The organism is Streptomyces sp. 840.1 (genome assembly GCF_003751445.1).
Taxonomy (GTDB): domain Bacteria; phylum Actinomycetota; class Actinomycetes; order Streptomycetales; family Streptomycetaceae; genus Streptomyces.
The window spans coordinates 917775-1033117 of record NZ_RJUU01000002.1; the positions used below are offsets into that span (position 1 = coordinate 917775).

Below are 115343 nucleotides of genomic sequence, written 5' to 3' on the forward strand. Positions count from 1 at the left end.
CGCCTTTCGGGCTCGCATACAAGTGTAAAGGGTGCATTTCTGCCCGTAAGGGTCTCGCTCCGCCTCGCTGCCTGCTCTCGGCTCCTTCTCCGCCCGACGTGGAAGTGCGGAGCACGGCCGCCCGGGAGCATGCTGGGGGTGTGACCTGGTACGGCGCGGCCCGGGGTGCTCCGCTCAGCGAGGGTGCCGGAGTGCCCGGGAGACTCAAGGACGGCCGGGCGCCGGACGAACTGTCCCTGGTGCTCGCCCAGGCCGTCGTGAACGGGGTCGAGGCCGTAGGCGGACAGGCGGGCGGCGTCTACCTGCGCTCCCTCACACCGGGACTGTTGCGGCTGGCGGTACTGGCCGGGCTGCCGGGGCCGCTCTTCCGCCCCTGGTGGCGCATGCATGTGAACCGCCCCTTCCCGGTGGCCGACGCCTTCATCACCGGCCGGGCCGTCCACCTCGCCGACCCCGAGGAGGCCATGCGCCGCTACCCGCAGTTGATGGCGGGCCTGCCGTTCCCGTTCGGCTCCCTGTACGTGCCGGTCTTCAGCGCGGGTGAACCGGTCGGGGTCCTCACGGTGCTGCGCCCGGCGACCCCCGGCAGACCGGTGGGAACCGCCGAACGGCGCAGGCTGGCCGGGGTCGCCGAACGGCTGGGCGGCGCACTCACGGAGCTGGCGGCAACCGGAGTGAAACCGCGGTGGGACGAGGAACCGCTGCCCGTCCAGCTGCCCGCCGGCAGCTCGCCGCCCGTACGGATCGGCCGGTTCGACTGGGACCTGGCCAGCGGTGCCGTCGGCGCCGACGACGAACTGTGCGCGATCCTCGGCACCGAGCCCGCCGAGTTCCCCGGCACGATCGACGCGCTGGCCGCCCGGCTGGCTCCGGAGGACGTCTACGGACTGTGGGCCCTGGCCCGCCAGGCGGCAGGGTCGGGCGGCCCCGTCGTACGCAGGATGCGGCTGCGCGGCCCCGACGGCCGCTCGCACCTCCTGGAGGTCTCGGGCCGCCGGGACGCCCAGGCCGGAAACGGGGCGGCGAGCCATCTGACCGGCTTCCTGGTCGACCTCGGTATCGGCCCGGTCGTCCCCGAGGCGGCCGACCGGCTGCCGAGGGGGATCTTCTCGCTGGACCGCTTCGGCCGGATCACCTACCTCAACGACCTGGCCGAGCAGCTCCTCGGCCACGCCAGGTCCGAGCTGGTGGGGCGGGTGCTCTGGGAAGTCCTCCCGTGGTTCGCCAACCCCGCGTACGAGGACCACTACCGGTCCGCGATGATCGCCGACGACCCGGTCCACTTCCTCGCCCGGCGCAACCCGCCTCCCTGGCTCGCGATCTCCCTCTACCCGGGCCACGAAGGGCTGACCGCCGTACTCACCCCCACCGAGGAGCCCTCCTACGCGCCGGGTTCCGTCTCCTCGCCGGGGCTGGGACTCGGTTCGCCCGCCGACCGCTCCGCCGCGCTCTACCGGCCGGTCGCGCTGGCCATCGCGCTGACCGAGGCCGTCACCGCCCGGCAGGTGTCCGCGGTGGTCACCGAGGAACTGCTGCCCGCGTTCGGCGGCAGACAGCTCGCGATCTACCTGCTCAAGGAGGGCCGCCTCTACCTGGAGTGGGAGACCGGCTTCCCCAAGGGCTTCCTGGACGGGTTCGACGGCGTCGGCCTGGACGCCCGGATTCCCGGAGTGGAGACGCTCACCTCCGGCCGCCCGATCTTCTTCGAGTCCATGCAGCACCTGGGCGCCGCCTACCCCGGCATCCCCATGGACGCGGATGTCGGCGCCCGCGCCTTCCTGCCGCTGATCGCCTCAGGACAGCACGTCGGCTCCTGCATCCTCGGCTTCGACCAGCCGCGCGGCTTCAGCCCCGAGGAGCGCACGATCCTGACCGCGCTGGCCGGCCTCATCGCCCAGGCGCTGCAACGGGCCCAGCGCTACGACACCGAGGCCGCCCTCGCCCGCGGACTCCAGGACGTCCTGCTTCCGCACCGGCTGCCCGTTGTCGACGGGGTCGACACCGCGGGCCGCTACCTCGCCGGCACCCAGGGCATGGACGTCGGCGGCGACTGGTACGACGTCATCGAGACGGGCGACCGGCTGGCCCTGGTCATCGGGGACGTCCAGGGACACGGTGTCGCCGCCGCCGCGACCATGGGACAACTGCGCAGCGCCGTAAGGGCCTTCGCGCTCAGCGGGTTCGATCCGCAGGAGGTGATGAGCGGCACCAACCGGCTCCTCATCGACCTCGATCCCGGCCAGTTCGCCAGCTGCTGCTACATCGTCCTGGACCCGGCCACCGGGATCGCGCACGCCGTGCGGGCCGGACATCCGCAGCCCGTCCTGCGCCGCCCGGACGGCACGGTCGAGGTCATGGACGTGTCGGGCGGGATCGTCCTGGGAGTCTCACCCGACGCCACCTACCCCGTGAGCGAACTGCGCCTGGCCCAGGGCGAGATGCTCGCCCTGTACACCGACGGCATGGTCGAGCAGTCCGGAACGGACATCGACGTCGGCATCGAACGGCTGCGCCGCATCATCGCCGACTTCGGCCCGGCCCCGCTGGCCGACATGGCGGACCACGTGATCGCAACTGCCAGGCAGGCCCCGGACCGGCCCGACGACATCGCCCTGCTGCTCGCCGCCCGTTGGAACGACACGGACCGGTCCCCCTGAGCCGGCCTCAGCGCCGTCGTGCGTTCGGGGCGGGAACGAGACGTACCGCGGTGTTGAGCACGTGGTCGATCACATCGCGCGAGGGGTTGTCCGTCAGATTGCTGAGCAGCCGGGCCAGCGTGTTGAGCAGGAACGGCGAGCCCATCACGTACCGGTTCAGGACGGGCTGGAACCCCGAGCGGCTGAAGACGAGATCGGCGGCCGTGTTGCCGAGCCGGTAGTAGCGCCCCCAGCGCCGGTTCATCTCGACCGGGTAGTGGTGGAGCGCCCGCTCCCGCCGGGGCCCCGCAGGCATGGCCAGTGCCAGTGCGACGCTCTCGGCGGCGACCTCCCCGGCCTCCAGCGCCTGCCCGATGCCCTCACCGTTCCACGGGCTGATCATGCCGCCGGAGTCGCCGACGAGGAGGAGGCCCCGGGTGTACAGCGGATGACGGTTGAGGCCCAGCGGGAGCGCGGCGCTGCGGACGGGCCCCTCGGCGTTCTCCTCCCGCAGCCCCCACTCGGACGGCGTACGGGCCAGCCACTGGTCCATGGTCGCCCGCAGGTCCGGCTTGCCGTGGCGGCGGTGGGGGATCGCGCCGAGTCCCACGTTGACGCGCCCGTCACCCATCGGGAAGATCCAGCCGTACCCCGGCAGGAAGCGGTCGCTCCTGGGGAAGCGGAGGTCGGCCCAGAGCTCCAGGTACTCCTCCCGGGAACGCTCGGGGCTGCGGTAGTAGCGGCGGGCCGCCGTGGCGATCTGGCGCCTGGTGTCCCGTTGCAGCCCCATCGCGAGGGCCAGCCGGGCGGAGGCGCCGTCGGCGGCGATGACGACCGGGGCCCGGTGCACCACCGGGTCACCCTTCCCGGACACCGCGCTCACGCCGGTGATCCGGCCGGCCCGGTCGGTCACCGGCTCCGTCACCTTCACGCCCGTGCGCAGCCGGGCCCCGGCGGCGACGGCGTGGCCGGCCAGGATGTCGTCGAAGTCGTGGCGGCTGCGGGTCAGACCGAAGTCGGGGTAGCCGCCCAGCGCGGGCCAGTCGATCCGCACCTGCCGGTCCCCGGTCACCCAGCGCATCCCGCGCGACCGCGTCCAGCCCGGTGCGTCGATGTCGACGCCCATCCGGATCAGCTGGTGCACCGCACGCGGCGTGAGGCCGTCCCCGCACACCTTCTCCCGGGGGAAGTCGGACTTCTCCAGCAGCAGCACGTCCACGCCCGCCCTGGCGAGGTGGAAGGCGGCGGACGAGCCGGCCGGGCCCGCCCCCACCACGATCACCTGGGCCTCCTCGGACCCGCCGGGGGACTGTTCGTCGGCCGGGGACTGGTCTGCACGCGCTTCCCGCATCGGGAACCCTTTCCTGGGGCGGCCGGAGCCGCCCGGAGAAGGCGGCCCTGTACACCGACATCCTGCCGGTTCGCGCCGCTCGGCGGCAGGGTGATCACGCGTGCGAGGTGTGTGGGCTTTCGGCCCGTCCGGTGCGCCCGCCGCCACGCGGACGGGGCCGCACGGTGTGCGGCCCCGGGCGACGAACAGAAGAACGGACGGGTAGTCGGACGGACGGGCAGAGCTGCGGAAGTCCCGGCGGGTGACCGCCGGGCGAACGGAGGACGGACGGGCGCCGACCGGCTCAGTACGGCAGCGGACGCCCGGACGGAGTGCGCAGATCCAGCGGCGGCGGCCGCGACGGAAGCTGGGGACGTCTGACAACCCTGATGCGGCCCACTGCCACCACCTCCTGTCGGTCACCCGACCTATGCCCGGCGGTGCGCCGTTCACACCCCCGGGGGCCCGTGATCGCGTTCCGTGACCGGCGCCGGCCCTACTCCGGTGGTCGGTGGCCCGCGTCGGCGAGCAGCCGCTCGATCCGGTCGAAGCGCTCGTGCAGCAGCTGGGCGGTCTCCTCGCGGACATGACGCGCGGTCTGCTCCGCCGAGGCGGCGAGCCGGTGACGGCGCTCGCGTTCATGCCCCACGAACCAGGTGGCGAGTGCCGCCGTGACCATTCCGTACGTGGTGATGCCCACGCCCATCACCACGACGGCGACGATCCGGCCCCACAGCGTCACCGGGTAGAAGTCGCCGTACCCGACGGTCGTCGCGGTCTCCGCGGACCACCACAGCGCCCGGGGATAGCTGGTGATGGTGGCGCGCCCGGCGTGCTGTTCCGCCACGAGCACCGCCCAGGAGCCGGCGAGCACGGTCAGGGCGAGGACCACCGTCGCCCCACCCACCGCCTTCAGATGGAGCGAACGGCCTTCCCGGCCGAGCAGCAGCTCGACCGCCTTGGTCAGGAACACAGGCACCATTTCCGGATCATGCCCGGCCGCCGCCGGTGCCGGAGCACGGGCGCGCACCGGCGGCGGCCCCCGTCACCCGATCGGAACGACCCGCCCGGTCCCGGGCAGGACCCCGGCCCCGCGCTCCGCGTTCCGACCCCGGCAATCCGTGTTAAACCTGGATATGTGGGTGGTACAGGTCGGTTCCGGGCGTGGTTTCACCGCTCCGCCCGGCGGCCGCGTCGGCATGATGGCGGACGTCCGGGCGGTGAGCGGCGTGCGCCGTCCGGACCGGACGTGAAAGGGCACTCGGCCGGCCGGAGACTGCGCGCACTCTACGGCGCTCGCACCGTGGCCGGACAGGTCTTCTTCACGACGCTGGGGATCGTGCTGCTGCTCGTGGCGGCGGCGGTCATCTCACTGGTGCTCCAGGGCCGACGCGACAGCGCGCACGAGGCCGAGGCCCGTTCGATGAGCGTGGCGCAGTCCTTCGCCAACGCACCGGGCACCGCTGCGGCGCTGGACAGCAGGAACCCCACCGCCGTACTGCAACCACAGGCGGAGAGGGTCCGGGAGCGCACCGGGGTGGAGTCCATCGTGGTCGCCGGGACCAATGGGATCCGCTACACCCACCCCGACCGCGAACTGATCGGCAAGCACATCATCGGCCCGTACAAGGAAGCCCTGGAAGGCCAGGCCTTCACCCGCACCTTCACCACGAGCCGCGGCCCCGCGGTCGTCTCGCTGGCCCCTGTCCTGCGGCGCGAGGGAACGGTCGCCGGGCTGGTCTCCGTGGCCATCACGGTCGAGACCGTGAACGCCGTGGCCGAACCGAGCATCCCCTTCGCCATCGGCACCGCCGTGGGCGCACTGGTCCTCACGACGGGCGCCGCCGCCCTGGTGAGCCGTCGGCTGGGCCGCCAGACACACGGTCTCGGCGCGGCCGAGATGACCCGGATGTACGAGCACCACGACGCGGTGTTGCACTCGGTCCGCGAGGGCGTCCTCATCATCGGCGCCGAACACCGGCTGGTGCTCGCCAACGACGAGGCCCGAAGACTCCTCGGCCTGCCCGCCGACGCGGAGGGACGCGCCGTCACGGAGCTGGGCCTGGATCCGCGCACCGCCGAACTGCTGGCCTCCGGCCGGGCCGCCACGGACGAGGTGCGGCCGGCCGGGAACCGGCTGCTGGCCATCAACCTCCGCCCGACGGCCGAACGCGGCGGGCCCCCGGGCGTCGTGGCGACCTTGCGGGACACCACGGAACTGCGGGTCGTCACCGGCAGGGCGGAGACCGTGCGGGAGCGCCTGACGCTCCTGTACCGCGCCGGTGCCCGGATCGGCACCACCCTCGACGTCACCACGACCGCACGGGAACTCGCGGAGGTCTCCGCCCCCGGATTCGCCGACTGCGCGACGGTCGACCTCGCGGACGCGGTGCTGCGCGGCGAGGAACCGGAGACACCCTCCGGCGACGTGATAGACGTACGGCGCACCGCCGTCTCCGGCACCGGCGAGGACCACCCCCTCTACCCGCTCGGCCGCGTCATCGGGTTCGTGCCCACCGAGGCCGAAGGAATCGGCAGCAGCAGCGGCCACACCTGGCTGGTGCCCGACCTGACCGCTTCCGAGCAGTGGCGGCAGTCCGACCCGGAGCAGGCCGCGAGAATCCTGGAGTACGGATTCCACTCGCTGCTCTCCGTACCGCTGCACGCGCGCGGTGTCATCCTCGGCATGGCCAACTTCTGGCGTGCGGAGAACGAGGAGCCCTTCGACGCCGAGGACCTGTCCTTCGCCGAGGAACTGGTGGCCCGCGCCGCCGTCAGCGTCGACAACGCCCGGCGCTACACCCGCGAGCACGAGATGGCCGTGACCCTGCAGCGCAGCCTGCTCCCGCGCGGGGTTCCCGAGCAGAACGCGCTGGACGTCGCCTTCCGCTACCTGCCGGCGCAGGCCGGGGTGGGCGGGGACTGGTTCGATGTGATCCCGCTGTCCGGCGCACGGGTCGCCCTCGTCGTGGGCGACGTCGTCGGGCACGGTCTGCACGCCGCCGCCACCATGGGCCGGCTGCGCACCACGGTGCACAACTTCTCCACGCTGGACCTGCCGCCCGACGAGCTCCTCGGACACCTCGACGAACTCGTCGCCCGGATCGACCAGGACGAGCAGGCCGACGGCGGCGTCGCGGTCACCGGGGCCACCTGCCTGTACGCGATCTACGACGCGGTGACCGGGCGCTGCTCGGTGGCCAGGGCAGGCCACCCCGGACCCGCCCTCGTACTGCCCGACGGCACCGTCGAGTTCCCCGACATTCCGGCCGGTCTGCCTCTCGGGATCGGCGGGATGCCCTTCGAGACGGTCGAGCTGGACGTGCCCGAGGGAAGCCGGCTGGTCATGTACACGGACGGTCTGATCGAGCGGCGGGACCAGGACATCGACGAGGGCCTGGAGCAGCTGCGCCAGGCCCTGGCCGACCGCGACCGGACGCCGGAGGAGACCTGCGACGACGTCCTGGAGGCCATGCTGCGTACCCGGCCGGGCGACGACGTCGCGCTTCTGGTGGCCCGCACCCGCACCCTGGACCCGGCCCGGCGCGTGCAGTGGGAGGTGGCACCGGACGCCTCCGCCGTCTCCGGCGTCCGTAAGGAGGCCACCCGGTGGCTCACCGACCAGGGGCTCGACGAGGAGGGTTTCGTCACCGAGCTGATCCTCAGCGAGCTGGTCACCAACGCCATCCGCTACGGCTCCGAGCCCATCACCGTGCGTCTGCTGTACGACCGGGCGCTGATCTGCGAGGTGGCGGACTGCAGCAGCACCTCACCGCATCTGCGCTACGCCGCGACCACCGACGAGGGTGGACGGGGACTGTTCCTCGTCGCCCAGTTCGCGGAGCGCTGGGGCACCAGGTACACCGCGCGCGGCAAGGTGATCTGGTCGGAGCAGACGCTCGGTCAGCCGGAACCGCCACCCGGATAGGCACGCCCCGACGGCGACGCGGGGCCCGGCAGCAGTTGCCGGGCCCCGCGCCGTCCGTTCACCTCATGAGCGGTGTCACGGGAAGGACACCACGTTGGACGGGACGGTGGACGTCCCCGACGTGGGCGCTCCGGTGTTGTTGATGACGTGTTCGTACTGGCCCTGGCCGCCGAGCGAGACGACGAGCAGGTCGTGGAACTTCACTCCGGGCTTCACCGGGGCCTCGAAGCCGTGGCCCTGGATGATCGTCGGGTCCACGTTGTAGTAGCAGTAGCTGCCCAGGCCCCACCCTTCGTGGGTGGTGACGGAGTCGTCGACCTTGTAGGCCGCGTACCCCTTGGTGCTGCCGTTCTGGACGGCGGCCTGGTTGGGGGCGTCGTACGACTTCTCGTTCTGGAAGAAGATCGTCTTGCCCCGCTCGCCGGACCAGCGCACGTCGTACTTGTTGAAGTGCTCGACGAACAGCCCGGTCGCCAGCACGTCGTCGCCGTTGACCTGGAGGCCGTAGTCGGAGCGGTTGGTCTCCCAGCCGACCCCGTCGCCGTGGTCGGCGCGCCACAGCCAGGTGTGGTCGATGATCGTGTCGTCGTTGTTGATCACCATGGCGGTGGTGGCCTTGCCGGCTCCCGCGCCGCCGACCCGGACGAACACGTCCTGGACGGTGGTCGGGTTCGCCGAGTGGTCGGCCGAGGCGCCGTCGGGGCCGACCTGGACCAGTACCTGGGAGTTCTGCGGACCGGCGTCGACGAGCAGGCCGGCGAGCTTCACGCCGTCCACGTCACCGACCTTGATCGCGGTGACCCCGTTGTCCGGGATGATCGTGGCGAGACCGAGGCCCAGGACGACCGTGTTGGCGCGGTCGATGTTGATCGTCTGGTTCACGTGGTACACACCGGGCGTGAACAGCAGGTGCAGACCCTGCTGCACGGCCGCGTTGATGGTGGCGGCCGAGGCGCCGGGCTTGACCACGTAGAACTGGCTCAGCGGGATGGAGCTGCCCTGCGGCGTGCCGTTCCAGGAGACACCGCGTGCGTTGGTGCGCTTGGCGGGGACGAACACCTTGTAGTCGTTGCCGTCCAGGTAGAGGAACGGCTTCTCGCGGGAGACGGTGGTGGTGTCGAGCGTGGTGTACGGCGGGTTGGGGAAGCTCTGGGCGGGGGCGCCCTCGACGCCGGAGAACGTCATGTTCCAGACGCCGTTGCCCCAGCTGCCGATCGAGCTGTCGCGGGTGTACCACTGCTGCTGCGAGTACGGGCCGACCTGGCCGTCGATCTTGCTGTCGGCGATGTACCCGCCGCTCGCCCAGCCGTAGCCGTTCGGCGCCAGGTTGAGTCCGCCCTTGACGTGCATGCGGCGGAAGGGTGCGGCCTGCGAGACGGCCCAGCGGTCGGTGCCGCTGACCGGGTTGAGCGCCAGGTTCTCCGCCGAACGCCAGAAGTTCTGGGTGGCGTTGCCGTTGAACCAGCCGGCGTCCACGGTCACATCACCGTTGAAGGTGGTGTCGTCGGGCTTGAGGCCGAGACCGGCGATCGAGGTGTAGAACCCGATCTGCGCGTTGAGGTTGTTGTACGTGCCCGGCTTGAACATCAGCGCGTAGCGGCCGGTGCCGAACTGCGCCGACTCCTGCTTCTTGAAGATCTCGTCGACCTTGGCCTGGATGTTGGGCATCGAGGGGTCGAAGACGAGCACGTTGGGACCGAGGTCGCCGCCGCCGGGAATCTGCGGGCCGCCTCCGCCGCCGGTGGTGCCGAAGACCTGGAACTCCCAGAGCGAATAGCCGTACTGGGTGGCTCGCGTGGTGCCCGTCAGCCTGACGTAGCGGGCGGTGCCGGAGACGTTCAGCGTCTCGTTCCCGCCGGGGCCGGCGGCGGTCGAGTAGGCGGTGCTCCAGTTGCTGTCGTCCGTGGAGAACTCGATCTTGTAGCTCTTGGCGTAGGCGGTTTCCCACTTCAGGGCGATCTGGCTGACCGAGGCGGCGGAGCCCAGGTCGACCTCGATCCACTGGGGGTCGGAGGCGGCACTCGACCAGCGGGTGCCGTTGTCGCCGTCCACGGCGGAGGCGGCCGGCGTTCCGTAGTTCTCCTGGCTGGAGGCGGTCACCGTCTTGCCCTGCGAGAGCAACGAGGGCGCTGCGTCCGCCGGGGTCGAGGGCACGAAGGCCAGGAGCGAGACGACGAGGCCGGCGACGGCGGTCAGTACGCCGGTACGTCTTCTTCCGGTCGAGCCCAAGGGTCTGTGGAACACGGGGGGTGCGTACATGAGGAAGTCTCCTGAGTCGCGGTACGGGTGCACGACACGAAGTCGGAGAGCGCTCTCTCCGACCGATAGGGATACTTCTGCCTCCGTTCCCCGCACGTCAATAGGTGTGCAACACCCGCTTGGCAAGGCGTCATTGAGAACAAGAGTTGATGACGGATATCTCGCGGTTGACCAGGTTCGGCACGCCTTCGCGGCTTCGGCGCCGCAGATCTGACGCAGCGTCGATTCAGATGATGATGGTGCGTACACATGGAGTGACTGAAGCAGCGCGCGCCGTTGCCACCGCAACGCGGCGCGGCCCCGAGGCGCATGGGGCGGGGCGGAGGATCTGCGCACCGGAGGCCACCGCGCCTGTTACCGGACATCTTGCCGACGACCCGGGGACAGCGGGCGTGAGTGCTCGCTATCCTCCGGGGCATGAGCCGTGAGCATGGCACGCGCGGCGCCCTTGACCAGGCGCGATGGTGGTTGCGGTGAGCGGGGGGACGGGCTCGGCGCCGGCCGGGCCCGGTGGCGCGGAGGCCTGGAGATCCTTCGGGCTCCGGCTGCGCCAGTGGCGGCGGCGGGCCGGGCTGACGCAGGCTCAGGTGGGTGCCCGCGTCGGCTACGACCACACCGCCATCAGCAAACTCGAACACGGCAGCCGCCGGACGCCGCTTCCCCTGGCACGCAGGCTGGACGACCTGCTGATGGCGGGCGGCGACCTGCTGGCCGCCTGCGAGGCGGCCGAGGCGCGGGAGGCCGCGTCGGCCACGGGCGGGACGCCCGGCGGTCCGCCCCCGGCCGCCCCGGTCCGCCGGGGGCCGCTGCCCGGCGAGCCCGCCGGCGGCGCGCTCCTCTCGATGCTGCCACCGGGAACCGCGCTGCCCACCCGCCTGCCGGCCTACGGTCTGGCCTGCCCGGTGCACGGCCGGAACGGCTGCGCCGTACCCGCGCTGGTCGATGTCGCCGAACTGCACTCCGCCTTCTGCGCCTTGGGCCCGGATGCCTCTTCCCGCCCCGCGCTGGACACCGAGACCATGCACGCGCTGACCGCACTGCTGGCCGTCTGCCTGCGCGCCGACGAGGAGCGCGGCTGGCCGGGAGCGACCGCGGTCGTCGAGCGCACACTGCACGCGATGCTGCGGTGGATGGTGCTGCCCTCGGCCCCCTACCAGCAGCAACTCGCCCCACTGGCAGCCGAGTACGCGCAGTCGGCCGGCTGTCTGCGGCTGCTGTGGGGACGCAACGGCACCGCGATGGCCTGGCTCGACCGCTCGCTGCTCTGGTCCGCGATGGCCGGTCATGTGGGGACCGAGGTCGCCGCGCTGAGCGACATGAGCACCCTGGCCCGGCTGGAGGGCGACGGGCCGTCGGCGCTGGCGTACGGCGGAGCCATCGGACAGGCCGCGGCGGGCCGGCCCTGGGCGGGGGCCCTGAGCGACCTGTACCAGGCACGCGGACACGCGGTCCGGGGGGACGCCGTGCGGACCCTGAGGCACATCGACCGTGCCTGGTCCCAGCTGGACCGTGTCGAGGAGCGGGACGAGACGGAGGCCCCCTGGCTCTCCGTGGCCTCGGTGCGGCTGCGGGTGGAGTCGGGCGCGGCCGGTGCGCTGCGCGATCTCGCGGTGGCCACCGGGGACCGCCGGTTCGCCCTGCGCGCGGTCGGGGCGATCGGCACCGCACTCGGACTGCTGCCTTCCGGCATGCTCTCGGCCCGGATGCTGTTCCTGGCCCGGATGGCCGACGCCCACGCCTGCGCGGGCGACCTGTCGGCGGCCCAGGCCGTGGCAGCTCCGGTGCTCGACACCACCGAGGTGACGCCGTCGACCCTGCTCGGCCAGGAACTGCGCGGACTGCACGGCAGGCTGGCGGGCCGTGGCGCCGGACGCCCCGAGACCGAGGACTTCGTCCGCAGACTGGCCGCGGTGGTCCGCTGAGCCGTCCGGCCAACGCTGCCGGCCCGGCGCCGGGCCGCGGTCCCTCGCAACGCCGGACCGGGGCGGCCCGCCGCAACGCCGGGGGCGGGGCGTGTCGTCCACGCCCCGCCCCGGCCCCCCGATCCCGGATCAGCTCACGTCGAGCGCGACGTCGTCCACGACGAAGCTGGTCTGCAGGTAGGCGTCCTCCTTACTGGTGAACCCCAGCGTGACCGTCTGTCCCGAGGCGGAGCCGACGTCGAAGCTCTGCTGGACGTACCCGCTGCCCGCGTCGAGATTCGAGTACGTGGCCAGCGTCCGCGTCCCCAGCTTGACGGTGAACGTGTCGTAGGCGCTCGCGTCGGCCGCCGACTCGTCGGTGTCGGTGCGCAGGAAGAACGACAGCCTGTAGGTCGAGCAGCCTGCGGGGACGGTCAGTGACTGCGAGGCGCTGTCACTGTGGGTGCTGCCCCAGCCGCCGAACCAGGCCTGGTAGGCGCCCGTGTGCGCCGGCTTCTCCGACGTCCGGTTGTTGATGACCCCGTCCGTCTGGGTCCATGGCGCCGTGCCGTTCTCGAAGCCGCCGTTGGCCACGACCTGCCGCGCCTGGCAGTTGCCGCCACCGCCGACGACCAGCGAGTAGGTGGTGGTGTGGGTGGCGGTGCCCGTCGCGGTCACCGTGAGCGTGTACGTGCCTGCGGTGGCCTGGGCCCCCGCCGACACGGTCATCGTCGAGGACGATCCCGACTGCACGGTCGCCGGGGCGAAGGAGACGGTGACCCCGTTCGGCGCGCCGGAGGCGGTCAGGCGGACGCTCTGTCCGGAACCGCTGGTGGTGGCCGTGGACACGGTCGCGGTCGCCGAGGCGCCCGGCTGCACGTTGCCGGACACCGGGTTCACCGAGACGGAGAAGTCGTCGGCCGGTGCGGTGGTGCCGACCGCCGTCTTCCACACCGTGTAGGCGACACCGTCGGCGCTGCGGTCGAGCGCGGTCGCGCTGATGTTGGCGGTGGTGTCACACGACTGGTGGTAGCACGGATCGTACGAACGACCTGCCGTTCCGCCCCACTTGGCGGCCTGGGCCGAGGTCTTCGTGTCGCTCGCGCCGGTCGCGTAGCCCGAGGTGGCGATCCCGCCCTGCTGGAAGGAGTAGTCGTCGGAGCGCCCCTGGCCCTCGACGTTCTCCTCCGGGGCGAGGCCGAGCGAGGCCCAGTACTCCTTCATCGGGGCCGAGGCGGCCGAGTTGAGGTTGTTGATGAAGTAGCCGCCGTTGGTGGAGGCGATCATGTCGAAGTTGTAGTACGCGCTGATGGCTGTGCGCTGGGCGGCGGTGAGCTGGCCGACGTAGTACTGGGAGCCCTGCAGGCCCTGTTCCTCGCCGTTCCACCAGGCGAAGCGGACGTGCTTGGTCATCGTCGGGTTCTGCTGGGCCAGCGCGAGCGCGTTCTCCAGCAGGGTGGCGGAGCCGGAGCCGTTGTCATTGATCCCGGGTCCGGCGCTGACGCTGTCCAGGTGGGCGCCGAACATCACGGTCCTGTCCGCCGGACCGCCCGGCCAGTCCGCGATGAGGTTCTTGCCCGCGTAGGTGCAGCTGCCGCAGGTCTGCTCGCTGACGGTGAAACCGGCCGCCTGGAGCTTGCCCTTCACATAGGCGAGCGAAGCGGTGTACCCGGCGCTGCCGGCCCGGCGGTTGCCGCCGTTCTGCGAGGCGATGGTACTGAGCTGCGAGAGGTGCGCCTGCACATTGGCGACGCTGATGTCGGGCGGCGTGCCGCCCGGTGTGCCGCCGCCGTTGCTGATGGTCAGCGTGTACTGCGCGGTGTGTTCCTGGGTGCCGGCGCCCTTCACGGTGAGCGTGTAGGTCCCGGGCGCCGCGGCCGAGGTCGTCGAGACGGTCATGGCCGAGGTCGCGCCCGACTGCACGGCGGACGGGCTGAAGGAGACGGACACCCCGCTCGGCTGACCGGTCGCGGACAGGTTCACCGTCTGCGCGCTGCCGGAGCTGACGGTCGTCCTGACCGTGGCTGTCACGGAGCTGCCGGGCTTCACCGAGCCGGTGGCCGGGTCCAGCGACATGGAGAAGTCGTTGTTGCCGCTCGGGGTGCAGGTCGGGTCACCGCTCTGCGCGGGCACGCTGACGGCGTCCCAGGCCGCCTTCGTCCGGTTGAACAGCACACAGGTGGCGTCCAGCGTTCTGGCCGAGGTGAGCGTGGCCGTGCGGTAGCGCTTGTACGTCATGCCGCTGGTCTTGAGCAGCATGCCGCCGTAGAAGACCTTTCCGGCGCTCTGGATGCCCACCCCGGTGACCGATGAGCTGTTGCACGTCGGGCTGGACGGCTTGCTGCCGCCGGGGCTCGATCCCTCGGCCAGCAGGTAGAATCAGTGGTTGAGCGGACCGGCCGCCGCGTGCTCCTCGGTGCTGGGTATGGAGGAGCTGTAGCAGTTCGGGTCGCCGATCTGGCCCGGGTTGTACATGATCCGGATCGGCCCGTTGCCCACGAGGTTGATCTTCTCGCCGACGGTGTAGTCCGGGTCGTCGTACGGGGCCGGCTCGTTGGTGTACGCCTCGGTGAGCGCGCCCATGATGTCGCCGGTGGCCTCACCGAGTCCGGACTCGTTGTTGGCGCCGCCGGGTGTGTACTGGTCGATGCCGTGGCCGAACTCGTGGCCGACGACGTCCATGGCGCCGATCCACTGGTTGGCGTTGTTGTGGCCGATGGAGACGGTGGAGCCGTCCCAGTAGGCGTTCACGTCGTTCAGCCCGACCTTGACGGGCCAGCTGCGGCCGTTGCCGTCGTGACCGTTGCGCCCCAGCCAGTCGCGCAGCATGTCCCACTCGTGCTGGGCCGCCCACATGACGTCGACGCAGCCGGTCTCCTTGCTGGAGGCGCTGCCGGTGCCCCAGGAGTCGGAGGACTTGGTGAAGACGCCGCCGGTGCTGTAGTCGGCGCAGCTCAGGCCCGGCCTGCCGGGGTCGCGGAGGGAGTAACTTCCGCCCGAGGAGGTGGTGTTGATGGACAGCGGGGAGGGGCCGTTCCACTGGCTGTTGCCGGTGCCGGCCTTGACGTCGTCGTAGCTGTCGAGCACCGCGCCGGTGCCCGCGTCGACGAAGACGTGCAGATGGCTGGGCGCCTTCGCGGTCCGGCCCGTCAGCACCGTCTCCCAGGCCAGCCGGGACTTCCGTCCGGTGGCCCGGACGACCAGCCGGTGGCTGTCCACCCGCTCCACCGACTTCAGCTTCCCGCGTGCGGTGCTCTCGGCCCTCGCTGCCGAAACGGTCGCGGTGGTGGGGACGTTGATGCGCCGGGAGACCGCCGACTGTGCGCCGCGGACCCGCCCCTTGGAGTCGGCCACCACGACGGCGTCCCCGCCGACGACCGGCAGTCCTCGGTAGGTGCGCTGGTAGGCGACCGAGTAGAGCCCGTTGACCCAGGGGGTCACGTTCTGCCGCTCGTAGCGCTCCTCGGGCCCCTTCGCCAGGGCGTCGAGCCCGCTGGCGGCCGCCCGGTCGGCGGCCGACACGGCGGCGGCGAGGGGGGTGGGGGCCGGGGGAGACGGTTCGGCGGAAGCCGGCCGGCCGTTCGTGACGACCAGCATTGCGGCGAGGACGGCCAGGGTTGTCCCGGCCGTCATCGGTCTGCGTTTCATCGAGGCTCCTCGGTTCGTGGGGAGCTCGATCCCGGGCAGCGGCGTGGGGAGACGCCCCTCCCGCGCGGCTGCCGTCGGCCGTCCGCCCAGGTGGTGTCCGTGATCGAGCGACCGAACACTCACACGTCGCCATGCACTGGTCAACGAACTGGGGCCGCTGCAAGGGGAGTTGGCAAGTCTGGTCAAGTCACCCTGGTGGGATCGCACAGCGAACGCACAGCCGGTACACAGCGGCCGTGCGGTGAACGCGCCGCGAGGGGTGAGGGGTTGACCGCGTGGTTCGCGCGAGAGACCGAGGGTGCGCCGGCGATCGGGCGCGGGAGGAGCGCGCGAGGAAGTGGACAGATTCGCGGGGCGGGGTTTACTATGCACCCGCACTGAATGATCTTGCCACGAAAATATCCACCGTTACTGTACCACCTCTTACTCGAATGCGCAAGTGCTCCTGACGTACCGTCACGTGGTGGGCTCCGGTCCGCCGCCCACGAGGAAGACGACAGACATGACTTCGGGAACAATCACCGCAGCGGCCGCCGGGACCTGGCGGCTGGGCGACCTGACCGTCAACCGGATGGGCTTCGGCGCCATGCGCCTGACCCAGGACGGTGCGGCGCTCACCACCGTCCGCACCCCGCACGACCGGGACCGCGCCATCGCCGTGCTCCGCCGCGCCGTGCACCTCGGCGTGAACCACATCGACACCGCGGCCTTCTACTTCTCCCCGATGCGCTCCGCCAACGAGCTCATCAACCGGGCGCTCGGCCCGTACCCGGACGACCTGGTCATCACCACCAAGGTCGGCCCCGGCCGGGGGCCCTCCGGCGACTGGCTGGACTGGGCCCGGCCCGAGGACCTGCGCGGCCAGGTCGAGGAGAACCTCCGCCAGCTCGGCCGCGACCACCTCGACGTGGTGAACCTCCGCATGAACGGGCCCGCCTCCGTCGCGGACAGGTTCGGCGCCCTGGCCGAACTGCGCGAGGAAGGGCTCATCCGCCACCTGGGGCTCTCCAACGTGGGGGCCGACCAGATCGCCGAGGCCCTGCCCATCGCCCCGGTCGTCTGCGTGCAGAACCGCTACGGCATAGCCTCCCGCCGCGCGGACTCCGACGAGGTGCTCCGGCTGTGCGGAGAGCGGGGCATCGCTTTCGTGCCGTTCTACGCCATCGCCGGCGAGGGCCACGAGGCCGGGGCCGCCGAGGCCGCCGTGAGCGAGGTGGTGTCGGCCGTCGCCGGGGCCCACGACGCCTCGCCCGCCCAGATCCGGCTGGCCTGGACGCTCCAGCGCGGCCCGCACGTACTGGCCATCCCGGGCACCGGCAACCCCGGACACCTCACCGAGAACGTGGCGGCGGCCGCCCTGCGGCTCACCGACGACGAGCTGCGGCTCCTCTCCGGACCCGGTCGGGACGCGGGCTGAGACACGCCGCCGGCCGGCCCCGGGGCGCCCGGGGCCGGCCGGCGCGCAGACGTAGCATGATCCTCATGGAGCAGCGCGAACTGGGCAGGACCGGACGGGACGTATCGGTCGTCGGGCAGGGCACATGGCAGCTCGGCGGGGACTGGGGCGAGGTGCGGGAGGCCGATGCCTTCGGTGTGCTCGACGCGGCCGTCGAGTCCGGAGTCACCTTCTTCGACACCGCGGACGTGTACGGGGACGGCCGCAGCGAACAGCTCATCGGCCGCTATCTGAAGGAGCGTCCGGACGCGCGGGTCCTCGTCGCGACCAAGATGGGCCGGCGCGCCGACCAGGTGCCGGAGAACTACGTCCTTGACAACTTCCGTGCCTGGAACGACCGCTCGCGGTCCAACCTGGGCGTCGACACCCTGGACCTGGTGCAGTTGCACTGCCCGCCGACCGCCGTCTACTCCTCGGACGCGGTCTACGACGCCCTCGACACCCTGGTCGCGGAGGAGCGGATCGCCGCTTACGGGGTGAGTGTCGAGACCTGCGCCGAGGCGCTGACGGCCATCGCCCGCCCCGGCGTCGCGAGCGTTCAGATCATCCTCAACCCGTTCCGCCTCAAGCCGCTGGACGAGGTGCTCCCGGCCGCGCGTGCCGCCGGTGTCGGCATCGTCGCGCGGGTGCCGCTCGCCTCCGGGCTGCTCTCCGGCAAGTACACGAAGGACACCGTCTTCGCGCCGGGGGACCACCGCACGTACAACCGGAACGGCGAGGCGTTCGACCAGGGCGAGACCTTCTCCGGAGTCGACTACGCGACCGGGGTGGCCGCCGCGGCCGAATTCGCCGGGCTCGCTCCCCAGGGGGCGACGCCGGCGCAGACCGCGTTGCGCTGGATCATCCAGCAGCCGGGCGTCACCAGCGTGATCCCGGGCGCGCGTTCGGTGGAGCAGGCCCGCGCCAACGCCTCGGCTGCGGCGCTGGAGCCGCTTCCGCAGCGGACGCTCGACGCGGTACGTGACCTCTACGACCGCAGGATCCGCGCGGCGGTGCACGGCCGCTGGTAGCGGGCGGGAGCAGGGGCTGTCCGGCGGATCAGGGCGGGACAGGCCCTACCGGCCGTCGTCGTCGGGGGCCGGTGACTGCGCACCACTCGTCGAGGTGACGTCGTCCGGGGTGGTGGCCGAACTGGAGTCGGGGGAGAAGAGGCTCATCCCCAGGTACACGGCGGCGAGGAAGGCGACCGTGCCCGCGATGGCGCTGGCCACTCTCGGGCGGCGTCTTATCGCCTCACGGGTGCTGCGCCGCGGGGTGTTCCTCGACCGGCCCGCCGCGCGCCGCCCGTGTCCGGCGGCAGCCTGGGGCAGCCGGTAGGTCGTCGGAGCGCCGGAGTCCTCACCGGAGCCGGAAGCGGAGGCGCGGCCGGCCGCCGGCCCGGATGCGGGCCGGCGCGTTGCCGGGGGGGACGGTGCGTGCGCCGGCGGGTAGGCCGTGGCCGCCGTCTGCGGCGGGGCGGGCCGGTACATCGGCAGCGGCTCCGCCTGTCCGCGCCAGGCCTCGCCGCTGAACCAGTCGGCGACCTGCTGGGCGGTCGGCCGGTCCTCGGGCTGCTTCGCGAGGAGCCCCAGCAGATACGAGTCGAAGGCGGCGGACATCTCGACCCCGCGCTGCCTCAGCGGCACGGGCGGGGTGTCCACGTGCTGGTAGAGGGTGGCGGTCGGGGTGTCGGAGCGGAACGGCGGCTGGCCGAGCAGCAGTTGGTAGATCACGCAGCCGAGCGAGTACATGTCGGAGGCGGCGTCCGCCGTACGGCCCAGCGCCCGCTCCGGAGCCAGGTAGAGGCTCGTGCCGACGATGTGGCCGGTGGTGGTGAGCGCGGCGGACGGATCGTCGACGAACTGGGCGATGCCGAAGTCGCCGATCTTGACGGCGCCCTCCGCGTCCAGCATCAGGTTTCCGGGCTTGATGTCCCGGTGGACGATGCCCTGCCGGTGGGCGGCGGCCAGTCCGGCGGCGGCCTGGCCCGCGATGCGGGCGACCTGCTCGGGCTCCAGCCGTTCCTGGGCCAGCAGCAGATCGGACAGGCTCCGGCCCTCGACGAGCTCCATCACGAGGAAGAGCCGGTCCTCCCAGGACCCGAAGTCGAACACGGCCACCAGATGCGGATGGCTCAGCCGGGCCGCCGTCTGGGCCTCCAGCCGGAAGCGGGCGGTGGCCGACTCGTCCGCATGCTCACCCAGCAGCAGCTTCACGGCGACGGCTCTGCCGAGGACCTCGTCCGTGGCGCGCCAGACCTCGCCCATCCCGCCACGACCGATGGCGGATATCAATCGGTACCGACCAGCAACCAGCACCTGCGCACACCTATCTCGAGTTTTGGGCCGAGGACCGCTTCGACTGCCGCGGCTGCGACCTCATCGGGAACTGACGGGGTGGGGGACACGCAGCAAGATCAGGATATCCGCCGCGCGGCCTCCGGACGACCGTCGGGCGGCATCGGAACGGATCAGGCGAACAGCCACTCACAGGCGGCCTGCGCGCTGAACTCGCCCTGACCGCCGGGGAAGAGCAGGTCCGCCGCCACGAACGCGGGGTCACCGGCCGTCGCCCGGACGTAGGGGACCGCGATGCAGCGCATGCCCGCCGCCCGAGCCGCGGCGGCGCCCGGCGGGGCGTCCTCCACCACCACACAGCCGGCCGGCCGGACGCCGAGGCGACGGGCGGCTTCCAGGAAGACATCCGGCGCCGGCTTCCCGCGCGTGACCTCCTCGGCGGACACGTACTCGGTGAGGTACGCGTCGAGGCCGGTGCCCTTCAGCACGGCCTCTATCGCGGCCCGCGAGGAACCAGAGGCCACCGCCATGGCGACGCCGCGCGCGTGCAGCGCAGTCACGAACTTCCGCATCTCGGGAAAGGCCTCGGTCGAGCGGGCCGCCAGCTCCAGATAGATGGCGTCCTGACCCGCCACCAGTTCGCCGACGGACGCCTCGATGCCGTATTCGGTACGCAGCACGGCCAGCGCCTCGGGATTGCTGATTCCGATGAACCGGGCGTTCTGCTCCCAGGTGAAGTCCGGTACTCCGTACCGCTCAAGCAGCCGCCGTATCGACTCGTATGCGTTCGGCTCGCTGTCGACGAGGGTTCCGTCCAGGTCGAAGAGGACCGAAGGGGGCTGTGCGTGTGACGAGTTCATGGCGGCCATGCTGTCAGCCGCTGATCATCCCGTGCCACTCGCGGCCGCCCGGCCCACCGATTCCACCAGGGGCAGCAGCCGGTGCGCCACCCGCTCCCGCAGAGCGACCTCGGTGCTGGTCCTGACCACGCCCGGAAGCTGGATCAACTGCTGGATCACATCCTCCAGATGACCGTTGTCCCGGGCCACCACCCGGGTCAGCAGGTCGCCGCCGCCCGTGGTGGAGAAGGCCTCGACGATCTCGGGCACGGCGGAGAGCGCCTCGCCCACGTCGTCGAGATGTCCCTGCGTGACCTCCAGGTGCACGAAGGCGAGCACCGGGTGGCCGAGCGCGGCGGGGGAGAGGACCGGTCCGCTGCCGGTGATCACGCCGTCCCGTTCCAGCCGGTCGAGGCGGGCCTGGAGGGTGCCGCGGGCGATGGAGAGGATCCGCGCGTACTCCCGCACGCTGGTGTGCGGCTGTTCGATGAGCAGCCGCAGGATACGGGTGTCGAGCGCGTCCACCGCCATGGTCGGCCGGCCTCTCCCTGGTACGTCGGTCGGGGCAGCGACTGTACCAATGGCGCACCGGCCGCCGCCCCGGACCGGCCGGTGGCCGAGGCGGCGGCGGGACGTCAGAACTGCACGTCGGAGCAGGCGTAGAAGGCGTTCCCCGTGTCGGAGATCGTCCAGACGCCGAGGATGAGGTGCTTGCCGGACTTCTGCGGCAGTACGCCCGAGTGGCTCACGGTCGAGCCGGGCAGCTTGCCGCCGAAGGGCACGGTGAGGAACGGCTGCGGCTCCAGGTCGGCCCGGGTGAGCGGCTTGGCCGGGTCGTAGCCGTCCTTGGTGATGTAGTACCGGAAGTCGGTCGTGGCGTGCCGGGCCTCGATCCGCCAGTTGAACGTGTAGTTCTGCCCCGCGGTGACCTGGGTGGCGGGCCAGGCACCGCCCCGTGGGTCGTCGAGTTCGGAGAACCGGCCGATGCCGCCCGAGCAGATGTGGCCGTCGGCGGGTCCGCGGGTGGGGAAGCCCTTGGGGCCCTCGACGCTCGGGGGCTCCCACTGGATCTGCCCGCAGTGCTTGACGGTGCCGATCCCGCAGAGCTGCTGACGGCTGATGGGGGAGTCGGTGTAGCCGTGGCTCTGGGCGCTGCCGGAGGTGGCGAACAGTGCCGCACCGGCGAGGCCGAGCCCGGCCAGTAAGGAGGTGATCTTTCTGCGCATACGTAGCTCCTGGAGATGTGGGGTGATGTCCGGAGAGTTCTGCGGTCTAGACCAAGGGTGAGCGTAGTCATGTCAACTCGCCGTGTCCATACCGTCCTGAAGGCCCCGTCGCCGGTCCCTGGGAAGGGTCGGCGGTCACATGGCGGCCCTCTGGCCGGTGACCGTCCTTCGCGCACCGATGGCATAGAGGGGTGGGCCGATGGCCTCGCTGTGGCTGGCGAGGAACGGCTGTGATGGGCCATTGGCATACATGGAGCGGCCTCGGTTGAACCAACAGCCTCATAGGTGCTGAGATGGTTCCGCGACGGCGCTGCGGGTCCCCCGGGGATCTCTGCGGCGCCTTTCTCATGTCCGGACCGATCTGTGTACGTAAGGGGCGGGGCAACTTGCTGAAGAGGGTGTTCGTCGCGCAGGACCCGGGGCTGGTACGGCTGCGCTTCGCATCCAGGGCCGTGCTCGGCATCGGGCTCGCCGTCGCGCTGTGCGGAGCGGCGGGGCACTCGCTGGTGGCGGCCATCACCGGCGGCCTGGCCGCACTGCTCGCCCTGTTCACGGTGACCGACCCGACGGTGCGCGGGCAGGCGGCGACGACCGCGCTGCTCCCCGTCGTCGGCCTCCCGGTCCTCACCCTGGCCGCCGTGCTGCACGATGTGCCCGTCGCACGGGACCTGGCGTTCCTCGCCGTCGTCGGGGCGGGGGTCTACGCACGGCGGTGGGGGCCGCGCGGGCACTCACTGGGTGTGTTCGCCTTCATGGCCTATTTCGCCGCCCAGTTCCTGCACACCGTGCCCGCCCAGCTGCCCGAGCTGTACGCGGCCGTGCTGCTGTCGCTCGCCACGTCGTCCGTGGTGCGGTTCGGTGCGTGGTGCTACGAGCGCCGGATCGCCGCCCCCGTTGCCGTCGGACTCCCCTCCGGAGCGACGGGACTGGGGCGGATCACGACGCGACAGGCCGTACAGGCGACGCTCGGCGCGGGGTTCGCGCTCGCCGTGGGGCAGCTGCTCTCCGACCAGCGGTGGTACTGGGCGGTCGGCGCCACGTGGTGGGTGTTCGTGGCCACGACCTCGCGCGGCGAGACCGTCGTACGCGGGTTCAGGCGAATGCTGGGGACGGTGCTCGGGATCGGGCTTGGCTTCGCCGTGGCCGTTCCGCTGCACCATGAGCCGGTCGCGGCCGCCGTGGTCGTGGCACTGGGCGTGTTCGGGATCTTCTACACCGCCGCCGTCTCCTACACCTGGATGATGCTGGCCGTGACCGTGATGGCGAGCATGCTGTACGGGCTGCTCGGCGTGCTCGACGCGGGGCTGCTCGTGCTCCGGGTCACCGAGACGGCCGCGGGGGCGCTCGGTGCCGTACTCGCGGTGCTGTTCGTGCTGCCGGTGACCACCCACTCGGTGACCGAGGCGTGGGTGGAGCGGGCGCTGCGCTGTGTTCACACCTGCACGGCGCAGGCTGCCGCCCGGCTCGCGGGAAGCGAGGACGCCGACCCGCCCCGGCACGTCGCCGAACTGGAGGCGATTCTCGGCCGGGTCCGCCTGTCGCTGGCCCCTCTGGTGCATCCGCTCAACCCGATGAGGGCCCGCAAGGGACGGGCGCGGCACGTGCTCGCGCTGCTCGACGACTGCGCACGCGAGGTGCGCGGCCTGGCCTCCGTCGCCGCCGATCCGGAGGCCTCGCACGACGCCCGGCTCGCCGCCGCCTGCTGGCGCGTGGAGAGCGCGGTGGAAGCGCTGACGGCGTCCGAGCGGCGGGCGCGCACCCCGCTCGCCGTCGGGCTCCCGGCGCACACCGCCGAAGCCGGACCCGCCCTCGCCCACCTGCACGGCCTGGAGCGCGCGCTGGCGGAACTGGCCACGCCGCTGCACGGCCGGCCGCCGGCCCCGCTCGCCGCAGCCTGATACCGCACCCTTTGGTCCAGACCAGTCGGTCGCACTGCTACCGTCGCCGCGGAAGATCGCGACGGTCCCTCCGTCCTGATCAGTCGGCGGAGAGAGGCAGTGCGGTGGACAGCAGCAACGGTGCCGGACGGGCATTCATCGGGTCGTTCACCTCGGCGGGCGGGCGGGGAATCACCGCCGCCGCCGTGGACCGGGAGACCGGGGCGCTCACCGTCCTCGGCGCTACGGACTCCGTACCCGACCCCTCGTACCTCGTGCTGGGCCGGGGCGGCGGGCCCGGCGGCGCGGTCCTGTACGCGGTCAGCGAGACCGAGCCGGGAGCGGCCGCCGCCCTCGACGTCACCCAGGACACACCGAGGCCGATCGGCGCCCTGCGGCCGGTGGATGGCGACGGCCCCACACACCTCGCCCTCGCGGGCGGCCGGCTGCTCACCGCCAACTACGGCTCCGGCAGCGTCACTGTCCTGCCCGTGAGTGAGGACGGTTCGCTCGGCGCCGCTAGCAGTGTGCTCCGGCACGAGGGCGGCGGCCCGGACGCCTCCCGGCAGGAGAGCCCGCACGCCCACCAGGTACTCCCCGACCCCTCGGGGAACTGGGTGCTCAGCGTCGACCTCGGAACCGATTCGGTACGGGTCTGCGCGCTCGACCCGGACACCGGAGCGCTGCGCCTGCACGGAGAGACGGCGCTGCGGCCCGGCACCGGACCGCGCCATCTCGCCTTCCACCCCGGCGGCGCTCACGCCTATGTGCTCAACGAGCTCGAACCCACGGTCACGGTGTGCCGGTGGGACGCCGCCGCCGGGGTGCTCGAAACGGTCGGCGAGACGCCCGTACTGCCGCCGGAGGCGACCGGGGACAGCGCCCCGGCGAGCTACGCGTCCGAGGTCGTCGTCTCGCACGACGGCCGCTTCCTCTGGGTGGCCAACCGCGGGCACGACAGCATCTCGGTGCTCGGCCTCGACGCCTCGGGCGAGAACGCGTCCCTGGTCACCACGGTGAGCTGCGGCGGGCACTGGCCGCGCGACCTCGCCCTCGACCCCACCGGGCGACGGCTGTACGTGGCCAACGAGCGGTCCGGGAACGTCGCCTGGTTCGCCGTGGACCGAGCGACCGGCATCCCGGTCCAGGAAGGCTCTCTGGAGGCTCCTGCGGCCTCCTGTGTGATCTTCGCCTGAGTGGCCCGTTCGCGCAGGTGGCGAGCCGTTACGGGCGCCACCCGGGCCCTTCGGGCGGATGGGGCCCGGGGCCGGCTGTCACAGCCGGCCCCGGGCCCCGCCGCGCGACGCGGAACGCACCCCGGAACGGATCAGTGGGCCGGGGCCCCCTGGGCCACCGGGGGAGCGATACCGAGCGCCGTCGTGTACATCGACATCACCAGCTTGCCGATCGCCGGGTAGGCGCCGAGCGGCTCGGCCGCCGCGCAGCCCGCTTCCTTGACCGCGGAGTCCAGCAGGCCCTCGGCCACCTCGGGACCCACCAGGTACGGCGCGACCGCCAGCTGGAGCGAGCCGGAGTCCTTCAGCTGCGTGGCGATCGACGCGACGGAACCCTCGACGTCGAGTGCGGCGGCCATCACGGGCACCGCGAGCCGCGCGGCCAGCAGCATGCCGGTGATCCCGGCCGCCTGCACGGCCTCCTCGCCGCCCACCGTGGCCAGCACGATTCCGTCGGCTGCTGTGGCCACCGTGAACAGCCTGGCCCGGTCCGCGCGGGCGAGGCCCGCCTCGGAGAGCCGTACGTGCAGCGCCTCGGCGAGAAGCGGGTGCGGGCCGAGCACATCGGTCAGCTCGACCGGTGCCTGGCTGTCCGTGATCGCTTGGCCTATCCGCTGCACGAGGGCGCTGTCCGGTCCCGCGAGCAGCGGCACCACCACGGCGGCCGGACCCTCGGGCGGAGCGACCTCGCGGCCGGCGGCCGTCGCCTGCTCGAAGCGCGCGGTGCGCTCGGCGGCGCAGTGCGCGAGAGCCGAGACGAGAGTCGGGAACTCGGCATCGTCGCCGTCGAGGTAGCCGATCACGGCGTTCAGGCCGGGCAGCTCGGAGCGGGCGATGCTGATGACCTCTTCGGCCAGACTGCGGCTGGCCGAAGAGGGGGTACCGGGAACGGCGAGAACGAGCGCGGCAGCGCCCTCAGGTGCGACCACGGGCTCCGGGCGGCGGTGCCGTCCGGACTGGCGAGGTCGCGGCATTCGTACAGGCAGGCCGGAAGCGGGCCCAGTGGGGGTGCTCATGGCGCCGCATGCTACTGGTTTTGGGTACCCCGCTGCGCGGGGAGGGTCCGGTCGCGCGTTGTCTGTCCGTATTTATCCGATGGGCGGCTTACCGGTCAACTGCCCTGCTCTGTCACCCCCGCGGCGGCCGCTTGGTCCAATCCGGACAACGGAATGCTGAGCAGGGTCGGATGGTGCGGCAGGCGCAGACCGCCGGTGGCCAGGGCCCGCGCGATGCGCAGGGAGCCGATCAGCGGATCACCCGAACCGGGGACCGCTTGTGCGTGCGGCAGCAGCCGGGCCAGCTCCTCGCGCAATGGTACGAGCAACGGGTCGCCCATCCGGAACAGGCCACCGGCCAGCGCCACTTCGCACGGCTCGTCGTCGGCTCCCCGGCTCGGGCACACGGCGGCGGCGGCCTCCGCGATATGTCCGGCTGCGTCGCGCAGGATGCCCTCGGCGACGGGGTCGTGCGCCGCGCAGCCCGCCACCTCGGGAGCGAACGAGGCCAGTACGGCAGGCCGGTCGGTACGCGGATAGAGCAGTGCGGGGAGTCCGGGCGCCGGGCCGAACACCGCCTCCAGCCGGGCGAGCAGTGCCGGCGATCCGCCGCGCCGCCCGTCGTGGGCACGCATCGCCGCGTCGAGACCGGCCCGGCCGATCCAGGCGCCGCCACCGCTGTCCCCCAGCAGATGGCCCCAGCCGTCGGCCCGCCGCCACCGCGTCAGATCCGTGCCCAGGGCGATCAGGCCGGTGCCGGCCGCGACCACGGCGCCGGGCCGCTGGCCGACCGCGCCGGCGTACGCGGTCACGGCGTCGGCGGCGAGCGCCAGCCGGTGCACCCCGAGCGCGTCCGCCAGGGCGGCGGGCAGCTCGGCCCGCAACCGGTCCCCGAGCGTGCCCATACCGGCCGCGCCGATCGCCGCTGCGGCGATCCCGCCGTCGCCGTGCCGTCCGAGCAGCTCCCGGACGGCCGGCAGCAGTTGGTCCAGCAGATGGGCGGCGTCGATCCCGGAGGGCCCCGTCCGCACCGGCTCTGCACACACCGCCGTGTCCAGAGGCTCGTCCGAGCCCACGGTGCCCAGGGCCACCCGCAGTCCGGAACCACCCGAGTCCACGCCGAGGACGTACTCCCCCGCGGGGCCGGGCCGTGCGGAGGCGCCGGACGCCGGGCCGGGCCCGACGGGTGCGGCCGTCACGGCCGTCGCCGGCCGGCCGGCGCGGCGCTCCGGGGCTCCGGATGCGCGCATTCGGGACGAGGGGCCGACCTGTCGTGATGACGGCGAGTGAGCGCACTGGTCACTGGATGCAACGTACCCCCCTCGCTCCTGCCGAGCGGCTGCGGACTCCGCTCGCGTGGCTTGATGATCTGGATGACGAAGGGTAGCGCCTTGGGGGTGGCCACCCCGCAAGGGGGCTTCCCCTGTACGCGGTTGAGTAGGCTGACCCGTCATGGCACCACGACCCTTGAACGAGCTTGTCGAACCCGGATGGGCGAAGGCTCTCGAACCCGTAGCCGAACGTGTCGGCGCTATGGGCGACTTCCTCCGCGCCGAGATCGCGGCCGGCCGGACATACCTGCCCGCCGGCCCGAATGTGCTCCGCGCGTTCCAGCAGCCCTTCGACGACGTCCGCGTCCTGATCGTCGGACAGGACCCCTATCCCACCCCGGGGATGCCCATCGGGCTCAGCTTCGCGGTGGCTCCCGAGGTGCGAAACGTCCCGGGAAGCCTGGAGAACATCTTCCTGGAGATGGGCCGCGACGTCGGTACGCCAACGCCCTCCAACGGGGATCTGACGCCCTGGACGCGGCAAGGAGTCCTCCTCCTGAACAGGGTTCTCACGACGGCGCCCCGCCAGTCGGGGGCGCACCGGGGCAAGGGCTGGGAAGCGGTGACCGAGCAGGCGATTCGCGCCCTCGCGGCGCGCGAGAAGCCGCTCGTGTCGATCCTCTGGGGCAACGATGCCCGCAGCTTGCGCTCGCACCTCGGCCGGTATCCGGTCGTCGAGTCCGCGCATCCCTCGCCCCGATCGGCGGACCGGGGCTTCTTCGGCTCGCGGCCCTTCAGCAGAGCGAACGATCTGCTCACGCAACAGGGGGCCCAGCCGGTCGACTGGCGGCTTCCGTAACGGCTGTTCGTCGTGGCCGGCCCCGGGCCCGGCCACGAGCCCCGTCAGGCGGCCCTGGTGGCACGGGCGACGGGGTGCAGTGCGGCGAAGTCCAGCGGGGCGGACGGATCGATGGACACATCCAGCGGGGCGGGTTCGGCTCCTGCCCGGACCAGGAGGTCACCGACGGCCGCGACCATCGCTCCGTTGTCGGTGCACAGCTTCGGCGGCGGAACCCGCAGCGTGATCCCCGCGGCCGCGCAGCGTTCCTCCGCGAGCGCCCTGACCCGGGAGTTGGCGGCCACGCCGCCCACCACGACCAGCGTCCGCACCCCGTGCTCGCGGCAGGCGGCGACGGCCTTTCGCGTCAGCACGTCGGCCACGGCCTCCTGGAGTGAGGCCGCCCCGTCCGCGAGGGGCAGCTCCTCGCCCCGCAGCCGGTGCTGCTCGGCCCAGCGGGCGGCGGAGGTCTTCAGGCCGGAGAAGGAGAAGTCGTGGCGCGAGTCCCCGGGCCCGGTCAGCGGCCGGGGAAACGCCACGGCGTGCCGGTCTCCCTCCCGCGCGGCGCGGTCGACGGCGGGGCCGCCCGGGTACGGCAGCCCGAACACCCGGGCCACCTTGTCGAAGCACTCGCCCGCCGCGTCGTCGATGGTGTCGCCCAGGTGCGTGATGGGGTCCCTCGCCAGATCGCGTACCAGCAGCAGCGAGGTGTGACCGCCCGAGACGATCAGCACCATGCAGGGATCGGGCAGAGGTCCGTGCTCCAGGGTGTCGGCGGCGACGTGCCCGGCCAGGTGGTGCACCCCGTACAGCGGCACCCCCAGTGAGAACGCCAGCGCCTTCGCACCGGCCAGACCCACCTGAAGCGCCCCGGCCAGGCCGGGACCGGTGGTCACGGCTACCGCTGCGATGTCCGGCATCCGCAGTCCGGCCCGGTCCAGGGCCTCGCGCACGACGGGCGTGAAGGAGTGCAGATGAGCCCGCGCGGCGATCTCCGGAACCACTCCGCCGAACCGCGCGTGCTCGTCCATGCTCGACGCGACCGCGTGCCCGAGCAGCCGCCCGTCGCGTACGAGACCAGCACCCGTCTCGTCGCACGACGACTCGATGCCCAGCACTAGTGGAGACTCCACGCCACACCCTCCTGCACCCCATGATTAACTGCGATCAATGTGCAATAAGGGTACGGCTGGACCGGCCTGCCCGGTGTCCTGCCACCGGCGCGGACGGGCCCGGCCCTCTCGCGCTACCGGAAGGGTGCGTCGGCGATGACGGCTCCGAGCATCGTGCGGGATGTCTGCAACTCCTCGATGGCGCGGCCGATCCTCGCGTGTTCCTGCCGCAACCGGGCGACCAGGTCCGGGCAGGTGGGCACGATGCGCTCGTCGTCCGCCTCGATGCAGGGCAGGACCTGGGCGATCACGGACGTCGGGAGCCCCGCTGCCAGCAGGCACCGGATGCGGCGCACCGTTTCCACGTCCGGTTCGCTGTAGACCCGGTAGCCGCTCGACAGCCGGGCCGGTTGCAGCAGTTGCTGCTGTTCGTAATAGCGCAGGAGCCGTTCGTGGACTCCGGTGCGCCGGACCATCTCCTTCATGCGCACGTGGTCCGCCCCCGATTCGCACGGCTTGACTCTGACATTGATGTCAGAGTTTAGCGTCGTCGGCATGACCACCGGACATGCGCTTCCCGCTCCCCGCCTCGCTGCCCTGGTGCAGGGCAGCGGCCCCGCCCTGTTGCTCGCCCATGGTGCCGGGGGCGGCATCCACGGCAACTTCGGCCTCGTGCTCGACGACCTGGCCCGTGATCACACGCTCGTCGGCCCTCACTACCCGGGCGCCGGTGGCACCGCTGTCGCCGAGAAGCCCCTGGAACTCGACGATCTCGCCGACCAACTGGTCGCGTCCGCCGTAGCGGCAGGGCAGGAGTCGTTCACCGTGCTCGGTGAGTCACTGGGCAGTGCTGTGGCCGTGCGGGTCGCCACCCGTCATCCCGAGCGGGTCACGGCACTCGTTCTCACTGCCGGATTCGCCGTCGCGGACCCGGTCCTGGCGTTGGCGGCCCGGCTCATCAAGTCTCTTGCGGCCGCGGATCGGTGGGATGACGTGGCCCGGCTCGCCTGCCTGTCCTGCATGTCCGCGAGGGACCTGGCAGACATCGGGCGCGCCGAACTCGACACCCTGGTGACCGGGACGAGGGCTGCCATGCCGCCGGGGACGGTGGACCACTTCGACCTGGTGTCCCGGGTGGACGTCCGGCCGGACCTCGCGCACCTGTCCGTCCCCGTGCTGGTGGTGGCCCCGACCGGTGACAGGCTCGTCCTCCCCGACAGCTCCTTCCGGCTGGCGGCCGGCATCACGGGTGCCGAGCTCGTCGAACTGCCCGGCGCCGCACATGTCCTCAACGAGGCCGACCGGGCGGCATGGCTGGGGCACGTCCGCGCATTCCTGCGCAGGCTCCCCCCACGCGCGGCATGATCGCCCCGGGGCCGTCCCGGGCCGGCCCGGGTGTGCCCGCCGGCCCCGGGGGCGGCGGGCACGACGCGGTCAGTCCCTGGCGGTGGCCTCGTCCATCCGCAGGCGCAGGCTCAGCGGGCGCATGTCCGTCCACACCGTCTTGATGTGCTCCAGGCACTCGGCCTTGGGGCCGGTCTTGCCCTCCGGGCGCCAGCCGAGCGGGAGCTCCCGGTCCGCCGGCCAGAGGCTGTACTGCTCCTCCTGGTTCACCACCACCTGGTAGGTGCGGTTGTCCTCCTGGTCGTTCCAGCTCTCGTCGTTGCTCACGCCGTCTCCTTGTCCGCTCGTCGGTTGGTTCGCCAGCCGGTGAACGAAGAGGAGGGCGTTCCGTCACGGAGACCTCGTCCGGAGGGCGTGGTGCGACGGCGGTCCGCTGCCGCAGGTGCGGCGGCGTGGATCAGCCGCCGGTGGCCGCCGCCCGGACGCAGAGGACATCCGGCAGGTGTGAGATGAGCTGCTGCCAGCTGTCCCCGTCGTCCGCGCTCGCGTAGACCTCGCCGTTGCGGTTGCCGAAGTAGACCCCGGCCGGATCGGCGTCGTCGGTGCAGAGCGCGTCACGCAGCACCGTGCCGTAGTGAGCCCCCTCCGGGAGGCCCGTGGACAGGGGCTCCCAGCTGTCACCCGCGTCCCTGGTCCGGAAGACCCGGCAGCGGTGCCCGGCCGGGACCCGGTCGGCGTCGGCGTTGATCGGGAAGACGTACGCGGTGTCCGCCCGGTGCGGGTGCGCCGCCACGGCGAAGCCGAAGTCGGAGGGCAGCCCCTCGCCGATGTCCGTCCAGTTGCTCCCGGCGTCGTCGCTGCGGAACACGCCCCAGTGGTTCTGGAGGTAGAGCCGGTCGGGGTCGACCGCGTCCCGGCTGACCTTGTGCACGCACTGGCCGAACTCCGGGTTCGGGTCGGGCAGGAAGACGGCCGAAACGCCCTTGTTGGCCGGGGTCCAGCTCTCGCCGCCGTCGGCGGTCCTGAACACCCCGGCGGTGGAGACCGCGACCGTCACCGCCTGTGCGTCCCGCTCGTCGGTCAGGACGGTGTGCAGCCCCTCGCCGCCCCCGCCCGGCACCCATTTCGAACGCGTCGGATGCTCCCAGAGCGGGCGGATCAGCTCGAACGACTCGCCGCTGTCCCGCGAACGGAACAGCGCGGCCGGCTCGGTGCCCGCGTAGACGACGCCGGGAGCCTCGGGGCCCGCGGGCTGCAGCTGCCAGACCCGCTCCAGGGATGCCCCGGTGAACTCCGGGAACTTCACCGCCGGGCGCTTGGGTTCGACCCAGCCGGCGCCCAGGTCGTCGGAGTGGAAGACGGACGGGCCCCAGTGCGCGCTGTCGCCGCCGACCAGCAGGCGGGGGACCTCCCGGCGGGTGTCGATGGCCACCGAGTAGATCGCCTGAGCATTGAAATGCGGACCGTCGAACTTCCACGCGCCATCGTGTCTGCGGCCGATGAAGAGTCCTTTGCGGGTACCCACGGTGAGCAGAACATCGGTCATGACCCGAACCTCCCGAAACGCCGTTGTGCCGGATACGGGCCAGTCTGCACCCGGCCACTGACAGCGGCGCGCAGGACGGCGCGGGACGCCGCCGCTTCCGCAGCCGCGCCCGCTGCGCGGCGCCCTGCCGCTGACCCGGACCCGCGACGGCTCCGGGTCAGCGGCAGGGCGCCGCCGTGCTGCTGCGTACGACCAGGTTGGTGGCCAGGTCGACCCGGGTCGTCGCCGGCTGCCGGCCCCGGCCCAGGTCGAGGACCAGGCGGGCGGCCGTCTCGGCCATCTCTATGAGCGGCTGGCGCACGGTGGTGAGCGGCGGGCCGATCCACCGGGTGAGGGGCAGGTCGTCGAAGCCCACGACGCTCAGGTCCTCGGGGATACGCAGGCCCAGCTCCCGCGCCGCCTCGTACACGCCGAGTGCCTGGAGGTCGTTGCCGGCGAAGACCGCCGTCGGCCGGTCGGCGCGGCGCAACAGCTCCAGGCCCGCGGTGTAGCCCGCCTCGTGCTGGAACTCGCCCTCGCGGACCAGGGTGGGATCGATCGGCAGGCCCGCGGTCTCCAGGGCGGCGCGATAGCCGTCCACCCGGGCCCGGCTGCACATCATCCGGGACGGGCCGCTGATGACCCCGATCCGCCGGTGCCCGAGCGCGGTGAGATGCCGGGTGGCGGCCAGCCCGCCCTGCCAGTTGGTCGTCCCGACCGAGGGGACGTCGTCGCCGGGATCGCCCGCCGGGTCGACGACCGCGTACGGGATGCTGCGGCTGGTCAGCTGGGCGCGCTGGGCCGCGGTGAGGTCGGAGAGCACCAGGATCACCCCGACCGGCCGCCTGGCCAGCACCCCGTCCACCCAGGTCTGTCCCGGGGTGAGCCGGCCCGCGCTCTCCGAGAGGACCAGGCTCAGCCCTTCCTCCCTGGCGACGTTCTCCACCCCGCGCACGACCTCCATGGCCCAGGCGCTGTCCAGCTCGTGGAATACCAGGTCGATCAGCTGGGACTGGGTCGTGGAGCCGCGTCTGCGGCGGTAGCCGTGCGCCAGCAGCAGCTCCTCCACCTTGGTGCGGGTAGCCGGGGCGACGTCGGCGCGCCCGTTCAGCACCTTCGAAACTGTCGGAGCCGAGACTCCGGCCGCTCGGGCGATTTCCGCCAGCGTGGCGGTGCCTTCCGACGATTCGCCGGTCGGCGCATTCTCCTGATGTGACTGGACGTTTGCGGGGCTCATAAAGGGATCGTAGCTTCCCGGGGCTCCGTCCGGCGCCTGGGTCAGGCGCGGGCAAATACCGTTCCCCGACCCCTTGACGCACCCGAAACCCGACCGTACCGTTCCGGCAACATTCGGAAGTCACACCGAAACATTCGACAGAGGTGCGGTCATGCGGTCGGGCATATTCACTCAGGGCACACGTACGGCGAGATGGACCGCGGCCGGCGCCGCCATGGTCATGGCCGGCCTGCTGGCCGGCTGCGGATCCGGCAGCGACAGCGGGGGCGGCGGCGGAACCCTCACCGCCTACGTCTACGGGGACGACGCCGTGAAGATCCAGGAAGCGGCGGTGAAGGAGTTCAACACGACCTCCGACGTCAAGGTCAAGCTCGTCCCCGTACCCGGCACCGACTACGTCAACAAGCTCCGCAGCGCCATGGGCTCCCCGAGCGCCCCCGACATCTTCTACAACTGGGGCGGCGGCTCCATCAAGCCGTACGTGGACGCCGAGCAGGTTGTCGACCTCACCTCGACGATCAAGAACGACCCCACCCTCAAGGACGGCTTCCTCCCGTCGATCGTCGAGGCGGGCAGCCTCGACGGGAAGATGTACGGCGTCCCGATGCGCGGCATGCAGCCCGTGATGCTCTTCTACAACAAGACCCTCTTCGCGCAGAACAAGCTCCGGCCCCCCACGACCTGGGAGGACATGCAGAAGGCCATCACCGTCTTCAAGGGCAGGGGCATCACGCCGTTCGCCCTCGGCGGCTCCGACAAATGGCCCGAGCTGATGTGGATGGAGTACCTCCTCGACCGGATCGGCGGCCCCGGCGTCTTCCGGAAGATCCAGGGCGGCGACAGCTCCGGCTGGGGCGACCCCGCCGTCCTCAAGTCGGCACAGACCGTCAAGGAGCTCGTCGACGGCGGCGCGTTCGGCAAGAACTTCAACTCCGTCGACTACGGCAACGGAGGCGCCCCCACCCTGCTCAACAAGGGCAAGGCCGCCATGCACCTGATGGGCTCGTGGGAGTACTCGACGCAGCTCGGCAAGGCGCCCGCGTTCGCCAGGAAGGACCTCGGCTGGACCGCCTTCCCGACCGTCGCGGGCGGCGTCGGCGACCCGGCCGACGTGGTCGGCAACCCCACCAACTACTGGTCCGTCAACACCAGGACCAAGCACAAGGGCGCCGCCATCGCGTTCCTGAAGACCATGGCCGCCAAGTCCTACAGCAAGGCCCTGGTCGACAACGGCGACATCCCGACCACCTCGAACGCCGCCTCGACCCTGGACTCCTCGCCCAACCCGCAGTTCGCGCACGACCAGTACTCCATGGTCCAGAAGGCGCCGAGCTTCACGCTCTCCTGGGACCAGGCGCTGGAGTCGCAGATCGCCACCCCGCTGCTCACCGAGATCAGCAAGCTGTTCGCCGGCAAATCGACCCCCGAGCAGTTCGTCGCCGCGATGAAGGCCGTCAAGTAACGATGTCCCAGCTCTCTCCGTACGCCCAGGTGCGTGGAGGAAGGAAGGCGGCCGCCGGCAACGTCGGCCGCCCGCCCGTCGGCTGGGCGCTGCCCGGCATCCTCTTCTTCGCCGTCTTCGCGATCGTCCCGCTGGCGATCGCCGTCTACCTGTCCTTCTGCCACTGGGACGGGCTGAACTCCCCGACCCCGGTCGGCACGGACAACTGGACCCGGCTGTTCAAGGACCCCGAATTCCGTCAGGCCGCCTGGCTGAGCCTGCTGCTCACCACCGTCAGCTGGGCCTTCCAGACCCCGGTGGCGCTGCTGCTGGGCGTCTGGGCGGCCGGCAGACAGCGCAGCCGGACCTTCCTCTCCGCCGTCTTCTTCATCCCGCTGCTGCTCTCCACCACCGCCATCGCGATGCTCTTCCACGCACTGCTCGACCCCAACTTCGGCGTCATCGAGCAGATCGGCCCCTGGCTCGGCATCGACCCCAACGTCATGGGCTCGTCCACCGGTGCCCTGCTCACCGTGGCGTTCGTCGGCGGCTGGCAGTTCATGCCGTTCCACACCCTGATCTACCAGGGCGGCGCCCGGCAGATCCCGGAGGTCCTCTACCAGGCTGCCGCCATCGACGGCGCCGGGATGCTGCGGCAGTTCTTCCACATCACCCTGCCGCAGCTGCGCAACACCATCACGACCTCGTCGGTCCTGATGATCGTCGGCTCGCTCACGTACTTCGACACCGTGCTGATCATGACCAAGGGCGGTCCGGGCACGGACACCACGATCCTGCCCTACCTGATGTACCGCACCGGCTTCCAGACCTACGACCTCGGCTACGCCGCGGCCATCGCCACCGCCCTGGTGGTCGTCGCGACCGGTCTGTCACTGATCCTGGTGCGCTTCAGCGGCTTCGGGTCCATGCGTTCGACGCGGGAAGGTATGTGACGTCATGTCTGTCGACACCCGTCGTGCGGCGCCGCCCACGACGCCCCCCTCCCCGGCCCGGAACGCCACCGCCCGCCGGCGCCGGAAGCGGGGAAACCCGCTGGCCGGACTCGGCTCGCTGGTCTGGCTCGTCATCGTCGTCGTACCGCTGTACACGCTGGTCTCCTCGTCGCTGATGCACCAGGACGAGGCGCTCAGCGGCGATCCGCTGGCGTTCCCGGCCGACCCGACGCTGGAGAACTACAACAGCGTGCTGCACAGCGGCTTCCTCACGCTGCTGGGCAACACCGCGATCGTGGCCGCCGCCACGGTCGCCATCGTGCTGGTCCTCTCGGTGCCCGTCGCCTACGTGGCCGTGCGCACCCGCAGCCGGCTCTCCTCGCTGGCCTTCCGGACGTTCCTGCTCGGTGTGGCCATCCCGGCCCAGGCCGTGATCGTGCCGCTCTACCTGCTGATCGGCAAGATGGGCCTGTACGACACGCTGCCCGCGATCATCCTGCCGACCGCGGCCTTCGCGATGCCGGTGGCCGTCCTCGTCCTGAGCGGCACCATGCGGGACGTCTCCGAAGAGATGTACGAGGCGATGGCACTGGACGGCGCCACACCCCTGCGGATGCTGTGGCAGCTCGCCATCCCGATGTCCAAGGGCGGCATCAGCACCGTGGCGATCTTCTCCGCGCTGCAGGCCTGGAACGGATTCCTCTTCCCGCTGATCCTCACCCAGTCGCAGGAGAAGCGCGTCCTGACGCTCGGCCTCTTCAACTTCATGTCCCAGTTCGGAGTGAACATCCCGGCCGTGCTCGCGGCGATCGTGCTCTCCGTGGTGCCGATCTTCGCCGTGTACCTCGTGGCGCGCAGGGCGCTGGTCAACGGACTGATGGGGGTGGGCGGCAAATAACGCACCCACGCCGCCCCGCACCACCGCACTCATGAGAGGAACCCCTGCCCCCATGGCAATCCCCGCTGTCCCGCACGCCCGCCGCACCGAGACGGTCCCCGCCACCGAAGGCCCCTGGCGCGACCCCTCGCTCACCCCGGGGGAACGGGTGGCCGACCTGGTCCCCCGGATGACCCTGGAGGAGAAGGCCGCCCAGCTGTACGGAGTCTGGGTGGGCGCCGACGCCGACGGCGACGGGGTCGCGCCGCACCAGAACGACATGGTCGACCCGGTCGACTGGGACGAGCTCACCACCCGGGGCCTCGGCCAGCTCACCCGGCCCTTCGGCACCGCCCCCGTCGACCCCGGGCTCGGCGCGCTCGCCCTGGCCCGCGCCCAGCGCCGGATCGCCGGGGCCGGACGGTTCGCCATCCCGGCCCTCGCCCACGAGGAGTGCCTGGCCGGCTTCACCGCCTGGGGCGCCACCGCCTACCCCGTCCCGCTGTCCTGGGGCGCGGCCTGGAACCCGGAACTGGTCACCGAGATGGCCCACCGGATCGGCCGGGACATGCGCTCGGTCGGCGTCCACCAGGGCCTGGCCCCCGTCCTGGACGTGGCACGCGACCTGCGCTGGGGCCGCGTCGAGGAGACCATCGGCGAGGACCCCTACCTCGTCGGGACCATCGGCACGGCGTACGTACGCGGCCTGGAGTCCGCCGGCATCGTCGCCACCCTCAAGCACTTCGCCGGGTACGCGGCATCGGCGGGCGCCCGCAACCTCGCACCCGTCAGGGCCGGGGCCCGCGAGATGGCCGATGTGACCCTGCCGCCCTTCGAGATGGCGCTGCGCGAGGGCGGCGCCCGCTCGGTGATGTCCTCCTACGCCGAGATCGACGGAGTGCCGTCGGCGGCCGACCCGGGTCTGCTCACCGAACTGCTCAGGAACACCTGGGGCTTCACCGGAACCGTCGTCGCGGACTACTTCGGCATCGGCTTCCTGGAGACGCTGCACAAGGTCGCCGCCGACCGCGCGGACGCCGCCCGGCTCGCCCTGGGCGCCGGCGTGGACGTGGAACTGCCCACCGTCCGCAGTTACGGCGACGCCCTCGTGGCCGCCGTTCGAGAGGGGACCGTGGCCGAGGAACTGGTCGACCGCGCGCTGTACCGCGTACTGCTGCAGAAGTGCGAACTCGGCCTGCTCGACCCCGACTGGTCGCCGCTGCCCGCCGCCCTGCGGGACACGGACCCCGGGCGGGCCCGGGACACCGTCGACCTCGACCCGCCGGAGAACCGGGCACTGGCCCGCGAACTGGCCGAGCAGGCCTGTGTGCTGCTCGCCAACCCCGACGGCGTGCTGCCGCTGCCTGGCACCGGCCGGATCGCGGTCGTCGGACCGCGCGCGAACGACCCGCTGGCCATGCTCGGCTGCTACTCCTTCCCCAGCCATGTCGGCGTCTCGCACCCCGAGACCGCGATGGGGATCGACGTGCCGACCGTGCTGGAGGCGCTGCGCGGCGAACTCCCGGGCGCGGAGATCGGCTTCGCGGCCGGCTGCGAGGTGGACGGCAGCGACACGTCCGCGATCGCGGACGCCGTCCGGCTGGCCGGGGACGCCGATGTATGCGTCGCCGCGGTCGGTGACCGGGCCGGCCTCTTCGGCCGAGGCACCTCGGGCGAGGGCTGCGACGCGTCCGACCTCTCACTGCCCGGCGCCCAGGGTGAGCTGCTGGACGCCCTGCTGGCCACCGGCACCCCGGTGATCCTGGTCCTGCTGACCGGGCGCCCGTACGCGCTGGGGCGGTGGGCGGACCGGGCGGCCGCCGTCGTGCAGACCTTCTTCCCCGGCGAGGAGGGCGGCCCGGCGCTGGCAGGGGTGCTCTCCGGGCGGGTCAACCCCTCCGGCCGGCTGCCGGTGGGCGTACCGAAGGGGCCGGGCGGCCAGCCGTGGACGTATCTGCAGCCGCCGCTGGGACTGGCGAGCGGGGTCAGCAATCTGGACCCGACACCGCTCTACCCCTTCGGACACGGCATCTCCTACACCTCCTTCGACTGGGAGCAGCCCGGTCCGGTCCCGGCCGAGATCCCCACCGACGGCTCGGCCGGCATCGAACTCACGGTCCGCAACACGGGTGACCGCGAGGGCGCCGAGGTGGTGCAGTTGTACGTCCACGACCCGGTCGCCCAGACGACCCGCCCGCAGATGCGGCTGATCGGCTACGCGCGGGTGGAGCTCGCCGCAGGTGCGGCGGCCAGGGTCCGCTTCCGCTTCCACGCGGACCTGGTGTCCTTCACCGGCATCAGCGGCCGGCGGGTCGTCGAACCCGGTGAGCTCGAACTGCGGCTCGCCGCCTCCAGCGCCGCCACCGCCGTCCGCCGGACGGTGCGGCTGCGGCTGACCGGGCCCGAGCGGACCGTCGACCACCGGAGGCGGCTCGTCTGCGGGACCTCGGTCGAGCCCGTGGCGGAGCCGGCCGCGCACTGACACCGGAGCCGTCCGGGAGCCTCCCAGCCGAGGTGCGGGGAGGCTCCCGAAACTTTCGAAGCCCCCTGATGCAGAGCTTTCCGCTGGTGGCAGTGGGTCCGTCACGCCTCCGACAACGTCAACATCACCCCTACCGTGCACCGCGTCGCCTCGGCCGGTGTACCTGTGCTCAAATTCTGGATGGTCGACCCGGTGGCGGTGCTCCAGAACCTGGTGACCGGCACCGGCGGCCCCGGGCCCAGCTATCTGGGCCCGCCGGAGTGCCTCCGCGGGAGGTCCGGGACGACGGTGAACAGGGAGCGGCGGGGCGGATGAAGAGCGTGAACGAGGACAGCGGTGTGCCGGCCGGACACCTTGAGGTGACCCCCGTCGGTGCGGGGGTCGAGATCAGGCTCGGCACGCAGTCGGGAGAGCTCTCGCTGATCTGCACCCCGGAGAGGGCCCGCGAGCTGGCCGCCTCCCTCGGCCTCGCGGCGGACGAGGCCGACAGCGTGCGCTCGGCGGAGCCCGTCACCGTCAACGCGGAAGAGCTGCGCCGCGGCGACGTGCGGGACGGCGACCGGGCGATGACGGTGGACGGTGTCAGGACCGACGGGGCCACCGTCCACGTCACCTGGAAGTCGGGCGCGGGCCGCAGCTGGAACCAGCTGTACGACGCGGACGCCCGCATCACCCTGCGCCGCCGCGCTGATCCGCTCCGCTGATCCGTCGCGCATCGCCGGCGGAAGGGGCGCACCCTGGAGGAGGAGGCTCCGGAGGTGAGCACCATGACTCAGACCGCTGTCGGATGGCACGTCGAGCTGGAATTCGAGGAGGACACGCATCGCACCCGCGCCGCCGCCCTGGTGCGGCTCTCCGACGGGAGCGAGGTACGTGCCCACGGCTACGCCAGCCGGCACCCCTCGGATTCCGGCCAGCCCCGGGTGGGCGAGGAGATCGCGGGCGCGCGTGCGCTCAACGAGCTGGCGATGAAGCTGCTGACCAAGGCCCACGACGAGATCGACGAGGAGTCCGGCCGTACGTCCTATCCGCTGACCTGAGGGGCCCCGGGCCTGCGACGCGTGACCGGCGAGGCGGAGCCGCATCGCTTGTACGAGAGGCGTCGTAATTTGACGGACGTCGTAGTACGGGATGTATCGTACTAGCGATCCTTCCGTACCCGGCGAAACGGAGTCCGTCGTGAGTGCCCTTTTCGAGCCCTTCACCCTGAGGTCGCTTGTCGTACCGAACCGTGTGTGGATGGCGCCCATGTGCCAGTACTGCGCCGAACCGGTCGGGCCCGGGGCGGGCGTGCCCACCGACTGGCACTTCGCCCACCTCGCGGCGCGTGCCACCGGCGGCACCGGGCTCATCCTCACCGAGGCGACGGCCGTCAGCCCCGAGGGGCGGATCAGCCCGGCCGACCTCGGTATCTGGAACGACACCCAGGTCGCCGCGTTCCGCCGGATCACCGACTTCGTCAAGTCGCAGGGCTCGGTGGCCGGCATCCAGCTGGCCCATGCCGGGCGCAAGGCGTCGACCGCCGCCCCCTGGACCGGCGGCGGACCCGTCGGGCCCGACGCGCACGGCTGGACGCCCGTCGCGCCCAGCCCGCTGCCGTTCGACACCGGCCACCCCGTGCCCCACGAGCTGACGACCGACGAGATCCAGGGCATCGTCGCGGACTTCCGCGAGGGCGCGCGCCGCTCGCTCGAAGCGGGGTTCCAGGTCGTCGAGGTGCACGGCGCGCACGGCTACCTCATCGGCCAGTTCCTCTCCCCGCACAGCAACAGGCGCACCGACGAGTACGGCGGCGGCTACGAGAACCGCGTCCGGTTCGCCCTCCAGGTCGTCGACGCCGTGCGCGAGGTGTGGCCCGAGGACCTGCCCGTCCTCTTCCGCATCTCCGCCACGGACTGGCTCACCGAGAACGCCGACGACGAGCGCGAGGGCTGGACCGCCGACGAGACCGTGCGGCTGGCCGCCGAACTGCGGGCCCACGGCGTCGACCTGCTGGACGTCTCCACCGGCGGGAACGCCCCCCGCGCCCGCATCACGGCCGAGCCCGGCTACCAGGTCCCGTTCGCCGAGCGCGTGAAGCGCGAGACCGGCCTGCCCGTCGCGGCCGTGGGCCTGATCACCGACCCGCAGCAGGCCGAGAAGATCATCACGGAGGAGCGCGCGGACGCCGTCCTCCTCGGCCGCGAACTGCTGCGCAACCCGTTCTGGGCGCAGCACGCGGCGCGCGAACTGTCCGGCACGGTACGCGTTCCCGAGCAGTACGAGTACGCGATCTGACCCACTGCCCGCCACCGCCCGCCCTTCGCGCACACCCCGCCCCGGCCCGCCCGGGACGTGCGCGAAGGGCGGACGCGCGTACCGTCACGCGGCAACCTTTCACCGCGCGTTCACCGGGTATGACGACCGGGGCATTCCCTCCCGCGCCCCGGGGATCTACGCTCGGCCGCGAATCGATCACCGTTGTCCCCGGCCGCACCCCGGACGAAGACAACGTTGTCCGAACTCCCCGGAAGGTACCGCGACATGCCCACCAGACCGTTGCCCGCGGCCCGGCGCCTCGCCGCGCGAACAGCCGCCGTACTCGTCACCGGCGCACTGGCCGCCGCAGTCCTGCCCCCCGCCGCCGGGGCCGCGACCCCGGCTGTCCGCCCCACCGCCTACGTGGACCCGCTGATCGGCAGCGCCAACGGCGGCAACACCTTTCCCGGCGCCACCCTCCCGTACGGCATGATCGCCTGGTCGCCCACGAGCACCAAGGGCGACCAGACGGGCACCGGCGCCGCGAACGGCTACCAGTACGACACCACCCGGCTGCGCGGGCTGAGCCTCACCCACGTCAACGGCGCCGGGTGCGACCCCGGTGCGGCAGGTGACATCCCGATCATGCCGTTCGTCGGGGACGTCACCTCGTCGCCCTCGGCCGACACCAAGGACGCCGTCTACGCCGCGGACTTCTCGCACGAGGACGAGCGCGCCGTCCCCGGCCGCTACACCGTCGGCCTCGACTCCGGAGCCACCGCCGACCTCGCGGTCAGCCGGCGCGCGGGCGTGGCCGACTTCGGCTTCCCCGCCGGGAAGCCCGCCAATCTGCTCTTCCGCGTCTCGAACTCGCTGAACGGCAGCGAGGACGCCCAGGTGAAGATCGACACCGCGCACCGCAAGGTCACCGGCTCGGTGCTCACCGGCGCGTTCTGCGGGCGGCGTGCCAACGGCGGCACCAACAACCGCAAGAGCTACTACCGGCTCTACTTCAGCGCCTCCTTCGACCGCGCCTTCTCCACCACCGGCACCTGGAAGGACGGCACGCTCGCCCCGGGCTCGACCACCGGCGGCGGGGGCGAGGGCTATGCCACCGGAGCGGACCGGGCCGGGCGCGGATCGGGCGGCTGGGTCGGCTTCGACACCGCCTCCGACAACGATGTCCACATGCGCATCGGCATCTCCTACGTCAGCCGGGCCGGCGCGGAGGCCAACCTGCGCTCCGAGATCGCCCCGCACGCCGGGGTGGACGACGTGGCGGCCGCCGCGAGCCGGACCTGGGACCGGGAGCTGGAGTCCGTCCGCACGGGCGGCGGCACCGAGGCTCAGCGCACCACCTTCTACACCGCGCTGTACCACTCCCTGATGCAGCCCAACATCGTCAGCGACACCGACGGCCGCTACCCCGGCATGGACGGCGAGCCCCACCGGATCGGGCGTGGACAGGGGGCGCAGTACAGCAACTTCTCCGGCTGGGACCAGTACCGGGCCCAGATACAACTGCTCGCCCTGCTGAAACCGGAGGTGGCCGGGGACTTCGCCCAGTCGCTGTACAACTTCGCCCGGCAGAACGGCGGCGTGTGGGACCGCTGGGTGCACATCAACGGCGCCACCCACGTCATGACCGGTGACCCCACCGCGGCCACCCTCGCCACGTTCTACGCCATGGGGGTGCGGAACTTCGACTACGAGGGCGCCTACGAGTCGCTGGCCCGTCAGGCGACCGTCCCCGTCGAGGACGGCCTCTCGGACGCCGGCTGTCCCGGCCAGTGCACCGGCCAGCGGCCCAACCTGGCCCAGTACCTTCAGTCCCACTACGCGCCGCAGGACGTCTGCCACTGCTGGGGCGGAGCCGCCGAGACCCTGGAGGACGCGGTCGCCGACGACGCGCTCGGCCGCTGGGCCGCGCTGCTCGGCCGGGACGCGGAGGCCAAGTCGTTCAAGGAGCGCGGCGGCTGGTGGCGCAACGTGTTCAACGCGGGGGCCACCGACGGAGCCGGCACCAGCGGCTACATCCAGGCCCGCAACGTCGACGGCTCCTGGGTCACCCCGTTCGGCCCGGGGAGCGACCTGGGCTTCGCGCAGGGCACCAGCGCCACGTACACCTGGATGGTGCCGCAGGACGTCCAGGGGCTGGCGGCGGCGATGGGCGGCCGGGACGTCGCGGCGGAGCGCCTCGACGGCTTCTTCCACAAGGCGGACGGCTCCTGGTCGGTGAAGGGCGGCGACTCCGTGCGCTACGACCCGACCAACGAGCCCGGCATCCACGCCCCTTGGCTCTACAACGCGCTCGGTCAGCCGTACAAGACCCAGGCGACCGTCCGCGAGATCCTGAACACGGTCTACGGGACGGGCCCGCGCGGTCTGCCCGGCAACGACGACCTGGGGACCATGTCCGCCTGGTACGTCTTCTCCGCGCTGGGGATGTACCCGCAGTCCCCGGGCGGCGCCGCGATGCTGCTGGGCGCCCCGTTGTTCCCGAAGGCGGTCATCGACCGGCCGCACGGCAGGGACATCACCATCACCGCACCGGCCGCCGACGCCGGGCATCCGTACATCGACGCGGTGACGGTCGACGGACGCGACCACGACCGGTCCTGGACGGACCCGAGCCTGCTCACCCGGGGCGGCAAGCTGGCCTTCAGCCTCTCCGGCGAGCCCAACACCACCTGGGCTACAGCCGCTTCGGGGCTGCCGCGCTAGGAGTACGACGGCGCCGTGCCGGATCGCCGCGCCCCGTGCGCGGTGATCCGGCACGGGGCGCGCCGAACCGACTTTCTATCGTTGAAAATTCTCCGTGCATGACTGTTGTTTTACGTTTGATGCTGTGGCTGAATGTTCGATTGTGTGCTGTGCCTCACAGGTTCGAGGCACTTCAGCTCTCTCGACAGGACGACGCCTTGAGACGACAAATGCCCCGCCCCCGTGCTCTGTTCAGGACGGCGGTCTGTGCCGCCGCGCTGCTGATCCCCGTCGGGGCCACCCTGGTCCCGGCTGCCGCAGCCACCCCCGCCGCAGCCGCCGGCGCCGCCTCCGCGACCACGTTCAAGGCCGGGAATCCGGCCACCGAGGTCCACGGGCTGAAGGGCGAGTACTTCAGCATGTCCGCGCCCGGCGCGCGGGACTTCGACAAGCTCGGCGGAGTCGCCCTCGACCCGCAGATCAACTTCCCCGGCCTCACCGGCACGTTCGAGTCCACCACCGGGCAGACGGAGAACACCACCGCCCGCTGGACCGGCGGCATCACGGCCCCCGAGGACGGTGACTACACCTTCGCCGCGAGCGGTGACAACGGCTTCCGTCTCTACATCGACGGCAAGGTGGTCATCGACCACTGGGAGCCGGACTGGGACAACGAGCAGACCAGCGCGCCGGTCGCGCTGAAGGCCGGTGAGACGCACGAGTTCAAGCTGGAGATGTTCCAGGACACCGGCGGCGCCAACATGTTCCTGCGCTGGTCCAGCGCGAAGCTCGCCAAGCAGGTCGTGCCCGAGTCGGCCTTCACTCCGCCGGCCGACTTCGAGGTCTACCCCGTCGGGCTGAGCGTCGCGAGCGACGGGCAGAAGCTCCGGGCCACGTTCGACGACAAGGTCGCCTCCTTCTCCCGGGTGAAGGACCACCTCAAGATCGAGGCGGACACCTCGCCGATCCCGGTGAAGTCCGTCGCCCGCGCGTCCGGCAGCTCCAAGGCGCTCACCGTCACCCTGGCCGCACCCGTCCAGAAGGGCCAGCAGGTCCGCATCGCGTACGACGGGAAGGCCGGCCTCACGGTCGGCGGCGAGACGGTCCCCGAGATCAGCCGCACGGCCGAGAACCTGTCGGCGCACCGCCTCACCACGACCTGGGGCGACAAGCTCGACCGCGAGCACCCGCTGCCCGAGTACCCCAGGCCGCAGCAGGTCCGCGACCAGTGGAAGAACCTCAACGGGCCCTGGGAGTTCGCCGGAGCCGAGGCGGGCGAGCAGCCCGTGTTCGGGAAGAAGCTCGGTGAGCGCATCACCGTGCCGTTCCCCGTCGAGTCGCAGCTCTCCGGCCTGGAGCGCCACGAAGACCACATGTTCTACCGCAAGCTCGTCACGGTGCCGAAGAACTGGTCGGTGAAGAGCGGCAAGGACAAGAGCGGCAAGGGCAGCGCCGGAAACCGGCTGAAGCTCAACTTCGGTGCCGTCGACTACCAGGCCACCGTCTGGGTCAACGGCAAGCAGGTCGCCGAGCACACCGGCGGCTACACCTCCTTCACCGCCGACATCACCGACGCGGTCAAGGGCAGCGGACCGCAGGAGATCGTCGTCGCGGTCACCGACACCACCGGTGACGACCAGCCCAAGGGCAAGCAGTCCCGCAGCCCCGGCGGCATCGTCTACACGCCGTCCTCCGGCATCTGGCAGACCGTCTGGATGGAGCCGGTGGCTCCCGCGTCGGTGGACTCCCTGACGACCACGCCCGACATCGGCAAGGGCGCCCTGGCCGTCAAGGTCAACTCCGCCGCGGCCTCGGCCGGTGCGCGGGTCACCGCCGTCGCCCGGGACAAGAAGGGCAAGGTCGTCGGCACGGTCTCCGGACCGGCCAACCGCGAGCTGAGCCTGCCCGTGAAGAAGCAGCACCTGTGGACCCCGGACGACCCGTACCTGTACGACCTCGACGTCAGCCTCACCGACGGACGCTCCAAGGACACCGTCGACAGCTACTTCGGAATGCGCTCCCTCGGCATCGAGAAGGTCGGCGGCTACCAGAAGCTGGTGCTCAACGGGAAGCCGTTCTACTCGCTCGCCATGCTGGACCAGGGCTTCTGGCCCGACGGGCTCTACACCCAGCCGAGCGACGCCGCGCTGACCTTCGACCTGAAGGCACAGAAGGAACTCGGCTTCAACGCGGTGCGCAAGCACATCAAGGTGGAGTCGGCCCGCTGGTACTACCACGCGGACCAGCTCGGACTGCTGGTCTGGCAGGACTTCGTCTCCTCCGACATCACCGGTGAGAAGGGGCAGCAGGCCTTCCTCTCGCAGGGCAAGCAGATGATGGAGCAGCTCCACAACTCGCCCTCGATCGGCGGCTGGATCGTCTTCAACGAGGGCTGGGGCGAGTGGGACCGCACCGAGACCGGCAAGATCACCGAGGCGGTCAAGGCCGCCGACCCCTCCCGCGTCGTCAACGCGCACAGCGGTGTCAACTGCTGCTCGTCCAAGGGTGACTCGGGCAAGGGCGACATCATCGACCACCACGACTACCTCAACAACGACGCCCCGTTCCCGGACAACCGGGCGGCCATGGACGGCGAGCACGGCGGCTTCACCCTCCGTACCGCCGGCCACATGTGGCCCGGTGCCCCCGCGGCGATCTACAGCGGGGTCGCGGACAAGGACGCCCTGACGGCCAAGTACGTCGACAACACGCGCACCTACTACCTCGCGGCCGCCGGAGCCGAGCTGTCGGGCTCGGTGTACACGCAGGTCAGCGACCTGGAGAACGAGCTCAACGGTCTGTACACCTATGACCGGCGCGAGATCAAGGTCGACCCCGAGCAGGTCCGGAAGATCAACGAGCAGGTCATCGCGGCGGGCGCCGCCGCCGGCCACCGCGACGAGGTGAAGGGCGGCGCCGCCTGGAACCTCGACGAGGGCAAGGGCACCAAGGCCGCCGACCAGGGCCCCAACCGCCTGCCGCTCACCCTGTCCTCCGGCACCACCTGGGCGCCCGGCGTCCAGGGTTCGGCGCTGAAGTTCAACGGTGAGGGCCAGTACGCCGAGACCACCACCCCGGCGGTCGACACCACCGAGGACTACACGGTGTCGGCCTGGGCCCAGCTCGACGCGCTGCCCGGCAACTACGCGACGATCGTCAGCCAGGACGGACGCCGCACCGAGAATCCGTTCTACCTCCAGTACGGGCAGGGCGCGTTCGCCTTCAGCACCCCGGGCGGCAAGCGCGCGCGGGCGGAGATGACGCCCGAGACCGGCAGGTGGTACCACCTGGTGGGCGTGCGTGCGGGCGACGAGCTGAAGCTGTACGTCGACGGCAGCCTCGCGGCCACGGCCCAGGCCGGTACCGCCGACGCCAGCACCGGCCCGCTCTCGGTCGGCCGTGCGCAGTACGCGGGCGAGAAGGGCGACTTCTGGAACGGTTCCATCGACCAGGTCAGGGTGTACGACAAGGCCCTGACCGCGGACGAGGTGAGCGCGCTGCACGGCACCGAGAAGCCGTAGCCGTCCGGCGCGGTAACCCGCTGCCCGCCCCCGCGTCCGTGCTGGGGCGGGCAGCGGTAGGCCCCGGCAGCCGGGCCGGGCACGGGGCCGTGTGAGGATCGGGGGATGGATGATCCGGAGATCCGCCGACGCCGCGACGACGACCTGAAGGCGTGCGTCGAGGCACTGGCCACGGTGTACGAGGCGGACCGCTACCCGGCCCGGTGGCCGGACGACCCGGCGGGCTGGCTGACCCCCGAGGGGCTGGTCGACGCCTGGGCGGCCTGGGACGGCACGCACGTGCTGGGGCATGTCGCGCTCACCCGGACCGGCCCCGCCATGGCGGCGGAGGCCGGGCTCGCGCCGGACCGACTGGCCTCGGTGTCACGGCTGTTCGCCACGGCGTCGGCGCGGCGGCGCGGAGTGGCGAGCGCGCTGCTCTCGACCGCGTCGGCCGCCGCCGCGGCCGCCGGCCGGCGGCCGGTCCTGGAGGTGGAGGACGGCGGCGGCGCGGCGGTCCGGCTCTACGAGAACGCCGGCTGGCGGCTCGTCTCGAGCCGCGTGGGCGACTGGACGACGGCCGACGGCCGGACGGCGCTGCTGCGCACGTACATCGCACCGGCGGCTGCGGCGCGGTAGTACACCTGCGGCCCGGACGCGACGCGTTCGCGTCGTGTCCGGGCCGCAGGCCTGCGTGGTGCGGGGCGGTCAGGGAGCCCAGGGGACCTCCACCGCCCAGGTGGTGTCCTCGGTGAACGTGGCCGGGCTGTCCCAGGCGTGCCCGCCGCCCGGCGTGGCCAGCCACACCTCCGAGTCGATGTGGCGCAGATAGCTGCCGGGCAGGTTGGCGCTGGACAGCCGTACGCCGCCGGTGCCGGCGACGGCGCACCAGGTGGCGTCGGCCTTGAAGAGCGCCGAGCCGTCATTGGCGTCCCGCCGGACCCGGAAGTCCCGGTGCCGGAGGTACTCGCCGGGATAGTTCCGGGACTCCAGCGAGTAGCAGTTGCTGTTGGCGAGCCCGGTGACGATCTTCCAGGTGGCGTCGTTCTTCAGCAGTGCGCTGCTCCCGCTGTCGACGACCTCGGTGAAGGCGAGCGCGTCCTGGTGGCGCAGGTACTTGTCGGTGTACCCGGGTGTCGTGACCCGCAGCGACTTGTACTGCCCGGTGGGCAGGGTCACCGGCGGGGCCGGGTTGCGTGAGGCGTTGATGAGGGCCTGGTTGGCGGCCTTCACCCGGGCGGTGTCCACCTTGACGACCTGGCGGTCGTAGGTGAGCAGCCCGTTCGCCTCGTTCTCCACATCGGTGATCTCCGTGTAGACCGAGGCGGAGAGGCCTGCGGGCAGCTGGCCGATCCGGATGCTGTCGAGCAGCCCGACGAAGCGGTTGTCGAGCGCGGCGACGCTCGGCTGGTCCTCGTAGCTGAAGCCGCCGCCGGGGAACCACTCGTGGCCGGGGACCTTGTAGCCGAGGCCGCCGAACTCACCGAGGACCGCGGCTCTGGTCGCGGTGGGCGCGGTGTTGCCGGGGCCGACGTAGATGTGGTTGTCGACCACGTCCCCGTTGCCGCCGTCGACCGAGCCGCAGCAGTTCACCCCGCTCATGTTGTTCACCAGCCGGGACGGGTCGTACGCCTTCACCTCGTTGGCGATCCTGGCCTGGTCGTACTGGCCCCAGCCCTCGTTCTGGTCGACCCACATCACCAGCGAGGGCGAGCTGCGGTGCTGGTCGATGATCGCGTGGAACTCGGACTCCCACTGGGTGCGGGCCGCCGGGCCGGGGCTCTTGCCGGTGTCCATGGCCGGCATGTCCTGCCAGACCAGCAGGCCCAGCTTGTCCGCCCAGTAGAACCAGCGCTGCGGTTCGACCTTGATGTGCTTGCGGACCATGTTGAACCCGAGGTCCTTGTGGGCCTGGAGGTCCGACTTCAGGGCGGCGTCCGTCGGCGCGGTGTAGATGCCGTCCGGCCAGTAGCCCTGGTCCAGGGTGCCGGTCTGGAACACGAACTTCCCGTTGAGGACCGGCCGCAGCACGCCGTCGACCTTGGCCACGGCGATGGACCGCATGCCGGTGTAGCCGCCGACCGCGTCGGTGACGGCCGAGCCGTCGAGCAGCTCCGCCTTCACGTCGTACAGGAACGGGTCCTCCGGGGTCCACAGGTGCGCGTTCGGCACCGGTACGGAGATCTCGGAGCCGACGGTCCCGGTGGCCGTGCCGACCACGCTCCCGCCGCTGGAGACGCTGACCCGGGCGCTGCGGCCGGACGCGGACGCGCCCTGCACCTTCACCCGCAGGGTGCCGTTGCCCAGGCTGGGCGTCATGTCCAGCCGGGTGATGTGGGCGGTGGCGACCGGTTCCAGCCAGACGGTCTGCCAGATGCCGGAGGCCGCGGTGTAGAAGATCCCGCCGCCGTTGTGCGGCCGCACGTCGTTGATGCGCTGTTTGCCGACGGCCTGCCCGCCGGTCTGCGTCGGGTCGTACACGGAGACCACGACCGTGTTCGTACCGCCGTTGAGCTGCGGGGTGATGTCGTAGGCGAACGAGTCGTAGCCGCCCTTGTGGGCGCCGACCTGGGTGCCGTTGACCCAGACCGTGGTCTGCCAGTCGGATGCGCCGAAGTTGAGCTCGACCCGGCGGCCGTTCCAGTTCGAGGGCACGGTGAAGGTGCGCTTGTACCAGAGCTTGTCGTTCTCGGTGATCTTCCGCTGGATGCCGGAGAGCGCGGACTCCGCGACGAACGGGACCCGGATCTGGTCGGTGAACGAGGACGGCTGCCCGGCGTCGCGGCCGGTCACCGCGAAGTCCCAGATGCCGTTGAGGTTGGCCCAGTCGGGCCGGGTGAGCTGCGGGCGCGGGTACTCGGGCAGCGGCTTGTCCACCGGGACCTGGGCGGTCCAGGGGGTGGTCATGGGGGAGGGCTTGGGCGTCCAGGACGCGGCGCCGGCCGGGGCCGTGCCGGTCCCCACCAGGGCGGTGGACACCAGCGCCAGCAGTCCGGTGGTGGCGATCGTCCGTCTCCACCAGGGCCTGCGGCCCGGAATGCGTAAGCGGCTCATCGGTTCGTCTCCTTCGCCGGGGGCTGCCCCGGTACGGGAAACTCCCCGCGCCGGGTGGCGCGGGGAGCGGTGCGGGGGGAACTGGGGAACGGTCAGGGGGTCAGACGAGCTGCCAGAGGTGGTCGTCGGTGCCGTTGTCGTCGAACTGGACGACGTGGGCGCTGTCGGCGGTGGACATGTTGTCGACGCCGAGCACCTTGCCCGAGTGCCGGTTGCGGATGCGGTACCAGCCGTCGGCATCGGGAACCAGTTGCCAGAGGTGGTCGTCGGTGCCGTTGTCGTCGAACTGGACGACGTGGGCGCTGTCGGCGGTGGACATGTTGTCGACGCCGAGCACCTTGCCCGAGTGCCGGTTGCGGACGCGGTACCAGCCGTCGCCCTCGGGAACCAGCTGCCAGTCGTGGTCGTCGGTGCCCGTGTCGCCGAACTGGACGACGTGGGCGCTGTTCGCCGTGGACATGGTGTCGACGCCCAGCACCTTGCCGGAATGCCGGTTGCGGATGCGGTACCAGCCGCTCGTCAGCCAGGGCGTCCCGTCCGGACCGGCGGTCGGGAACGAGGTGATGCGCAGCCGCGCCGCCCCCATGGGTACGAGCGTGACCTCCACCACCGGCTCCGTGCTGCGCGCCGGGCTGTCCTGGAGCGGGGTGACGACGTGTTCCCCGTCCGCGGTCCACTCCGGGATCCGGCGGGCCCGCGCGGTCATGGTCAGCGGGGTGCCCTCCAGCGTGAACGGGTTGTCGTCCCTGACCGGGCGCACGGTGTGGGGATGCAGCGAGGCGGCAGGCTTCTTCCCGTCCAGGACGAGCCCGTAGTTCCACGGCCCGGTGGCGTGCACCTCGTACTCGGGGAACTGGTCGGTGCCGCCGGTGCGCCTGTACTCCTCGCCGATCCGCAGCGAGTACGTGAGAGGGCCCCGGTCCACGCTCACGGAGCCGTGGTTGTGCTCCCAGGTGCGTACGGTGGTCGTCTGCGGGAAGCGCAGGGTCACCTTGTCGCCGTCGGCCCAGGTGCGTTCGACGCGGGTGAAGGCGGGACCGGCGGGGGCGTCCACCCGGCGCCCGTTCACCTTGATCTCCGGCGCCTCGCACCAGGCGGGCACCCGCAGTACCAGCGGGAAGCGCAGCTGCCCCGGCGCCTTCAGGGTGAGGGTGACCGAGTCCGTGAACGGGTAGCCGGTCTCCTCGGTGAAGGTGACCTCGGTGCCGCCGGCGACCTTCGCGGTGACCTCGCAGGCGGCGTACATCGCGGCGGCGAGACCCCCGTCGGGGGTGGCGAGCCAGAGCTCCTCGGTGAAGTACGGCCAGCCCATGCCGTAGTTGTGCGGGCAGCAGCGGTACTGGTCGACGCCCGGCAAGAACGCCTGCATCGCGAAGCCGTTCTGGAACTGCCGGTCGTTCTTGGGCGCGTTGTCCAGGTCCACGCTGTTGGCGCTGGTGATGTAGTGGACCGACTTGCCCGAGGGGTCGAGCGAGGCCGGCAGCGAGTTGAAGGCCAGCTCCTCGCAGCGGTCCGCCCACAGCGGGTCGCCGGTGATCCGGGTCAGCAGCTGGTGGCTGGCCATGAACTCGACGATCCCGCAGGTCTCGAAGCCCTGCCGGGGGTCGCCGTGCCCGGGGCGCGCGTTCTCGTCCCCGGCGAAGCCGCCACCGGGGAACTGCCCGTACTGGTCCATGGCCTTGCCGTACGTCCCGTAGGTGTTCCGGGTGTCCTGGGCCGAACCGCTGCGCAGCGCGTACTGGGCGGGCTCGCGGAAGCCCTGCGCGATGTTCACGTTGTGCGGGCTGACCAGGTTGTCGCCCCAGTCGGCCCCGTTCGCGTGGATCTTGTCGGCGAGGTCGAGGAGGAAGGCGTCGCCGGTGCGGTTGTAGAGCCAGAACACGCTGTCCAGCCCGTCGCCCCAGCGCAGCGCGATCCAGCTGGTGTTGAAGGCGCCCGGCCCCTGGGCGTTCATGTAGCGGAAGAACCTGCTGAGGAACGGGATGATCCGGGTGTCGCCGGTGTACTCCTGCCAGGAGCGCAGCGCCTGGACCAGCGGCAGGAAGGGCCAGAAGTCAGGGCCGCCGTTCAGCGACGTGCGCAGCGATTTCGGGCCGAAGAAGCCGTCGGACTGCTGGGTGCTGAGAATGGCGTCGAACCAGCGGCGTACGGCGGCCAGGGCCCGGTCGTCGCCGGTGAGGACCGCGAGGTCGGTGTAGCCGCGCAGCCAGTACGGGACCTCCTCCCAGCCGCCCAGTTCGGGGCGGACCCAGCCGGTGGCGGCGAAGTCGAGGAAGTGGGAGAACTCCTCGTACCGGCCGCACAGGCCGTCCAGTTGGAGCTTCAGCTGTCCGGCCAGCCAGCCGCGTGCGGTGACCCGGCCCGGCGGGAGCTTCAGGAACGCCGTCGGGTGCAGCGGAGCGGCGTTGGGGGAGTAGTGGCCGCCGCGGGCCGGTTTCGCCCGGTGCTCGGCCGCGGTCGCGGTGGTGGCCCAGCGGCCGTTCGCCGCCGTCGCCGCCGCGGCCGTGGCCAGCGCACCTGCCATGAGTTGTCTGCGGTTCAGGGGCATGGAGGGGGCTCCTGCTCTCTGCCGGCCGGGGTTCCGGCTCGGGGAAGGCACATGACACGGGTGGGGCCGTCATGACGCAGCGAACCGGAGGGAGCCGGAGCGCGTGCATGGCGAGATGAGCCGTCGCGGCGGAAAGGGGCTGCGCGGCGCGGTGCTTGCAACGTTGGAAATTTGGCTACCGGCGGTATGACAGCACGGCGTCGGGCGGCTGTCCAGGGTTGCGGCAGTAACCGGGCGCCGGTGGCCGCCATTTCGCCCCGGGCGGCTCCGACACATTTTGGAAACGCATCGACAACGCTCTTGCCGCCCGTGCCGCGCCGCCTATATAACGTTGTAAACCGAGCCGCCGAGAGGCCGCGCAGGCTCTCACGACCGCAGTTCGTGCAGCTGGGGCCCGCCCCCGCGAAGCACTGGCGGGGGTCGTGAGGAATGCAGTGACATCAGCCGCCGTGCGGCCGATGCATCGTCCAGCCATGCCCGACCGCACACCCGCCGGTGTGCCGTCAACCCGCCAAGGAGCCCCCGCGCATGATGATCCAGCGCCGAACCCGTACCCTCGCCGTGGCCTGCCTCCTCGCCGCCACAGCCACGCTGGCCGCCTCCGGCTGCTCCAAGTCGGAGGGCTCGGACAACGCGAGCTCTGACAGCAGCCAGGGCGCCCAGGCGGCCAAGTCCCCCGAGTCCTCCTCCGGTTCCGGCTGCTCGCTGCAGACCTACGGGTCGCCGAAGCTGGACCTGAAGAACGCGGTCGTCGGCTTCTCGCAGTCGGAGAAGGAGGCCAACCCGTTCCGGATCGCCGAGACCCAGTCCATCAAGGACGAGGCGAAGAAGGTCGGCGTCAAGAAGCTCCTCACCACCAACGCCCAGTCGCAGCTGTCCAAGCAGATCAGCGACATCCAGGACATGCTGTCGCAGGGCGCCCAGTTCCTCATCGTCGCCCCGCTGAACTCCGACGGCCTGGAGCCGGCGCTCAAGGCAGCCGCGGCCAAGAAGGTCCCGGTCCTCACCGTCGACCGCAAGCTCAACTCCACCGCGTGCAAGGACTACGTGGCCTTCCTCGGCTCCGACTTCGTCGAGCAGGGAAAGCGCGCGGCGGACGCGATGATCAAGACGACCGGTGGCAAGGGCAAGGTCGCCATCCTCCTCGGCGCCTCGGGCAACAACGTCACCACCGACCGCACCAAGGGCTTCGTCGACCAGCTCAAGGCCAAGGCTCCGGGGCTGAAGATCGTCGCCCAGCAGACCGGTGAGTTCGCCCGCGACAAGGGCCAGCAGGTCATGGAGCAGCTCATCCAGTCCAAGCCCGACATCACCGCCGTCTACGCGGAGAACGACGAGATGGGCCTCGGCGCCGTCACCGCGCTGAAGGCCGCCGGCAAGAAGCCCGGCAAGGACGTCAAGATCGTCTCCGTCGACGGCACCCGCAACGCCGTCCAGGCCCTGGTCAACGGCGAGTACAACGCCGTCATCGAGTCGAACCCGCGCTTCGGCCCGCTGGCCTTCGCGACCGCCCAGAAGTTCTACGGCGGCGAGGAGATCCCGGAGAACGTCATCATCTCCGACCGCGCCTACGACGAGTCCAACGCCAAGGCCTCGCTCGGCGGCGCGTTCTGACCGCGACCGGCACCACCTGCCCGTAGCACCCGCGGGGGCCCGCCGGGCCGGGACCGGCCGCGCGATGAACCGCACGCGTCCCGCCCGGCCCGTACCGGCCCCCGGCGCACCGCCGCCGTGACGCTCCCACCCGTCACGGCGGCCACCGGGCCCACACCCTTGGAAGAGCGGAAGGCCGAGACCAGCCATGGCACCACCCGAAGCAGTACCGCAGCCGCCGGAGCCGGCCGCCGACGTGAAGGAGCCGACCGAGCCCGACGCCCCCGTGAAGGAGGCCACCGAGGCGAAGGACGCCACCGAGGCGACGGGCGCCACCGAGGCGACGGGCGCCCCCGGCACGAGCGCCGTCCCCGGGGCGAAAGACGCCTCCGGCCCGGACGCCGTCACCGGCCCGGACGCCGTCACCGGCCCGGACGCCGTCACCGGCCCGGACGCCGTCACCGGCCCGGACGACGGCTCCGCCCCGGCCGTCCTCGAAGCCCGCGCGGTGAGCAAGCGGTTCCCCGGCGTCGTCGCCCTCGACGGTGTCTCGTTCTCCCTGCGCGCCGGGGAGACCCACGCACTGGTGGGGGAGAACGGAGCCGGCAAGTCCACCCTGATCAAGGTGCTGACCGGGGTGTACCAGCCCGACGAGGGCGAGCTGCGGCTGACCGGCCGACAGATCGCCTTCGCCCGCCCGTTCGAGGCGCAGCAGGCCGGCATCTCCACGATCTACCAGGAGGTGAACCTCGTCCCGCTGATGAGCGTGGCGCGCAACATCTTCCTCGGGCGTGAACCGAAGAACCGTTTCGGCCTGATCGACTTCGGCCGCATGCACCGCGAGACCACCGAACTCCTCGACGGCTTCGGCGTCCGTGTCGACCCCAAGCGGCCCCTGCACACCCTGGGCATCGGTACCCAGCAGATGGTCGCGCTGGCCCGCGCCGTCTCGGTCAACGCGCAGGTCGTCATCATGGACGAGCCCACCTCCTCGCTGGAGCCGCGTGAGGTCGAGACGCTCTTCCGGGTCATCGAGGACCTGCGTGAGCGCGGCATCGCGGTGCTCTACGTCAGCCACCGCATGGACGAGCTCTACCGGATCTGCGACCGCGTCACCGTCCTGCGCGACGGCCGGCACATCCACACCGGCGACCTCGCCGACCTCGACCGCATGCAGCTCGTCTCGATGATGCTCGGCCGCGACATGGCCGAGGTCCGCCGCTCCGGTCTCACCAGCTTCGGCTCCGAGGGCCACGACGCCTCGCGCACCCCGGTGCTCACCGCGTCCGGCCTCTCCCGCAACCACCAGCTCCACGACATATCCCTGTCCCTGTACGCCGGTGAGGTGCTCGGCCTCGGCGGACTCCTCGGCTCCGGCCGCAGCGAGACCGCGAAGGCCCTGGCCGGTGCGCTGAACCTGGACTCCGGCGAGATCGGGATCGGCGGACGTGCGCTGCGCAGGCTCACCTCCGCCGGCGCCATCCGCGCCGGCATCAGCCTGCTCCCCGAGGACCGCAAGGCCGAAGGCATCGTCCCCGGCCTCTCGGTGCGCGAGAACATCGTGCTGGCCGCGATGCCACGCCTCTCCCGCGCGGGTGTCGTCTCCCGCGCCAAGCAGGACCGCATCGTCGAGATCTTCATGAAGCGGCTGCGGATCAAGGCGGCGAGCCCCGAACAGAAGGTCGGCGAGCTCTCCGGCGGCAACCAGCAGAAAGTCCTGCTGGCCCGCTGGCTCTGCCTGGAACCCAAGGTGCTGCTGCTCGACGAGCCCACCCGCGGCATCGACGTCGGCGCCAAGGCCGAGGTCCAGAGCCTCATCGACGACCTCGCCCGCGAGGGCCTCGCCGTGCTGCTCATCTCCTCCGACATCGAGGAACTCATCGAGGGCGCCGACCGCATCGTCGTCCTGCGCGGCGGCGCGGTCGCGGGTGAACTGGCGGGCGACGAGGTGGCCGAGAGCCATCTGCTCGAAGTGCTCGCCGACCACTCACCGGCGCCCGCAGGGCAGGCCCCGGCCGCTCAGGAGGACCCCCGATGACCCAGGCCACGCTCTCCACCCCCGCCGCCCGCCCGCTGGCGCGGCTGCGCGACCCCGCCTGGTACCAGGAGTACGGGGTGTACCTCGCCGTCGCGGTGGTGCTCCTGTTCAACGCCCTGTTCACCGAGCACTTCATGACCGCGGACAACCTGCGCACCCAGCTCGTCCAGGTCGCGCCCATCGTCATCGTCGCCCTGGGCATGGCCCTGGTGATCGGCACCGAGGGCGTCGACCTCTCCGTCGGCTCGACCATGGCGGTGGCCGCGGCCCTGCTGCCGCTCTACCTCGGCTACGGGCTGGTGCCCGCACTGGTCATGGCGCTGCTGGCCGGCGCGCTCGTCGGAGCGGTCAACGGCACGCTGGTCTCCCTCGTCGGGCTCCAGCCGATCGTCGCCACCCTCGCGCTGTTCGTCGGCGGCCGAGGCCTGGCCCTCGTCATGGCGGACGGCCAGCTCAAGCAGATCGTCAACCCCGACCTGCTCTCGCTCGGCACCGGGTCCTTCCTCGGCATCCCCCTGGTCGTACTCATCGCCGCGGTCCTCGCGGTCGCCGTCGCCTTCCTCGTCCAGCGCACCACCTTCGGCCGCCAGGTCGTCGCCATCGGCGGCAACCGGGCCGCGGCCTCGCTCGCCGGACTGCCCGTGCGCCGCGTACTGATCGGTGTGTACGTGCTCTGCGGGGTGCTGGCCGCACTGGCCGGCATCCTCGCCACCGCCAGGCTCACCGCCAGCGACCCCTCCTCGCTCGGCACCCTCATGGAACTCTCCGCCATCACGGCGGTCGTGGTCGGCGGCACCCCGCTCAACGGCGGTTCCATCCGGGTGCTCGGCACCGTCGCGGGCGCCCTGCTGATGCAGCTCCTGCGCGCCACCCTCGTCAAGCACGACCTGCCCGACTCCACCGCACAGATCGCCCAGGCGGCCATCATCATCGCCGCCGTCTACGTCGCCCGGGAGCGTCGGTCCCGATGAACGAAACCTCACCCGCACCGGTGGCCCAGGCCCCGGCACCGCGCAAGACCCCCGCAGCCGCGGGCGGCGGCGCGCCCCGCCCCGTGACCGGCGCACCGCCCCCGCTCGGGCAACGGCTCGCCGAACTCCTCCAGCGTCAGGGCGTGCTCGCGGTCCTGCTCACGGTCGTGATCGTCGCGTCGTTCATCTACCCGACGTTCGCCACCCTGGACAACGCCCGCGGCGTGACCGTCCAGGCCTCTTTCCTGGCCGTGGTCGCCCTCGGCATGACCATGGTCATCATCACCGGCGGCATCGACCTGTCCGTCGGCTCCGTCTTCGCGCTCGGCGGCGTCCTCGCCGCCTGGGCCTCCCAGTGGGGCTTCCTGCCCGCACTGCTCGTACCACTGGTGGCGTGCGGCGCGATCGGACTGCTCAACGGCTTCCTGGTCGCCCGCGCGGGGATGGCACCGTTCATCGTCACGCTGGCCACCCTGCTGGGAGCCCGCGGCATCCTGCTCGCCTTCACCGACGAGGGCGCCACCACCTACCTGGTCCCCAAGGGATCGGCCTTCGCCGAGCTCGGGCAGGGGAGCGTGTGGGGCTTCGGCTACCCGATCCTCATCGCCCTCGTCCTGTTCGGCGTCGGCGGCCTGCTGCTGCAGCGCACCTCGTTCGGGCAGACCCTCTTCGCCGTCGGCGGCAGCAGCGACGCGGCCACCCTGATGGGCCTGCCCGTGGCCCGCACCAAAATGCTGGTCTACACGCTCAGCGGACTGCTGGCCGGACTCGCCGGCGCGCTCAACGCCGCCCGGCTGTCGTCCGGGGTCACCATCGTCGGCGTGGGCATGGAGCTCGACGCGATCTCCGCCGTCGTCATCGGCGGCACCCTCCTGATCGGCGGCGCCGGCTCGATCAGCGGAACGCTCTGGGGCGTACTGCTGCTCGCCGTCATCCAGAACCTGATCAACCAGATCGGCTCGCTGAACTCCTCGTACCAGTCGGTGGTCAGCGGAGGGTTCCTTATCGTTGTCGTCGTGGCGCAGCGCTATCTGGCGCGCAGCCGCAGAACCACTTGAACCTGTGCCGGGGCCCCGGGCCCCGGCACAGGCCGAGCCGAACCGGCGCAGCCGGGCCACCGCGCGTCAACGCGCGTCAAGTCGATTCAGGGAGTGCCGTGGGCGTCAGCCTCAAGGACGTTGCGCAACGGGCGGGCGTATCCATCAAGACCGTGTCGAACGTGGTGAACAACTATCAGCACGTCACACCGAAGATGCGCGCCAAGGTGCAGCAGGCCATCGACGAGCTCGGCTACCGGCCGAACCTCACCGCACGGCATCTGCGCAAGGGCCGTACGGGCATCATCGCCCTCGCCGTCCCCGAGTTCGGCAACCCGTACTTCGGGGAGCTGGCCGGGGAGGTCGTCGACGCGGCCGCCCGGCACGACTACACCGTGCTGGTCGACCACACGGGCGGGCTCCGGGAGAAGGAACTCCTGGTCAGCCAGGGATTCCGGTCCCATGTGATCGACGGCCTCATCCTCAGCCCCATCCACCTGGAGACCGAGGACCTGATGGCACGGGCCGAGACGGCCCCGATGGTGCTGCTCGGCGAGCGCGAGTACGAGGCGCCCTACGACCACATCGCCATCGACAACGTGGCGGCCTCCCGGGAGGCCGTACGCCACCTCATCGACCAGGGCAACCGGCGGATCGCCTTCCTCGGCTCGCGCACCGGCCGCGAACGGCAGCCGGCCCACCTGCGGCTGCGCGGCTGGCGGGAGGAGCTCGCCGCCGAGGGCATCGTCCCCGACGAGTCACTGGTCGTCGTCACCGACGGCTACGGCCGCGAGGACGGGGCCACCGCGATGGCCGCCCTCCTGGACCGGGGCGAGCAGCCCGACGCCGTGTTCGCCTACAACGACCTCATCGCCATCGGGGCGATGCGCACCCTCTCCGAACGCGGTCTGCGCATCCCCGAGGACGTCGCCGTGGTCGGCTTCGACGACATCGAGGAGAGCCTCTACGGGGCCACCACCCTCACCACGGTCGCCCCGGACAAGGAGGCCATCGCCCGGCTCGCCGTCGACAGCCTCGTGGAGCGACTCTCCGGCGACGCGTCCCCCGCCCCCCGGCGCCCCCGGCCCGGCTACCGGCTCATCGTCCGGGAGTCCACCGTCCCCCGGCCCCCCGCACGGCCGGCCGGAACCTAGGGCGTGTTTCGAAAGCAGCGTCGTCCGCCGGCAGGGCGGGCGTGCCGGACGCCGCCACGCAGACGGGACTTTCGAAACACGCCCTGGTACCCCTCCCGGCCGTCCGCTCCTCGCAAGGACCTCTGATGCCTCGCCCCACCGTGAACCGCAAACCGTTCGGCGCCCATGGGAACACGGACGTCGATGTCTGGACGCTCGACTCCGGCAACGGAGTCCGCGCCGAGATCCTCACCTACGGCGGCATCCTGCATCGTCTGACCGTGCCGGACACCGGGGGAGCCCCCGCGTCCGTCGTCCGGTCACCGGCGGACCTGGCCGGCTACACGGGCGGCAGCCCGTTCTTCGGCGCCCTCATCGGCCGCTTCGCCAACCGCATCGCGCACGGCCGCTTCACCCTCGACGGGGCGGTGTACCAGGTCCCCGCCACCGACCGGGGACACGCTCTGCACGGGGGGCCCGGGGGCTTCCACACCCGCGTCTGGCAGGCCGACGGGGAAGCCACCGACGTGGCCGCGAGGCTCCGGCTCACCCTGCACAGCCCCGACGGCGACATGGGATTCCCCGGTGCGCTGGACGTCACCGTCACCTACGTCCTCGACACGGCGGGCACCCTCACCCTCGGCTACACCGCGACGACGGACCGCCCCACCGTCGTCAACCTCACCAATCACGCCTACTTCGACCTCGCCGCCAAGGGAGACATCCTCGGCCACACCCTCCAGGTGGACGCCGACAGCTACCTCCCCGTCGACGAGGACGGCATCCCCGAAGGGCCGGCCGCGCCGGTGCACGCCACCCCGTTCGACCTCACCACCCCGCGCACGGTCGGCGACCGGATCGCGCTCCCCGACGAACAGCTGCGCAGGGCGGGCGGCTTCGACCACTGCTGGATCATCCGGGACCGCAACACCGGTCTCAACCGCGCCGCCCGCCTCACCGCCCCCGGGGGCGGGCGGATCATGGAGGTGTGGACCACCGAACCCGGCATCCAGGTCTATACCGCCAACCAGCTCGACGGCACCCTCGCCGCCCTCGGCGGCGGCCGCCACGAACGTCACAGCGCCGTCTGCCTGGAGACCCAACACCTTCCCGACTCACCCAACCGGCCGGACCACCCGGGCACCGTGCTGCGCCCGGACGAGGTCTTCCGCAGCCGGACCGAGCTCAGGTTCCCGCACCTCGCGCCCGGCGCGGCCTGAGCCCCCGGCCGCGAGCGTGAAACGGCCCGGCCCGCGGATGTCGTACTCTCCGCGGGCCGGGCCTCCTGCTGTGCCGCGCTACTTCAGGTACGGACCCGCCGCCCCGACCTTCCCCGGAGCGGCGTTGCGGCCGCCGAGGTCCAGGACGTAGACCCGCATGTTGCCCTTGCCGGGGGCCGCCACGGCCAGCTTGCCGTCCGTCACCACCTTCGTGTCACCGGTGACGGCGTCCTTGTAGGTGCCGTTGGGGACACCCGTGTACGTGGCCGCGGAGGTGACCGTCACCAGGGCGAAGCTGTCCACTCCGCTCGCGGCGTCGGTGTAGCGCCGCTTGTACGCCATCTGCCCGGTGATGCCCTCGGTGGAGTACTGACCCATCTGCAGGGCCGGCACCGCACGACGGATCTCGTTGAGCCGCTGGACGTGCTTGACCAGCGGCTTGCTCAGCGTGTTCGCGACCTCGCCGGTGGCCGACGAGACCTTGCCGAAGTCGGAGGCCTCGACCGTGCCCGCGACATGGTCGCCGTAGTAGGCGCGGCCGGTGGTCGCCAGCGGGCAGCTGGGCCCGCAGTCGATCTTCTTGCCGGCCTGGAACTCGATCTCCGATCCGTAGTAGAGCGTGGGGATGCCGCGGAACGTCCACATCAGGGCCATGTTCTCGGCCCAGGCGTCGGTGCCGCCCGCATAGCGCTCACTGCTCTTGTTGGGGCCGTAGTCGTGACTGTCCACGTAGACGACGTTGTACGTGGCGTCGTTGTAACTGTCGTCCGAGTCCTTGCCGTTGTTGTAGGCGTTGTTGGCGTCCCCGAAGTTCATGTGCATCCGCATGTCGATGACGTTCATGCCGGAGAACTTGCTGTGGTCGGGGGTGTGATAGGCGTTCCCGTCGAGGAAGGCGTTGGTGGACGTCGGCTGTGCACCGGTGCCCAGCTTCTCCTCGTAGTCGTACATCTCCAGGGCGGCCTTGGTGTCGTCGGCGTTGTACTCCTTGCGCTCCTTCCAGGTGAAGAACTGCGCGGAGTGGTTGACCGAGCCGCGGTTCCACTTGTCGTTGACGAACGCGCCCACCTCACCGAAGACGAAGAAGTTCTTCGCCGCCTCAGCGCCGAACTGCTGGGTGACGCGCTCCTGGATCGCCGGCAGGAACCGGCGGTTCCAGGTGGTGCGTGGAATGTGGACGGCGGTGTCGATCCGGAAGCCGTCGACGCCCATGTCGATGTACTTGTTGTACGCCCCGATCAGGTAGTTCTGGACGGGGGCGGACTCGGTGTTGAAGTCGGCCAGATCGTCGTGCAGCCAGCAGGAGCGCGAGTCCTCTCCCTCCCAGTTCCCCAGCCAGCAGTTGTGGTAGTACTGCTTCGGGAACATGCCCGAAGTCGGGTTGGGCCACTGGCAGTTGTAGATCCGGTAGCCCTCAGGGGAGGTGTACTGCGTGGGCTTCCCCCAGTCCACGCAGGTGTTGCCGGCCGGCTCCGCGGTCGACCACAGGTCACCGTTGTAGTACGACTTGCCGGTCTTGGGGTCGATGGTCAGACCGTCGTACTCGAAGCCGTCCTGCTTCTCGTCGTAGTACCAGCTCCACTGGTCGTCCCGGACCCCGTAGACGGTCGGCGTGTACAGGCCCTTGGCGCCCCAGCGCGAGGAGTGGTTGTAGACGACGTCCTGGTAGATCTTCATGCCCTTGGCGTGCGCGGCGTTGATCAGGTCCTGGTACGAGGCGCCCGCCGATTCGAGCCGGGGGTCGACCTTGTAGAAGTCGTAGCCGTGATAGCCGTGGTAGTCGTAGTCGGACCGGTTCAGGACCACCGGAGTGATCCAGATCGCGGAGAAGCCCAGGCCCTTGACGTAGTCGAGCTTGTTGACCAGGCCCTTGAAGTCGCCCCGGAACATGGGGTCGTTGTTGGCGGCGTTCCCGGACTTCACATCCTGGTTTCCGCCCCTGTTGTTGCTCGTGTCCCCGTCGTTGAAGCGGGCGGTGAGGACGAAGTAGATCGGGTCCTTGCGGGGGTCGGTGCCCAGCGGCTTGCCGGCTGCCGGAGTCGCGGGCCTGGTTCCCGTGGTCGCCTTGGCGGCGGCGGACGGCGCCGAGGTGTTGCCCGCCGCGTCGACCGCCCTGACGGTGTAGCTGTACGCGGTCTTCTCCTCGAGGTTGGCGTCGGAGAAGACGGTCGAGCCGACGTCGCTCACCATCGTGCCCTTGCTGCCACCGGTACGGGTGACCTGGTACTTCGTCACTCCCCGGTTGTCGCTGGACGGTTCCCAGGTGAGGACGACCGACACGCCGTCCGCGTCGGCCTTCACGGTGGCCGGGACGGTGGGTGCCTCGGTGTCCGGCGGTTCGGCGACGCAGGGGTCCGCGGCGTCCTTGGTGACCTTCCGGTCCTTGACCGTGGTGACCCCTGCGGGGATGCGGTAGTCGCTGCCGTTGTTGTTGTCCCAGACCCCGTTGCCGTTGTTGAAGGCGGCCTGCATCTCCGTGGCGCTGCCGAGGTCGACCGACCGCTTCACCCAGCCGGTGCAGGCGGCTTCCATGCCGACGCCGGGCACGGTGGTCCAGGCGCCTCCGGCGGGCCGGTAGTGCAGGTTCGTGGTGCTCCAGCCGACGGTCTTGGTCGAGTAGTAGACCGTCGCGCCGTTCCCCGTACCCGGCGAGGGCTCCTGGCCCGGATCGGTCCCGGCGCACGGATCGCTGTGCGCCACCACGCCGTCCTTGACGGTGATGGTGCCGGTCCCCAGCGCGTAGTTCTTGCCGGAGTTGTTGTCCCAGACGCCCGATCCGTTGTTGAAGGTGGCGGCCAGCCCCGATGAACTGCCCAGCGGAACGGTCTTCTTGACCCAGTCCGTGCAGGCGGCCTCCATACGTGTGCCGGGCACGGCCGTCCAGGAGCCGCCGTCGGGTGCGTAGTGGAGGTTGTACGCGGTCCAGTCGCGGGTCTTGGTGTAGTAGAAGACCGTGGCGGTGTTCTCGGCGGCCGCCACGGGCACGGCTGACGAGGCGTCCGCCGGATCCGGTACGGCGGTGAGCAGACTCAGCAGCCCGGCGGCGGCCGCCGCTGCTGCCAGAGGGCGTCTGAGCCGTCGGTGGGGGATGCGTTTCATTCGTCTCTCCAGGGGAGTGCGACGGCCACCTGGCCGTCACGGCCGACAGCGGGCGCTCATCGAGCACCCGCAGGTCCCGCCGGAGAACCCGGACGCGCCTCGGGGTTCGGGCGAGCAGTGCTTCCGACAGCAAGAACCGTCTGAATGTTGCTGCAACCTTTTGCGACCAGGAAGTTACCCGTGCATGACAGGTACGTACAGGGTCCGGACGGTGACGATTGCGGGGGGACCCGGCGGCGTGCGCTGCCGTCCGGCGGGGGAATGCCGGATCACGCCGTGCTGTTTCGACGTCCATGACCTTCTTTGTTGACGTCACCGTGCGCGGCTACGAGCTCGACACCCAGGGCCATCTGAACCAGGCCGTATACCTCCAGTACGCCGAGCACGCGCGCTGGGAGCTGCTGCGGGCCGCCGGACTGCCGCAGGACAAGCTGCTGGCCGACGGGGTGGGGCCGGTCGCACTGGAGGTCACGGTGAGGTTCCGCCGCGAACTGCGGGGCGGCGAGCGGGTACGGGTGTCCTGCCGGTTCGACTACGGCGAGGGCAAGACCTTCACGGTCGCGCAGCAGATCCTCAAGGAGGACGGCACGGTCGCGGCGGACATCACGGGCGTTGCCGGCATCCTCGACCTGTCGACCCGCAGGCTGGTCCCCGACCCGGGCGGCCGTCTCGCCTCGCTCGCCAAGGACCCGGAGCTGCTGGCCGGCTGACGCCTACTCACATCGCGGGCCCGGACGGGGCCATATCGGCAGAGCCGTCCCGGCGCGGCGGCCGTCCGGCAGGATGGCCGCGTGTTGGTCAGAACAGAGACGGTGCGGCAGGCCCCTTCGACGCCCGCGGTGGTCCGCGTCCACTGCGCGGTGGGAACCGCGGTGGTGCACTGGCGGGGCGCCCCGGACGGGCCGGGCGCCGAACACCATGTGGAGTGGACCGTCGACGAGGGCATCGACTGGGCGGTGAACACACGTCCGGCGGCCTCCGCGACGCCGAAGCTGTCGCAGGAGGCCGGCCGCGTCGTCTTCCGGGGCCGCCTCAGCCTCAGGGAGGACGACGTGGCCGTACTGGACATGGGCGGCGCGCTGATCCTGCTCGATCTGGCAGGTCCCCGGCCCCCGGACGGCGCCGACGGGTCGTGGATCGAGATTCACGTGGGCCGGGACCACGTCAGCGTCTGGCCGTACCTGCCCTGACCCCCGTCGGCCCCGGACGACGGCTCTCCCGCGCCCGTCGTCAGAACGCGTCGAGCCCGGTGAGCCCGGCGGACAGTTCCCACAGCCGCGACGCCGCTTCGCGGTCGGTGGCCCATGGCTTGACCCCGCCGACGAGCATGTCCTCGGTGGTGGCCGGTTCCGCGATGTCGCAGTCCTGGCAGTAGGCGCCCCCGTCACCGTCGAGCAGCGGTGACGTCGCGGCCCATACGGCTGTCGCCGCGCCCTGCTGCGGGGTCTTGAAGCCCGCGGACGGCGCCCCGTCCGGGGTCACCCAGCCCTGCGCGAGCCATTCCTCGCGGGGGATGTGGCGCTGCAGCGGGGTGAGGATGCTGCCGGGGTGCACCGCGAATGCCCGCAGCCCGAGGCCGGAGCCGAGGCTGTCGAGGTGGCGGGCGAAGAGGGCGTTGGCGGTCTTGGACTGGGCGTAGGCCAGCCAGCGGTCGTAGCCGGTGCGGAAGTGGATGTCGTCCCAGCGGATGCCGGACAGGAAATGACCGGACGAGGCCACGGACACCACCCGTGCCCCTCCGGAGGCCGAGGCCAGGGCCGGACGGAGACGCTGGACGAGCGCGAAGTGCCCGAGGTGATTGACCGCGAAATGCGCCTCCCAGCCGGGACCGGTCCGTGTTTCCGGGCAGGCCATGATGCCCGCGCTGTTGATGAGGATGCCGAGGGAACGGCCGGTGTCCAGGAAACGGCCGGCGAAGGCGCGGATGCTCTCGGGATCCGCCAGGTCGAGAGCGTGCACCTCTGCTCCGGGGACCTCGCGCAGAGCGCGTTCGGCGGCCTCGGGACGGCGGGCGGGGACGACGACGTGTGCTCCCGCCCGCACGAGGGCGCGGGTGGTCTCCAGCCCGAGGCCGGAATACCCGCCGGTGACGAGGGCGGTCGTGCCTGTCAGGTCGATGCCGGCGAGGACGTCGTCGGCCGTGCTGTGGGCACCGAATGCGGTGCCGATCCTGCGCTGCTTCGTGATCATCCCCCGACGCTAGGAGCTGGAGTGCACGCCAGGTCAAGATGAGCTGCCGGGGTCCTGGGGCGAACGGCGTCCCGCGACCACCGGTGTCCTCCGGTCATCCGTGTGTGCGAAGGACCGGCCCCGAGCTACGACGGATCTCGTATTATGGGAGCCCCGGACGAAGCGACGATGTGGAGCCACCGTGACCCCTGCCAGTGCCACAGAGCCGGCCGTCGGCGCGCGCACGCTGGCCCACCCGGCGCGTGAGGACATCAGGATCGAGGCGGTGCTGCACGCGCTCTCCGACCCGGTGCGGCTGTGCGTGGTGCGTGAACTGGCTGCCGCCGAGGAGGAACTCACCTGTTCCCGGTTCGACCTGCCGGTGACCAAGTCGACCACCACCCACCACTTCCGGGTGCTGCGCGAGAGCGGTGTCGTCCAGCAGATCTACCGGGGCACCGCCAAGATGAACGGGCTGCGCCGGGAGGATCTGGAGGCGCTGTTCCCCGGACTGCTGGACCGTGTGCTCGACGCGGCGAACCGGCAGGCGGACCGGCTCGGCGAGGGCTGACCGCCTGCGCCACCGCCGCCAGCGATACCGCCGTGGGCGCCCCTACCCGCCGTCGCCCCGTGCCGCGTCCAGCAGGCCCGGCCAGTCCGGGATCTTCACCTGCCCGCGGCCGAGCGACCGCCCCAGGGCCGCCTCGGCGCGCTCGATCGACAGCCAGCCGTCCCACTCCACCGGGCGCAGCCCGTACGCCCGCAGAGCGGCCACCGGGTCCGGGGCCGAGGGGCGTGCGGCGAGCAGCGGGGCGTCCTCGGCCAGCGAGGCGACCGTCTCCTTGGCACACGACCGGTTCGATCCGATCACCCCGGACGGGCCCCGCTTGATCCACCCCGCGACGTACTCCCCGGGCGAGGGGGCCCCGTCCCGCAGCACCCGTCCGGCCAGGTGGGGCACTGTCCCGCGCACCGGGTCGAAGGGGAGGCCGGGCAGCGGCAGCCCCCGGTAACCGACCGCCCGAAGGACCAGCCCCGCCTCGATCTCCTCGAACGTACCAGTGTCGCACACACCGCCCCTGCCGTCCGGCGCGGTACGGGCGAACCGCACTCCCGCCACCCGTCCCCGGCGTTCGAGGAGCTCGACGGGGCGCAGGTAGAACCGCAGCCCGATGGTCCGGGGCGGCGCAGGTCCGACGGCAGCGGCCCCCGTGGCCCACCCGCGCAGCACGTCGAGGTTCCGGCGCACCATCGCCGGGAGCGGTGGGGAGCCGGGCGTCGTACCGGCGTACGCCGGGTCCCGGACGAGCTCCGCCGGGTCCACGACGACCCGCGCCCCGGGCAGCGCCCCGAGCTCCCGCAGCTCCTTGGTGGTGAACCGGGCTTGCGAGGGGCCCCGCCTGCCGGTCAGGTGGATCTCGCGCACCCGGCTGCCGGCCAGGGCACCGAGCGCGGGCTCCGGCACATCGGTGGGCCGCAGCTCCTCGGCGCCCCGCGCGAGGATCCGCGCCACGTCCACGGCCACGTTGCCGACCCCGATCACCACGGCCGAACGGGCCTGGAGCGCGAAACGGCGTGCGGCGGCATCGGGGTGCGCGCTGTACCAGGAGACGAAGTCGGTCGCGGAGTGGCTGCCGGGCAGCTCCTCCCCGGGGATGCCCAGCGGGCGGTCCGCGGCCGCCCCCACGCAGTAGACCACTGCCTGGTACAGCCGGCCGAGCCGTTCGGGCGACACCCCGTCCCCGCCCACCGGGACATTGCCGACGAACGTGACCCGGTCGTGCTCCAGGACCGCCCGCAGGCTCTGCTGGAGCGACTTGATCTTCTCGTGGTCCGGGGCGACGCCGTACCGCACCAGGCCGTACGGGCAGGGCAGCCGGTCCAGGACGTGCACCCGCAGGCCGGGCAGCAGGGGGTGGCTCACCAGGGCCTGGGCGGCGTAGATCCCGCTGGGGCCGGAGCCGACGACGGCAACACGGTGCACGGCGCACCTCTTCCCGGAGGGTGCCTCCAGCATCGCACCGGTGGGCCCGGCGCGGGAGAGGTGCGCCGGTGCTTCGTCGGGGCGCCCGTGTTTCGTCGAGCTGCGCCGGTGTGCCGTCAGGTGGAGAGGGCGCGCATCCGGCTGATCTCGGTGGTCTGCTGGGCGACGACGTCGTCGGCCATCTCCTCGACCTGGACGTTGTTCCCCTGAGAGAGCACCTCGGTCGCCATGGTGACCGCCCCCTGGTGGTGGGTGATCATGCGCTTGAGGAACAGCTGGTCGAAGGCCTTGCCCTTCGCGGCCCGGAGCTGTTCCAGCTGGGTGTCGGTGGCCATGCCGGGCATGGCGTCGTGGTCGTGGCCCCCGGCCTGCCCGGTCCGTCCGTGGCGGCTGAGCCAGCCCTTCATCGCACCGATCTCCGGCTGCTGGGCCGCGGTGATGCGCTCGGCGAGCCGTTTGACGGCGGCCGAGTCGGAGCGGGCGGGGACCAGCCGGGCCAGCACCAGCGCCTGGGCATGGTGTTCAATCATCATCCGGACGTAGCGGACGTCAGCGGAGTTGGGCGTGTCCACCCCTGCGGCGGCCTTCGCCGCCTCGGTGGCCGAGAGCGTGCGTGCGGGCTCACCGGGCTTTCCGGGCGCCACGACCGAACCGCCGCCGCCCGCCCGGTCCTTCGAGCCGTTGTCACCGCCGCTTCCGTCACAGCCGGCCGAGGTGAGCAACGTCGCGGTCACGGCGACGATGACGGCGAATCCGCGGAACCGCCGGAACTGACGTCGAATCAACAAAGCGACCTCCGTTGATACATGGGTGGTTGCGCTCTGTATTAGCACGTCAACGAACAGGTGTGATCAGAAACTTTCATTACGTCTCTGTTGCCATCTGTTGGGATGCCCATGGCAAGGACGATACTGCCGGAGTCCGTGAACCGGTCAACTACATTCTGATCCATGGGAGGACGCAGTGACCTCGTTGCACACCACCCCGGTGCGGCGCAGACGTCTGGGCGTGGCGGCTGCCGCCGCCGGGCTCTTCGCCACTCTGCTGATGGCCGGACCCGCGGCCGCTACCCCCGACCCGGGAGACTCGGCCTCGACCCCGGAAAAAGTCTCCACGCGTCAGGAGGCGGAGGCGACCGCCGCGATCAGGAGCGGTGAGATACCCGGCGTGGACGAGATCGTCCACAGCCGCAACATCACCCATCTCGCCAACGTCCCCAAAGACGCGCTCCAGGGGCTGAACACGGACCTGGCCTTCCAGGGGAAGTACGCCTTCGCCGGGAACTACGACGGCTTCAGGATCTTCGACATCAGCAACCCGAAGTCGCCGAAGACGGTCGCCCAGGTCCTGTGCCCCGGATCGCAGAACGACATCTCCGTCTCCGGGAACCTGCTGTTCCTGTCGACGGACTCCTCGCGGAGCGACAACTCGTGTGCGAGCACCACCCAGCCCGCCACGGAGAAGTCCTCCTGGGAGGGCATGAAGGTCTTCGACATCAGCGACAAGCGCAATCCGAAGTACGTCGCCGCCGTCGAGACCGCGTGCGGATCGCACACCCACACCATCGTTCCCGAGCGCAAGAACGTATACGTATACGTCTCCTCCTACTCGCCGAGCGAGACGTTCCCGGACTGCCGGCCCCCGCACGACGGGATCTCGATCATCAAGGTGCCGCGCCAGGCACCCGAGAAGGCCCGCATCGTGAACTTCCCGGTGCTCTTCCCGGACGGCGGGAACCCGGGCGCTCCCACCAACCCGGGCGTGTCCAAGACCACCGGCTGCCACGACATCACCGTGCTGCCTTCCAAGGACCTGGCGGCCGGTGCGTGCATGGGCGACGGCCTGCTGTTCTCCATCAAGGACCCGGAGAACCCGCGCATCATCGACCGGGTGCAGGACAACGTGAACTTCGCGTTCTGGCACTCGGCGACGTTCAACCAGCGCGCGGACAAGGTCGTCTTCACCGATGAGCTCGGCGGCGGCGGCGCGGCCACCTGCAACGAGGAGGTCGGGCCCAAGCGCGGCGCCGACGGCATCTACGACATCGTCGGCAAGGGTGATCACCGCAAGCTGGTCTTCCGCAGCTACTTCAAGATCGACCGCCCGCAGGCCGACACCGAGGTCTGCGTCGCCCACAACGGGTCGATCATCCCGGTCAAGGGCCGCGACCTGATGGTCCAGGCCTGGTACCAGGGCGGCGTCTCGGTCTGGGACTTCACCGACTCGTCGAAGCCGAAGGAGATCGGCTACTTCGAGCGCGGTCCCGTCACCCTGGACGAGGTCACCACGGCCGGCCCCTGGTCGGCGTACTACTACAACGGCTACATCTACTCCAACGACATCGAGAAGGGTTTCGACGTCCTGAGGATCGACGACCGGCGCACCGATCCTGCGAAGCGGGTGCGGACTGACGAGCTCAACGTCCAGACGCAGCCCGACTACTTCGAGCGCTGAGTTGACGGCCGGTCCGCCTCACGGCGGGCCGGCCCGCCGGGGTGACCGCCGGTTCGGGCGGCGCGGGCGACCGCCGGAGGGACGTCTCAGGCCGCCTCGTACCGGTGCGCCCGACCACCGCGCCACTCGACCCACTCGGGGCTGTCCAGAATCCGCTCGGGGTCGTCGAGCCCCGCGCCCTCCAGGAACACGATCACATCGTGGTCGGAGTGCGCGAGGCCGAGTATCTGGACCCGCCCGTCGCGTTGCACGGTGACGCGCCGCCCGCCCGAGGGAGAGGGGCGGAAGATCACGATCGGGGGAGGTGTCATGCCTCCAGGGTGCGACGCGACGGAGGGCGCCGCACAGTGAACCGGAAACCCGGCGCCTGGGCGGATCGGGGAGGCGCGCTCAGGCCGCGGACCGGCGGCCGCCGCCCGTGGCGGCCGCCCACTCGACGAGCAGCCGCTGGTACTCCTCCTCGTCCTCCGGCGACAGGCGTCCGCCCGAGCGCTGCCACAGTTCGCGAATGTCTTCATTCACCACTGCGGCGGAACGCACGGAACCGGACGGGCACGGAGTCGGGGACATACGTACCAGGCTAAGGCCACGATGTGACTATCAGACCCATTGGGCGCAAGGGACATCTCTCACATGTTCCTCAGGCAACCTCGGGCACCAGTCCGAGCTCCCGTAGTCCGTGCGGCCGCTCGGCCAGCGGCGCGGGCTCCACGAACCGCACCTCGCAGCCCACTGCGGCGGCTCCGGCGTCCGCGTGCCGGTCGTCCCCGACCATCACCACATCCGCCGGATGCTGTCCGAGAAGTGTGCAGGCGATGTGAAACAGCTGTGCGTCCGGCTTCTGGATGCCGTGCTCGAAGGACAGCGCGTACGCGTCCACGAAGGCGTCCAGACCGTGCGCCCGCAGGACCGGCCGCAGATCCCAGCCGATGTTGCTCACCACGCCGATCCGGACGCCGCCGGCGGCCAGCGCGCCCAGCACCTCGGCCGCGTCCGGATACGGGCGCCAGGCCTCCGGGTTCCGGTGCCGTTCGTAGAGCGCGTCGTACAGCCCGGGATCCGGCAGCGCGACCTGGCGGGCCAGACCGGTGTACGCGGCCCGGTGCGCCTCCGCGCTCTCGTCGCGGGAGGCCCAGACCTCCGCCAGGTGCTCCGGCACCCGCTGTGGAGCGGGCCCGCCCGGCAGCGCGCGGGCGGCCTCCAGCTCCCGTGCGTACTGGCCGAAGGCGGCCTCGTCCACGCTCACCCTGCGCTCGGCGAGGGCCGCGGCCAGCCAGGACCGGACGGACTCGATGCGGAACAGCGTCCCGGAGAAGTCGAAGAGCACACCCTTGATCGCCATGGCCCCGATCCTTGCCGATGCGCCGACGGCCCCGCAAGGATGCCTGTTCAGTCCTTGTGCGAAGGCCGGTCGCGGGCCTCGTACCGGTTGAATCCCGCCACCGCGAACGCGGCCAGTGCGGCCCCCAGCAGCCACCCGCCCAGCACGTCGGACGGCCAGTGCACGCCCAGGTAGAGCCGGGTGATCCCGACCCCCAGGACCGAGACCCACGCCGCCACCAGGGCCGCCCGCCACATCCTGCGGCCGGTACCGTGCCGGTGCAGCAGCCACAGCAGCAGTCCGCAGCTCACCGTCGCGGTCATCGCGTGTCCGGACGGGAACGCCGCGTAGTGGGCGGAGTCCACCGGGTCGGGCCATTGGGGCCGCTCCCGGTCCACGGCCGCCTTGATCCCCTGCTGCAGCAGGCTGGACAGCACGCTCACCGCCGCCACCCAGACCGCGAGCGACCGGGCACCGCGCCACCACAGGGCCACCACGGCGACGGCGATCAGCGCGCGCATCGTCCACGGGTCCCACAGCCAGTCCGTCAGCACCCGGTTGACGTGGACGAGGCCGGGCTCCGTCACCGCCCGCCGGTGAAGCGCGTCGGCGACGGTACGGTCCAGGCTCATCAGCGGGGACCATCGCGCGGCCACCAGGACCAGCAGCGCCAGGAAGAGGGCCGCGCAGGCCGCCCCGCTCCGCAGGACCTGGGCAGAGGCGCGGACGCGGTCCGGGCGGGGGAGCGGCGGGGAGGAGAGCATGGAGCGATCCTCTCCGACATGAGGTGCGCCGGGCCATTCCCGGTGCCCCGGCCCGGCGCGGCGTGTCCCGCCGGACGGGTCTAAAGGTTGTTGCACAAGGCCCGAACGATCTCCAGGGCCAGCCTGCGGTCGCCGCCCAGGCCGGTGGAAAACGGTGCACAAACGGGCAGTTGATCATGCCCGAGATGGCCGAATCCGGGCGTGATCGCCGTTGTGCAACAACCTTTAGGGCCCGCGAAGATCCGCCGGGCAGGCCTTAGCCCAGGGCGCTGATCGCCGGAACGAGCGCGACGAGCAGGGGGATCGCCGGAACGAACGCGGCCGCCGCGGTGAGCCGCAGCCGACGGCCCGCGGTGAGCCGCCCCGCGGGCGCCAGCAGCCGGTCGACCCGGAGCGGCACCTGCGCGTCCGGCGTCCCGGACGGGCCGAACACGCCCCGGTCCTCGTTGAGTTCGACCAGCGCCAGTGCGGTCGTCAGGCGGCCGAAGCGGCGTGACGCCACATCGTCTGCGGCCAGTTCGACGAGCCGGTGCATCTCGCCCCGGAAGGCCGCGAACACCGGCACCTGCGGAAACCCGGACGCCAGCGCCGCCGAGCAGTTCAGCAGCCAGTCGTGGCGGGCCTTCGCGTGCCCCTGCTCATGGGCGAGGACCGCGTCCAGCTGACGGCCCTTCAGTCTGCCCAGCGCCCCTGTGGTGATGACCAGTTGAGGCGCCGATCCGGGCAGCCACCAGGCATCGGGGCGCTCGCCCTCCAGCACCACCAGCCGTTCGCTGCCGGGCTCCTCGCCGGGCAGCAGTGGGGAACGCACCAGGAGTTCGGTGCGCCGCTGCTTGCGCCGCAGTCGCGCCCGGCGGATCTCGCGGCTCAGCATCGCTGCCGTCCACACCCCGCCCAGTGCCAGCAGTACGGCCATCACGGCCGACCACGGACCGTACGCGGCAAGGGCGTAGGCCTCGACCACGGCGCGCGGCGCGGGTGCGAAGACATGACCGCGCACCGCCTGCCAGGCCGCCGCGGCGCTGAACGTCATGGACAGGGCGAAGGAGAGCAGCACGCCCGCCACCACGCACTGCCACACCCACAGCGCCACAACGGGCTCGTGCTCCGGCCATTCGGCCCGCGCCATCAGCCGCGGGGTCACGACGGCGGCCAGTGCACCGAGCAGCAGCAGCGCGAGGGAGACCAACATGGCGTCACCTTATGAGGGGCAAGGCGCGTGCGGGTACGGCTGTGCTCGGCAAGTGACGTACGCCACGGTTTGCCGGGCCCGCCGTCTCACAGGGTGAGCAGCATCGCGAACATGGATATCCCCATGGTCAGACGGCAGGCGAGCGCCAGCTCCGGCCGGTTCGCCCAGCCTGCCGGCGCCGGCCCGCCGGACATCGCGCCGCCCGTCACCGATCCGCCCGCCATCGCCCCGCCGCCCGCCATCGCACCACCCCCGGCCGTCGTCGCGGCCACCGGGATCAGCCGGGCGCCCGATCGCAGCACATAGGCGGCGTAGTAGGCGAGGAGCAGTCCGGTCAGCAGCGGAACGCCGCCGGCCGCGGCCATGGTGTGCGCCCCGTGGCCGCCGTGTGCGGCCGCGCCGGGCCCCGCCATGGCGACGGCCATGTAGACCATCGCCGACGAGCCGACCAGATGATGCAGATGGTGACCGCTGCGGCGGGAGAACCAGAGGGCGCGCAGGGCGGCGACGCCGAACAGCGCCGCGTACACGGCCCATGCCCACGCGGGCGGGGCGACGACGGCGGCGGGCACCGCCATCGCGGCCATGCCGAAGCCCATCAGCGCCTCCGCGCGCGCCGTTCTGCGCTCCTCGCCGGTACCACCACGGGTACGCAGCAGGCAGTACGCGCCCGTCAGCGCGCACAACGCCATCAGCAGCCAGCCGGACATCGCCGGTCCATGCACAGCAGACCTCCCCCGGGCGAACGACATCGCCGTCGCTCCATCGATGCCCGGGGCCGGACACCTGTACGCGGCGCACTGGAGTACTGGGGGAGCGCGCGACGGTGGTGTATTGCGTTACGCCTGGTGCGAGCGGCCCCTGAGGGTGTGAGCGGTCCCGGACGTCAGGGCCTGAACCGCAGCGGATGGTCCTCCGGCACCTCGACGACGGCGATGCGGACCCCGTCCGGATCGGAGATCCACATCTCGTCGAGCCCCCAGGGCTCACGTCTAGGCGCCCGCAGCACCTCCACACCGCGGGCCGACAGCTCCTCGTACGCCGCCCGCACATCGGCCACCTGGAGCCACAGCAGCAGCCCGGGAGCCGGTGGCGCGTCACCGCGGCCGGACACCTCCAGGAATCCGCCGCCCAGGAAGTAGACCGTCCCCCGCTCAGGACCGGTACCGAACTCCCGGTGGACGGGCAGGCCGAGGGACTCCCCGTAGAAGACACGTGATCGTTCGGGATCCGTGGGGCGCAACAGGATCCGGCTGCTCAGCACATGAACCATGGTCCGGAGCGTAGGCCGGTCGGGGAGGGCTACGCTGCTGCGGCACGGCAACACGGAGAAACGGAGAGCCCCCTCATGGACACCGCCCCGCCCCGGGACTCGGGAGAGCTGACCTTCCGCGACGCGACCGACGCGGATGTGCCCGCGCTCGTGGAGCTCATCCAGTCCGCGTACCGAGGTGACTCCAGCCGCGTGGGCTGGACCACCGAGGCGGACATCCTCCAGGGGCAGCGGACCGACCCGGAGGGGGTCCGCGCGGTGGTGGAGGACCCCGGCAGCAGGCTGCTCGTGGTGGAGCGCGACGGGGTGCCGGTCGCCTGCTGCCAGCTGGAGCACCGTGGCGAGGCCGCCTACTTCGGGATGTTCGCGGTCCGCCCCTCGCTCCAGGGCGGCGGGCTGGGCAAGGTGATCATCGCCGAGGCCGAGCGCACGGTCCGGGAGAGCTGGGGCGCGCGGGAGATGCAGATGACCGTGATCTCGGTCCGGGAGGACCTGATCGCCTGGTACGAGCGCCGCGGCTACCGCCGTACGGGAAAGATGAGCCCGTTCCCGTACGGCGACGAGCGCTTCGGCGTCCCGCAGCGGGACGATCTCGCCTTCGAACTGCTGGTCAAGGAGCTGCCGGCCGGCTGACCCCCGGCTATGCGGTGAACCGGCCCGCGCGGCGGATCTCCGGGAAGTCGGTCGTCGCGCCGTCGAGCCCGAGCCCCCGCGCGAGCCGCAGATGGTCCTGGGTGTTGACCACCCAGCCGACCACGGTCAGTCCCTCGGCGTGCGCCTTCTCGACCAGTTCCAGGGTGATGCGCCGGACGTTGAGGACCAGCCGGGTGGCGCCCACCGCCTTCGCGCGGTCCACCACGTCGCCGCCCCAGCGGCTGGCGACGAGCGCCGTGCGCACCCCGGGCACCAGCTGCGCGATCTCGGCGATCGCCTCGTCGTGGAACGAGATCACCTCGACCCGGTCGACGAGACGGCGCCGCCGCATCACCTCGGCCAGCGTGCGGGCGGCGGCCACGTCCTTGATCTCCGCCTGCATGGCGGATCCCACCGCGTCGAGGACCTCCTCGAAGACCGGGATCCGCTCGCCCAGGCCGGCGTCGAGTTCGCGCAGCTCGGCCAGGGTCTTCTCCGCGATCGGGCCCTTGCCGTCGGTCGTCCGGTCCACGTCGGCGTCGTGCATGACGGCCAGGGCGCCGTCCTTGCTCAGGTGAAGGTCCAGTTCGATGAGGTCCATCCCGGCCTGCTCGGCGTGGACGAACGAACGCAGGGTGTTCTCCGGTTCGACACCCATCACCCCGCGGTGACCGATGGTGAGAAAAGACAAGGCACTCTCGCTTCCGTCGACGGCGTCTGCCCGTGTCCTGTTCCTACCCACACGGCACTGCCGCATGACAGCCTTCCGGCCCTCAGCGCCCGGTCGCGGCGAGCGGGGCGGCCGGGCGGGGGAGCGGGGTGCCGTGCCCCTGGACATCGGCTGCGCCGAGCAGGAACCCGGTGATGACTGCGGCGACCAGGACGGCACGGATGCTCACGCGGCGGTTCTCCGGAGTGGTGCGGGAAGGGCTGACGCCGTACGTCCTACCGGCCGCGGCGCGTGCTCCGCGAGCTGCGTCACTCATGCGTGGGCGTGTCCCGCAAGGGATTGCCGGGCAGGTGTGCGACGGCGGAGTGGCCCGGTCCCCCCGGGCGAGGCCTCATGGGCACCGGCGCGATGAAGCGGTCGCCTCATCGCTGTCCGGCAGGAAAAATCGCGGTGACCATGCGGTCGCACAGGATAATTTCCAGGACCCCACTTGTCTCGGAGAACCGCACACGGATACGGTTACTTGACGCGAGGTTCTCCCGTGGAGGAAGTGTTATGACGGAAATTCTTGTGCACGACGTAGCAGCCGACGGCATAACTGCCGCCCAGCGGGTGATCGATCACCCTGCCTGGCCCGCGCTCAAGAACGCCGTGGAGGAGATCCGTCCCTGGCAGTCGAAGGACGGCTCCATCGACTTCGAGGCCGAGGGCGCGCCTTCCCCCTCGGCCGCCGAGGCGGCCCTGGAGAGGGTGACCGCCGCCGTCGGGCAGCTCGCCCCGCTGCTTCCGCACGACGCCGCCTACCACCAGGCCCTTGTCGCCGACCTGCGCCGCTGGGCGGCCGACGGTTTCGGTGTCCCGGACTTCCTCGACTCGCTGCTCGCCTTCCAGCCGGCGAAGGAGCGCGCCGACGGGCTGCAGCATCTGGTCGTCTTCGCGATGTACACGCAGAACGGCAACCCCGACCGCAACCTCGAAGCCGTCGTGCTCCGGATGGTCTGGCCCGAGTGGCTCGCGGACCTGGAGGCGACCCGTTACGACAACCCGCTGTTCTGCGGGATCACCTTCGAGGACTTCACCTCCGGCTACGACACCAACTCCGCGGTGCTCTTCCCGGAGACCATCGCCGTGCGCGAGGCCCCCGAGCGCTTCAGCTGGGGCGGCATCTTCTGCGACCGCGAGGCCGCCCGCTTCCGCCGGGTCACCGAGGCGTCCGTCGAGCTCCTGGGCGTCGAGCTGCCCGACGACATCCGCGAGATGGTGGGCGACCAGCAGCGCTGCGAGCAGGCCTTCGTGCTCTGGGACATGGTCCACGACCGCACCCACAGCCACGGTGACCTGCCGTTCGACCCGTTCATGATCAAGCAGCGCCAGCCGTTCTGGATGTACGGCCTGGAAGAGCTGCGCTGCGACCTCACCGCCTTCCGGGAGGCCGTGAAGCTGGAGGCCGACGGCTTCGGCCAGGGCCGCGACGTGCAGTACGCCGTGCTGTTCGACCGGATGTTCCGCTTCCCGGTCACCGGCGAGCGCGTCCGCAACTACGACGGACTCGGCGGCCAGCTCCTCTTCGCGTACCTCCACAAGCACGATGTCGTGCGCTGGACCGACAACACCCTGAAGATCGACTGGGAGCTGGCCCCGCAGATCACCAACCAGCTCTGCGGCGAGATCGAGAAGCTCTACCGCGACGGCATCGACCGCCCGAAGCTCGTCCACTGGTTCGCCGCGTACGACCTGGTCTCCGCCTACCTGGCCCCGCACCCCGGCTCCCGCTGGGCCAAGGGCCCCGACGCCCTGGACCTCTCCCAGCCGCCCCGCAAACTCGTCGACGACGTGCTTCCGGACGAGTTTCCCCTGAGCATGTTCTATGAGGCGCTCTCCAAGAAGCTGAAGAACGTGATCGCCTCCACCAAGGGCATCACCGCCGCGGACGCCGGGCAGGCGGCCGCGTGAGCACACGGAGCGAGGAGGCGGTGGCCATGAACGGAAACGGCAAGGGCAGCGGGAGCGGTGCGCTCGAAGGCGCTGTGGTCGCCGTGGCAGGGGCGGCGGGTCCGGCAGGCCGGGCCACGCTGCTCCGGCTCGCCGAGGCGGGAGCGGTCGTCGTCGCCTCCGACGCGAACGCCACCCGGCTCGCCGAGGCCGTGGACGCGGCCCGCTACGCCCACGGCGGCGCCACCGTCACCGGCGACACCGTGGACCTGCTCGATCTCGACGCCGCCCGCGAATGGGCGGACAGGACGGAGAAGGAGTTCGGCCGGATCGACGGCCTGGTCCACCTCGTGGGCGGCTGGCGCGGCAGCCCGACCTTCGCGGACACCGACCTGGCGGACTGGACGCTGCTGGAGAAGCTGCTGATCCGTACCGTCCAGAGCACGTCGCTCGCCTTCCAGGAAGGCCTGCAGCGCAGCGACCGAGGCCGCTACCTGCTGATCAGCGCGGCCGGCGCGAGCAGTCCCACCGCGGGCAACGCCGCGTACGCCGCGTCCAAGGCGGCGGCCGAGGCCTGGACCCTTGCGCTCGCGGACGCCTTCCGCAAGGCGGGGGGCGAGGACGGGACGCGCAGCGCGGCTGCGATCCTGGTCGTGAAGGCACTGGTGCACGACGCGATGCGCGCCGAGCGCCCGAATGCGAAGTTCGCGGGCTTCACCGACGTCAAGGAACTGGCCGATGCCATCGCCGGCGTCTGGGACCGGCCCGCCCCGGAAGTGAACGGAAAGCGCCTGTGGCTGACCCCGCAACCGTAAGGACCGACGCGCGTCGTCATCACGACCCGCAGGTACGCGGCTTCGCCAGTGACAACTACGCGGGGACCCATCCGGAGATCCTCGCGGCCCTCGCCCTCGCCAACGGCGGCCATCAGATCGCCTACGGCGAGGACGACTACACCGGTCACCTCCAGCGCGTCATGCACAGCCACTTCGGCCCCACCGCCGAAGCGTTCCCGGTCTTCAACGGAACCGGCGCCAACGTGGTCTCGCTCCAGGCCATGACCGACCGCTGGGGCGCGGTCATCTGCGCGGAATCCGCCCACATCAACGTGGACGAGGGCGGCGCCCCCGAGCGCGTGGGCGGCCTCAAGCTGCTCACGGTGCCCACCGAGGACGGCAAGCTCACCCCCGAGCTCATCGACCGGGAGGCCTACGGCTGGGACGACGAGCACCGCGCCATGCCGCAGGTCGTCTCGATCACCCAGAACACCGAGCTCGGCACCGTCTACACGCCCGACGAGATCCGCGCCATCTGCGAGCACGCCCACGGCCACGGCATGAAGGTCCACCTCGACGGGGCGCGGATAGCCAATGCCGCGGCCTCCCTGGACGTGCCGATGCGCACCTTCACCAACGCCGCAGGCGTCGATGTGCTCTCCTTCGGCGGCACGAAGAACGGTGCGATCTTCGGCGAGGCCGTCGTGGTCCTGAACCCCGACGCCGTCCGCGCCATGAAGCACCTGCGCAAGCTCTCGATGCAGCTCGCGTCCAAGATGCGATTCGTCTCGGTACAGCTGGAGGCGCTGCTCGCCGGAGACCTCTGGCTGCGCAACGCCCGGCACGCCAACGCGATGGCCCAGCGGCTGGCCGAAGGGGTCCGCTCGGTGGGCGGCGTGGAGATCCTCTACCCGGTCCAGGCCAACGCCGTCTTCGCCCGGCTGCCGCACGCGGTGACCGAACGGCTGCAGAAGCGGTTCCGCTTCTACTTCTGGGACGAGAAGGCCGGGGACGTGCGCTGGATGTGCGCCTTCGACACCACGGAGGACGACGTCGACTCCTTCGTCCTGGCGCTGAAGGAAGAGATGGCGGCCCAGTAGCACCGCATGACTATGCGGCCGACCGGAAAACGATTGACTTCCGGTCGGCCGCATTCTTACGCTCTGCCGCCATGGAGCTGATTCAGCAGGTACCGGAGGACTCGGCCTACCTCGCAGCCGACGAGGCCATCGACCACCGGCACCCGCTGGTCCGGGAGACGGCCGAGCGGCTGCGCGCCGAGACCGGTGACGCATACGCATACGCCGCTGCCGCCTTCGACTTCGTACGCGACACGATCACGCACTCCGCGGACTCGGGCGACATGCGAGTCCCGTGGCGCGCCTCCGACGTCCTGGCGACCCGCAACGGCATCTGCCACACCAAGTCCCACGCCCTGGCCGCCCTGCTGCGCGCGGAGGGCATCGCGACGGCCCTCTGCTACCAGCGCCTCGCGGACGACAACGGGGACCCGGGGCCGGTGCACGGTCTGATCGCGCTCCGGCTGCCCGGCCGGCACCGCTGGGACCGGCAGGACCCCCGGGGCAACCGGCCGGGCGTGGACACGCGGTTCTCGCTCGACGAGGAGCGGCTGGCCTGGCCCGTGCGGCCGGAGTTCGGCGAAGTGGACTACCCGCTGCTCCATGCGGCGCCGCATCCGCTGGTTCTGCACGCCCTGCGGACCGCTGCCGACCGGGCGCGGCTCTGGCGCGTACTCCCGGTCGCGCTCTGAGGCGTCGGCCGGTTCGCGGCCGCAGGCGAAACGTCACTCCCGGCCGGTGTCAGCCCCGCTCGCGGACCTCGGCGGGGGTCGGGGCCGTACCGCCCAGGTGCGCGGGCACCCACCAGGTGTCGCTCGCGTCCCTCGGGCGCACCGGGTAGGCGCGCTGGGCGGCTTCGAGGAGCTCCTGCACGCGCTCCCGCAGCCGGCGGGTGATCGCACCCGCGTACTGGTCGGTGGGGGCCTCCATCGGCTCGCCGACGCGGAGCGTCACAGGGATGTGGCTGCGCCGGAAATTGCGCGGGCGGCCCTTGGTCCACAGCCGCTGTGTTCCCCAGAGCGCCATCGGGATCAGCGGAACCCCGGCCTCCTGGGCCAGCCGCGCGGCACCCGATTTGAAGTTCTTCAGCGTGAAGGACTCCGAGATCGTCGCCTCGGGGAACACGCCGACGATCTCGCCCGAGCGCAGCGAGGCGAGGGCGTGCGCATACGCGTCCTCGCCCTGCTTGCGGTCGACGGGGATGTGCTTCATGCCGCGCATCAGCGGCCCGGAGACCTTGTGCCGGAACACCGATTCCTTCGCCATGAAACGGACGAGCCGCTTCTGCGGCAGCGTCGTGAGTCCTGTGAAGATGAAGTCCAGATAGCTGATGTGGTTGCTGACCAGAACCGCGCCGCCAGTCTTCGGGATGTGCTCCGAACCCTGGGTGTCGATCTTCAGGTCGAGCGCCTTGAAAAACGTACGAGCGGCGCCGATGACCGGCCGATAGACGAGTTCTGCCATCTGGGGGAGCCCCTTCTTCAGCGCCTGGGGAGGGTTCTCCCGGCGGAAGTTACGCAGCCGTAGGTTTTCGGCATTGGGCCGATCGTGCCCCATGCGCGTCGCGGTGGCCAGTCTCGGCGGGCGCGGGGCGCGAGATTCTCGTCACGTGGAACGGCCGGGAATGTCCCGGCGGACGGGGGTGCTGACTCTTTGGGCAGAGCTCTGACAGGAGGACGAAGGTGGCTGGGCAGACGCAGGTGAACAGGCTGGATATGGCCCAACTCGGCGTGGAACCGGGGGAGCGGGCGACTCTCGTCCAGTTCTCCAGCGCCTTCTGCCAGCCCTGCCGGGCCACCCGGCGCACGCTCGCCGAGGTGGCCGCCATGGTCGAAGGCGTCGTCCACGTGGAGATCGACGCCGAGGCGCATCTCACTCTGGTGCGTGCGCTCGGCATCAGCGCGACCCCGACCGTTCTGGTGCTCGACGCCTCCGGCCGGATCGTCCGGCGGGCCGCCGGACAGCCACGCACCGTCGATGTCGTGGCCGCACTGGGTCAGGCGATATGACGGACCGTGACGCATCTCCCACCTTGTGGGACGGTCTTGACCGCACCCGCCACGAATCGTCAGTCTGACGCTATGCCGCCAGTACTCCTTCTCTACGGCCGGGTCCACGTCGACCTCGCCCGCTGCGCGAGTGCGCGCTGTCCGGATGCCTGAGCATCCACGGCCCCGCACCCCCGACGCGCAGAAGGACGACATCTCCATGACGGCATCTCCCGAGCTCGGCAACGCCCGGACCGCATCCCCCGACCTCCTCCGCTCCGTGTTCAGGCAGCACGCGGCCGGAGTCGCAGTGATCACCGCCGCCGGTGACCGCCCGGTCGGCTTCACGGCGACCTCCCTCAACTCCGTGGCCGCCGAGCCGCCCCTCATCTCCTTCGGCGTGGGCACCTCCTCCTCCAGCTGGCCGGTCGTCGCGGAGGCGGAGCACGTCGGCGTCCACATACTCGGCGAGCACCAGCAAGAACTCGCCGCCACATTCGCGCGCAGTGGCGCCGACCGCTTCGGGCCGTCCACCTATTGGCGCAGTGGGCCGGAAGGCGTCCCGGTGCTGGACGGCGTGCTCGCGTGGCTGGTCTGCCGGGTCGTGGCGCGGATTCCGGCGGGGGACCACCGGATCGTGATCGCCCAGGCGGTGGTCGGGGATCCGGCCGGGTCCGGCCGGCCGCTGGTCTACCACCAGGGCCGGTTCACGGCTCTGCGAGACTGAGAACGCCTTGGTGACATGGGTCGGGCGGCGTTGGGCAGATCACAGTTCAGAGCGCTTGCTTATAGGGCACGCACTGGATGTACTGGCGAGTAATATTACGGTCGGAGCGTCGGTCGCACCGACCGGAAATCGCCCCATCAGGCGCCTATGCTGCGTGCAACAAGGCAGCCCGGAAATGACGATGCAGTAGGAGAGCCGGCGTGAGCTTGAGGATCGTTGTCTGTGTGAAGTACGTGCCCGACGCGACCGGTGACCGGCATTTCGCCGATGACCTGACGTTGGACCGTGAGGATGTCGACGGGCTGTTGTCGGAGCTGGATGAGTACGCGGTCGAGCAGGCGTTGCAGATCGCGGACGGGGCCGATGACGCGGAGGTCACCGTGTTGACGGTGGGTCCGGAGGATGCCAAGGACGCGTTGCGCAAGGCGCTGTCGATGGGTGCGGACAAGGCTGTTCACGTCGAGGACGACGATCTGCACGGCACGGATGTGATCGGGACGTCGTTGGTGCTGGCGAAGGCCATCGAGAAGACGGGTTACGACCTGGTGATCTCGGGGATGGCGTCGACGGACGGGACGATGGGTGTGGTTCCGGCGCTGCTCGCGGAGCGGCTGGGGGTGCCTCAGGTGACGCTGCTGTCGGAGGTGTCGGTCGAGGACGGGGTCGTGCGGGGCCGTCGGGACGGTGACACGGCCTCGGAGCGGTTGGAGGCGTCGCTGCCGGCGGTGGTGTCGGTGACCGACCAGTCGGGCGAGGCGCGTTACCCGTCGTTCAAGGGGATCATGGCGGCGAAGAAGAAGCCGGTTCAGTCGCTGGATCTGGATGATCTGGGGATCGAGGCCGACGAGGTGGGTCTGGGTGGTTCCTGGACCGCGGTCGACTCCGCGGCCGCGCGTCCGGCCCGCACGGCGGGCACGATCGTGAAGGACGAGGGCGAGGGCGGCAAGGCGCTGGCGGAGTTCCTGGCCGGCCAGAAGTTCATCTGAGTCGCGGCTGTTGCCTCGCTACCCCTCCCCCGCCTACCTCGTACACGCAGGAGATTGAAGACCCATGACTGAAGTTCTCGTCTATGTCGATCACGTGGACGGTGCCGTCCGTAAGCCCACTCTGGAGCTGCTGACGCTCGCCCGCCGTATCGGCGAGCCTGTCGCTGTCGCTCTGGGCAGTGGTGCCGCGGACACTGCTGCCACGCTCGCCGAGCACGGTGCGGTCAAGGTGCTGACCGCGGACGCCCCGGAGTTCGCCGACTACTTTGTCGTGCCGAAGGTCGACGCGCTCCAGGCCGCCTGTGACGTGGTGTCGCCGGCCGCCGTGCTGCTGCCTTCCTCCGCGGAGGCCAAGGAGATCGCGGCCCGCCTCGCGGTCCGTATCGGTTCCGGCATCATCACTGACGCCGTCGATCTGGAAGCGGGCGAGCAGGGCCCGGTTGCCACGCAGGCCGCGTTCGCCGCTTCGTACACCACGAAGTCCCGTGTCTCCAAGGGCGTCCCGGTCGTCACGGTCAAGCCGAACTCGGCCCCGGTCGAGTCTGCTCCGGCCGCCGGCACTGTCGAGGTCCTCGCGGTCTCGTTCTCGGAGCAGGCCACCGGCACGAAGGTCGTCTCCCGTACGCCGCGTGAGTCGACGGGCCGTCCGGAGCTGACGGAGGCCGCGATCGTGGTCTCGGGTGGCCGGGGTGTCAACGGTGCGGAGAACTTCGCGGTGATCGAGGCGCTCGCGGACTCGCTGGGTGCGGCGGTCGGTGCCTCGCGGGCGGCGGTGGACGCGGGCTGGTACCCGCACACCAACCAGGTCGGCCAGACGGGCAAGTCGGTCTCGCCGCAGTTGTACATCGCGTCGGGTATCTCGGGTGCGATCCAGCACCGGGCGGGGATGCAGACGTCCAAGACGATCGTCGCGGTCAACAAGGACGCGGAGGCCCCGATCTTCGACCTCGTCGACTACGGCGTCGTGGGCGACCTGTTCGACGTGGTGCCCCAGCTCACCGAAGAGGTCAACACCCGCAAGGGCTGACCCGACCCGCACGACCAGCACGTCGATCCAACGGCCCGGGGCCGCACGGTGAACACACCGCGCGGCCCCGCGCCGTTTCCGATCACCATTGACGCGGGTACGGCGGCCTTATAACTTCACTATACGGATTGTTGATTCCGGGAAGCGGAAACAGCGAGATTGTGGAGGGTGCGGAAATGGGTCAGCAGGAGAAGGTGGCGACGAGTCTCGCCGGAGCGGTCAGCGACGGGATCAGCGCCTCCCTCACAGAGGTGGACGCCGAACTCGCCCGCCGCTACCCCGGCGACCCCGGGACCCGCCAGCCCGTCCACACGGTCTACGTACCGGGGGACACCTTCACCGCCGGCACCATCCGTTCCTGGGGCGGCCAGGCGCTGGCGGCGCTCGACGAGCACGCCCCCGACGCGGCCTCGCTCGCGGCGGTTCTCGGCATCCCGGACGAGCTCGCCGGAGCGGTCCACGACCGGGTGCGCGCCAAGCTGGAGCGGGAACCCGTGGAAGACCTGCGGATCGACTTCGAGGACGGCTACGGCCCCCGGCCCGACGCCGAGGAGGACGAGGCCGCGGCCCGCGCGGCGCGGCTGGTCGCCGACGCGTACCGGAACGGCACGGCAGCCCCGTACATGGGCATCCGGATGAAGTGCATGGAAGCCGCCGTACGGGACCGGTCCATCCGCACCACGGACGTCTTCCTCACCGGACTGATGGAGGCGGGCGGGATTCCCGAGGGGCTGGTGCTCACCCTCCCGAAGGTGACCTACCCGGAACAGGTCACCGCCTTCGTGCAGCTCCTGGAAGCCTTCGAGAAGGCGCACGGCCTGGCCCCGGGGCGGCTCGGCTTCGAGATCCAGATCGAGACCAGCCAGTCCATCCTGGCCGCCGACGGCACCGCCGCCGTGGCCCGGATGATCGACGCGGCGCAGGGGCGCGCGACCGGTCTGCACTACGGCACGTTCGACTACAGCGCCTGTGTCGGCGTCAGCGCCGCCTATCAGGCGAGCGACCACCCGGCGGCCGACCACGCGAAGGCCGTCATGCAGGTGGCCGCCGCGGGCACCGGCGTACGCGTCTCCGACGGCTCGACCAACGTCCTGCCCGTCGGCCCGACCGCACAGGTCCACGAGGCCTGGCGGCTGCACTACGGACTCACCCGGCGCGCCCTGGCCCGCGCCTACTACCAGGGCTGGGACATGCACCCGGCGCACCTGCCGACCCGTTACGCGGCCGTCTACACCTTCTACCGCGAGGGCCTGGAGCAGGCCGCAGCCCGGCTCGCCGCGTACGTGGCCAAGGCGGGCGGCGACGTGATGGACGAACCCGCGACCGCCAAGGCGCTCAGCGGCTACCTGCTGCGCGGCATCGACTGCGGCGCGCTGGACACCGCCGAGGTAGCCGGGCTGACCGGGCTGACCCGCGCGGACCTGGACGCCTTCGCCTCACCGAGGCGCGGCGGACTGACGGTCACCGCCCCGTAGCCCCGGCTGCCCGGCTCGGCGGCCCGCCGCTCAGGAAGGCCGCAGTTCGCCCGAACCGCGTGCGATGAGCCTGGTGGGGAGCTCGACCCGCACCGGGGCGTGGTCGGCGCCGTCGAGGCGGCGGAAGAGGTGCTCGGCCGCGGTGCGGCCGACGGTCGCGGCGTCCTGGGAGATGACGGTGATACCGAGCAGGTCCGCGAGCTCGATGTCGTCGAAACCGACCAGGGCGACCGGCCGCTCCCGGTCCGCCAGGACCCGTACCGCGGTCACCGTCACCCGGTTGTTGCCCGAGAAGAGCGCGGTGACCGGCTCCGGGCCGGAGAGCATCGTCTCCGCCGCCAGGCGGACCCGGTCGGGGTCCGTGGAGCCCAGGGAGACCCAGGAGTCCCGCACGGTTATCCCGGCGTCCGTCATGGCCGTGTGATAGCCGCGCAGCCGCTCCGTGGCGGTGTGGATACGGGGCTGGTCGCCGATGAACCCGATCCGGCGGTGGCCGTGTGCGATCAGATGGGCCACACCCTGGCGGGCGCCGCCGAAGCTGTCCGAGAGCACCATGTCGGCGTCGATCCGGCCCGCCGGGCGGTCCACGAAGACGGTCGCGATGCCGGCCCTTATCTCCTGCTCCAGATAGCGGTGGTCGTCGCCGGCCGGAATCACGATGAGCCCGTCGACCCGGCGCGCGCACAGCGCGAGCACTAGCTCCTGCTCGCGCTCCGGGTCCTCGGCGCTCGAACCGTTGATGAGCAGGGCGCCGTGTGCGCGTGCGACCTCCTCCACGGCGCGGCTCAGCGGCCCGTAGAAGGGGTCCGCGAGGTCCTCCAGGACGAGCCCGATGGAGGCGGTACGGCCCTTGCGCAGCACCCGCGCGCTGTCGTTGCGGCGGAAGCCCAGGGCGTCGATGGCCTCCTGGACCCGGCGTTCGGTGTCCGGCGTGACACCGGGCTCGCTGTTGACCACCCGGGAGACCGTCTTGAGCCCCACTCCGGCGCGCGCGGCCACGTCCTTCATGGTCGGCCGGTTGCCGTAACGGGGCTCGGGGTGACGGGTGGTCTCGGCCACGGTGCGCTGTCCTGTCGTCGGGTGCGGGCGGTTCGGCTGGACCACGGAGGGTACCGCGTTGGGGCGCCGGAGGCTGTGGCCTTGAGCATAGGCCCTGGACAACGTTGTCAGCTGAATGGAGACTATGCAGACTATTCAATGAAGCCGCAGGTCCCGCCCCCTCACCATCCGGAGCCACACCGATGCATACCGACCTCGTAGCCGCGCTGGACATCGGCGGCACCAAGATCGCCGGAGCGTTGGTCGACGGCAGCGGCACGCTCCTGGTACGCGCGCAGCGCCCGACGCCCGCCCGGGAGAGCGGGGAGCAGGTGATGGCGGCGGTCGCCGACGTGCTCGCCGAGCTGACCGCCTCACCGCTGTGGGGACGGGCATCGGCCGTCGGGATCGGCAGCGCGGGCCCGGTGGACGCCTCCGCCGGCACGGTCAGCCCGGTCAACGTTCCCGGCTGGCGCGACTTCCCGCTGGTGGACCGGGTGAGCGGGGCGACCGGCGGGCTGCCGGTCGAGCTGGTCGGTGACGGGGTCGCGATGACCGCGGCCGAGCACTGGCTGGGCGCGGCCCGCGGCTACGACAACGCGCTGTGCATGGTCGTCTCGACCGGCGTCGGCGGCGGGCTCGTCCTCGGCGGCACCCTCCGCCCCGGCCCGAGCGGCAACGCGGGTCACATCGGCCACATCAGCGTCGATCTGGACGGCGATCCCTGCCCGTGCGGTTCGCGCGGCTGTGTCGAGCGCATCGCCAGCGGCCCCAACATCGCCCGCAGGGCCCTGGAGAGCGGCTGGCTGCCCGGCCAGGACGGCGACACCTCCGCCGCCGCGGTCGCCGCCGCGGCGCGGGCGGGGGACCCGGTCGCGGTGGCCTCCTTCGAGCGGGCCGCGCAGGCGCTGGCCGCGGGCATCGCCGCGACGGCCACCCTGGTCGAGATCGACATCGCGGTGATCGGCGGGGGAGTGGCCGGTGCGGGCGAGGTCCTGTTCGCCCCGCTGCGCAGCGCCCTGCGCCGTTACGCCACCCTCTCGTTCGTCCAGCAGCTGGCCGTGGCGCCCGCCGTCATGGGCAACGACGCCGGGCTGGTCGGTGCGGCGGCCGCGGCGTTCGCGGTCCGCACCGGCACGGACGGAGTGGTTCCGGTCTGACCCCCGAGCAGGCGCTCCCCGAAGTGGAGGGCGCCCGCTCCCCGGTCAGCAGGTGATCCGCAGGTCCCCCCAGTCCGCGTGGTCGGAGTCGTCGCCGTCCCCGCCGTCGGTGACGGCCAGAGTGACGACCTGCGCACCCCGGACATCGGCCGAGAGGGGCTGTGCCGGCATCGCGTTGGTGAGTACTCCGGTGGAGGCCGCCTTCGTGCCGTCCGCCCGGATCTCGAAGGTCACGCTGCCCTTGGCGCCCTTCTCGTCGTCCACGCCGACCCGGGCCGTCACCGTGTCGCACGCGCCGCCTGCGTAGTACTCGACGGTGCTGTCGGCGTGTACACCAAGGCCCTTGGCGTACACCTCGCCGCCGACGGTGAGCGGGTGCCCGTCGCCCGCCGCGCTCTCGCCGTTGCTGGTGTCCTTCTCGACCGGCCCGTAGCCGTTGGAGGCGGACAGCTGCGGCAGATCGCTCAGATAGCCGCCGCCGGCCGGTGGCGGCACCACCACATGCGCCTGGAAGGGCACCGAGGACCGCACCCGCTCACCGGCGGGGGAGCGGTACCGGGCGGTGAGCGTCAGGTCGTACGTGCCGGCCGCCGTGCCGGGCGGGGGCGTCACCCGCCAGCGCGTGCTCAGCGCACGTCCGGTGGGCAGCGCGGCGGCGGTCGTCGCCGAGCCGGCCGCGACCTTCCAGCCCGCCGGTCCGGTGAGTGCGGCCGAGACCTTCAGGGCGGGCGTGCGGCCCAGGTCGGTGACCGTGGTCGTCAGCGCGGCCGTACGTCCGGCCTCGACCAGCGGACTGCCCTGCAGGCCGAGTTCGGCGGCCGGGGGATACGAGGCCCACGCGTTGTCGGCGGCCACCCGCAGCAGCACGGTGCCGTGCGCCGGAACCGTCGCCGAGATGTCGCCCGCGGTGTTGTAGTCCGTGTGCTCCCACAGGTCGCGCATCGTGTACGCGGCCGCTCGCGGGAGGCCCGCCGCCGCTGCCGTCGTCGAGATCCGCTGCGCGCTCCCGGTCTCGTTGAACAGTGCCACCGCCCGGCTGCCGTCCCGCAGTTCCTTGGCGACGACCCAGCGCCCCTGGTCGGAGGAGAGCACGGTTCCCTGCTTGCCCAGGGGGTCCTGGTCGACCGCGATGACCTCGTGGTTGGAGAGGATGTCGAACGTCCCGGGCGTAGCCTTGCGCAGATCGGAGCCGATCAGCAGCGGCGCGGCCATCACCGACCACATGGAGAAGTGGGTGCGGTACTCGGTGTCCGTCATCCCGCCGTTGCCGACCTCCAGCATGTCGGGGTCGTTCCAGTGCCCCGGTCCGGCGGCCTGGGCGAGCGGCAGGTTCTGCTTCATGATCGACAGCATGCTGCTCCAGCTGTCGTTGATGTCGCCCGTCGTGCGCCAGAGGTTGCCGAGTTCCGCGGCCCATTCCCAGGGCTTGTTCTCTCCCCATTCGCAGATGCTGTACACGATGGGCCGGCCGGTCGCGGCAAGCGCGTCCCGCATTGTCGTGTAGCGCTCTTTCGCGTCGACGCCCTGGTTGTTGCAGTTGTCGTACTTGAGGTAGTCCACGCCCCAGTCCGCGAACTGCCGCGCGTCGCTGTACTCATGGCCGAGTGCGCCGGGAAGTCCGACACTGTCGCAGGTCTTCGTGCCCGCACTGGTGTAGATGCCGAGCTTCAGTCCCTTGGAGTGGACGTAATCCGCGACGGCCTTTATACCGTTCGGGAATCGCACCGGGTCGGCCTCCAGTTTGCCGTCCGCATTGCGCTGCGGAACGGCCCAGCAATCGTCCAGATTGATGTACTGGTAGCCGGCGTCCTTGAGGCCCTTCTCGACGAAGATATCCGCGATGCCCTTGACCATCGACTCGTTGAACTCGGCCCGGCAATGGGTCGAGTTCCAGTTGTTGAACCCCATGGGCGGGGTGAGGGCGAGACCGTTGTCCGCTTTCGCGTCCACCGCGGACGGCGGGGCGGGAGCGGGCCCCGGCGAATCCGCGGCGGCGGGAAGGGCGACCCCCGCCACGCACAGGAGGGCGGCGGTCAGCGCTCCGATGACTCTGCGAGGGCCTGTGTGGGTTGTACGGGCTGGAAGATGACGCATCGTTACGTTCCTCCGGACTCGTGCCGACTCACGTGACGGCATGTGCACGCCAAGACGAGCGATTACGTTAGAGCGTGTTGAAGTCTGTTGGAAGAGGGGCGGTGCCCGTTGTTCGGTATCTCGTCAAAACCCTTGACTGGGCCCCTGGTTGGGGGTGTGATCCAAGCGCACGTTCGGTTGTGTTGGGTTGCCTTCCGGAGGAGGGGGTCATGGCGCGCTCGTACGACAGGTCAGATGTGCCCGGCAGTTTCGCAGGACATCGGATGTCCCGGCGAAATCTGTTGCGCGGCGCGGCAGTCGGAGCCGGGGCGGTGACGCTTCCCGCGCTGCTCACCGCGTGCGGCGGCGGTCCCGGCGGGGACGGCAAGACGATCACCCTGGGCTCGAATTCATCCGACCCCGTTCCGAAGAAGGCGTTCGCCGAGGCCTTCGACGCCTACGCCGCGCAGTCCGACGGTCGCAAGATCAAGGTCAACACCGTTGACCACAACACCTTTCAGGAGAACATCAACCGGTATCTGCAGGGCAAGCCGGACGACGTCTTCATGTGGTTCGCCGGAAACCGTATGCAGTTCTTCGCGGAGAAGGGCCTGCTGCACGACGTCAGTGACAACTGGCAGGACTACAAGGGCTTCTCCGCCGCGCTGAAGGCCCAGTCGACCGGTGCGGACGGCAAGCAGTACCTCACCCCGTACTACTACTATCCGTGGGCGGTCTTCCACCGTAAGAGCCTGTTCACCGAACGCGGCTACCAGGTGCCGAAGACGCTCGACGAGTACGTGGCCCTCGCCAAGCAGATGCAGAAGGACAAGCTGGACCCCATCGCGTTCTGCGACAAGGACGGCTGGCCCGCGATGGGCACCTTCGACTACATCAACATGCGCACCAACGGATACGAATTCCACAAGAGCCTCATGGCCGGTGAGGAAGCCTGGACGGACAAGCGGGTCCGGGAGGTATTCGACACCTGGCGGCGGCTCCTCCCGTACTGCCAGCAGGGCGCCAACGGCCGTACCTGGCAGGAGGCGGCGACCAGCCTCCAGAAGCGCGACGCGGGCATGGCGGTCTTCGGCCTGCCGCACCCCGGGGCCCAGTTCCCCAAGGCGGAACAGGGCGACCTCGACTTCTTCCCCTTCCCCGTCATCAACCCGGAGCACGGCCAGGACGCGGTCGAGGCCCCCATCGACGGGTTCCTGCTGGCCAAGAAGTCGAAGAACCTCAAGAACAAGAAGTCCCTGGAGAGCGCCAAGGACCTGCTGAAGTGGCTGGCCACCGGCAAGGCCGAGGACATCTACCTGAAGAGCGACCCGAACAACATCGCGGTCAACGACCAGGCGGACACCTCCAACTACTCCGCGATCCAGAAGAAGGCGGTCGAGCTGGTCTCCGGGGCGAAGCAGATCTCCCAGTTCATGGACCGCGACAGCCGCCCGGACTTCTCCTCCACGGTGATGATCCCGGCGATCCAGAAGTTCATCAGCAGTCCGAACGACGTGGACGGTCTGGTCAACGACATCGAACGGCAGAAGAAGAGCATCTTCGCCTCGGACTGAACCTGGAGCACCGACCGTGTCGTTCATCTCGGGGCGGCGCACCGGACGACGGGGGACGCGGCGGTTCACCCGCCGCGACCTCGTCGTGCTCGGCGTGCTGCTCGGCATACCAGTCCTGCTCGACATCGCCATCGTCTGGGGGCCGACCCTCGCCTCGGTCGCCCTCTCCTTCACCAGCTGGGACGGCATCGGCGACATCAAGTGGGTGGGTACGCGCAACTACGCGAACCTCTTCACCAACTACCCGCAGTTCTGGCCGGCCGCCCGCCACAACCTGCTCTGGCTGGGTTTCCTCGGCCTGGTCGCCGCGCCGTTCGGGCTGCTGCTGGCCGTACTCATCGACAGGGGCGTGCGGTTCAGCCGCTTCTACCAGTCGACCCTGTACATGCCCGTCGTGCTGTCCCTCGCGGTGGTCGGCTTCATCGCCCAGCTGATCTTCTCCCGCGACCAGGGCGCCCTCAACGCGATCGTCGGCGACACCCGGACGCCGACCGACTGGCTGGGCGATCCCGACCTCAACATCTGGATGGTCCTGCTGGCCGCGGCCTGGCGCCACACCGGATACGTGATGATCCTCTACCTCGCCGGGCTCAAGGCCGTCGACCCCACGCTGAAGGAGGCAGCCGCCATCGACGGCGCGAGCGAGGCCCAGACCTTCTTCCGCGTCGTCTTCCCCACGCTCCGGCCGGTCAACGTGATCGTCGGGGTCATCACCGTCATCGAGTCACTGCGCGCGTTCGACATCGTGTACGCGGTCAACCACGGCCGCAACGGGCTCGAACTGCTCTCGGTGCTCGTCACCGACAACATCATCGGCGAGGCCAGCAGGATCGGATTCGGCTCCGCCATCGCCGTCGTCCTGCTCGTTGTCTCGCTGGGATTCGTCGCGACGTATCTGATCCAGGAGCTCCGAGGGGAGAAGGACCGATGACGACCCATTCCACAACCGTCCGGCCGGCGCCACCCGCCCCGGCCGGCGCTCCCGCCGCCCGGCGAGGAATCCGCCCCGGCCGGCTCGGCGTGCACGCCTTCCTGATGACGGTCTCGCTCGCCTTCCTCGCGCCGCTCGTCCTGGCCGTGTACGCGTCCCTGCGGCCGTACGAGGAGACCTCCGAGCACGGCTACTTCTCGTTGCCGCGCCATCTCTCCCTGGACTACTACCGGCAGGCCCTCAGCGACTCCGGCATGACGAAGTACTTCGTCAACACCATGATCATCGCGGTTCCTGGGGTGCTCGTCACCCTCTTCCTCGCGTCGTTCGTGGCCTTCGCGCTCGCCCGGCTGAAGATGCGCGGCGGGCTCGTCCTGCTGATGCTGTTCACCGCCGGGAACCTGCTTCCGCAGCAGGTGATCGTCACGCCCCTGTACGTCGTCTTCAACCGCATCCCGCTGCCGTACTGGATGTCCGACTCGATGACGATGTACGACTCGTACTGGGCCGTCGTCCTCGTCCAGATCGGCTTCCAGCTCGGATTCTGCGTCTTCGTCCTCGCCAACTTCATGCGGACGCTCCCGCAGGAGATCCTGGAGGCGTCCGTCGTGGACGGAGCGGGGGTCTGGACCCAGTTCTGGCGGATCACCCTGCCCCTGTGCCGGCCCGCGCTCGCCGCCCTCGGCACGCTGCAGTTCACCTGGATGTACAACGACTTCCTGTGGGCGCTGGTGTTCATCTCCGACGGTGACAAGCTCCCGATCACCTCGGCGCTGAACAACCTGCGCGGTCAGTTCTTCACCGACTACAACCTGCTGGCCGCAGGTTCGGTGATCGTGGCGCTGCCGACCCTCATAGTCTTCCTGCTGCTGCAACGTCACTTCATCGCGGGACTGACCCTGGGATCCAGCAAGTGAGGCCCTGACCGGCCGGGCGGGAGACCCGCGGCGGGCCGGCATGCCTCCGATCGAGTCACCCCGGCCCGCCGCCCCAGGAAGTTGTCAGTGGTCGGTGCGATCCTGCTGGTATGGACGAGATCATGCGGCGGCGCGTGTACGGCGCCGATCACGACGACCCCGACCCGGGGCCCCGGCCGGGGCGGGTCTACCGGGAGCTGGTGGGCGGCCCGCTGGACGGGCTGCTGCTGGACGTGACCGGCTGGACGGAGGTCGCCCTCGCGGACGGCTCCGCCCTGATCACCGAGATCGGCTCCTACGGGGCCGGCGGCAGGGCGGAGTACGGACCGAGGGCGCATGAGCCGTACAAGTGGGACTGGCGCGGCGACACGCCCTGAGCACCGGGGGCGTGCTCGGCGTGTTCCCGGCGGCCCTGTCCGCTCCTGTGGCATCCGGGTGGCCGGGGTGGCCTCGGCTGTTCGGGCGGCCCTCGGCGGCTGGACGGCCGGCCCTTCGGTATCCATACGGCCAGGTGCCCCGCCGTGTGGACGGCCGGGCTCAGCGGCCCCGGTCGGAATGCTGCGGTGGTACGACCACCAGGAATGCGTCCTGTTCCAGATCCATCACGACCTCGGCCGCGACGCCCTCGCCGCGGCGGGCCGCCGCGAACTCCTCCGCCGGCCAGCTGCCCCGCGGGCCCCCTGCGGGGAACTGCTCAAGCACGGTGCGAAGCACGGGTCCACCCCCTGTAGTTCGTTCTGATGTCCGCTCCAACGACGTCCGGGCGGTCCCCGTCACGGCCTACGAGGACCTGCTCCTGGTGCTCAGGGGCTGGTGCCGGTGAGGCGGTCGGCGGTGGCGGCGAGGACCGCGACCGTGCGCCGGATGTCGACCATCACCTCACACCCCCGCCCCGGGGCGCGGGGCGAGGCAAGCGGCGTCCGCGCCGGTTCGACGCCGTGCTCCTGGTCCTCGTTGCGCTCGCCGGCAACCCGATGGTCCAGCCGTCCGTCAGGGGGCTGGGTTGCTGTTGTTCGCCGTGAAGCGAAGCCACGCGGTGAGAGCTGCCTGCAGTTCGATCACCGCTCGCCGGTCGAGGGCCTCGCCGGACGTGCCGACGTGCAGTCCCACGCCCTCCCCGCTGACTGTCCAGCCGATCGGCAGGCGCTGTGGAGCAGTGACCGGCGAGCCGTGGGCGAGGGTGCGCAGCATGGCTTCGACGCGGGGTGGGACGGCTCGTTCGCGCGGCGCCCAGGAGATATTCGAGGGCCGGGCAGGCAGGCCGAGAGCGTTGCGGAAGTCCTTGATGGCGGCCTCGAGTGGCTGCGGCGTGGTGGGGGCCTCGCCGATGAACGCCTGGATCAGTTCCCGGTGCGGAGTCTTGGGCAGGTGCGAATGCTCTTCTACGGCCAGACGTACGACGGCGGGAGGGATGAGGGCCCGCGTGTAGCCCTTCTTCGTGTACGTGGCATGGTGCTCGCGCAGTTTCGCGATGGGGCGGGCCAGGGGCTGCTCGCCCTCGAAGTGCCGGCCCGGGGTGGTCAGGGCAAGCGACGCTTCGGGAGCGGACAGCCGGGCCAGCTTTCCGTAGGGACCGTGAGCACGATGCATGACACCCGACTCGGTCACCAGCACCGTCACCTGACGACTGGTGGCGTCCTTGCCCAGCCGGAACCCCACCACCAGCGTCCGCATCAGCCGGCCTCTCTCTCGGTGACCACCACGCCAGCGAGTCGAGCCTTCCTTCCAAGGGCGAATCATGGGGTTCACCCAAGGCCGCGCGGCCTTTCAAGCCGGCGGCCGGCACCGCATCTAGCCGGTCTTCCGGCACCGACCCTGCGCAGGGCAGTACCCTCGGCCGCCGCAGCCTGGTGGCGCCCTGCGCGCCAGTCCCGGTCCATGAGAGGCGTCAGGTCATACGGCTCGCTCAGTTCCGGGCATCCGCTGCCGGGCCCCGGTGTCAGCCCAGCGCGTCCATCAGGGCAGTGACGTAGGCATCCAGCCGCTCCTCCACGGCTCGCGTCGTCAGCTCCGTCCTCCCAGCTTCCCGCCATGGCTGGGACACCGACCGCACTTCTTCCGAGGCGGCCAGCGCGTCCCGCACCCGCCAGTACAGCCGCTCGCTCGCGGTCGCGGCCAGTACCCCGCCGGCTTCCTCGTACTCCTCGGCGAACCGCAAACCCCACGCCGGGCCGTGCAGCAGCGCGAGATTGACTGAGCAGTGCGCCACATCGAGATCCGCCGGACCCCAGGAGGGCGCCCAGTCGACGACGCCGGTGATCCGGGCATCTTCCGGATTTGAAGGCGGTACGTCGAACAGCACGTTGCCGGGCTGGAAGTCCCGGTGCAGGAAGCGCCCTTCACAGGGCGGCGCGGGCTTGCGGATCACGTCGATCGCCGCGGCCCATACGGCCGGGTCGGCGCCCTTCGGGACGACGACGGTGTCGGCGGTCGTCAGCGTCACATACGTCCGGGGCCGCTCGGCGGGGCGTAGCGCGTGGATCGCCACGAGTTGGCGGGCCAGCAGGCGAACACGCGTCTTCGCTCCCTGATCGTCGAGGACCGTCCGGCCCGCCAGGTGGGTCATCAGGAGCGACGGGAACTCGCACTGCGTGGCGGTCGGATCGACCGCGACCAGTGAAGGAGCCGGCACGCCGGTCCCCGTGAGCAGGGTCAGGGCGCCGGCCTCCGCATTCAGCCCGCCCTCGGCGTGCTCCGTGTAGAACGGGTCGACGTAGGTCCGCAGCACCAGGTCACGGGTGACTCCGTCCCGCGTCCCGATGGTCAGCCGCCGCATCTCGGCGGTGATGCCGCCGTGCAGCGCCTCGGTCTTGACGATCCGTTCGCCGGCCTCCAGGTGCCGGCTTACCCAAGCCAGCGTCGACGGCCGGACAGCCGCCGCCTCATCGTGGTCTGTCACCGTGCCACCTCATCATCCGGACGGCGCATGCGCGAATGCCTTTGTGGGAGGAGACAGCGGATCTCAACACGCCGGCTCGACAGGGAACCCGCGAGGCCGGGCCACCGGCCGGTGTTTCGCCCCTCGCCCCGGGCACGGCCTCGGACACGGATCTTCCAGCGGATCTCTGTTGCCCGGCTGTCACGCGGGAGGTGGATTCGTATGGGGGCCCGCCCCGCTGCACATCACCCGGCTTCCGCCCCACGCATCAGTCGACCGCACCCGCGGCTTCCCGCATCTCCTTGCCCAGAAGCTCGTCGAGCAGGAGTGTGGCGGGGAGGGCGGAGTGGAGGTACACGTACTCGTGGTGGTGCTCGGCGACCGCGAGCAGAGTACGCAGCGTGTCCGTGGCCCCCTCCCGCTGCTCGGCATGATGCTGAGCCTGCGCCAGCAGACCGAGGTGGAGGGGAAGGTGGATTCTCGTCCGGGACAGGCGCATCTCGGTCAGCGCGTTCACCATTTTCGGGATGCCCTCCCGCTGTCCGGCGTACGTGAGGGCCCAGCCCAGCGGGACATGCAGCATTGCCGCCCACGGGGACAGGCCGTGCTTGACGGAGAGTTCGACGCCCTCCGTCCCGAAGGCCCTGGCCGAGTCCGGATCCTCCTCCCACGCGGCCACCATCGCGTTGACGTAGAGGGCATGGACACGATCCCAGGGCCTGTCGCCCCACTGAGTCAGCCTCATGAGACGACGGCACTGCTCGGCCGCGGCCAGGCGTTCGCCCATCAGCCAGCGGGCGAAGACGTCGTGGGTGCGGAAGTAGACGCGCGGATCGGACCGGTACATGCCGTCAGGCAGCCGGCCCTCGCGCGCCAGCCGTTCGGACAGCTCCACACCGTGCTCGAACGAACGCACCGCGTCGGGCAGCCGGTCGCGGATGAACAGCTCCATCCCCTCGCCGTACACCGCGCCCAGCCGAGCCGCAGGGGCGCCGGTGCGGGCGGCGATGGCCTTCAGCCGGGCGGTCAGCTGTCCCGACTCGTCGTAGCGCCCGCGGACGAGGAACGACGCGCTCAGCATCGACAGAACGGCCGGGTCGTCGCACCGGTGCGGGGGCAAGCCCGGGGCCTGCCCCCGGAGGATCTCCGTCTCGGCCTCGGTGTCGCCGAACCCGCGTACGTGGCCCAGCAGATGGGCCAGTTCCCAGTGCAGCTGGGGCGCGAGACCCCGGGCGGCCGAACCGTCGGGGAGGGAGCCGGTGAGGGAGATGGCACGGCGTAACCACATCAGCCGGTCGTCGGAGGCCAGCCGCGCTCCCGCGTTCTCGGCCGCTGTCAGGAACCAGGGCAGCGCCCGCTCCGGGTTCATGACGCCCTTGGCGTGCCAGGCGTGGTGGGCTATGCGGTCGCTCCGCTCCGGGGGGACCTCTTCGCCGGAGCGCGGGTGCAGGGCTTCCGCGTACGCGGCGTGCAGCCGCTGGCTCTCCTCGCCGCTGAGCTCGCCCACGAGCACCTCCCGGGCGCGCGGCGGGGTGAGCCGGAGCCGGCCGCCGGCCTCCCGGGAGGAGGCGAGCAGACCGTGCCGGACCGCCGACTCCACGATCGCCGCGGCGCCGTCGCCGCCGGAGGCGCGGCACAGGGATTCCAGTTCGATGTCGGGTGCGGCGATGGCGCACAGCCGCAGAAGCCGCAGGACTGGCCCCGGCAGTTCGGCGAACTCCTGGCGGAGGACCCTGCGCGCGCACGGAACGACGAGGCTCAGCAACTCGTCCGCGGAGTGGGGGTCCTGGAGGTCGCCGGCCTCGCCGAGGAGGGAGAGCATCTGGAGGACGAAGGAGGGGCTGCCCACGGACTGCCGGCGGAGAACCTCCACGATGCGCCGGTCGACGCCCGTCCCGGCGTGCGCTTCGACCAGGGCGGTGACGTCGGGGAGCGTCAGTGCCCCGAGCCGCAGGACCTGCGTGTTGGGGCCCCTGAGCATCTCGGTCATCGTCCCGTACCGGGAAGTGTCCGGCCAGGTCTCCAGGTCCCAGCCGGTCAGCACGATGCCGAGCGGATGCCCCTGGCGGCGGTTGGCCAGCAGGCGGAGCACGTCCAGCGACGGCGCGTCCGCCCGGTGCACGTCCTCCAGCAGGAGCACCAGAGGCCGCTGCGCCGCCAGGGCGAGCAGGATCTCGCAGAGCGCGTCGTGGGTCCGGAAGGGGGTCTGCGGGTCGCCCGGCCCGGGGCCCCTGTCCGGGTCCGTCGGCCACCCGGGCAGCAGCGGCGCCAGCAGCGGGCCGAACGGCGCCGCGGCGGACCGGAAGGCCTCGGGCCGCGCCGCCGAGAGCCGGCGCAGCACCTGGGTCCACAGCCAGTAGGGCGGAACTCCCTCGCCGGAGAAGCTACTGCTCTGAATCGTTTCGATGTTCTCGTCCAGTGCTCGGAGACGCTGGACCAGTTCCATCACGAGATGGGTTTTCCCGAGTCCGGAGAAACCGAGTACGCACGCGAGATGTCCACGACCGGCCACTGTCCCGGCCATGGCGGCGACCAGAAGTCCCAACTCCCTTTCACGGCCTATCAAGGGGGATGAGATCTCGGATTCGCCCGGCGAGGTCGAAGCGGTGCCGGAACGCGCGGGCGCCCCGGGCTCCGGGCCGTCCGGCGTCTCCTGGGTGCGCACGGCCGGCCGGGCCGGAGGCTCCGCGGCGCTCATGGGCCTTCTCGATATCGTTGTCCGGACCTGCCGCGGAAAGGTGGTCGCCGCAGGTTGGGCAGGACCGCCGCGCGCACGTCGGTCGCCCAGGTCCTGCCGGAGGAGGGCGGTGTGAAGCCGCTGGAGATCGGCGCTCGTGTCCACCCCGAACTCCTCGACCAGATAGCTCCGCGTCCACGCGTACAGCTGTAGCGCTTCGGCCTGTCGGCCCGACCGGAACAGTGCGGTCATCAGGTGGCCCACCATCCGCTCCCTGGCCGGGTGCTGACGGACCTCGCGTTCCAGTTCGGTGACCACCTCGGCGGTCCGGCCCAGGAGGAGCCCGGCCTCGGCGGAGGCTTCGAGGGCGGTGAGCCGCATCTGCTCCAGCCGGGCGTTCTCGTCGGCGAGCGACGGGTGGGTGAGGAACTCCGCGTACGGGGCGCCGTGCCACAGCTTGAGCGCCCTGGTGAGGTGCTCCCGGGCGGCCAAGGGGTTCTGGCTCGCGAGGAGTCGGCGTCCGGTGGAGAAGAGCTGCTCGAAGCGGTACACGTCCACCTGCTCGGGCGCGAGCCGGAGGACGTAGCCCGGGGCCTGGTAGCGCAGGATCGCGGACCTGGCGGGGCCGGCCCCGGGGGCCAGGACCCTGCGCAGGTGGGAGATGTGACTCTGCAGGGTGGCGACAGCCTGCTGAGGACGGGCGTCCCGCCACAGTTCCTCGATGAGCACCGTGGTGGGCACGACGCGGCCCAGTCTGATGAGGAGGAGGGCCAGGAGCGCCCGGCGACGTGGTGGTCCGAGCGGGACGTCACGGCATTGGTACCGCGCCGACATGGGCCCCAGCACCTGAAGCGCCGGCCCGGAAAGTGCGGACGGTTGTGAGGGCGGCGACGCCCCCTCAGCCTGATACGCGGACATATTCTCCTGCCCCATTCGTTCTCACGCTTGAGACCTCATCGGTGAATACACCTTAGAACAACGGTCGCACCTGCGGGGATTTTCCTGGTGGCCATGGATGCCGGGCGCTATAGAGCGACACTCGCGCAGATGTCAACGGTGCAGATTCGCCGTGTGAGGCGAATCCGGCCACACGTATGGTGAATTCCATATGGACACGCAGAGAGCCTTCGGTGCCCAGATCCCCGAGTACGGTCCTTTGGTCGCACCCCTCGGGGGACCCCTGGGTCCAGGTATCGGCAAGCGAACGGCAGGGATTCGGACAAGGCCACGTACGGGGTGCCAGCGAACCGGCCAGCGCCCAGCAAGGGGCATGGGTCAACATGATCGAAACCGCCATTTTCCGAGTGGCCCGAGCCAACCACTCTGCGCAGACCCAGGAGGCGTCACACGGTGTTCGCGATTCTTTTTCCTGGTCAGGGCTCACAGTTCCGGGGTATGGGCGCAGATGTTTTCGGCCACTATCCGGGCATCACGCGATTCGCCTGCGATCTCCTCGGATACGACCTCCCCGCACGCTGCCGCGACAACCAGGACGACGTGCTCGCCCGTACGGAGTGCACGCAGCCGGCCCTCTTCACCGTCAACGCGCTGCACGCTTTCGAGCGGAGGCGCGAGGAGGCACGGCCCGCCGACTGCTACCTCGGGCACAGCCTGGGGGAGTACAACGCGCTCCTCGCCGCCGGGGTCTTCGACTTCGAGACCGGTCTCCGGATCGTCAAGAAGCGCGGCGAGCTGATGGCCGCCGCTTCGGGGGGCGGTATGACCGCGGTCATGAACACCCCGGTCGAGCGCCTCCTGGAGGTGCTGGGCGCCGACGGAGTCGAGGGGGTGGACGTGGCGGCCCACAACACCGACACCCAGGTCGTGATCGCCGGAGCCGACGGCGCGCTCCGGGCCGCCCACACCTCCCTGCGGGAACGGAACATACGCTTCGCCCCGCTGCGGGTCGGCGCCGCCTTCCACTCGCGCGCCATGGAATCCGCGCGCACCGCATTCGAGGTATTTCTCCGTGAATTCACCTTCGCGGAACCCTCGGTGACCGTGATATCCAATGCGGGCGCACGCCCCTATGAAGGGAGCGTGATTCCGGAGATGCTGAGCCGACAGTTCGTCGAACCCGTTCGATGGGTCGAAAGCGTCCGCTATCTCCTCGACCGGGACGCCGGGCTGGAGTGCGAAGAGATAGGCGGCACATCGCTGCTCCGTATGGTGAGAAGCATCGCTAAATTCAGCCCTCTGGGAACTCTGACGAAAAGCGGGATATGAGACATGGGGCGAACCCAGCACCTAAGGAACATGATCGAGGAACAGTTTCTCGTTGAATTCGATGACGAACTGACCGACCAGAGCGACCTCTTCAAGGCCGGAGTGATCGACTCTTTCGGATACGTTCAGCTTCTCGGCTCCATCGAGGAAGAATTCTCGATCCAGCTGAAGGACGAGGACTTCCTCAAAAACATTCTCACCTCGCTGGAATCCATCGACGCCTTCGTGGCGAAGAAGATCGCCGAGCGCGACGACCGCTGAAGCAAGGAGACCCCGCATGTGCGGAATCGCAGGCTTCGTCTCGCCCTCGCTCGAAGCCGGGGCCACGCCCGAGGTCATGGCCTCGATGCTGTCGCTCATCCGTCACCGCGGTCCGGACGAGGCGGGCTACTACCTGGACGACGGCGTGGCCATGGGCACGGTCAGGCTGTCGGTCATCGACCTCTCCTCGGGAGCCCAGCCCATGGCGGACCCGTCGGACCGCTACTGGATCTGCTTCAACGGCGAGTTGTACAACCACATCGAACTCCGCCAGGAACTGCGATCACTGGGCCGGCGTTTCCGCACCCGCTCGGACACCGAAGTCGTCCTGCAGGCATGGGCCCAATGGGGAACCGCATGCCTGCCCCGTTTTAACGGCGCCTTCGCGTTCGCCATCCGGGACGCGGTGTCCGGGGACCTCTTCCTGGCCAGGGACAGATACGGCAAGCGCCCGCTCTTCTACAGCGGCCACGGGAGCGGCACGGGCCGGAGCGGGGACTTCCTCTTCGCCTCGGAGATGAAGGCATTCCAGGCATTCCCGGGATTCCGCTTCGAGCTGGACCCCACTGAACTCGCCTCCGCTTTCGCGGTGTGGACCCCGCTGCCCGACCGGACCCCCTTCCGGCACATCCGCCAACTGCCCATGGGAAGCTTCCTGACCGTACGCGGCGGACGCACGGATCTGACCACCTACGCCGAACTCGAACTCGACGTCGAACCGTTCACCGGTTCCGCCCGGGAAGCGATCACATTAGTCCGCGACAGCCTCCGTGAAAGCGTCGAGATGCGGCTGCGGAGCGACGTCGAGGTCGGCGTCTACCTGAGCGGCGGTCTGGACTCGTCCATCGTCACCGCGCTGGCGACCGATCTCTCCTCGCACGAGGTCCGCACCTTCTCGGTGGAGTTCGATGAGGCGGCCTTCGACGAATCGGGCAGCCAGCACGTCGTCGCCTCGCACCTCGGGACGCTCCACTCGTCCATCGCCGTGGGCGGCGCGGACATCGCCGCGAACTTTCCGTCCGCCGTGTACCACGCCGAAGTCCCCGCGTTCCGCACCGCGTTCGTGCCCATGTACATGCTCTCCCGGCATGTGCGCGACGCCGGTATCAAGGTGATCCTCAGCGGCGAGGGCGCCGACGAGGCGTTCCTCGGCTACTCGCTCTTCCGCGAGACCTTGCTGCGCGCCGCGTGGCACGACCTCTCCGAAGACGAACGGACGGCTCGGATCGGCGTCCTCCACCCGGAACTGAGCCACTTCGGCCCCGCGAACCGGGCACGGCTGAAAAGCCTGTTCGAGCAGTTCGCGGTCGAACGGCTGCCCGGTCTCTTCTCGCACGAACTCCGCTACCAGAACGGCCGATTCGCCGCGCGACTGCTGAAGGAACGGAGCGATCCGTTCGCGCACCTCCTGGCCCTGACAGCGTCGACACCCGGGTACGCCGCACTGAGTCCCGTGCAGAAGGCCCAGTGGCTCGAATTCAAGACCCTCCTGCCCGGCTACCTCCTCTCCACCCAGGGAGAGCGCATGAGTCTCGCCCACGGCGTTGAGAACCGCTGCCCCTTCCTCGACCCCGCGGTGGTTCGCGCGGCGGCCTCGGTCAATCTGCGGTTTGACGACGGCTCCGAGGAGAAGTTCCTCCTCAAGGAGGCCTTCCGGGGCGAGCTGCCGGAGTCGAGCCTCGCCCGGCGCAAGCAGCCGTACCGCGCCCCGGGGGCGGCCGTCTTCAAGGACCAGCGGCCCGACTACCTGGACCTGCTGCTCTCGGACACGGAGCTGAGCAGGATCGACGGAATCGATCACGCGTTCGCGAAGAAGCTCGTGGCGAAGATCATGGCCACACCCAGCGAGGGGATCAGCACCAAGGAGGACCAGGCCTTCGTCTACCTGCTGTCGACCGCCGTCCTCCACCAGCAGTTCGTGGACACCCGGAGCCTGGGCAAGGAAGGCCGCCCGGAAGCGGAGCTGAAGGTGGACACGATCGTCGATCTCCGCAACTCCAGCGGGCCGAGGCCGGCCGGGCAGGCCCTCCCCGCGGCGGGAGGCGCCCGATGAGCGCGGTCGTCCCGGCGCCCGCGGCGGACGACGTCGCGATCATCGGCATCGCTCTGCGCTTCCCCGGCGCCGAGACGCTGGAGGAACTCGGCGAACACCTCCTGGCGGGCCGCTCGCTCATCTCGGAGGTGCCGCCCGAACGCTGGTCCAAGGAGAGGTACTTCGGAGATCCCCGGCGCGGGGCGCAGAAGACCAACAGCGTCTGGGGCGGCTTCATCGAGCACGCGGACCGCTTCGACGCCGATTTCTTCGCCATCTCGCCGCGCGAGGCCGAGAACATGGACCCGCAGCAGCGGATGGCGCTCGAACTCGCCTGGCGGGCCGTGGAGAACGCGGGATACGCGCCGAGCGACCTGGCCGGTACGGCGACAGGCGTCTTCATGGGCGTCTGCCACGCGGACTACGCGGAGATGATGGAACGCGAAGGGGTGCGCACGGACGCCTATTTCCCCACCGGCACCGCCTACTCGATCATCGCGAACCGCGTCTCGTACCAATTCGACTTCCAGGGCCCGAGCATCACCAACGACACCGCGTGTTCGAGTTCGCTGGTGGCGGTGTACGAAGCGGTCCGCGCGCTGGGCCACGGCGAGTGCGGCCTGGCGCTGGCCGGCGGGGTCAACCTGATCTGGTCGCCGAAGCACTTCGTCGCTTTCAGCCAGGCGAGCATGCTCTCGCGGACCGGCCGTGCGAGCGCCTTCGACGAGAGCGCCGACGGCTACGTACGCGGCGAGGGCGGAGCGGTACTCCTGCTGAAACCCCTCGCACGCGCCGTCGCGGACGGCGACCCCGTCCACGCGGTCATCAAGGGGGTCGCCACGAACCACGGCGGCCGGACCACCTCCCTGACCGTCACCAGTCCGACCGCGCAGGCGAACCTGATCGAAGGGCTCTACACCCGCGCCGGAATCCGCCCGGAGACCGTGAGCTACATAGAGGCGCACGGTCCCGGGACGCCCGTCGGCGACCCGATCGAGATCATGGCCCTCAAGAACGCCTTCCGGAACCTGCACGCCGCGCAGGGCACCGTCGCCCGGCCGGCCAGCTGCGGGATCGGGTCGGTCAAGACCAACATCGGGCATCTGGAAGGGGCCGCCGGGGTCGCGGGGATCGCCAAGGTGATCGCCTCCCTGGCACACCGGTCGCTGCCCGCCACCGTCAACTTCCGCAAGCAGAACCGGCTCATCAGCTTCGACGACAGTCCCTTCCACGTCGTCCGCGAGACCCGGCCCTGGGAGGCGCCGCCCGCAGGGCCGGACGGCAGTGTCCCGCCACGCCGGGCCGGGGTGAGCTCCTTCGGCTTCGGCGGCACGAACGCACACGTCGTGCTGGAGGAACACCTCACCGACGAGACGCGCCGGACGGACCCTCCGGGCCCGTATCTCGTGCCCCTCTCGGCGAAGACACCGGAACGGCTGCGCGAGGTCGCGCGCACGCTGCTCACCCATCTGCGCGAGCAGCCCGCACAGGCGCTCGCCGACATCGCGCACACCCTCCGGATCGGCCGCGACCCGATGCGGGCGCGAGTCGCGTTCATCGTCGCGGGCCGTGCCGAACTCGTCGGCCTGCTGGCCCGGTTCGCGGACGGCGAGCGGTCCGCGGGCGAAGTCCACCTGGGTGCGACGGTGCGTGCCGACGACGCGGACGCCGCAGGCCTGAGGACGACCGGGACGCTCTGGGCGGGCGGCGGGACGGTGGACTGGGCGGAGCGGCTCGGGGACGGCGGCCCCACGGCACGGGCGCGCCGCGTACGTCTCCCCGGGTATCCGTTCGCCCGCGAGCGCCACTGGTTCAGGACGCCGCCGAAGGGCGACGAGACGGAGAGAGCGGCTGCGGACGGGACGCCGTCGAAGACCGCGCGTACGAAGACGCAGCCGGGGCGGACAGGGGCGGTGCCCGAGGAGCCGGCGCCGACGAGCGCGAAGCGCGCGGAGAGGGCGAGGGCGCAGGCGCGTCCAGGGGCCGTGTCCCGTCCCGCACCGCCGCACCCCCTCCTCCACGCCGCGCTCCCCGGCTCCGACGGACAGCGCTTCACCGCGACCTTTACCGGGGAGGAGCCGTTCCTCGCCGCGCACCTGGTGCGCGGCACGCCGGTGCTGCCGGCGGCGGCGCAGGTGGAGATGGTCCGTGCGGCGGTGGCCCGCGCGGCGGGGCGGGACGCCGGGGCGTCACCGGCCGTCCGGCTCCGCACCATGGGGTGGTCGCGCCCGCTCGTCGTGCGGGACGGACCTGCCGAGGTCCGGGTGGGGCTCACCCCGCGGGACAGCGGCGCGCTCGCCTTCGAGATCTCCACCGGAACGGCCCCCGGCACCGTGCACAGCTCGGGGCTGGCCGAGACCGTCGGGGCACAGGAGCCGGGCCGGCTCGACCTCCCCGCACTGCTGGCGGCGTGCCCCCGCGAGCGTGGGCACGCGCAGGTGTACGCGGAGTTCCGCGACCGGGGGCTGGAGTACGGGCCGGCCATGCGCGGGCTGAGGGAACTGCGGCTGGGGGAAAGGGAACTGGTCGCGCGCATCGTCGAACCCGGTGCGGGCGGGGCCGGGGACACCGGATACGTACTGCCGCCGAGTGTGCTGGACGCCGCCTTCCAGGCCTCCGTCGTCCTCCTGGCGGATACCTCACCGGCGACAGGCGGCGGACGGTCCGCCCCGGTGCTGCCGTTCGCGTTCGAGGAACTCACGGTGCACGGCCCCTGTACGCCCGAGACCTGGGCGTGGGTGCGACGGCGGGAGGGCCGCGGCGCGCTCGACATGTTCGACATCGACCTCTGTGACGGGAAGGGCACCATGAGCGTCAGTCTGCGCGGACTGGTCCAGCGGACGGAACCGGCCGGGAAGGCCCCCGGAACCGGCCCGGAGCCGGGCGGCAACACCGTGACCGCCGCCGTCTCGTGGGTGCCGGCCCCCCTCGGCGCACCGGAGGACGTCACCGGGCCCGCCCCCGTCGTACGGGGGTATCTCGGCGGGCGTGCCGCCGAGCACACCGCCGCCGTGGCAGAGCTCACCGGATTCAGCGTGGCCCGGCTCCCCGACGTCGAGCCCGACCGGGTCGCCGACGGCGTCGGGGCCGCGCTGGAACTGGCCTTCCGGGACGTCACGGACGTCGTGCGGTCGAGGCCCGGGGGGCCGCAGCGGTTCGTCGTACTCGTGGACGACCGGCGGCCCCGCCACTACCACGCGCCGCTCACCGGCCTGTTCCGGACCGTCGTGCTGGAGAACCCGCGCGTCTCGGGCCGGGTCGTGCGCGTCGCGGGCCTCGACACCGCGCCACCGGAACGGATCGCCGAGATCCTGCGGGCGGAGGCTGCGGACGGGTCGGCCGACTGCGACATCCGGCACGGGGCGGACGGCACACGCCACGCGGCACGGCCAGGGGAACTGCGCCTGGGCGACGGAGCCGAGATCCCGCCGCTGAAGGAAGGCGGGGTCTACTGGATCACGGGCGGCCTCGGCGGGCTCGGACGGCACGTCGCCCGCTACTTCGGCCGGTACGCCGGGGTCACCGTCGTCCTGAGCGGTCGGTCGGAGCACGGAGCCGGGAGCGAGAGGGCCCTGCGGGAGCTGCGGGAGGCGGGGGTCGACGCCCACCACGTCCCCGTCGACGTGGGGTCGCGCACCGACGTGGACCGAGCGGTCCGCGCCATCACCGAGGCCCACGGAACCATCGACGGCATCGTGCACGCGGCGGGCGTCCTCCGCGACGCGTACCTCTACACCAAGGAAGCCTCCGACCTGCGGACGGTGCTGGCGCCGAAGGCCGACGGAGTCCTCCACCTCGACGCCGCCACACGCGGCCTCACCCTCGACTTCTTCGTCGCCTTCTCCTCGGTGGCGGGGGTGTTCGGCAACGCGGGCCAGTCGGACTACGCGGCCGCCAACGCCTTCCTGGACGCCTTCGCCCACCACCGCCAGGCCCTCGTCGACTGCGGCGAACGGACCGGCAGGACCCGCGCCGTGAGCTGGCCGCTGTGGGCCGACGGCGGGATGTCCGTGGACGACGTCACGCTGAGGACGATGCGACGGGACCGGGGCTGGGAGCCCCTCCCCACCGAGGACGGACTGAGGCTCCTGGGCCGCGTCCTGGGCGACGCCCCTTCGCACGTCGTGGTGGCGCACGGTGCCGCCGCGACGCTGACGGCCGCTCCGAATCCCCCGGGGACGCCGGCCACCGCCCCCGCCGACGCCGCCCCCGTGCCCGTCGACGCAGCGCCCGCCGTCACCGAAGAAGAGCTGACGGCACACGCGACGGCGTTGCTGCGCCGGGCCGTGGGCGAGGCGCTGCACCGCGACCCCGGGACTCTGGAAGAGACGGTCGATCTCATCGAGTACGGCATCGACTCGCTCGCCATCCTCGACACGATCGTGACGCTCGAAGAAGTCTTCGGCCCGCTCCCCAAGACGATCTTCTTCGAATACACCGACATCGCCGGCGTCGCCGGATACCTCGTCGCGGAGCACGCCCGAACCCTGCGGGCCGTCGCCGCCGCCGAAGGCCCGCCCCCCGGCGCCGCCGAAATACCGGCCGCCGCCCCGGCCCCGGCCGCCCTTCCCACCGCGGAGACCGCCTCCGTATCCGCCTCCGTATCCGCCTCCGTATCCGCGTCCGTGTCCGCCCCCGTGTCCGCTCCCGTGTCCGCCCGGGGCCCGCAGCGGGCCCCGGGTGCCCGCGACGACTACCACGACATCGCGATCATCGGCGTCTCCGGCAGCTACCCCGGTGCGGACACCCTGGACGAGCTCTGGTCGCTGCTCGAAGAGGGCCGCCACGAGTTCCGCGAGGTGCCGCGCGAACGCTGGGACCACGACGCGATCTACAGCCCTGACCGCAGCGTTCTCGGCAAGAGTTCCATCCGTACAGGAACGTTCCTCGAGGACATCGACACGTTCGACCCCCGCTACTTCCGCATCTCCAAGCGCGACGCCGAGAACATGTCGCCCGAGGTCCGGCTGTTCCTGCGGGCGGGAGTCGAGGCGCTGGAAGACGCGGGCTACTCGCGCGAGACGATCCGCCGGAAGTACGACGGGGACGTCGGCGTGCTCGCCGGTTCCATGAGCAACCACTACGGCCTCTACGGCTTCGAGAACGGCCTCACGCGAGGATCCCCGGCGAGCGGCAGCTACACGGGGACGCTCCCCAACATGCTGTCGTACTTCTACGGCTTCACCGGGCCCTCGCTCTTCGTGGACACCATGTGCTCGGGATCCTCCACCTGTGTCCACCAGGCCGTGCAGATGCTCCGGGCGCGCGAGTGCTCGATGGCGGTCGCGGGCGGGGTGAACCTCCTCCTGCACCCGTACAACCTCATCAGCTCGTCGCAGGAGCACTTCACGACGGCGACCTCGGACGTGATCCGGAGCTTCGGCCTCGGGGCGGACGGGACGATCCTCGGGGAGGGCGTCGGCGCCCTGGTCCTCAAGCCGCTCGTCGAGGCCGAGCGCGACGGAGACCACGTGTACGCCGTCATCAAGGGGACGGCTCTCGCCAACGCCGGGGTGCGCAACGGATTCACCGTCCCCAGCCCCCGGATGCAGGCGCGCGCGATCGAGAAGGCGATCGACGACGCGGGGGTCGACCCGCGGACGATCAGCTACGTGGAGGCCCATGGATCAGGGACGTCCCTGGGCGACCCGATCGAGGTCAAGGCGCTGACCACCGCCTACCAGAAGCACACCCGGGAGACCGGGTTCTGCGCGATCGGGTCGGTGAAGTCCAACCTGGGCCACCTGCTGCACGCCGCCGGAATGGCCGGCATCGCCAAGGTCATCCTCCAGTTCCAGCGGGGGCAGCTGGCCCCCTCGCTGCACAGCTCGGTGATCAACCCGGACATCGACTTCTCCCGTACTCCCTTCCGGGTACAGCAGGAACTCGCCCCCTGGAAGCCGGCGGTGACCACCGTCGACGGGCGCGAGGTCACCCATCCGCGCCGGGCCGGGATCACCTCGATCGGCGCGGGCGGAATGAACTCCCACATGATCCTGGAGGAGCACCCGCAGGAGGACGGCGGGCGCGGCGGCGCCCCCGGCGGGCGCGAGGAACTCTTCGTCTTCTCCGCGATGAACGACGCCGTGCTGCTGGCCTGCCTCGCCCGGTTCCGCGCCTTCCTCACCGGTGCGGCGGCGCCGGACCTCGCCTCGGTCGCGCACACCCTCCGCGTCGGCAAGAACGAACTGCCGCACCGATGGGCCTTCCTCGCGCGGACCGGCGACGAGGTGCTGGCCGCCGTCGACCGTCGGCTGGCGGGCGACCTGGATCTCGGCGCCGCGCTCGCGGGCGGCGGCACCCGCGCCGTGGACCTGCGCGACCTCGCGACAGCCTGGGTGGGCGGGAAGGGCGTCGACTGGCAGCAGGCGGACGAACCGGACGCGCCCCCGCCCCGCCGCGTCTCCCTCCCCGCGTACCCCTTCGAGCGCGTACGCTGCTGGGTCGCCCGGGAGGAGGGCGCGCCGTCCGTGACCGCGCCGCTCGCCCTGCGTGAGAAGCTCCACCCGCTCCTCGGCCGGAACGCGTCCGACGTCACCGGACTGCGGTACGTCCTCGACGTGCGCCTGGACGATCTCCTGGACTACGGCTGCGCTGTGGGCGAGCGGCAGGACAGGACTCGCGGCATCGTCACCACCTTCGCCGTCGACCTGGCGATCGCGGCCGCGAAGGTCTCCGGCTTCTCCGACGGCTCGGTCGTGCGTGGTCTCCGCCTCCTCGGCCCGGTCGACTGGCCGGGCGCGGCGCGCCTGGTGACGGTCCTGGACGCATCCGGGGGGAGCACTGCGGCGGGAGCCGTGCACGCGGAGGACGCGTCGGGGCGGCGGACCGCCGTGGCTTCGTTCGACCTGCGGGCGGACGAGGTCGACGGGACGCGGCCGTCCGGACACCCCCACGCCACACCGTTCGTGGGCCTGCTTCCCGGCGCGCTCGCACCGGACCGGGCCGAACTGCTCTCGCCTGCCGGTTTCCTCGCGGAACTGGATGAGGGGGGAGTCGGATACGCGCCCGAACTCGCGGGTGTCGAGGGCGTGTTCCGCTTGCGGGACGGACGCCTCGCGCTGCGGCTCGGCGCGCCGGGACTCCAGCACGACCATGTGAAGCCCCACGTCACGCTGGCCCCGCAGGTGCTCGCCGCCGTCGCGCAGGGCCTGCGGTTCGAGGCGAAGAGGACGGGTGACCCCCGGTGGGCGCGGAGCGCACCGCACCGGATCGACGAGATCCGGCTCTTCACGGACGGCGCGGACGGCCAGGCCTCCGTGGCGTACGTCGTCTTCGACGTGACCGCGTACGGAGAGGGGCTCGGGGGCTCGGTCGGACTGCTGGACCGGGACGGCGAAGTGGTCGGCGTGCTCGCCGGCCTGTGGTGCGGCGACGAGGAAGGACCGAGGGAGGACCCGGAGGGGAACGCGCGCACCCGGGGCGCGACCGGAACAGGCGCCGGCGGCGGGAGCGCGGGGACGGGCGACGTAACACTGGGGGAGCCCGTGGAGACCGAGGGAGTTCTGGACTTCGCGGTCGATGAACTGCGAGGCCTGGCAGCCGGCATCCTCAAGTTCGACCCCGACGAACTCGACGCCCGTACCGGCTTCGACGCCTTCGGCTTCGACTCGATCTCGCTCATCGCCCTGGCACAGCGGGCGAGCGAGCGGCTCGGAATCGAGCTGACTCCGGCGGTCTTCTTCGACCGCAACACCTTCGCGTCGCTGGGGGAACACCTCGTGGCCGAGCACCCGGCCGCCCTGCGCACGGCGTACGAGCGGTCCACCGGGACTCCGGCCCGCGCCGAGACCCGTGCCGACACCCCCGCCGAGGCCCGTGCCGACACCCCCGCCGAGGCCCCGGAGGCCGCACCGCGACCCGCCCCGGACGCCGGGGACCGCGAGAAGGCCGGGGCCCCCGACACCGTGCGACGGCCCGCCACCCCACGCCCCGCGGCCACCGGCCCCGCCGCTCCGATCGCCGTCATCGGAGCCGCGGGCCGCTTCCCCGGCGCCCCCGACCTGGACGCGTACTGGACCAATCTGGCCGCCGGGACCGACCACGTGACGGCCTTCCCCGTCGACCGGTACGACGCGGAGTACGCACGGATCGTGGAGGCGTCCGACTTCCCGCGCCACGCGGGCGTCCTCGACGGGGTGGATGCCTTCGACGCCGCCTTCTTCCGCATCCTGCCGCGCGAGGCCGAACTGATGGACCCGCAGCACCGGCTGGCGCTCCAGACCGTCTGGAACGCGGTGGAGAACAGCGGGTACGCCCCCTCCGGCCTGCCGGCGAGCACCGGGCTGTTCTTCGGCGTCTCGGGCACCGACTACGCCACGCTGCTCGCCGCCCACGGCACCTCGCCGGACGCCTTCACCTCTACCGGCAACGCCCACTCCATGCTCGCCAACCGCATCTCGTACATCCTCGACATCCACGGTCCGAGCGAGCCGGTCGACACGGCCTGCTCCAGCTCGCTCGTCGCCGTCCACCGGGCCGTCGAAGCCCTCCGGTCGGGGGCGTGCGACACCGCGATCGCGGGCGGGGTGAACCTGCTCCTCAGCGTCGACACGTTCGTCAGCGCCGTACGGGCCGGCATGCTGAGCCCGGACGGACGGTGCAAGACCTTCGCGAGCGACGCGAACGGCTACGTACGGGGCGAGGGCGTCGGCGCCGTCGTGCTGAAGCCGCTGGCCGACGCCGAGCGCGACGGAGACGCGATCCTCGCCGTCGTCGTGGGGAGCGCCGAGAACCACGGCGGGCGCGCGAACTCCCTCACCGCGCCGAACGGGGCCGCACAGGCGGACCTCGTGGTGCGGGCGATGGACGGCATCGACCCCCGCACCATCGGATACGTGGAGGCCCACGGCACCGGAACGGCCCTGGGCGACCCCGTCGAGGTGCAGGCGCTCAGCAGCGCCTTCCGGCGGCTGGGCAGCGACGGCGGAGAAGCCTGCGCGCTCGGCTCCGTGAAAGCCAACATCGGCCACCTGGAAGCCGCCGCCGGTATCGCGGGGCTGCTCAAGACGGTCCTCGCGATGGAACACGGAACCCTGCCGCCCTCCCGGAACTGCGACGAGATCAACCCGTACATACAGCTCGAAGGCAGCCCGTTCCGCATCGTGCGCGCGAGCGAACCCTGGGAGCGCGTAAGCGACCGGCACGGTGTGCCCGTTCCCCGCCGGGCGGGGGTCAGCAGCTTCGGCTTCGGCGGTGCGAACTGCCACGTCGTCATGGAGGAGTATCCGGGCAAGGGCCAGGAGGCGGCCTCGGCACCGGACCTGGACGCCCCCGGGGGCCGCCGGGCCGCCGTCCCCCTTTCGGCGCGCACCGAGCGGGAGCTGCGCGAGCGGGCGCGCGGTCTGCTCGCACATCTGGAGGACCCCCGGCACACCGATTCACTCTCTTCGATCGCGTGGACGCTCCAGACCGGACGGGAGGCCATGGCCGAACGCGTCGGCTGGGTCGTCGCCTCCCGCGGCGAACTCATCTCCCGGCTCAGGGAGTTCATCGCCGAACCGGGGGAGGGGACGGCTCCGGTCCCCGGCCAGGACCCGGACGGCCTCACCGAAGCGATCGCCCGCTGGTGCGGCGGCGGCGAGGTCGAGTGGCGCGGGCTGTACGCGCCGGACGGCGCCGAACCGCCGAGGCGTGCGCACCTCCCGGCCTATCCGTTCGCACGCGACCGGTACTGGATTCCCCGGAGCGCGCAGGAGTCCGCGTCCGCCCGGACCCCCGATCGGGAGGGGCCCGCCGTCACCGCGCCTGTCCGGGAGCCCGCCCTCGCTCCCGTCCTCGGGACGGCGCTGTTCGTGCCCCGGTGGACGCCGAAGCCCGCCACCGGCGCCCCGGGCCCCGCCGCCGGGTTCCCGTACCGGCGTCACTCGGTCATCCTGTGCGGAACACCCGCAGCCCTGCGGGACGGCGTCGAGCGGCTGTTGCCGGGCGTGCGCTGCCACGCCGTCACGACGGCCAAACAGCGCCCGGAGAACCGCTTCACCGACCTGTCGCGACAGGTCTTCGAGCTCGTCCGGACGCTCGCAGGGGAGGCGCACGACGGGACCACGCTGGTGCAGGTGGTGACATCGGCCGCCGAGGACGAGGAAACCGGTCCCGCCCTCTCCGCGCTCCTGCGCACGACGGCGCTGGAGAACCCGCGCGTCACCGGGCAGGTGCTCGTCCTCGACGGCGCGAGCGACCGGGACCGGATCGCGGGCGCGGTCCTGGAGAACGCACGGAACGCCCACGACGCACTCGTTCTCCACCGGGACGCCGAACGCCACGTCCGGACCTGGGCGCCCCGCATGGCCGAAAGCGCGCGCACCCCGTGGCGTTCGGGAGGCACGTACCTGATCACCGGCGGCGCCGGTGGCATCGGGGCCGTCGTCGCCCGTCGGATCGCACGGGACACCGACCGCCCGGGGCTCGTCCTCGTCGGCCGGTCCGCACCCGGCCCCCGGACCGGCCGACTCCTCGCCGAACTGCGGGAGGCGGGAGCGGAGGCCCGGTACGCCGTCGCGGATGTCTCTCGCTGGGAGGAGGTGCGCCACCTCGTCGCGGAGGTGCGGGAGCGGAGCGGCGCGATCCACGGAGTCATCCACGCCGCGGGCGTGATCCACGACGCGTACGTCAAGGACAAGACCCCGGAGGAATGGGATCTGGTCCTCGCCCCGAAGGTCGACGGCGCGGTCCATCTGGACCGGGCCACGGCTGACCTGCCGCTCGAATCCTTCCTCCTCTTCTCGTCCGGCGCGGCCGTCACGGGCAACCCCGGCCAGTGCGACTACGCCACGGCCAACGCCTACCTCGGCGCGTTCGCCGCCCGCCGCAACGCACGCGTCGCGGCGGGCGGACGATCGGGCCGCACGGTCGCGATCGCGTGGCCCCTCTGGAAGGACGGCGGGATGACGGTCGACGACGCGAGCCGGGCGTACCTCCGGCGTCACCGCGGCCTCGTCCCCATGGAGTCGGATGCGGGGCTCGACGCTCTCCTGAACGCCTGGCGCCTCGGCGAGGCCGACGAGGACGAGGTATGGGTGCACCACGGCGAGATACAGAAGGCCGGGCCCGCATCGGCGTCGCCCCCCGCGTCCACCTCCGCACCCGCATCGGTTCCCACCTCCGGGGCCGTGCCCGCAACGGCGCCCGGAACGGACCCGGGCGAGGGTGCGGCCCCGGACCGGGAGACGCTCCGGTCCCTCCTCGGGCTCTTCGCCCGGGTCACGAAGCTTCCCCCGCATGCCATCGACCCCGACCGGCCGCTCGACGAGTTGGCCCTCGACTCGATCATGGTCGTCCAGCTCAACAGGGAGCTGCACTCCGTG

General features: G+C 71.2%; 84 protein-coding genes and 2 pseudogenes (1 of these 86 only partly in view). 49 read left to right on the forward strand and 37 right to left on the reverse strand.

The window, feature by feature from the left end:
• Positions 1-140 precede the first annotated feature (140 nt).
• On the forward strand, positions 141-2657 hold the full coding sequence (locus EDD93_RS30275; RefSeq protein WP_398905570.1) for a SpoIIE family protein phosphatase: 2517 nt from the start codon (positions 141-143) through the stop codon (positions 2655-2657).
• Positions 2658-2664: 7 nt separating this feature from the next.
• On the opposite strand, the gene EDD93_RS30280 is transcribed toward EDD93_RS30275, so the two are convergent.
• On the reverse strand, positions 2665-3987 hold the full coding sequence (locus tag EDD93_RS30280) for a geranylgeranyl reductase family protein (protein WP_123528669.1): 1323 nt from the start codon (positions 3985-3987) through the stop codon (positions 2665-2667).
• A 475-nt stretch (positions 3988-4462) separates the two neighbouring features.
• Positions 4463-4948, reverse strand: coding sequence for a potassium channel family protein (locus EDD93_RS30285; protein WP_123528670.1), 486 nt, complete (start codon positions 4946-4948; stop codon positions 4463-4465).
• A 321-nt stretch (positions 4949-5269) separates the two neighbouring features.
• On the opposite strand from EDD93_RS30285, the gene EDD93_RS30290 reads away from it, so the two are divergent.
• Entirely contained in the window at positions 5270-7894 is a 2625-nt protein-coding gene (locus tag EDD93_RS30290; protein WP_398905573.1) for a SpoIIE family protein phosphatase, read from the forward strand.
• 75 nt (positions 7895-7969) lie between these two features.
• On the opposite strand, the gene EDD93_RS30295 is transcribed toward EDD93_RS30290, so the two are convergent.
• Positions 7970-10153, reverse strand: coding sequence for a discoidin domain-containing protein (locus tag EDD93_RS30295; RefSeq protein WP_123528672.1), 2184 nt, complete (start codon positions 10151-10153; stop codon positions 7970-7972).
• Between the two features lie 473 nt (positions 10154-10626).
• On the opposite strand from EDD93_RS30295, the gene EDD93_RS30300 reads away from it, so the two are divergent.
• Positions 10627-12075, forward strand: coding sequence for a helix-turn-helix domain-containing protein (locus EDD93_RS30300; protein ID WP_260255998.1), 1449 nt, complete (start codon positions 10627-10629; stop codon positions 12073-12075).
• A 129-nt stretch (positions 12076-12204) separates the two neighbouring features.
• On the opposite strand, the pseudogene EDD93_RS40730 reads toward EDD93_RS30300, so the two are convergent.
• Positions 12205-15687 (reverse strand): annotated as a pseudogene (locus tag EDD93_RS40730) (M28 family peptidase).
• 517 nt (positions 15688-16204) lie between these two features.
• On the opposite strand from EDD93_RS40730, the gene EDD93_RS30310 reads away from it, so the two are divergent.
• Positions 16205-17119: an oxidoreductase gene (locus EDD93_RS30310; RefSeq protein ID WP_123528674.1), complete on the forward strand. Its 915-nt coding sequence runs from the start codon at positions 16205-16207 to the stop codon at positions 17117-17119.
• A 56-nt stretch (positions 17120-17175) separates the two neighbouring features.
• The gene (locus tag EDD93_RS30315; protein WP_123528675.1) at positions 17176-18168 is read left to right on the forward strand and encodes an aldo/keto reductase; all 993 of its coding nucleotides are present in this window, start codon (positions 17176-17178) and stop codon (positions 18166-18168) included.
• A gap of 45 nt (positions 18169-18213) precedes the next feature.
• On the opposite strand, the gene EDD93_RS30320 is transcribed toward EDD93_RS30315, so the two are convergent.
• The 4 genes from EDD93_RS30320 to EDD93_RS30335 all read right to left on the reverse strand — a co-directional run bounded on the left by EDD93_RS30320 (position 18214) and on the right by EDD93_RS30335 (position 21499).
• Positions 18214-19404: a serine/threonine-protein kinase gene (locus EDD93_RS30320; protein ID WP_398905579.1), complete on the reverse strand. Its 1191-nt coding sequence runs from the start codon at positions 19402-19404 to the stop codon at positions 18214-18216.
• Positions 19405-19607: 203 nt separating this feature from the next.
• Positions 19608-20294 (reverse strand): HAD family phosphatase, encoded by a 687-nt coding sequence (locus EDD93_RS30325; protein WP_123529444.1) that lies wholly within the window; start codon positions 20292-20294, stop codon positions 19608-19610.
• A 24-nt stretch (positions 20295-20318) separates the two neighbouring features.
• Positions 20319-20804, reverse strand: coding sequence for an Lrp/AsnC family transcriptional regulator (locus EDD93_RS30330; RefSeq protein WP_123528677.1), 486 nt, complete (start codon positions 20802-20804; stop codon positions 20319-20321).
• 104 nt (positions 20805-20908) lie between these two features.
• Positions 20909-21499: a lytic polysaccharide monooxygenase gene (locus tag EDD93_RS30335; RefSeq protein ID WP_123528678.1), complete on the reverse strand. Its 591-nt coding sequence runs from the start codon at positions 21497-21499 to the stop codon at positions 20909-20911.
• A 386-nt stretch (positions 21500-21885) separates the two neighbouring features.
• Between EDD93_RS30335 and EDD93_RS30340 the strand changes: the two genes are divergently transcribed.
• Both EDD93_RS30340 and EDD93_RS30345 read left to right on the forward strand, forming a co-directional pair.
• Positions 21886-23397, forward strand: a complete 1512-nt coding sequence (locus EDD93_RS30340; RefSeq protein WP_123529446.1) for an FUSC family protein — start codon at positions 21886-21888, stop codon at positions 23395-23397.
• A 104-nt stretch (positions 23398-23501) separates the two neighbouring features.
• Positions 23502-24572, forward strand: coding sequence for a lactonase family protein (locus EDD93_RS30345; RefSeq protein WP_123528679.1), 1071 nt, complete (start codon positions 23502-23504; stop codon positions 24570-24572).
• 131 nt (positions 24573-24703) lie between these two features.
• Here EDD93_RS30345 and EDD93_RS30350 read toward each other — a convergent pair whose 3' ends face one another.
• Positions 24704-25627 (reverse strand): sirohydrochlorin chelatase, encoded by a 924-nt coding sequence (locus EDD93_RS30350; RefSeq protein ID WP_123528680.1) that lies wholly within the window; start codon positions 25625-25627, stop codon positions 24704-24706.
• Between the two features lie 95 nt (positions 25628-25722).
• On the reverse strand, positions 25723-26856 hold the full coding sequence (locus tag EDD93_RS30355; protein ID WP_123528681.1) for an N-acetylglucosamine kinase: 1134 nt from the start codon (positions 26854-26856) through the stop codon (positions 25723-25725).
• 202 nt (positions 26857-27058) lie between these two features.
• Here EDD93_RS30355 and EDD93_RS30360 point away from each other — a divergent pair, with 202 nt between their 5' ends.
• On the forward strand, positions 27059-27736 hold the full coding sequence (locus tag EDD93_RS30360; protein WP_123528682.1) for a uracil-DNA glycosylase: 678 nt from the start codon (positions 27059-27061) through the stop codon (positions 27734-27736).
• A gap of 44 nt (positions 27737-27780) precedes the next feature.
• On the opposite strand, the gene tsaD is transcribed toward EDD93_RS30360, so the two are convergent.
• The gene (gene tsaD / locus EDD93_RS30365; RefSeq protein WP_123528683.1) at positions 27781-28848 is read right to left on the reverse strand and encodes a tRNA (adenosine(37)-N6)-threonylcarbamoyltransferase complex transferase subunit TsaD; all 1068 of its coding nucleotides are present in this window, start codon (positions 28846-28848) and stop codon (positions 27781-27783) included.
• A 113-nt stretch (positions 28849-28961) separates the two neighbouring features.
• Positions 28962-29318: a MerR family transcriptional regulator gene (locus tag EDD93_RS30370; protein ID WP_123528684.1), complete on the reverse strand. Its 357-nt coding sequence runs from the start codon at positions 29316-29318 to the stop codon at positions 28962-28964.
• 64 nt (positions 29319-29382) lie between these two features.
• On the opposite strand from EDD93_RS30370, the gene EDD93_RS30375 reads away from it, so the two are divergent.
• Positions 29383-30192 carry an alpha/beta fold hydrolase gene (locus EDD93_RS30375; RefSeq protein WP_221217363.1) on the forward strand — a complete coding sequence of 270 codons (810 nt, stop codon included), beginning with the start codon at positions 29383-29385 and terminating at the stop codon, positions 30190-30192.
• 69 nt (positions 30193-30261) lie between these two features.
• Here EDD93_RS30375 and EDD93_RS30380 read toward each other — a convergent pair whose 3' ends face one another.
• From EDD93_RS30380 to EDD93_RS30390, 3 genes are all read right to left on the reverse strand, one after another.
• Entirely contained in the window at positions 30262-30498 is a 237-nt protein-coding gene (locus tag EDD93_RS30380; RefSeq protein ID WP_123528685.1) for an MbtH family protein, read from the reverse strand.
• Between the two features lie 130 nt (positions 30499-30628).
• The gene (locus EDD93_RS30385) at positions 30629-31717 is read right to left on the reverse strand and encodes an exo-alpha-sialidase (RefSeq protein ID WP_123528686.1); all 1089 of its coding nucleotides are present in this window, start codon (positions 31715-31717) and stop codon (positions 30629-30631) included.
• 157 nt (positions 31718-31874) lie between these two features.
• The gene (locus tag EDD93_RS30390) at positions 31875-32933 is read right to left on the reverse strand and encodes a LacI family DNA-binding transcriptional regulator (RefSeq protein WP_123528687.1); all 1059 of its coding nucleotides are present in this window, start codon (positions 32931-32933) and stop codon (positions 31875-31877) included.
• A 214-nt stretch (positions 32934-33147) separates the two neighbouring features.
• Here EDD93_RS30390 and EDD93_RS30395 point away from each other — a divergent pair, with 214 nt between their 5' ends.
• From EDD93_RS30395 to EDD93_RS30445, 11 genes and pseudogenes are all read left to right on the forward strand, one after another.
• The gene (locus EDD93_RS30395) at positions 33148-34395 is read left to right on the forward strand and encodes an extracellular solute-binding protein (RefSeq protein WP_185092592.1); all 1248 of its coding nucleotides are present in this window, start codon (positions 33148-33150) and stop codon (positions 34393-34395) included.
• A 2-nt stretch (positions 34396-34397) separates the two neighbouring features.
• The gene (locus EDD93_RS30400; protein WP_123528689.1) at positions 34398-35327 is read left to right on the forward strand and encodes a carbohydrate ABC transporter permease; all 930 of its coding nucleotides are present in this window, start codon (positions 34398-34400) and stop codon (positions 35325-35327) included.
• 4 nt (positions 35328-35331) lie between these two features.
• The gene (locus EDD93_RS30405; RefSeq protein ID WP_123528690.1) at positions 35332-36225 is read left to right on the forward strand and encodes a carbohydrate ABC transporter permease; all 894 of its coding nucleotides are present in this window, start codon (positions 35332-35334) and stop codon (positions 36223-36225) included.
• Between the two features lie 52 nt (positions 36226-36277).
• Complete coding sequence (locus tag EDD93_RS30410; protein WP_123528691.1) at positions 36278-38686, forward strand: glycoside hydrolase family 3 N-terminal domain-containing protein; 2409 nt, start codon at positions 36278-36280, stop codon at positions 38684-38686.
• 102 nt (positions 38687-38788) lie between these two features.
• Positions 38789-39001, forward strand: a pseudogene (locus EDD93_RS30415) (hypothetical protein); the annotation flags it as partial.
• The gene (locus EDD93_RS30420; protein ID WP_123528692.1) at positions 38998-39390 is read left to right on the forward strand and encodes a hypothetical protein; all 393 of its coding nucleotides are present in this window, start codon (positions 38998-39000) and stop codon (positions 39388-39390) included. The pseudogene EDD93_RS30415 and the gene EDD93_RS30420, both read left to right, overlap by 4 nt.
• A 63-nt stretch (positions 39391-39453) precedes the next feature.
• On the forward strand, positions 39454-39726 hold the full coding sequence (locus EDD93_RS30425) for a DUF1876 domain-containing protein (protein ID WP_123529450.1): 273 nt from the start codon (positions 39454-39456) through the stop codon (positions 39724-39726).
• Positions 39727-39865: 139 nt separating this feature from the next.
• Positions 39866-40963, forward strand: a complete 1098-nt coding sequence (locus tag EDD93_RS30430; RefSeq protein ID WP_123528693.1) for an NADH:flavin oxidoreductase/NADH oxidase — start codon at positions 39866-39868, stop codon at positions 40961-40963.
• 246 nt (positions 40964-41209) lie between these two features.
• Positions 41210-43648: a GH92 family glycosyl hydrolase gene (locus EDD93_RS30435; protein ID WP_123528694.1), complete on the forward strand. Its 2439-nt coding sequence runs from the start codon at positions 41210-41212 to the stop codon at positions 43646-43648.
• 197 nt (positions 43649-43845) lie between these two features.
• Positions 43846-47148, forward strand: a complete 3303-nt coding sequence (locus EDD93_RS30440; RefSeq protein WP_123528695.1) for a LamG-like jellyroll fold domain-containing protein — start codon at positions 43846-43848, stop codon at positions 47146-47148.
• A gap of 105 nt (positions 47149-47253) precedes the next feature.
• Positions 47254-47766 (forward strand): GNAT family N-acetyltransferase, encoded by a 513-nt coding sequence (locus tag EDD93_RS30445; protein ID WP_260256000.1) that lies wholly within the window; start codon positions 47254-47256, stop codon positions 47764-47766.
• 69 nt (positions 47767-47835) lie between these two features.
• Here EDD93_RS30445 and EDD93_RS30450 read toward each other — a convergent pair whose 3' ends face one another.
• Positions 47836-50181 (reverse strand): AbfB domain-containing protein, encoded by a 2346-nt coding sequence (locus EDD93_RS30450; RefSeq protein WP_398905595.1) that lies wholly within the window; start codon positions 50179-50181, stop codon positions 47836-47838.
• 100 nt (positions 50182-50281) lie between these two features.
• Positions 50282-52729 carry an RICIN domain-containing protein gene (locus EDD93_RS30455; RefSeq protein ID WP_123528696.1) on the reverse strand — a complete coding sequence of 816 codons (2448 nt, stop codon included), beginning with the start codon at positions 52727-52729 and terminating at the stop codon, positions 50282-50284.
• Positions 52730-53257: 528 nt separating this feature from the next.
• Here EDD93_RS30455 and EDD93_RS30460 point away from each other — a divergent pair.
• The 6 genes from EDD93_RS30460 to EDD93_RS30485 all read left to right on the forward strand — a co-directional run bounded on the left by EDD93_RS30460 (position 53258) and on the right by EDD93_RS30485 (position 60721).
• Positions 53258-54343, forward strand: coding sequence for an ABC transporter substrate-binding protein (locus EDD93_RS30460; RefSeq protein ID WP_123528697.1), 1086 nt, complete (start codon positions 53258-53260; stop codon positions 54341-54343).
• A 187-nt stretch (positions 54344-54530) separates the two neighbouring features.
• Positions 54531-56360: a sugar ABC transporter ATP-binding protein gene (locus tag EDD93_RS30465; RefSeq protein ID WP_260256001.1), complete on the forward strand. Its 1830-nt coding sequence runs from the start codon at positions 54531-54533 to the stop codon at positions 56358-56360.
• Entirely contained in the window at positions 56357-57331 is a 975-nt protein-coding gene (locus tag EDD93_RS30470; RefSeq protein WP_123528698.1) for an ABC transporter permease, read from the forward strand. Before EDD93_RS30465 ends, EDD93_RS30470 begins: the two co-directional genes overlap by 4 nt.
• Positions 57328-58389: an ABC transporter permease gene (locus EDD93_RS30475; RefSeq protein ID WP_123528699.1), complete on the forward strand. Its 1062-nt coding sequence runs from the start codon at positions 57328-57330 to the stop codon at positions 58387-58389. The genes EDD93_RS30470 and EDD93_RS30475 overlap by 4 nt, the downstream gene beginning before the upstream one ends.
• A gap of 98 nt (positions 58390-58487) precedes the next feature.
• Positions 58488-59522, forward strand: a complete 1035-nt coding sequence (locus EDD93_RS30480) for a LacI family DNA-binding transcriptional regulator (RefSeq protein ID WP_123528700.1) — start codon at positions 58488-58490, stop codon at positions 59520-59522.
• 125 nt (positions 59523-59647) lie between these two features.
• Positions 59648-60721, forward strand: a complete 1074-nt coding sequence (locus EDD93_RS30485) for an aldose epimerase family protein (protein WP_123528701.1) — start codon at positions 59648-59650, stop codon at positions 60719-60721.
• Positions 60722-60799: 78 nt separating this feature from the next.
• Here the strand turns inward: EDD93_RS30485 and EDD93_RS30490 are convergent, their stop codons facing one another.
• The gene (locus EDD93_RS30490; RefSeq protein ID WP_123528702.1) at positions 60800-63820 is read right to left on the reverse strand and encodes a carbohydrate binding domain-containing protein; all 3021 of its coding nucleotides are present in this window, start codon (positions 63818-63820) and stop codon (positions 60800-60802) included.
• Between the two features lie 293 nt (positions 63821-64113).
• On the opposite strand from EDD93_RS30490, the gene EDD93_RS30495 reads away from it, so the two are divergent.
• Together EDD93_RS30495 and EDD93_RS30500 are read left to right on the forward strand one after the other, a co-directional pair.
• Positions 64114-64530 carry a thioesterase family protein gene (locus EDD93_RS30495; RefSeq protein WP_123528703.1) on the forward strand — a complete coding sequence of 139 codons (417 nt, stop codon included), beginning with the start codon at positions 64114-64116 and terminating at the stop codon, positions 64528-64530.
• A gap of 81 nt (positions 64531-64611) precedes the next feature.
• Positions 64612-65010, forward strand: a complete 399-nt coding sequence (locus EDD93_RS30500; RefSeq protein ID WP_260256002.1) for a hypothetical protein — start codon at positions 64612-64614, stop codon at positions 65008-65010.
• 40 nt (positions 65011-65050) lie between these two features.
• Here EDD93_RS30500 and EDD93_RS30505 read toward each other — a convergent pair whose 3' ends face one another.
• Positions 65051-66010, reverse strand: coding sequence for an SDR family NAD(P)-dependent oxidoreductase (locus EDD93_RS30505; RefSeq protein ID WP_123528704.1), 960 nt, complete (start codon positions 66008-66010; stop codon positions 65051-65053).
• 181 nt (positions 66011-66191) lie between these two features.
• Between EDD93_RS30505 and EDD93_RS30510 the strand changes: the two genes are divergently transcribed.
• Positions 66192-66560, forward strand: a complete 369-nt coding sequence (locus EDD93_RS30510; protein ID WP_123528705.1) for a helix-turn-helix transcriptional regulator — start codon at positions 66192-66194, stop codon at positions 66558-66560.
• Between the two features lie 42 nt (positions 66561-66602).
• Here EDD93_RS30510 and EDD93_RS30515 read toward each other — a convergent pair whose 3' ends face one another.
• Positions 66603-67973: an FAD-dependent oxidoreductase gene (locus EDD93_RS30515; RefSeq protein WP_123528706.1), complete on the reverse strand. Its 1371-nt coding sequence runs from the start codon at positions 67971-67973 to the stop codon at positions 66603-66605.
• Between the two features lie 116 nt (positions 67974-68089).
• The gene (locus tag EDD93_RS30520; protein ID WP_260256003.1) at positions 68090-68761 is read right to left on the reverse strand and encodes a DUF305 domain-containing protein; all 672 of its coding nucleotides are present in this window, start codon (positions 68759-68761) and stop codon (positions 68090-68092) included.
• A 175-nt stretch (positions 68762-68936) separates the two neighbouring features.
• Between EDD93_RS30520 and EDD93_RS30525 the strand changes: the two genes are divergently transcribed.
• Positions 68937-70427 (forward strand): LVIVD repeat-containing protein, encoded by a 1491-nt coding sequence (locus tag EDD93_RS30525; RefSeq protein ID WP_123528707.1) that lies wholly within the window; start codon positions 68937-68939, stop codon positions 70425-70427.
• An 86-nt stretch (positions 70428-70513) separates the two neighbouring features.
• Here EDD93_RS30525 and EDD93_RS30530 read toward each other — a convergent pair whose 3' ends face one another.
• From EDD93_RS30530 to EDD93_RS30560, 7 genes are all read right to left on the reverse strand, one after another.
• Complete coding sequence (locus EDD93_RS30530) at positions 70514-70738, reverse strand: hypothetical protein (RefSeq protein WP_073736035.1); 225 nt, start codon at positions 70736-70738, stop codon at positions 70514-70516.
• Between the two features lie 79 nt (positions 70739-70817).
• The gene (locus EDD93_RS30535) at positions 70818-70997 is read right to left on the reverse strand and encodes a hypothetical protein (protein ID WP_123528708.1); all 180 of its coding nucleotides are present in this window, start codon (positions 70995-70997) and stop codon (positions 70818-70820) included.
• 70 nt (positions 70998-71067) lie between these two features.
• Positions 71068-71769 carry an HAD family hydrolase gene (locus EDD93_RS30540; RefSeq protein ID WP_123528709.1) on the reverse strand — a complete coding sequence of 234 codons (702 nt, stop codon included), beginning with the start codon at positions 71767-71769 and terminating at the stop codon, positions 71068-71070.
• Between the two features lie 47 nt (positions 71770-71816).
• Positions 71817-72512 (reverse strand): phosphatase PAP2 family protein, encoded by a 696-nt coding sequence (locus tag EDD93_RS30545; protein ID WP_123528710.1) that lies wholly within the window; start codon positions 72510-72512, stop codon positions 71817-71819.
• Positions 72513-72768: 256 nt separating this feature from the next.
• Positions 72769-73704 (reverse strand): M56 family metallopeptidase, encoded by a 936-nt coding sequence (locus EDD93_RS30550; protein WP_123528711.1) that lies wholly within the window; start codon positions 73702-73704, stop codon positions 72769-72771.
• 86 nt (positions 73705-73790) lie between these two features.
• Positions 73791-74429, reverse strand: a complete 639-nt coding sequence (locus tag EDD93_RS30555; protein ID WP_123528712.1) for a DUF5134 domain-containing protein — start codon at positions 74427-74429, stop codon at positions 73791-73793.
• Positions 74430-74590: 161 nt separating this feature from the next.
• Entirely contained in the window at positions 74591-74977 is a 387-nt protein-coding gene (locus tag EDD93_RS30560) for a VOC family protein (protein WP_123528713.1), read from the reverse strand.
• A gap of 75 nt (positions 74978-75052) precedes the next feature.
• Here EDD93_RS30560 and EDD93_RS30565 point away from each other — a divergent pair, with 75 nt between their 5' ends.
• Positions 75053-75610, forward strand: a complete 558-nt coding sequence (locus EDD93_RS30565) for a GNAT family N-acetyltransferase (protein WP_123528714.1) — start codon at positions 75053-75055, stop codon at positions 75608-75610.
• Between the two features lie 7 nt (positions 75611-75617).
• On the opposite strand, the gene EDD93_RS30570 is transcribed toward EDD93_RS30565, so the two are convergent.
• Positions 75618-76301, reverse strand: coding sequence for a glycerophosphodiester phosphodiesterase family protein (locus EDD93_RS30570; protein WP_123528715.1), 684 nt, complete (start codon positions 76299-76301; stop codon positions 75618-75620).
• A gap of 82 nt (positions 76302-76383) precedes the next feature.
• The gene (locus EDD93_RS40480) at positions 76384-76509 is read right to left on the reverse strand and encodes a hypothetical protein (RefSeq protein WP_260256004.1); all 126 of its coding nucleotides are present in this window, start codon (positions 76507-76509) and stop codon (positions 76384-76386) included.
• Between the two features lie 326 nt (positions 76510-76835).
• Between EDD93_RS40480 and EDD93_RS30575 the strand changes: the two genes are divergently transcribed.
• From EDD93_RS30575 to EDD93_RS30590, 4 genes are all read left to right on the forward strand, one after another.
• Complete coding sequence (locus EDD93_RS30575) at positions 76836-78233, forward strand: DUF6421 family protein (RefSeq protein ID WP_123528716.1); 1398 nt, start codon at positions 76836-76838, stop codon at positions 78231-78233.
• Between the two features lie 26 nt (positions 78234-78259).
• Positions 78260-79027, forward strand: a complete 768-nt coding sequence (locus tag EDD93_RS30580) for an SDR family NAD(P)-dependent oxidoreductase (RefSeq protein ID WP_123528717.1) — start codon at positions 78260-78262, stop codon at positions 79025-79027.
• Complete coding sequence (locus EDD93_RS30585) at positions 79006-80088, forward strand: low specificity L-threonine aldolase (protein WP_123528718.1); 1083 nt, start codon at positions 79006-79008, stop codon at positions 80086-80088. The genes EDD93_RS30580 and EDD93_RS30585 overlap by 22 nt, the downstream gene beginning before the upstream one ends.
• Before the next feature lie 71 nt (positions 80089-80159).
• Positions 80160-80759, forward strand: coding sequence for a transglutaminase family protein (locus EDD93_RS30590; protein ID WP_123528719.1), 600 nt, complete (start codon positions 80160-80162; stop codon positions 80757-80759).
• Positions 80760-80808: 49 nt separating this feature from the next.
• On the opposite strand, the gene EDD93_RS30595 is transcribed toward EDD93_RS30590, so the two are convergent.
• Complete coding sequence (locus EDD93_RS30595; RefSeq protein ID WP_123528720.1) at positions 80809-81531, reverse strand: 1-acyl-sn-glycerol-3-phosphate acyltransferase; 723 nt, start codon at positions 81529-81531, stop codon at positions 80809-80811.
• A 251-nt stretch (positions 81532-81782) separates the two neighbouring features.
• On the opposite strand from EDD93_RS30595, the gene EDD93_RS30600 reads away from it, so the two are divergent.
• From EDD93_RS30600 to EDD93_RS30620, 5 genes are all read left to right on the forward strand, one after another.
• Positions 81783-82076 carry a thioredoxin family protein gene (locus tag EDD93_RS30600; RefSeq protein ID WP_123528721.1) on the forward strand — a complete coding sequence of 98 codons (294 nt, stop codon included), beginning with the start codon at positions 81783-81785 and terminating at the stop codon, positions 82074-82076.
• A 199-nt stretch (positions 82077-82275) separates the two neighbouring features.
• A complete protein-coding gene (locus EDD93_RS30605; protein WP_123528722.1) occupies positions 82276-82782 on the forward strand; it encodes a flavin reductase family protein in 507 nt (168 codons plus the stop codon).
• 200 nt (positions 82783-82982) lie between these two features.
• Positions 82983-83768 (forward strand): electron transfer flavoprotein subunit beta/FixA family protein, encoded by a 786-nt coding sequence (locus tag EDD93_RS30610; protein WP_123528723.1) that lies wholly within the window; start codon positions 82983-82985, stop codon positions 83766-83768.
• Between the two features lie 64 nt (positions 83769-83832).
• Positions 83833-84795, forward strand: a complete 963-nt coding sequence (locus EDD93_RS30615; RefSeq protein WP_123528724.1) for an electron transfer flavoprotein subunit alpha/FixB family protein — start codon at positions 83833-83835, stop codon at positions 84793-84795.
• 176 nt (positions 84796-84971) lie between these two features.
• Positions 84972-86270 (forward strand): DUF6986 family protein, encoded by a 1299-nt coding sequence (locus tag EDD93_RS30620; RefSeq protein ID WP_123528725.1) that lies wholly within the window; start codon positions 84972-84974, stop codon positions 86268-86270.
• Between the two features lie 30 nt (positions 86271-86300).
• Here EDD93_RS30620 and EDD93_RS30625 read toward each other — a convergent pair whose 3' ends face one another.
• Positions 86301-87329, reverse strand: a complete 1029-nt coding sequence (locus tag EDD93_RS30625) for a LacI family DNA-binding transcriptional regulator (RefSeq protein WP_123528726.1) — start codon at positions 87327-87329, stop codon at positions 86301-86303.
• Positions 87330-87511: 182 nt separating this feature from the next.
• Here EDD93_RS30625 and EDD93_RS30630 point away from each other — a divergent pair, with 182 nt between their 5' ends.
• Positions 87512-88468 carry an ROK family protein gene (locus EDD93_RS30630; protein ID WP_123528727.1) on the forward strand — a complete coding sequence of 319 codons (957 nt, stop codon included), beginning with the start codon at positions 87512-87514 and terminating at the stop codon, positions 88466-88468.
• Positions 88469-88513: 45 nt separating this feature from the next.
• On the opposite strand, the gene EDD93_RS30635 is transcribed toward EDD93_RS30630, so the two are convergent.
• Positions 88514-90562, reverse strand: coding sequence for an NPCBM/NEW2 domain-containing protein (locus EDD93_RS30635; RefSeq protein WP_123528728.1), 2049 nt, complete (start codon positions 90560-90562; stop codon positions 88514-88516).
• A 263-nt stretch (positions 90563-90825) separates the two neighbouring features.
• On the opposite strand from EDD93_RS30635, the gene EDD93_RS30640 reads away from it, so the two are divergent.
• The 4 genes from EDD93_RS30640 to EDD93_RS30655 all read left to right on the forward strand — a co-directional run bounded on the left by EDD93_RS30640 (position 90826) and on the right by EDD93_RS30655 (position 94340).
• Entirely contained in the window at positions 90826-92115 is a 1290-nt protein-coding gene (locus EDD93_RS30640; protein ID WP_123528729.1) for an ABC transporter substrate-binding protein, read from the forward strand.
• A gap of 16 nt (positions 92116-92131) precedes the next feature.
• On the forward strand, positions 92132-93046 hold the full coding sequence (locus EDD93_RS30645) for a carbohydrate ABC transporter permease (protein ID WP_123528730.1): 915 nt from the start codon (positions 92132-92134) through the stop codon (positions 93044-93046).
• On the forward strand, positions 93043-93963 hold the full coding sequence (locus EDD93_RS30650) for a carbohydrate ABC transporter permease (RefSeq protein ID WP_123528731.1): 921 nt from the start codon (positions 93043-93045) through the stop codon (positions 93961-93963). The genes EDD93_RS30645 and EDD93_RS30650 overlap by 4 nt, the downstream gene beginning before the upstream one ends.
• A gap of 110 nt (positions 93964-94073) precedes the next feature.
• A complete protein-coding gene (locus EDD93_RS30655; RefSeq protein WP_123528732.1) occupies positions 94074-94340 on the forward strand; it encodes a hypothetical protein in 267 nt (88 codons plus the stop codon).
• A 160-nt stretch (positions 94341-94500) separates the two neighbouring features.
• On the opposite strand, the gene EDD93_RS39750 is transcribed toward EDD93_RS30655, so the two are convergent.
• The 4 genes from EDD93_RS39750 to EDD93_RS30675 form a co-directional block, all read right to left on the reverse strand.
• Positions 94501-94677, reverse strand: coding sequence for a hypothetical protein (locus EDD93_RS39750; RefSeq protein ID WP_185092571.1), 177 nt, complete (start codon positions 94675-94677; stop codon positions 94501-94503).
• Between the two features lie 276 nt (positions 94678-94953).
• Positions 94954-95637, reverse strand: a complete 684-nt coding sequence (locus EDD93_RS30665; protein ID WP_123528733.1) for a hypothetical protein — start codon at positions 95635-95637, stop codon at positions 94954-94956.
• A 265-nt stretch (positions 95638-95902) separates the two neighbouring features.
• Positions 95903-96862, reverse strand: a complete 960-nt coding sequence (locus EDD93_RS30670) for a phosphotransferase family protein (RefSeq protein WP_123528734.1) — start codon at positions 96860-96862, stop codon at positions 95903-95905.
• Positions 96863-97109: 247 nt separating this feature from the next.
• Positions 97110-100451, reverse strand: coding sequence for a BTAD domain-containing putative transcriptional regulator (locus tag EDD93_RS30675; RefSeq protein ID WP_123528735.1), 3342 nt, complete (start codon positions 100449-100451; stop codon positions 97110-97112).
• A gap of 417 nt (positions 100452-100868) precedes the next feature.
• Here EDD93_RS30675 and EDD93_RS30680 point away from each other — a divergent pair, with 417 nt between their 5' ends.
• The 4 genes in view from EDD93_RS30680 to EDD93_RS30695 are tightly spaced (at most 30 nt apart) and all read left to right on the forward strand, a layout consistent with a single transcriptional unit that may run on beyond the window.
• Positions 100869-101744, forward strand: a complete 876-nt coding sequence (locus EDD93_RS30680; protein WP_123528736.1) for an ACP S-malonyltransferase — start codon at positions 100869-100871, stop codon at positions 101742-101744.
• 30 nt (positions 101745-101774) lie between these two features.
• Positions 101775-102005, forward strand: a complete 231-nt coding sequence (locus EDD93_RS30685) for a phosphopantetheine-binding protein (protein ID WP_260256005.1) — start codon at positions 101775-101777, stop codon at positions 102003-102005.
• Positions 102006-102021: 16 nt separating this feature from the next.
• Positions 102022-104058, forward strand: a complete 2037-nt coding sequence (gene asnB, locus EDD93_RS30690) for an asparagine synthase (glutamine-hydrolyzing) (RefSeq protein ID WP_123528738.1) — start codon at positions 102022-102024, stop codon at positions 104056-104058.
• A protein-coding gene (locus EDD93_RS30695) for an SDR family NAD(P)-dependent oxidoreductase (RefSeq protein ID WP_123528739.1) crosses the window boundary here: on the forward strand, positions 104055-115343 show its 5' portion. Its footprint extends 9246 nt past the window's final position; 11289 of the gene's 20535 nt are visible here — the first part of the coding sequence; the start codon lies at positions 104055-104057; the stop codon falls past the right edge of the window. Before asnB ends, EDD93_RS30695 begins: the two co-directional genes overlap by 4 nt.

Bases quoted from the DNA above. Each gene is read 5' to 3' on its own strand.
- EDD93_RS30455 (WP_123528696.1), bottom strand. From the start codon at position 52,729: ATGCCCCTGAACCGCAGACAACTCATGGCAGGTGCGCTGGCCACGGCC.
- EDD93_RS30485 (WP_123528701.1), top strand. From the start codon at position 59,648: ATGCCTCGCCCCACCGTGAACCGCAAACCGTTCGGCGCCCATGGGAAC.
- EDD93_RS30475 (WP_123528699.1), top strand. From the start codon at position 57,328: ATGAACGAAACCTCACCCGCACCGGTGGCCCAGGCCCCGGCACCGCGC.
- EDD93_RS30410 (WP_123528691.1), top strand. From the start codon at position 36,278: ATGGCAATCCCCGCTGTCCCGCACGCCCGCCGCACCGAGACGGTCCCC.
- EDD93_RS30595 (WP_123528720.1), bottom strand. From the start codon at position 81,531: ATGGCAGAACTCGTCTATCGGCCGGTCATCGGCGCCGCTCGTACGTTT.
- EDD93_RS30535 (WP_123528708.1), bottom strand. From the start codon at position 70,997: ATGTCCCCGACTCCGTGCCCGTCCGGTTCCGTGCGTTCCGCCGCAGTG.
- EDD93_RS30295 (WP_123528672.1), bottom strand. From the start codon at position 10,153: ATGTACGCACCCCCCGTGTTCCACAGACCCTTGGGCTCGACCGGAAGA.
- EDD93_RS30375 (WP_221217363.1), top strand. From the start codon at position 29,383: ATGACCACCGGACATGCGCTTCCCGCTCCCCGCCTCGCTGCCCTGGTG.
- EDD93_RS30650 (WP_123528731.1), top strand. From the start codon at position 93,043: ATGACGACCCATTCCACAACCGTCCGGCCGGCGCCACCCGCCCCGGCC.
- EDD93_RS30590 (WP_123528719.1), top strand. From the start codon at position 80,160: ATGGAGCTGATTCAGCAGGTACCGGAGGACTCGGCCTACCTCGCAGCC.
- EDD93_RS30545 (WP_123528710.1), bottom strand. From the start codon at position 72,512: ATGCTCTCCTCCCCGCCGCTCCCCCGCCCGGACCGCGTCCGCGCCTCT.
- EDD93_RS30425 (WP_123529450.1), top strand. From the start codon at position 39,454: ATGACTCAGACCGCTGTCGGATGGCACGTCGAGCTGGAATTCGAGGAG.
- EDD93_RS30460 (WP_123528697.1), top strand. From the start codon at position 53,258: ATGATGATCCAGCGCCGAACCCGTACCCTCGCCGTGGCCTGCCTCCTC.
- EDD93_RS30465 (WP_260256001.1), top strand. From the start codon at position 54,531: ATGGCACCACCCGAAGCAGTACCGCAGCCGCCGGAGCCGGCCGCCGAC.
- EDD93_RS30685 (WP_260256005.1), top strand. From the start codon at position 101,775: ATGATCGAGGAACAGTTTCTCGTTGAATTCGATGACGAACTGACCGAC.
- EDD93_RS30630 (WP_123528727.1), top strand. From the start codon at position 87,512: ATGCATACCGACCTCGTAGCCGCGCTGGACATCGGCGGCACCAAGATC.
- EDD93_RS30395 (WP_185092592.1), top strand. From the start codon at position 33,148: ATGGTCATGGCCGGCCTGCTGGCCGGCTGCGGATCCGGCAGCGACAGC.
- EDD93_RS30540 (WP_123528709.1), bottom strand. From the start codon at position 71,769: ATGGCGATCAAGGGTGTGCTCTTCGACTTCTCCGGGACGCTGTTCCGC.
- EDD93_RS30355 (WP_123528681.1), bottom strand. From the start codon at position 26,856: ATGCGCGCATCCGGAGCCCCGGAGCGCCGCGCCGGCCGGCCGGCGACG.
- EDD93_RS30285 (WP_123528670.1), bottom strand. From the start codon at position 4,948: ATGGTGCCTGTGTTCCTGACCAAGGCGGTCGAGCTGCTGCTCGGCCGG.
- EDD93_RS30530 (WP_073736035.1), bottom strand. From the start codon at position 70,738: ATGACACCTCCCCCGATCGTGATCTTCCGCCCCTCTCCCTCGGGCGGG.
- EDD93_RS30550 (WP_123528711.1), bottom strand. From the start codon at position 73,704: ATGTTGGTCTCCCTCGCGCTGCTGCTGCTCGGTGCACTGGCCGCCGTC.
- EDD93_RS30400 (WP_123528689.1), top strand. From the start codon at position 34,398: ATGTCCCAGCTCTCTCCGTACGCCCAGGTGCGTGGAGGAAGGAAGGCG.
- EDD93_RS30575 (WP_123528716.1), top strand. From the start codon at position 76,836: ATGACGGAAATTCTTGTGCACGACGTAGCAGCCGACGGCATAACTGCC.
- EDD93_RS30620 (WP_123528725.1), top strand. From the start codon at position 84,972: ATGGGTCAGCAGGAGAAGGTGGCGACGAGTCTCGCCGGAGCGGTCAGC.
- EDD93_RS30470 (WP_123528698.1), top strand. From the start codon at position 56,357: ATGACCCAGGCCACGCTCTCCACCCCCGCCGCCCGCCCGCTGGCGCGG.
- EDD93_RS30445 (WP_260256000.1), top strand. From the start codon at position 47,254: ATGGATGATCCGGAGATCCGCCGACGCCGCGACGACGACCTGAAGGCG.
- EDD93_RS30385 (WP_123528686.1), bottom strand. From the start codon at position 31,717: ATGACCGATGTTCTGCTCACCGTGGGTACCCGCAAAGGACTCTTCATC.
- EDD93_RS30665 (WP_123528733.1), bottom strand. From the start codon at position 95,637: ATGCGGACGCTGGTGGTGGGGTTCCGGCTGGGCAAGGACGCCACCAGT.
- EDD93_RS30420 (WP_123528692.1), top strand. From the start codon at position 38,998: ATGAAGAGCGTGAACGAGGACAGCGGTGTGCCGGCCGGACACCTTGAG.
- EDD93_RS30635 (WP_123528728.1), bottom strand. From the start codon at position 90,562: ATGCGTCATCTTCCAGCCCGTACAACCCACACAGGCCCTCGCAGAGTC.
- EDD93_RS30280 (WP_123528669.1), bottom strand. From the start codon at position 3,987: ATGCGGGAAGCGCGTGCAGACCAGTCCCCGGCCGACGAACAGTCCCCC.
- EDD93_RS30335 (WP_123528678.1), bottom strand. From the start codon at position 21,499: ATGCGCAGAAAGATCACCTCCTTACTGGCCGGGCTCGGCCTCGCCGGT.
- asnB (WP_123528738.1), top strand. From the start codon at position 102,022: ATGTGCGGAATCGCAGGCTTCGTCTCGCCCTCGCTCGAAGCCGGGGCC.
- EDD93_RS30675 (WP_123528735.1), bottom strand. From the start codon at position 100,451: ATGGGGCAGGAGAATATGTCCGCGTATCAGGCTGAGGGGGCGTCGCCG.
- EDD93_RS30390 (WP_123528687.1), bottom strand. From the start codon at position 32,933: ATGAGCCCCGCAAACGTCCAGTCACATCAGGAGAATGCGCCGACCGGC.
- EDD93_RS30495 (WP_123528703.1), top strand. From the start codon at position 64,114: ATGACCTTCTTTGTTGACGTCACCGTGCGCGGCTACGAGCTCGACACC.
- EDD93_RS30560 (WP_123528713.1), bottom strand. From the start codon at position 74,977: ATGGTTCATGTGCTGAGCAGCCGGATCCTGTTGCGCCCCACGGATCCC.
- EDD93_RS30640 (WP_123528729.1), top strand. From the start codon at position 90,826: ATGTCCCGGCGAAATCTGTTGCGCGGCGCGGCAGTCGGAGCCGGGGCG.
- EDD93_RS30615 (WP_123528724.1), top strand. From the start codon at position 83,833: ATGACTGAAGTTCTCGTCTATGTCGATCACGTGGACGGTGCCGTCCGT.
- EDD93_RS30330 (WP_123528677.1), bottom strand. From the start codon at position 20,804: ATGGCGGTGGACGCGCTCGACACCCGTATCCTGCGGCTGCTCATCGAA.
- EDD93_RS30325 (WP_123529444.1), bottom strand. From the start codon at position 20,294: ATGAACTCGTCACACGCACAGCCCCCTTCGGTCCTCTTCGACCTGGAC.
- EDD93_RS30435 (WP_123528694.1), top strand. From the start codon at position 41,210: ATGCCCACCAGACCGTTGCCCGCGGCCCGGCGCCTCGCCGCGCGAACA.
- EDD93_RS30605 (WP_123528722.1), top strand. From the start codon at position 82,276: ATGACGGCATCTCCCGAGCTCGGCAACGCCCGGACCGCATCCCCCGAC.
- EDD93_RS30350 (WP_123528680.1), bottom strand. From the start codon at position 25,627: ATGAGCACCCCCACTGGGCCCGCTTCCGGCCTGCCTGTACGAATGCCG.
- EDD93_RS30315 (WP_123528675.1), top strand. From the start codon at position 17,176: ATGATCCTCATGGAGCAGCGCGAACTGGGCAGGACCGGACGGGACGTA.
- EDD93_RS30450 (WP_398905595.1), bottom strand. From the start codon at position 50,181: ATGAGCCGCTTACGCATTCCGGGCCGCAGGCCCTGGTGGAGACGGACG.
- EDD93_RS30320 (WP_398905579.1), bottom strand. From the start codon at position 19,404: ATGGGCGAGGTCTGGCGCGCCACGGACGAGGTCCTCGGCAGAGCCGTC.
- EDD93_RS30600 (WP_123528721.1), top strand. From the start codon at position 81,783: ATGGCCCAACTCGGCGTGGAACCGGGGGAGCGGGCGACTCTCGTCCAG.
- EDD93_RS30310 (WP_123528674.1), top strand. From the start codon at position 16,205: ATGACTTCGGGAACAATCACCGCAGCGGCCGCCGGGACCTGGCGGCTG.
- EDD93_RS30565 (WP_123528714.1), top strand. From the start codon at position 75,053: ATGGACACCGCCCCGCCCCGGGACTCGGGAGAGCTGACCTTCCGCGAC.
- EDD93_RS30580 (WP_123528717.1), top strand. From the start codon at position 78,260: ATGAACGGAAACGGCAAGGGCAGCGGGAGCGGTGCGCTCGAAGGCGCT.
- EDD93_RS30490 (WP_123528702.1), bottom strand. From the start codon at position 63,820: ATGAAACGCATCCCCCACCGACGGCTCAGACGCCCTCTGGCAGCAGCG.
- EDD93_RS30655 (WP_123528732.1), top strand. From the start codon at position 94,074: ATGGACGAGATCATGCGGCGGCGCGTGTACGGCGCCGATCACGACGAC.
- EDD93_RS30405 (WP_123528690.1), top strand. From the start codon at position 35,332: ATGTCTGTCGACACCCGTCGTGCGGCGCCGCCCACGACGCCCCCCTCC.
- EDD93_RS30360 (WP_123528682.1), top strand. From the start codon at position 27,059: ATGGCACCACGACCCTTGAACGAGCTTGTCGAACCCGGATGGGCGAAG.
- EDD93_RS30505 (WP_123528704.1), bottom strand. From the start codon at position 66,010: ATGATCACGAAGCAGCGCAGGATCGGCACCGCATTCGGTGCCCACAGC.